This is a genomic window from Streptomyces sp. NPDC001220, assembly GCF_053597895.1.
The window spans coordinates 114396-226238 of the sequence record NZ_JBSFJE010000004.1; the positions used below are offsets into that span (position 1 = coordinate 114396).

Consider the following 111843-nt stretch of genomic DNA (forward strand, 5'->3'; position numbering starts at 1 on the left):
ACTCCCGGCCCTTCCGGGTGCTGCGCGCCGACCGCTTCACCCGGGCCCTCGTCGCCCGTATCAAGTCCCCTGGCATACGGGAGCTGCCGAGGGTTGGCGCAGTGGACCAGTTCGTCGACAGCGCGGACGTCCTGAGCCGCCCGGACCGGACGCGGGCCGTGGCCGACGCGGTGACGGATGCCGACCGGCACGACGGCCCTCCGCAGGAGAGGGCGCACGGCGGGTGCGGGGGGAGAGGTCACCGTGGGTGATGTTCTGGGGGGTGGTGGCGAGGGTGCGGCGCCCTGCCCGGTCGCTCCACCGGGCCTGCCGAGGGGGTGCGGACCGACGGCCGGCGAGGGGCGCGGCGTGCCGGTCGCTCGGCCCCTCGCCTTCTGTGTCTGACCGTTTTTGAGCAGGTCGGATCGGTCGTTGGCGGTTCCATGGCGGGGTATCGAGAGGGGTTATCGGTCTTTCGTACGACGGCTCATACCAGAGCAGGACCATCCCCGGGGGACTTTGTCAACTGCCCGCCGCACATGATGCGTTGGCGACTACTGTGAGTGTCCGTCGGGCGACACGGGGCCGAATTCTTTTGCGGTCCCCTCGGCCGGCACCGCGATGGCGCATGCCCAACTCGCGCGGCCCGCGCGAGCAATCCAGGCCCGACGGACCAGTACGAGGACGCAGATGTCTCACCTCCGTGCACCGGCCGCCCGTGCCGACCGCCGTGAGGGCGGTCGGCACGGACGTCCGGTCGCCCGACCCGTTCCCGCGCTGCCCGAGACCCACATACGGCCTCAGCTGATGCGTCTTGCCGTGCTGCCGCCGATCGCGGTGGCGCTCAGCGGCTGCGCGGCCGTCCTGTTCACCATCCGCTCCACCGGGGCCCGGCCCAGCCTCACCCTGCTGGCCGTGCTGACCGGAGCGGTCTCGGTGACGGCCGCGGGCATCGTGATCGCCGCCGTGGCCGCGGGCCGCGCCGCCCGCTCGGTCAGCGACCGCGTCGGCATGCTGCGCCGCAACGCCGCCCGCGGCGAGGCCGACCTGCTGGCCCTCGTCGACGCGCTGCGCCGCGGCGAGACCCCGCCCGCGCGCAAGTCGCGCGGGGGACCGCCCGAGGACGCCGACGACTTCGAGCTGCTCGCCGCCGACCTGTCCCGCGCGCACGACGGCGCCGTCACCGCCGTCGTGCAGGCGGCCCAGCTCTCCAGCCAGGCCGGCAGCGAACAGAAACTGGAGGTCTTCGTCAACCTGGCGCGGCGGCTTCAGTCCCTCGTGCACCGGGAGATCTCGATCCTCGACGAACTCGAGAACGAGATCGAGGACCCGGATCTCCTCAAGGGCCTCTTCCACGTCGACCACCTGGCCACCCGGATCCGACGGCACGCCGAGAACCTCGCCGTGCTCGGCGGCGCCGTCTCCCGGCGGCAGTGGAGCAACCCCGTCTCCATGACCGAGGTGCTGCGCTCCGCCATCGCCGAGGTCGAGCAGTACTCCCGGGTCAAACTCGTCCCGCCGATCGACGGCGAACTGCGCGGGCACGCCGTCGCCGACGTCATCCACCTCCTCGCCGAACTCGTCGAGAACGCCACGGTGTTCTCCGCCCCGCACACCCAGGTGCTGCTCCGTGCCAACCTCGTCACCTCCGGCCTCGCGGTCGAGGTCGAGGACCGCGGACTCGGCATGCCGGTCGGCGAACAGTCCAAGATGAACGCCCTGCTCGCCGACCCCGACCAGGTCAACGTCGCCAGCCTGCTGGCCGACGGCCGCATCGGCCTCTTCGTCGTCTCCCAGCTGGCCCGCCGCCACGGCATCAACGTCCGCCTCCAGACCAACATCTACGGCGGTGTCCAGGCCGTCCTCGTCGTCCCGCAGGGTCTGCTGGGTACGGCACCGGGCGCCTCCGGGGCGGTACCGCAGCCGCGCGACGCGGGGGCCGGGGGAGGTGCGCCGGGAGCCGGGGGTACGCGGCCGTCCGACGTCACCGGGACACCGGAGGGCGTCCATGGCGGCACCGCCGGACCGAATGCCGGACCCGGGGGCCGGGCGGCCGCCCCGGGCGGCGCGCCGCCGGACCGACGGCCCGCGCCGCAGCACGGGGCGGCCACGGCCACGGCCGGCGGGCGGCGCCGGCACGCGCAGTCCGAGGGCGCACCCGCACCGCTGCCGGTACGCGGCACCCAGGAGACCCGGCCCAACCCGGCCGAGGCGCTGCCGGGTATCCGCCCCGAGGACCGGCCCGCGGTCGCGGAGCACGCCGGCGCCCCGCCCGTCCCGCGCGTCGGCGCCGTGCGCGGCACCATGGGCAAGCCCCAACTGCCGCGCCGCCGCGCCCAGGAGCACATCGTCCCCCAGCTCCGCGGCGGCCCCGCACCCCGCCAGGACAACGAGGTGCCGGCCGGACACGACCCCGGTCTGATGGCCGCCTTCCAACGAGGCATCGGCCTCGCGGAGGCCCAGCAGCATCTGGAGGCCACCCAGACGGAACCGCCGGCCCCCGCCGAGCCCCTGGGCGGGCCCCATGGAGAGACCTTCTATACGGGGCTGAACGGTATGGGCGTCACCGACATGGGCCTCACCGACATGGGCGTCGCCGACATGGGCGTCGACAACGGATCCGGTGTGACGACGTCCGGCGAGGGTGCCGGAGGCGTGGCGAGCAGCGCCTCCCACGCCACACATGCGGACGGCACGCATATGGATGTCACGGACATGGAGGCCACGCCCATGGGTGCCGCCCATACCGAGTCGGCACGCCGGGAGTCGGCAGACCGGGAGGCCGGGTACATGGCTCCCGACTACACAGCCCCGGACCGGTGGGCCGTGGACCGGTCGGCCGTGGACCGCAGGGCGTCGGATCCCGTGGCGTCGGACCACACGGGTCCGGTCCACATGGCCTCGAACCACATGGGCCCGGCGCATACGGCCTCGGACCACCCGGGCCCCGCCCACATGGCCCCAGACCACATGGCCCCAGACCACATGGCCCCGGACTACACGTCCCCGGCCCACACGAGTCGGGCGCAAGGGGCCCCCACCGACCCTCCGTCCGCGTCCCGAGCCCAGTCGCACTCCCCGGCCCTGCGCCCGGTGCGCACCTCCGAATTCCATGCCCGGCCCGACGGGAGCGCACCGGCCGGATGACCAGCACCGTCTCCACCCCTACCCCCACCGCTCCCGTAGACCTTCGTACCCCAAGGAGTCGATCCACCATGGCGAGCGATGCGCCGACCGCCCAGGTATCCGACCTCGACTGGCTGATGAGCGGCCTCGTCCAGCGCGTACCCCACACCACCAGCGCGGTGCTGCTGTCCTGCGACGGGCTGGTGAAGTCCGTCCACGGACTCGACCCCGACAGCGCCGACCACATGGCCGCGCTCGCCTCCGGCCTGTACTCGCTCGGCCGCAGCGCGGGCGTCCGCTTCGGCGACGGCGGGGACGTCCGCCAGGTCGTCGTCGAACTCGACTCGACGCTGCTGTTCGTCACCACCGCCGGCTCTGGCACCTGCCTCGCCGTGCTGGCCGGCCGCGAGGCCGATGCCGCCGTCCTCGGCTACGAGATGGCGATGCTGGTCAAGAGCGTCCGCCCGTACCTCGTCACCGCGCCCCGGCAGCACGCTGTCGAACCCACGGCGATGAGGCCTTGAGGGTGGCGGCAGCCGGCGACGGGCCCTGGCTGGACGACGCGGCCGGACGCTTGGTGCGCCCGTTCACGGTCAGCAACGGCCGCACCGAGCCCAGCATCGCCTTCGACCTGATGTCGCAGGTGATGGCCACCGGGGCCACCCCTCTCGGCTACCTCGGCCCCGAGCACGCACAGGCCCTCGACCTGTGCCGCGCACCCGTCTCGGTCGCCGAGATCGCCGCGCACCTCAAACTGCCCGCCGTGGTCACCAAGGTGCTGCTCTCCGATCTCGTCGACTGCGGGGTGCTGACCGCCAAGCCCCCCGTCTTCCACCACAACCCCACTGACCGGTCTCTTCTGGAGGCAGTGCTCGATGGACTACGACGACAGCTGTGACCCCTTCCCCACCGCGCTGAAGATCCTGGTGGCCGGTGGGTTCGGGGCCGGCAAGACCACCTTCGTGGGCGCGGTCAGCGAGATCGCGCCGCTGTCCACGGAGGAACTCCTCACCACGGTGAGTGCCGCGACCGACAATCTCGACGGCATCGAGAACAAGGTCGAGACGACCGTGGCCATGGACTTCGGCCGCATCACCCTGGACCCCGAACATGTGCTGTACCTGTTCGGCACGCCCGGGCAGGAGCGGTTCTGGTTCATGTGGGACGAGCTGTCCGAGGGCGCGCTCGGCGCGGTCATCCTCGCCGACACCCGCCGCCTCGAGGACTGCTTCGCGGCCGTCGACTTCTTCGAGGAGCGCGGTCTCGGCTTCATCGTCGCCATCAACGAGTTCGACGGCTCCTACCGTTACGACCCCGAGGAAGTGCGTGCCGCCATCGACCTCGACCCGGAGGTCCCGGTCGTCCGCTGCGACGCCCGTATCTCCAGCTCCGGCGTCCAGACCCTGCTCACCCTCGTCCGCCATCTCATCGCCCACGCTCCGGTCTCCGCGCCGAGCCATGGCGCCCACATGTGAATCCCCTACACCCCTCACGGAGCCCATATATGACCCTCGTCCACAGCGACGGAGCCCGTCCATGAGGTATGACCCGTCGCGCCCGGCCGGTCGGCTGCTGCTCACGCCGGAGGACAAGGAGGCGCCGGTACGTACCCTGCGTCTCGGCCAGCTGGGCCTCGGCGATCGCCCCGACCCGGAGCTGGACGCCTACGCGGACCGGCTCGCCGAGGTCACCGGGACGCCGTACGCCATGGTCAACTTCATCGGCGAGAACCGGCAGTTCTTCGCGGGTCTGCACCTGCCGGCCGTGCCACCGCCGGTGGTGAAGCCCGACGGCACGACGCCGGTGCTGGGCCGTGAACTGGCCCGCGACCACGGGTTCTGCCCGCACGTGGTGGTCCGGCGCAAGGCGCTGGTCCTTGAGGACGTCTGCGACTACCCGCGGTTCGCGGGCAACCCGGTCGTGGACGAGTTCGGCATCCGCTCCTATCTGGGCGCCCCGCTCATCGACAGCACGGGGACGGTGCTCGGCACGGTGTGCGTGGTCGACGTGGAGCCGCGGCCCTGGGGCCGGCCCGGTCTGGAGACCATCAAGTCGTCGGCGGCGGAGCTGGTGGCCCGTATCGAGCGACGCGAGGCGGACGGGCTCCCGCTGCTGTGACGACGGGAACGGTCCCCGCACTAGCCGACCGGTCTAGTATTTTCGTACGCTGGTGGTATGGGACGCACGAGTGACGCCAAGCGAAAGATCCTCGACGCCGCCCGCTCGCTGATCGAGGGGCGCGGCTACTCGGCGCTCGGGGTGGCCGAGATCTGCAAGGCGGCCGAGGTGCCGAAGGGCAGTTTCTACTACTTCTTCGAGTCCAAGGAGGCCCTCGCGCTCGCGGTCGTCGACGAGCACTGGGCGGCCCAGAAACGCGAGTGGACGCGTGCCCTGACCGGTGAGGCGGAGCCGCTCCGGCGGTTGCGGCGGCTCTTCGAGGAGACGGAGGCCGGTCAGCGCGCCGTCCAGCAGGGCTGCGGCACGGTGGCGGGCTGCCTGTTCGGGAACCTCACCCTGGAGCTGAGCAACCAGACCGAGGTGGTCCGCGGGCGGCTCCAGGAGATCTTCGACGCTCAGGTCGGCATGGTGGAGTCCGTCATCACCGAGGCCCGCGAGCGCGGCGAGGTCGGAGTGACCGACACCCGGGAGGCGGCGCGGGCGGTGGTGGCCCAGCTGGAGGGCCAGGTGATGTTCGCCAAGCTGTACAACAACACCCACCGGCTGAGCCCGCTGTGGCAGAACTGCCGGGCCCTGCTCGGCGTGACAGAGGCCTGACGGAGTTCTGGCAGCGGCACGGCAGGGGGCATGGCGGCGGCTCAGGTGTGTGTGGCCTCGGCCGGCCGTCGCCGGCGTACCGGCGCTGTGTGGTCCGCGCCCATGTGGTGCGGGAAGCCGATCCGCAGCACGGCGGCGGCCGCCGCCGCGGTGAGGACCACCAGGGCGGCCAGCAGCAGAGCCTGGTGGTAGCCGTGGCGCAGCAGCGGGGCGACGACCAGGGGGCCCAGGATCTGGCCGACGGAGTATCCGGCGGTCAGCAGCGCGACGGAGCGCGGGAAACGCAGATGTGCCCCGGTGGCCAGCGCCAGGGTGCTGACGCCCAGGAACGTGGCGCCGAACAGCACCGCCGATCCGAGGGCGGCGGCCGTGCTCCCGGTGACGGCGGGCAGGGCGATGCCGACCGCCTGGACGGTGAGCGCGGTGAGCAGCAGACCGGGTCGGGACCACCGGCGTCCCAGCCGGGCCCAGAGCGCCGAGGACGGTACGGCGGCCAGCCCCACCAGCACCCACGCACCGCTGCCGACCCAGCCGGGGGAGCCCTGGCCGATCGCCGCGACCAGGAAGGTACCGGCGACGATGTAGCCGACTCCCTCCAGGAAGTAGCTGACGAACAGGGCGCCGAACCAGCGGTGGGTCCGGGCCGTCGTCCGGCTCCCGGACACCGGGACGGGCGGCGCGTCCTCGGGCCGCAGATTCCACGAGGCCGCGGCCAGCACCCCGGCGAGCGCGGCGGCGGCCCACCAGGCGGCCCGCCAGTCGGCGACCGACCGCAGGACCAGCACCAGCAGGCCGGAGAGCGCGATGCCGGCCCCCACGCCGCCGAAGGCCCAGCCGGGCAGGTGCGCCGGGTGGCCCCGCAGATGGTGCAGCAGGGAAGCGGCGGCGATGACGAAGACCAGGGCGCTCGCCGCCCCGGCCAGCAGCCGCAGCACCTCCCACACCGCCGTGCTGCGGGTGAGGGGCATCGCGGCGAGCGTGGCGGTCAGCAGGAGGAGGGAGCCGCGCAGCACGGCGCGCGACCGGACCAGCGCGGGTACCAGGGTGCCGGCGAGCGCGCCCACGAGATAGCCGGCGTAGTTGGCGGTGGCCAGGTTCGCCCCGGCACCGGCGGACAGACCCGCCTGTGCGTGCATCAGGGGCAGGACCGGGGTGTAGACGAAGCGGCCGACGCCCATGCCCGCGGCGAGCGCGGCGCCGGCCCTGGCGACGTGGGTCCAGGCGGACGTGGTGGTCATCGGGAGCCGTCGACCCGGCCCGGATCACTGGGGTGGGACTCCAGCGGGGTGACGGTGACCGTCATCCACGGGCGCAGCGGCAGCGTGCCGAGCACCTTCTCGTGGAGTTCCTCCTCGTCGCCGGCGCGCCAGACGCCGATGCTGCGCAACTCGCCCACGGGGCGCCACAGTCGGGCCAGACGGCCGGTCGCGGCCAGTTCCGCCGCCCGGAGGGCCTCCGCGGCCCGTCGCCGGTCGACCTCCTCCTGGCCCGTGCCCTCGGGGACGGTGGTGGTGATCTCGACCAGGAACTCTCGCACGACGTGCTCCTTCGGCTCTCGGTGAGGTTCATCGTGCTCCCGTCATCGGCGCCGGTGCCACGACCGGCTGCCTCGCTGCTGGAAGGCGGGGCCTACCACCGCGCGTAGCATGGCGCGCGTGGAACTGCGTCAGCTGCGGTACTTCGTCGCGGTCGCCGAGGAACTGAACTTCGGCCGGGCCGCCGAGCGACTGCTCATCGCGGGCCCCTCGCTCTCGCAGCAGATCAAGGCGCTCGAACGGGACCTGGGCGTCCGGCTGTTCGACCGGGACCGCCGTTCGGTCTCGCTCACCGCGGCCGGCGCCGACCTGCTGCCGCACACCCGGGCCCTGCTGGAGCGGGCCGACGACCTCCAGCGCCGGGCTGGCCGCCATTCGGGTTCGCAGTCGGTACGGCTCGGTTACGTCAACTGGCTTCCCCCGGACCTGATGTCACGGACGGCCTCGGTGGCCCGGGTCCATGTGGACGCCTGGGTCGCCCCCTCGCACACGCAGGCCGCCCGGGTCGCCGACGGCAGTCTCGACCTCGCTGTGTGCTGGGTGCGCACCGAGGACGTCGAACGGCTCGGGCTGCGGGCCCGGCTGCTCGGCGCCGACCGGCTGTACGCCGTCGCGAAGGGTACCGACACGGGCGATCTGCCGGCCCGGGACACCGACGTCCTCATCGACGACGACGTCACCTCCTGGGCCTCCTGGAACGTGTACGCCGAGGAGCTGACCCAGGCCGTCGGTGCCCGTGCCGTGCGCATCTCGGACGGCGCCGTCACCGGCCCCGCCTTCTTCGACCACGTCCGCCGCTGCACCCGCCCGGTCCTCAACTCGCCCAAGGGCCAGACCGTCCCGCTCCCGCCCGACCTGGTCCGCCGGGAGATCGTCGCGCCGAAGGTGTACTGGACCTGGTCGCTGGTCTGGCGGGAGAGCGAGGACCGTGCCGGGGTGCTGGCCGCCGTCGACGCCCTGTGCGACGGCGTCGGTGACCTCGGTGTCCACGCCGCGGATGCCTGGCTGCCCGCCGACGATCCGTACGCGCTCCCCGGCTGAGCCGCGTTGGGAGGCCGCGCCTCCCACTCAGGAGGAAACCGATCCTGGCGCCCCCGGCGGCCCCGAACTACCTTCCAAATAGTCGACCGGTCGGCTAGTAACCGGTCAGCCATTACGAAGAAGGTCACCATGAGCAAGCAGAACCAGAAGGTCGCGATCGTCACCGGCGCCTCGCAGGGCATCGGCGCCGCCCTCGTCGACGGCTACCGCAAGCTCGGCCACGCCGTCGTCGCCACCTCGCGCACCATCGCCCCCGCCGACGACGCCGACGTACTGACCGTGCGGGGCGACATCGCCGACCCGGCGACCGCCGAGCGGGTCGTCGCCGCCGCCGTCGAGCGGTTCGGCCGTATCGACACCGTGGTCAACAACGCCGGCATCTTCGTCGCGAAGCCCTTCACCGACTACACGGCCGCCGACTACGCCGCCGTGACCGGCATCAACATGGACGGCTTCTTCCACCTCACCCAGCGGGCCCTGCCGCACCTGCTCGCCCAGGGCGGCGGACACATCGTCAGCGTCACCACCAGCCTGGTCGACAGCGCGGACGCCCGGGTCCCCTCCGTCCTGGCCTCCCTCACCAAGGGCGGTCTGCAGTCCGCGACCAAGTCCCTGGCGGTCGAGTACGCCACCCGCGGCATCCGCGTCAACGCGGTGTCGCCCGGCACCATCAAGACGCCCATGCACCCGGCGGAGACCCACGACTACCTCGCCGCCCTGCACCCGGTCGGCCGGATGGGTGAAGTGAGCGACATCGTCGACGCGGTGCTCTTCCTGGAGAACGCGCCGTTCGTCACCGGCGAGATCCTGCACGTCGACGGCGGTATGAGCGCCGGACACTGACAGCTCGTCACATCAGCGGCCAAGGAGTAAACATGACCACGAACACGGGCGACTCGGCGATCCTGAGCGGGGTGCTCGACCGGTGGCAGGCGGCCGTCGACGCACACCAACCCGAGCGCGTCGCCGCCCAGTTCACCGAGGACGCCGTCTTCCAGGGACTGCACCCCTACAGCGTCGGACGGCAGGGCGTCGCCGACTACTACGACTCCCAGCCCCTCGGCATGAAGGCCGCGTACCGCGTCCTGGAGACCCGGCGGCCCGCGGACGGCGTCGTCCTCGGCTACCTGGCCGTCGAGTTCTCCTTCACGGACCGGCCCCCGCTGGACGTGAAGCTCTCGGTCCTCGTGACCCGCGCGGGGGACGACTGGTACATCGGCCACTACCAGGTCTCCCGCCTCGACTAGGCCCGGCGCGCGGCGTCCCGCGGGCGTGAAGTGGAGCTGTGGCGGCGGTTAAGAAATCCTCGATGGACCCGAGGCGCCCGGATACGGCAGATTGCTGTGCGATTCCACCCCCCTCCACGACCGCGGAACGCTTCGGCGTGCCCGCGGCCGGGACCTCACGCACAGGAGCCGTAGCGTTGAAGGCACTGGTCAAGCAGAAGGCGGAGCCCGGCCTGTGGCTCGCGGACGTGCCGGAACCCGCGGTCGGACCGGGTGACGTACTGATCAAGGTGCTGCGGACCGGTATCTGCGGAACCGACCTGCACATCCGGGCCTGGGACGGCTGGGCCCAGCAGGCGATCACCACACCGCTGGTCGTCGGGCACGAGTTCGTCGGCGAGGTCGTCGGGACCGGCCGCGACGTCGTGGACATCAAGGCCGGTGACCGGGTCAGCGGCGAGGGCCATCTCGTCTGCGGCAAGTGCCGCAACTGCCTGGCCGGACGGCGCCACCTGTGCCGGGCCACGGTCGGTCTGGGCGTCGGCCGCGACGGCGCGTTCGCCGAGTACGTCGCGCTGCCCGCCGGCAACGTCTGGGTGCACCGCGTCCCCGTCGACCTCGACGTGGCCGCGATCTTCGACCCGTTCGGCAACGCCGTGCACACCGCGCTCTCCTTCCCGCTCGTCGGCGAGGACGTCCTGATCACCGGCGCAGGGCCGATCGGTCTCATGGCCGCCGCCGTGGCCCGGCACGCCGGCGCCCGCAACGTCGTGATCACCGACGTCAGCGAGGAGCGCCTCGACCTCGCCCGCAAGATCGGCGTGAGTCTCGCCCTGAACGTGTCGCAGGCCCGGATCGCCGACGGACAGCGGGAGCTGGGGCTGCGCGAGGGGTTCGACATCGGCCTGGAGATGTCCGGCCGCGCCGAGGCGCTCCAGGACATGATCGCCAACATGACGCACGGCGGCCGCATCGCCATGCTCGGCCTGCCCGCCCAGGACTTCCCCGTCGACTGGGCCCGGATCGTCACCTCGATGATCACCATCAAGGGCATCTACGGCCGCGAGATGTTCGAGACCTGGTACGCGATGTCCGTGCTCCTGGAGGGTGGACTCGACCTCGCCCCCGTGATCACCGGCCGCTACGGGTACCGCGACTTCGAGGCGGCCTTCGCCGACGCCGCCAGCGGGCGTGGCGGCAAGGTCATCCTCGACTGGACCCTCTGACGACAACCAAGGACTGATGATGTTCGACTCCGTGCGCGACGACCTGCGCGCCACCCTCGACGAGATCCGCGCCGCCGGCCTGCACAAGCCCGAGCGGGTCATCGGCAGCCCGCAGTCCGCGACCGTCAACGTGACCGCGGGCGGCCGCCCCGGCGAGGTCCTCAACTTCTGCGCCAACAACTACCTCGGTCTCGCCGACCATCCCGAGGTGATCGCCGCCGCCCACGAGGCCCTGGACCGCTGGGGCTACGGCATGGCCTCCGTCCGCTTCATCTGCGGCACCCAGGAGGTCCACAAGGAGCTGGAGGCACGCCTCGCCGGCTTCCTCGGCCAGGAGGACACGATCCTCTACTCCTCCTGCTTCGACGCCAACGGCGGTGTCTTCGAGACCCTCCTCGGCGAGGAGGACGCGGTGATCTCCGACGCCCTCAACCACGCCTCGATCATCGACGGCATCCGCCTCTCCAAGGCCCGCCGCCTCCGCTACGCCAACCGCGATCTGGCCGACCTGGAACGCCAGCTGAAGGAGGCGCAGGGCGCCCGGCGCCGACTGGTCGTCACCGACGGCGTCTTCTCCATGGACGGCTATGTGGCGCCGCTGCGCGAGATCTGCGACCTCGCCGACCGCTACGACGCGATGGTCATGGTCGACGACTCGCACGCGGTCGGCTTCGTCGGCCCGTCCGGCCGCGGCACCCCCGAGCTGCACGGTGTGATGGACCGCGTCGACATCATCACCGGCACCCTCGGCAAGGCCCTCGGCGGCGCCTCCGGCGGCTACGTCGCGGCCCGCGCCGAGATCGTCGCCCTGCTCCGCCAGCGCTCGCGTCCCTACCTGTTCTCCAACACCCTCGCCCCGGTGATCGCGGCGGCCTCGCTGAAGGTCCTCGACCTGCTGGAGTCCGCGGACGACCTGCGGGTCCGGCTCGCCGAGAACACCGCGCTGTTCCGCCGCCGGATGACCGAGGAGGGCTTCGACATCCTCCCCGGCGACCACGCCATCGCCCCGGTGATGATCGGCGACGCGGCGCGCGCCGCCCGGATGGCCGAGCTGCTCCTGGAGCGGGGCGTGTACGTGATCGGCTTCTCGTACCCGGTGGTGCCGCAGGGGCAGGCCCGGATCCGGGTGCAGCTGTCCGCGGCCCACTCGACGGAGGACGTCAACCGCGCGGTGGACGCCTTCGTCGCGGCCCGGGCGGAACTGGCGGCCTGAGCACCCCGGACATATTGCAATAATCGAGCCATGATCGAGGCGCGGCGGCTCCACATCCTCCGTGCGGTGGCCGACCACCGCACCGTGACGGCGGCTGCCGCCGCGCTGTATCTGACCCCGTCGGCCGTCTCGCAGCAGCTGGCGGCGCTCGAGCAGGAGACCGGTCACCGCCTGGTCGAGCGCAGCGCCAAGGGCGTACGGCTCACCCCGGCCGGTGAGATCCTGCTCGGCCACACCAACGCGGTCCTCGCCCAGCTGGAGCGGGCCGAGGCCGAACTGGCCGCCTACGGCTCGGGCGAGGCCGGCACGGTCACCGTCGCGGCCTTCGCCACCGGCATCGCCCAGGTGGTCGCCCCGGCCGTGGCCCGCCTCGCCCGCACCGCCCCCGGCATACGCATCCGCGTCCAGGACGCCGAGGGCGACGCCAGCCTGCCGATGGTCCTGGACCGGCAGGTCGACGTCGCCGTCGCCGTCGAGTACCGAGGGGCGCCGTCCGCCGACGACCCCCGGCTCACCCATGTCTCGCTGTACGCCGAGCCCTTCGACGCGGTCGTCCCGCTCCACCACCGCCTGGCCGGGGCCGACGAGGTCCCCCTCGCCGAGCTGGCCAAGGACGCCTGGATCGGCCCCTACCCCGGCAACCCCTGCCATGACGTGGTCGTCCTGGCCTGCGAGAGCGCCGGCTTCCAGCCCCGTCTCGAACACTCCTCCGACGACTTCCGGGCGGTGGTGGCCCTGGCCTCGGCCGACGCGGGTGTGGCCCTGGTGCCCCGCTCGGCGCTGCGCGGCATGGACCTGACCGGCGTGGTCGTACGTCCCGTCGACGGCATCGCCCCGACCCGCCGCGTCTTCGCCGCCGTACGACGCGGAGCGGAGGGCCATCCGCTGATCCGCCCGGTGCTGGAGGCACTGGGCGAGGCGGCCCGGCTGTGAGCCTTCCGAACTGCGGGCCGAACACGGCCACCGGCGCCGGCGCTGCGCGCCGCCGCACAGCAGGTCTGGGAGGATCGCGCCGCCGCTTTTCGTCCGGCGGTCCGTGTCGCCGCCGCACGGCGGGCTGCGTGGTGAACTCGTGAGGGCCGGCTCGCGGCGGGCGCGGACATCGCCTACGACCGCCCGCCGGTACTCGGCCTCGAGCAGCATCTCGGGGTGCTCGACGGGAGCCTCGCGGTGACCGCGCAGGAGGTCGAGCACCTCCTGGACACCGGCGACTGGCTGCGGCTGCGGCTGCGGCTGCGGGTGTGGGACCTCTACTACAAGCACGTCGGAGCTCTGACCAGCTGACTGTCAGTGGCAGGGGCTACGGTGCTGGGCATGCCGGAAGCCGAAGACGTACGCCGTGTCGCGCTGTCCCTGCCGGACACCAGCGAGAAGACCGCCTGGAACATGCCCACGTTCCGGGTCGCCGGGAAGATGTTCGCCACGCTGCCCGAGGACGAGACCTCCATCGCCGTGCGCTGCCCCAAGGAGGAGCGCGACGAACTGGTGCTCGCCGAGCCGGACAAGTTCTGGATCGCCGGTCACGAGGCCCAGTTCGCCTGGGTCCGGGTGCGGCTCGCCGCCCTGGAGGGTGAGGCCGAGCTGCACGACATCCTCGCCGACTCCTGGAGACAGGCGGCCCCGCCCCGACTCCTGGACGCCTACCCGGAGGTGGGGTTGCCGGACCCGGACTGAGACCCACCAGCCCGGCGTGTACGGCTGTGGTCTCCAGGTCGGGTCGTCACCCGGCCCGGACAAAAGCCGTGCGCGACCACCTGCCCGAGTGCGGTATTGTTTCCTTGCGCGTTTCGACCGGGGAAATCCCAGGTCAGACGGCACCGGGACGTGGCGCAGCTTGGTAGCGCACTTGACTGGGGGTCAAGGGGTCGCAGGTTCAAATCCTGTCGTCCCGACGGTGCGAAGGGTCGTCGCAGGCGGAAGCCTGTGAGGGCCCTTTTTCGCGTGGACCGCACCCGGCGTGCAAACGCCAGGGTGCGACCGGCTCCTGCCGCGGCTCCCCTTCATCGACGCCACGAATCTTCATCGGCGCCACGAAACCAGCCGGGGTCATCTCGGCGTCGCCCTCCCACGCCACGGCCCGGATCTTCTGCCCGGCCGGCGACCCGGCCGGCCCCTGGACGGCACTCGGACCCCTGGCGTTGCCGTCGCCGCGTCTCACCGGCGAGATCCGCGAGGCGCCCCGCGTTCGCGGGCGACCGCATATCCACGAAAAAGTCTGAACGAAATCGTCAACAATCTGGTCGACAGGTATTGCGCCGAGTTTGCCGGAAGGCTACGTTCCTGCGCCGTACGGCCATTGCCGAGGTGGAGCGGGGCCCCGGTCCCTCGCCGGTGCCGTGGTGTCCCGCACGCTTCCCGATCCGGCGACCGAACGGAGATTCGAGCATGCCCCAGCTGTCGAGATGGTGCAGGGCGAAGTCGGCGGCCTTCCTGGCCACCCTCGCCGCCACCGTGGCGCTCGTGACCGGCGCGAGCCTCGCGCTCGCCTACGGTGCGACCGGCAACGCGCACGCCGCCGACTCGACGTCGGCGAACGCCACGACGACCAGCGGCACCTCCTCCGGTATCGCGCCGGCCATGTCCTGCTCCGGGACAGCCCGGCTGGACCTGGCGAGCGCCGTCCCCGGCGTCCCCTTCGAGATCACGTCGGCCACCGAACTGGCCGCGAGCGGCAACACGCTCGGCAACTGGGCCGCCTGTGACGTGAAGGGCGTGATCGCCCCGCAGATCCACTTCGAGATCAAGCTGCCCGAGACCGGCTGGCAGGGCGACTACCTCCAGGTCGGCTGCGGTGGCCTGTGCGGCAACACCAACGTGACCAACGCGCCCGCCTCGGCCGGCTGCGTCCCCCTGACCACCGGCGCCTTCGCCGTCGCCTCCAGCGACGAGGGCCACTACCAGGGCGGCGGCCTCTTCTCCAGCGACCCGACGCTGCGCGCCGACTTCGGCTACAAGTCCGACCACGAGCTGGTCCAGGCGTCCAAGGCCGTCATCGAGAAGTACTACGGGCAGGCGGCCACCCACTCCTACTTCGACGGCTGCTCCCAGGGCGGCCACCAGGCCCTCACCGAGGCCCAGCGCTACCCGACCGACTTCGACGGCATCATCGCCGGCGCCCCGGCCAACAACTTCACCGCGCTGAACACCTTCTCGCACGCCTGGACCGCCCAGTCCGTCTACCTCGACGGCGGCCCGGCGACCATCACCAACGCCGACCTCGCCGACCTGCACAAGGCCGTGCTGAAGGGGTGCGGCGCCCCCGCCGACGGGATCATCGCGGACCCGCTGAGCTGCACCTGGGACCCGGGCACCATCCAGTGCGAGGCCGGCCGGACCTCGACGTCCGACGCCTACTGCCTGACCGCCGACCAGGTGACCACCCTGCGCCGGATCTACGCCGGACCGACCGACGAGCACGGCAAGCTGCTCTACCCGGGCTACCAACTGCGCGGCTCCGAACTGAACTGGGCCGGGATCATCACCCCGGCCACCGCCACCGGCGCCTCCGGTGACATCGGTTTCGTCCGCGAGACCCTGCGCTACCAGGTCTTCGACAGCCCGCAGCCGGCCCTGACGTACAAGGACATCAAGTTCACGGCCGCCTACTACAAGAAGGTCATGCGACCCAACGAGGGCATGTACGACGCCACCGACCCCGACCTCAGGGCGTTCAAGAAGGCCGGCGGCAAGCTGATCCTCTGGCACGGACTGGGCGACCAGCACATCCCCTCGGTCGGAACCATGGCCTACTACCAGGCGGTCGAGAAGGTCATGGGCGGCGAAGCGGCCACCAAGAGCTTCGCGCGGCTGTTCCTGCTCCCCGGTGTCGCGCACTGCGGCGGCGGCCAGGGCCCGGACACCTTCGACGCACTGACCGCGATCACCGACTGGGTCACCCGGGGCGACGCCCCGGACAGCCTGACGACCCGGTCGGTCGACAGCGGCGGCAACACCACCGCGTCCCGTCCGGTCTACCCCTTCCCGTACTACGCCAAGAACACCACGGGCGGCTCGGCCGCCGACGCGAGCAGCTACACCCCCGTCAGATCCACCGCCGAGGCAGGCCTGAAGCTCGACTGGCTCGGTTCCTTCCGCTCCGGCTACGAGACGGTCGGCAACTGGGTCGGCGGCAAGTGGCTCGTCACCAGGGGCAGGTCCTGACACCGGTCCGCCCCGAGCGCTGAGACCGTCGCGGCCCCCGTTTCGGACGGGGGCCGCGACCTGCGTCGGAGGCGGGAGCCGCTCACGTCACCTGCGCCGGGTCGCTCGGGTGGCGGGTCAGCGGCACCGTGTCGACGACGCGCCAGCCGGCCACCGGGAGGGAGTGCGGGATCTCCCGCGGCCGGTCGGCCCCGGGCGCCTGCCACAGACCGATGGCGCGGCCCCGTCCCGGCAGCGTCCACAGGCGGATCAGCCGGCCCTCGGCGGCCACGTCACCTGCCTGCTTCGACCCCGCCGGGCTGTCGGAGCCCGTTCCGGACGGTCCCTCCGCGGCGAACGTGACCAGGTACTCCTCGCCGTCCGCCGCGACCGGGACCGCGTCACGGCCCGGATCGGCGGGGTGCGGGCCGAGCTCGGTGGGCTCGTCGGTCCGCCAGACGCGCAACGGCATCGCGGCGAGCGTACGCTCCAGCGCGTCCGGGTCCTCGTCGTCGAACAGACCGATCGAGCGCCATTCACCCGGTCCCAGCGGCGGCCGCCACAGGCGCAGCAGCCGCCCCTGCGCGGCGAGTTCGCGGCTGTGCGCGGCCTCCCGCGTCCGGACCTCGGCCACCTCCCGCTCCGTCGTACCGTCCGGCACCCGGGTGGTCATCGTGACCAGGTACTCCATCTCGGCCCTCCTCGCTGGTCGGCCCTTCCAGGATCGGCCCGGCCGGTATCCCGCGCTCTTCCGGCGTCCGGCCGGAGTACTCTGGCGAGCGAGAGTTTGAAGTCTCAAACATTCGCTCATCGGAGAACGTCATGCGCGTCGCGATCACCGGGTCCACCGGACTCATCGGTTCCGCCCTCACCCGTTCCCTCCTCGCCGACGGCCACCGCGTGCTGCGTCTGACCCGCGGCCGGAGCGCGCCACGGCCCGCCGACGGCAGCGAATCAACGTCCTGGGAGCCCGGAACCCGGCTGGACCCGGCCGTGCTGGACGGCGTCGACGCCGTGGTGCACCTGGCCGGAGCCGGGATCGGCGACCGGCGCTGGACCGAGACGTACAAGCAGCAGATCCGGCTCAGCCGCCTCCAGGGGACGCGCACCGTCGCCGAGGCCTGCGCCGAGGCCGCCGAGCCGCCCCGGGTCCTGGTCTCGGCCTCGGCCACCGGCTACTACGGCGACACCGGCGACCGCGTCGTCACTGAGGCCGACCCGGCCGGGAGCGACTTCCTGGCCTCCGTCTGCGTGGGCTGGGAGGCAGCCGCCGCGCCGGCCGAGCGGGCCGGCGTCCGGGTCGTCCACCCGCGTACCGGTCTCGTGGTCTCCGCCGACGGCGGTGCCTGGGGCAAGCTGTTCCCGCTCTTCCGGCTCGGCCTCGGCGGCCGGCTCGGCTCCGGCGACCAGTTCTGGCCCTTCATCTCCCTGCCCGACCACATCGCCGCGCTGCGTCACGTGATCGACCACGAGGACATCGCCGGACCGCTCAACTTCACGGCCCCCGAACCACTGACGAACCGAGAGATCACCCGTGCGACGGGCCGGATCCTGCACCGGCCCACCCTCGCCGCCGTCCCCTCCTTCGCGCTGAAGGCCGTTCTCGGAGAGTTCTCCGTGGGGGTCACCGGCAGCTGCCGCGCGGTGCCCGCGGGTCTGCTGAAGGCGGGCTTCACCTTCCGGCAGCCCGCCATCGACGACGCCCTTCGCGCGGCCCTGCGGAAGAGCTAGCCGACCGGCCCGGCTCCCCGGCGGCCGCCGCACCGCACCGGCGCCGGGGCGCCCGCCGCCTCGGCGAAACAGCTCGGCCGGGCGGCGTCGGCGGCACCCCGGCCGACTCAGGCCACGCACCCCACGTGCGCCAGGGCCTGCTTCAGCAGTACGCCGTGACCGCCGGGCATCTCGCTCTGCACGGCCTCGGAGACCGCCTCCCGCGGGCTGAACCACACCAGGTCCAGGGCGTCCTGACGGGGCCGGCAGTCCCCGGTCACCGGCACGATGTAGGCCAGCGACACCGCGTGCTGACGCGGGTCGTGGTACGGCGTGACGCCCAGCGTCGGGAAGTACTCGGCCACCGTGAACGGCTGCAGGGAGGCCGGCACCCGGGGCAGCGCGACCGGGCCGAGATCCTTCTCCAGGTGGCGCAACAGGGCGTCGCGGACCCGCTCGTGGTGCAGGACACGGCCGGAGACGAGGGTCCGGCTGACCGTTCCGTCCGGGCCGATGCGGAGCAGCAGCCCGATGCTGGTGACTTCGCCGCTGTCGTCCACGCGTACGGGCACGGCCTCCACGTACAGGATCGGCATGCGGGCGCGAGCCATCTCCAGCTCGTCGGAGGACAGCCAACCAGGCGTGGTTTCGGTCATGTCAGACATTGCTTGATCATACTTTCCGGGTGGGGCACGCGCTCAGTCGCGGCCGGGGTCCGATACGGGAAGTCCGTAGAGGCGACGGGCGTTGTCGCGTCCTGTCCAGGCGGCGATCCTCACTGCGTCGGCGGTGCTCAGTTCGTCGGCGTCCACCCGCTCCTGGAGCACTCCGGCCAGTCCCTGCCGGAAGGACAGCGCACCGAGATGGTGGAACTCAGCCACACCATAAGCGTCCGAGCTGTACAGCAGTTTGCGGAACGGAGTGATCTCCATCGCCTCCGCCAGCACCGCGCCCGCCCGGGCCGGCCCCACATAGTGCAGCGCGAGCCCGACGTCGAGGTGCACATGCTCGAACACGGTCGCCAGATAGGCGGCTTGGCGCTGGAACGGCCAGCAGTGCAGCAGCAGCACCGGAACGGTCCCGGCGGTCAGCCGCAGCCAGTCGGTGAGCAAAGCCGGGTCCGCGAGGTGCAGCCGCAGGTCCGAGTCCCCGAAACCGGCGTGGAGTTGGAGCGGCAGCCCGAGGGCGACGGCGGTCCACAGCAGATGCCGCATCAGCACCGGGTCCGTGAGCCTGCCGCCGCGCGCGAACCACAGCGCGGCCGCCCGGGTCACCTCGGCGTACGTCGGCCGCGCCGGATCCAGGTCGAAGCCGGTGCGGTAGGCGGCGACCGACTTGACCGCGACCACCCCCGGCCGCCGTACCGCCTCCTCGGCCGCCGCGCGGAACGCGGCCGCGTACTCGCCGGCGTCGATGCCCCGCCCGGCCACCGCCTCGGCGATGCTCTCCAGCCGGACCACCTCGTAGGCGGCGGCGCCGGACGCCTCCGCCAGATCGGCCGGCGAGGTGACCGGGTGCGGGGCGTAGCCGGTGTCCACGCAGAACGTGTCCGCGTGCGCGGCCCTGAGGAACCGGCGGTTGACCTCCCGCCAGCCCAGTTCCGCCCGGCGCGCCAGGTAGTCGGCGGCGGGCGCGTGCCGCTCCAGGCCGAGCAGGGGCGCGCAGTGCCGTCGTACGGCCACCCCGACCGGACTGTCGAACGGTGACACGCCCGGCCGGACCGTGCCCTCGGTGAGCAGCGACTCGAACTCCGCCGGGCCGAGGTCGGCGATGACCGCGCCGTGGCAGTGGTGGTCGACGAGGGGGAGCGCGTCGAGAGCCTCCCGGACCGCTCCCGCCATCAGTACTTCCAGCGGTAGGCCGCCGCCACCCCGGCGTCGTCGAGCCCGGCGACGGCCGCCGTCTCGCCTTCGCGTACGGCGACCACCGCGTCCGCGAGGACCGGGCCGAGGGCCATGCGCACCACCTTGTCCTCGCGGAACGCGTCCACGGCCTGCGTCAGCGAGGCCGGCAGCCGTCGTACGCCCCGGGCCACCGCCTCGTCCGGGATCAGCCGGGCCGGGTCGTCGACGACCTCCTCGGGGAGGGCCGCGCCCGAGACGAACCCGTCGAGTCCCGCGGCGATGACGCAGCCGAGGGCGAGATACGGGTTGGCGGCCAGGTCCGCCGGCTTGACCTCCAGGTTGGCGTCCTGGCTCTGGCGGCCGGTGGTGCCGGTGATGACCCGGACGCCGGTCTCCCGGGTCTCCCGGCCCCAGGCCGTGAACGCCCCCGCCCACTGGGAGGGCTTGAGCCGCAGATAGCTGGCCGGGCTCGGCGCGATCACCGCCGTCAGCGCGGGCAGATGGGCCAGCAGCCCGGCCACGAAGGACTCGGCCTCGCCCGTCATGCCGTACCGGCCCGCGCCCCCGGCGTGCAGATTGACCCCGTGGCGCCAGACGGAGAGGTGGAGGTGGCCGCCGTTGCCGACGCCGCGCTCGGTGACGGCCGGGGAGAAGGAGGCCCGCAGGCCGTGCCGCTGCGAGACCGCGCGGATGGTCTGCCGTACCAGCACGCTCTGGTCGGCCGCGGCCACCGGATCCAGCGCCTCGGTGGAGAGCTCGAACTGGCCGGGGGCGTACTCGGGGTGGAACTGGGCGACCGGCACCTGCTGCGCGTCCAGAGCCGCGAGCAGGTCGGACGCGTAGTCGCTCAGCTCGATCTGCCGGGCGGCGCCGTACGCCGGGCCCTGGGCCGCCGGGGCGAACTCGTCGGCCGGGGCGGCGGCCCGGCCGAGCGCCCACTCGATCTCGACGCCCGCCTTGAAGGTGAGGCCGAGCCGGTCCTCGGCGTCCGCGACGGTCCGGCGCAGGAACGTGCGGCTGCACCCCGGGTGCCGGTGCCCCTCCTGGGTGATCCGGTCGACGGGGGCCCAGGCCCAGCCGGACTGTGCGGCCAGCACCACCAGACGGTCCAGGTCCGGGTAGAGGCGCAGATCGCCGTCGGGCGAGCCGAGGACGTCGGTGCGCACGATCGCGTCGTTCGCCAGGAAGGTGTCGAACACCGGGGACATGCCGACGCCCCACGCCACCGCCTGCTGGAGCCGCTGCCAGGGGACCGTCTTCACCCGGCAGATCCCGGCGGTGTCCACATAGGACAGCACGATCGCCCGCACCCCCTGCGCGGACAGCTCATGGGCGAGGGCATGCGCCCGGGCGAGATCACCGGGGCGCCCGCCGGGCACGGGGTCGACAAGGGGTGGCATACGACGTCCTCCTCCTCGACGGGCTCGGATGCACACGTCCCGGTCAGGGTTTCACGGCGACCGCGCCGAACTGCGGCACCGGCGCCGGGGAGTCGGCCCCGGCGCGCCACCGCGAGCAGGGCACCGGACCCGGCGCCGGCACCTCGAGCCCGCCGGTGATGTGCCGTTCGGTGACCGCGCTGTCCCGGGGATCCCCACGGCCGTTTCCGGTCCCGTCGGCCGCGTGAGGGACACTGGAGTGCGAATGCCGTCTCCCACCGGAAGCAGGACATGCCCGTCACGCCCGCGTCCCTCCTCACCACGCCCGGCCTCCCGGCCGGCCCCGCCGACATCCGCCTCGTCGTCACCGACATGGACGGCACCCTCCTCGACGACGAGAAGCGCATCCCCGGGGGACTCTGGCCGATGCTGGCCGAACTGCGCCGCCGCGGCGTGCTGTTCAGCCCGGCGAGCGGCCGCCAGTACGCCACCCTGGCCCGCCAGTTCGCCGACGTCGCCGACGGCATGGTCTTCATCGCGGAGAACGGCACCTACGTGGTGCGCGACGGCGTCGAGCTCAGCTCGGACGTCCTGGACCCGGCCGTCGCCGCCGGCCTCGCCCGGACCGTACGGCGCCTGGTCGCGGACGGCGTCGACGTGGGCGCCGTGGTCTGCGGCAAGCGGTCCGCGTACGTGGAGCGCACGGACGAGGCGTTTCTCGCCGAGGTCCGCCGCTACTACGTCGAGCACCGGGTCGTCGACGACCTCACGGCCGTCGACGACGACGTGATCAAGGTCGCGCTCTTCGACTTCGGGCCGGCCGAGCGCACCACCGCCCCGGCGCTGGCCGGCTTCGCCGGCACCCACCAGGTCGTGGTCTCCGGAGAGCACTGGGTCGATGTGATGAACCGCACCGCCAACAAGGGCACCGCCCTGCGCGGCCTCCAGCGCGAGCTGGGCATCACCCCGGCCCAGACCATGGTCTTCGGCGACTACCTCAACGACCTGGAGATGCTCGACGCCGCCGAGTGGTCCTTCGCCATGGCCAACGCCCACCCGGACGTCATCGGCCGGGCCCGCCACCTCGCCCCGTCCAACAACGACAACGGCGTGCTGCGCACCGTCGCCCGGGTCCTGGGCCTCTGAGCAGGCCGAGGCGCGGCCGTCGCGCCGGACCCGGACGGTGATCTCGCCCCGGGCCGGGGTCAGCCGGCGAGGAGTTCCTCCGACAGGTCCCACAGCCGGCGGCCGTTGTCCGGGGCGACGGCGTAGCGGGCGACGCCGTGGAGCCTGCCGGCACGGCGGTCGACGACCTCACTCTCGTTGCAGTCGTCGAAGTACCGGCCGCCGACGCCTTCGAGCAGGGGCGAAGTGGCCAGCAGGACCGAGGTCGTGGCGCCCTGTTCGGCGGTCTTGATCAGTTCCGCCGGGACCCGCCCGCTCCCGCGGCCGCCCGTGTGGCGGTCGAAGGGGGTGCTGACGGCGGTCATGGCGGAACTCCTTGCCGTGTGCTGCCGGACGGCGCTGTGCTCGATGTGCACGGCTCGACACTCACGGCTTGACCAGGCGGTCCTGCTCCACCGGGGGTGTGCCGTCGTGCCAGGGCAGGGGCTTGCCGAAGCGGACCAGCTCGCCGTACAGGGCGGGGTCGACGCGGTCGGCGAAGACCAGGTCGAGGACGGCGCGGGCGGCGTCGGCGGGGGACTGGGCCTGGCTGTAGTCGCTGAACCAGGGGCGGGAGGTGGCGGTGTCGACCATGCCGGGGCAGACCGAGGCGATCAGCGTGCCGGAGGCCAGGTCCTGCTCCCGGCGTTCGGCGGCGAGGGCGCGGACGGCGGCGACCTGGGCGACCTTCGAGGGCACGTTCAGCCACACGGGCCAGCCCGCCTCGGCGGCGGTGTGCTGGTGGACGGCGCTGCGCCAGGACTCCACGGCGTACTCGACCTGGTCGAGGCTCGCGCCGTCGAAGAGGTGGTGCAGCCGGGGGTCGAGATGACCGAGCGTGCCGAGCGAACTGGCGACGACCAGCAGCCGGCCGCCCGGGCGCAGGACGGGACCGAAGGAGCGCAGGAGGGCGTGGGTGGCGGTGTTGGAGACGTCGATGAACTCGTCGGCCCGCTCCGACTGCGACTCGTCGGGCAGCACGCGGGCGACCGCGTTGGAGACGACGATGTCCACGCCGCCGTGGCGGGCGCGGAGTTCGCCGGCGAGGCGGGCGATGGCGTCGGTGTCGGTGACGTCCAGGACGCGGCCCTCGACCCGGGCGCGGGTACCGGGCAGCCGGGCGACCTCGACGGCCGCCTCCGTCACGCGCCGCCGGTCGCGGCCGGTGAGCAGGACCAGGTCGTCCGGGGCCAGCCCGGCGGCGAGGCCTTCGACGAGGGCGCGGCCGAGGCCTTGGTTGGCGCCGGTCACCAGGGCGATACGGGAAGTCTTCATGCCCATCACGCTAGGAACGCCGGCTCCATGAGTCCAACGAAAGTTCGGCACGGCTGGTATGCGTAAACGTCATGGACTTCAACGATGTGTCACTCACCGCGCTGCGGGTCTTCCGTGCCGTCGCCGAACAGGGCACCTTCACCGCGGCCGCCGCCGCGCTCGGCTACACCCAGTCCGCGGTCTCCCGGCAGATCGCCGCGATCGAGCGGGCGGCGGGCGCGGAGCTGCTGGAGCGACGGCGCGACGGAGTGCGGCTCACCCCGGCCGGACGGGTCGTCATGCGGCGCGCGACCGTCGTCCTCGACGAGATCGAGGCGACCGCGCGGGAGCTCTCCGGCCTGCCCGAAGGGGCCGGGACGGTGGTCCGGCTGGGCTGGTACCCCACCGCGGGTGCCGTCCTGGTGCCCCGGGCCCTGACCACGCTCCGCCGGACCGACCCCGGACTGCTGGTCACCGGCCGCGAGGGCACCACCCCGTCGCTCGTCCGGGCCCTGCGCGCCGGGAGCCTGGACCTCGCGCTGATCGCGTCGGCGCCGCCGTTCCGGGCGCCGGACGCGGAGTCACCGCCGCTGGCGCTCCAGACCCTCACCGAACGCGCCCTGTGCCTCGCGCTGCCGTCCGCCCACCCGCTGGCCCGCGGCGACTTCGTCGATGTGGCCGACCTGCGCGGACAGCGCTGGATCGCCGGCCCCGCGGCCGGCGAGGACCGGCTGATGGGGGTGTGGCCCGGGCTTGACGAGCGGCCCGAGATCGTCCACACCGCCCGTGACTGGCTCGCCAAACTCCATCTCGTCGCGGCCGGCTGCGGGTTGACCACCGTACCGGCCGCCCTCGCCGCCGCCGCGCCGCCGGGCGTACGGATCCTGCCGGTGCGCGGCGGACCTCAGGAACAGCGGCGCCAGCTGCTGGCCCGGCTGCCCCACCCGCCGACGGAGGCGGTCACCCGCGTGGCGGCGGCCCTGCGGGCGGCGGCGCTCGAAACGGACGTGCCGGAAGGGCCCAGGTGAGCCCTCCCGGATATCAGTTGTTCTCGGCCGCGAACATCCAGCGCTGCTTCTCCAGGTCGGCGGTGACGGAGATCAGCAGGTCCTGGGTGACCGGGTCGGCCTCGTCGGTCGCGGCGATCCGCTCGCGCAGCCGCCCGATCGCCGCCTCCAGCGTCCGCACCATCAGGTCGACGACCTCGTCGTCCCGGAGCCAGCCGTCCTTCGTGCCGGGCAGCGAGAAGGCCGCGGCGATCGTCTCCGGGCGGCCGTCCGGCGCCACGCCCAGCGCGGCGGCACGCTCCGCGACGGTGTCGGAGTAGGTGCGCGCGGTGGCGACCACCTCGTCGAGCTGCAGATGGATCGAACGGAACCGGGGCCCCACGATGTTCCAGTGCGCCTGCTTCCCGATCAGCGACAGCCCGAGCAGATCCACCAGGGTCTCCTGGAGGGCGGTCCCGGTGACCCGGAGCGCTCCTTCGGCCAGCGTGCTCTTCACCACGGTCATGCGTGCGATTCCCTTCGTCGTGCTGTGGTCGCCGATCGGGTGCCCGTGCCGGGCAGGCGCAAACGGGAGGGGCCTTCGTGCCGCGGCGGTCCGCACCGCTCAGAGGGCTGTGGGCCCGCGGGTCGGTCGACCGCTCAGAGGGCTGTGGGCCCGCGGGTCGGTCGACCGCGCAAGAACCACGAGCCCGCAGGTCGGTCGACCGCTCAGAGGGCCGCGGGCCCGCAGGTCGGTCGGTGGGACGGCCCCTACCGGATCGGCTTGTCCGGACATAACATCGGTCCCCGCATGAACACCATGACCCTCTGGCACATATCCGGCTGGGAGTTCGCCGCCCTGGCCCTCGCCGCGCTGCTCGTCGGCTTCTCCAAGACCGCCGTCAGCGGGGCCAACACCGTCAGCCTCGCCGTCTTCGCCGCGATCCTCCCGGCCCGCGCCTCCACCGGCGTCCTGCTCCCGATCCTGATCGCGGGCGACGTACTGGCCGTCGCCACCTACCGCAGGCACGCCCACTGGCCCACGCTGTGGCGGCTGTTCCCCGCGGTCGCGGCCGGCGTGGTGATCGGCACGCTGTTCCTGGTGTGGGCCGACGACCAGATCGTACGGACCTCGATCGGCGCGATCCTGCTGCTGATGGCCGGTGTCACCCTGTGGCGGCGCCGCAGGGCCGACCGCCCCGACGACCCGGACGCGGTCACCACCCGGGCGGGCCGGGTGAAGGCCGGTTCGTACGGCGTCCTCGGCGGCTTCACCACGATGGTCGCCAACGCGGGCGGCCCGGTGATGTCGATGTACCTGCTGTCGGCGGGCTTCCGCAAGCTCGGCTTCCTGGGCACCTCGGCGTTCTTCTTCCTGATCGTGAACGTCACCAAGGTCCCCTTCAGCGCCGGTCTCGGGCTGATCGACGGCCGTTCACTGCTGCTCGACGCCGCGCTCGTGGTCTTCGTCGTGCCCGGCGCGCTGTTCGGCAAGTGGGCGGTGAACCGGATCAACCAGCGGTTGTTCGAGCAGCTGGTCATCGCGGCGACGATCGTCGGCGGCCTCCAGCTGCTCCTGCGCTAGCCCGTCCGGCACCCGGGAATGCGACCGGGGGAGTCGTTGTTACAGCCATCGTGATTGACATGCTCGGATCAGTGATCCCGGGTGTGGGCGAAGGGAGAACCTCATGGCACGCAGTACCGCGCGTCCCGTCGTCAGGCTGAGGTCGACGGCCGGGACCGGAGTCACCTATGTGACCCGCAAGAACCGCCGCAACGACCCCGACCGGCTGGTCCTGCGCAAGTACGACCCGGTGGCCGGCGCGCACGTGGACTTCCGCGAAGAGCGCTGAACCGCCGAGAACGACCGGGCCCGAACCCTCCGGAACCACCACCGGAGCGAGGCCCCAGGAAGGAAACCCCATGAAGTCCCGCATCCATCCCGACTCCCGGCTCGTCGTCTTCCGTGACCGGGCCGCGGACGTCGCGTTCCTGACCCGTTCCACCGCCGACTCGTCCCGGACGGTCGAGTGGGAGGACGGCAACACGTACCCGGTGATCGACGTCGAGGTCTCGTCCGCGTCGCACCCCTTCTACACCGGCAGGACCAGGGTCCTGGACAGCGCCGGCCGGGTGGAGCGCTTCGAGCGCCGCTACGGCCGTACCGCCGCCGCCCGCGGCTGAACCGGCCCGGCGACCCACACGAGGAGAGCAGACCCATGAAGGTACGCAATTCCCTGCGTTCACTGAAGGCCAAGCCCGGCGCCCAGGTGGTCCGCCGGCGCGGCGTGGTCTACGTGATCAACAAGAAGGACCCCCGCTTCAAGGCCCGCCAGGGCTGACGGGAGTCGCTTCCCACGACGGCCGCCCGGCCCCGCGCCGGGCGGCCGTCCCGCGTCCCGGCCCCGCCGGCGGGCCCCGTACGCTCGCCCCATGTCCGCGCACGTCCTCATCCTCGGCGGCACCACCGAGGCCCGCGAACTGGCCGCCGCGCTCGCCGCGCGCCCCGGTGTCCGTGTCACGACCTCCTTGGCGGGGCGCGTCTCCCGACCGGGCGCGCTGCCCGGCGAGGTGCGGATCGGAGGCTTCGGCGGGGCGGAAGGCCTCGCCGACTGGCTGCGCGAACAACGCGTGGACGCCCTCGTGGACGCCACCCACCCCTTCGCCGAGACGATCACCGCGAACGCGGCCGTGGCCGCGGCCCGGACCGGTGTCGCGGCCCTCGTCCTGCGCCGCCCGGGCTGGCGCCCCGGCCCCGGGGACCGCTGGCACCCGGTCGCGTCCCTGCCCGCCGCCGCCGACCTGCTGCCGCGCTTCGGCCCAAGGGTCCTCCTGACCACCGGACGGCTGGGCCTGTCCGCCTTCGCCCACCTGACCGGCCGGCACTTCGTCGTGCGCTCGGTGGAGCCCCCCGAGCCCCCGGTGCCCCCGCACACCGAAGTGCTGCTGGCCCGCGGGCCGTTCACGGTGGCCGACGAGACCGCGCTGCTGCGCGAGAACCTGATCGACGTCCTGGTCACGAAGGACAGCGGGGGAGCGGCGACGGCCGCCAAGCTCACGGCGGCACGCGAGCTGGCCCTGCCGGTGGTCGTCGTACGGCGGCCACCGCTGCCGGCGGGGGTGAAGGCGGTGCCCGACGTCGCGGCCGCACTGGACCGGCTGGGGCTCGGCCCGGCGTGACGGCGGGGCCCGAGTCCGGGGCCCGGCCCGGCGTTACCGCCGGGTCCCGGGTCCGGCCGCGGGCGAAACCCACCGACCCCGACCGGGACCTCGGAGGTGACCGTGGCCGTGTGGGCCGTCGCCGGCCGAGGGCGTACCGCTCAGCCCTCCTTCGGAACCTCCGGGTGGCGGCGCAGCAGATAGGTGTCCATGATCCATCCCTTGCGCTCCCGCGCCTCGGACCGCAGCCGTTCGATGCGCGGACCGGCCTCGGCGATCGGACCGGAGACCAGGATCTCGTCGGGGGTGCCGATGTAGGCGCCCCAGTAGATGTCGATGTCCTGGTCCGCGTACTGCCGGAAGGCCTGGTGCGCGTCGAGCATCACGACCACGTCGTCCACGCCGTCCGGGAGCCCCTCGGCGAGCCGCCGGCCGGTGGTGATCTGCACCGGCCGGGCCACCCGGTTCAGCCCGGTGCGGTGCCGGGCCACCAGCGCCGAGACACTGCTGATCCCCGGCACCACGTCGTACTCGAACGCCACCGCGCCGCGGGCCAGCACCTCTTCGAGGATCGCCAGCGTGCTGTCGTACAACGAGGAATCGCCCCACACCAGGAAGGCGCCGGTCTGCCCGGCGCCGAGCTCCTCGCGGATCAGCCGCTCGTAGATGTCCGCGCGGGCGCTGCGCCAGTCCCCGACGGCCGGCGAGTACGCCCCGCCGCTCGCACCCCGGTCCCGGTCCGGGTCCCGCGCCTCGACCAGCCGGTAGCCGCCGTCCGGTATGTGCGTGTCGAGCATGTCCCGGCGCAGCCGGGTGAGGTCGCTCTTGACCTCGCCCTTGTCGAGGAGGAAGAACACGTCCGTGCTCTGCAGCGCCCGGACCGCCTGGAGGGTGAGCTGGTCGGGGTCGCCCGCGCCGATACCGATGACATGAATCTTTCGCACGCCCCGAGTCTGCCGCATCCCACTGACAGCGGGTCACCCCGGTGCTACCGGGTGCCGCGCAGCCGCGGTGCCTCGACCCCGGCCTCGACCCTCCCGGCGCCGCTCTCCACCCGCCCGGCCAGCTCGCGCGCCCACGCGGCGAGCCCGTCGAGCTCCATCCCGTGCGGCCGCCGGACCCCGCTGCCGCCCGCCCACTCCTCGACCGCGCCCGCGCCGCGCCGCAGCAGCCGCGCCCCGCCGGTCACGTTCCCCCGGGCCGCGTGCGTGAGCCCCACGGCCAGTTGGGCCAGCCCCCGCCACAGCGTCCGCTCCTCCTCCGGCCCCGACTTCCAGGCGTCCTCGAACACCTCGTGCGCGTGGAAGGGCTTCCCGGCGTCGAGCAGCGCCTGCGCCTCGGCGACCGTCTCGGCCGGGGTCCGTACGACCCCCTCGGCCTGCCGCTCGACGCCCGGCGCGCCGTACGGCAGCGGCCGCCCCAGCCCGTCCCGCGGCCGAGCGCTGCGTGCCCGCCCCTCGGCGTCCCGGTCCCGTGCCCCTGCTCCGGCGTCTCCCATACGGCCCATACGACCGATTGTCCCCCGTCCTGGCGCCCTCTTTCGGTCCGCCCGGGGACGTGGGGTAAAGTGCTGTCCGCGTGATCACGCGGTTCACCGCGAGTGAGCGCACCGGGACGTGGCGCAGCTTGGTAGCGCACTTGACTGGGGGTCAAGGGGTCGCAGGTTCAAATCCTGTCGTCCCGACTGGAGACAGTCGCAGGTCAGGGCCGGTTTCGGAGTCATCCGAAACCGGCCTTTGATTTTGCCGACGCTTGCGCTGCGCGGTCCGTCGGACGGACCTGGACCTCGTGCACCGACCAATGACCGGGTGTCGAGCGTCTTCGACACCTACGTCCAGCAGGGTGAGACCGTCGACTGGTCCAGTGACGTCGAGCTGGACCTGGGCAACCCCGGCACGACGAACGCCGACGGCACCCCGCGGATCGCGCGGTCCTTCATCACCTGGAACACCGCGCCCATCAGCGACTCGCTCGTGTCGAACGCCAAGCTGTCGCTGTGGAACTTCCACTCCGGCAACACCGACTGCAACCCGCACTCCTGGGACGTGTGGGACGCGGGCAAGGCGTCGACGTCCTCCCGGTGGGCCTCTCCCAACCAGCCCGCGTGGAACCAGAAGATGGCCACGTCCACCGAGACCAAGGGGTGTGTCCTTCGACTGGCGGCGCGGTGACGCCGACGCCTGGACCCCGGTGGCCGCCGGGACGTGACCGTCGGCGGACAGGCGCTGACCTCGCGGGCTGCCGCACTCCTCCTACCCACCGCCTTCCTCGGCGCCTGTTCCGTCATCGGCGGCGAGAGCTGCGACGGCACGAAGGACGAACTCGAGCGCCTGGCGGCACAGCCGCTGCTCGACGCGGCACCCGCCCACGCCAAGGCACCCTCCAACTACCCCGACCTGGGCATAACCACCGCCTGCGACGACGACAGCAGCGGACAGTCCTGGCTGCACGCCGACCACATCTACGCCTTCGCAGGCGACAACTCGGAGGTCATCGACCACTACACCAAGGCAGCCGCCGCGGCCGGCCGGCGGTTCGAGCAAGACCCGGACCCCGCGGCCACGGCCCCCGAAGTGGAGGGCGCCTGCTGGACCAGGACCGAGAAGGGCCGACACCTGCTGCTCACCGTCGACTTCCGTACCGGCGCGTACTCGCCCGCACCCGAAGTGGGCACGGGAATCGCCTACGAGGTGTCGATCGGCACCACACCGGACGGAAACAACGACGACAACGAATCCACCTGCTGGCACTAGTACTCCAGCAGCACTTTGACGTCTTCCCTGGTCAGAAGCGTTCTGCTCGAGTGCAGAGGGCTGAGGGAGGCCTTCCGTGCGCCCGGCACGGGCCACGACCGCCCGCCCCGGCTCTGGCCCGAGACCATCGGCGCCGTCGTGGCCCGCACCGGCTGAGGCGAGGGCCCCGGTGGCTACGGTGCCGTGGACCGGGGCACGTTGTGACCCTCGACGCGCACGCTCGGCTGTGAGAGCGGCACGTCGGCCGGCCAGGAGGCGGTGACCGTCCGTGATTCGCCGGGCAGCAGCCACAGGTAGTTGTCGCTGTAGAGCGTGGGCAGGACCCGGTGTCCGGAGCGGGCGTCGCGGAGCGAGACGCGGAGCATGGCCGCGACGGACGAACCGCGGTTGGTCAATCGGGCGGTGACCGTGTGCCGCTGTTTCCTCGCATCCCGGTCCGTGCCGGTGATGTCGACCGAGACCCGCGTCCGGTGCAGCCGGTTCAGGGCCCGCATGGCCTCCGGAGCGCGGTAGCGCCAGTAGGTGTTCTCCGAGAGGAGCGTGTTCCGCGCGTCCGTGAGACGCAGACGCAGCAGGTGGAGGTCCGGCAGCCCGTCATCGTCGCCGGCGGTGAACGCGGTCGTGGCGGCGGACGGCGCGAGGTCGACGGTCGCGCGCTGCTCGGGGGCGATCTGGTGGCCGGAGAGGTCGTACCGGCGCGCCACGACCGTCGCGCCGCTGATCGGCCGCGCGGTGTGGTTGACGGCGAGTACTCTGCCGTCGACGGGACCTGCCTGCACATGGACGGGCTCGGCGGCCTTGCGGGCACCGTAGTAGGCGCCGTTGACGTCGAAGTCGTAGTCGTAGGTCTGCCACACCGTGCTGTACCAGGCGGGATGCGACATCCACAGCATCAGTCCGCTCGCGTCGTCCCAGAGCCGGTCGTTCCAGGCCTCGAACATGGCGCGGAAGTTCTCGTAGTTGACGAACTGCGCCTTGCCGCAGAAGTCGTCCAGGTCCGTCGCCGCGCCCAGCCGTGACTCGATGGCGGCCCGGTAGTTCTGCGGGGCCTGGTTCCCCTTGGTGCTCCAGTCGTGGTAGTACCAGGCGCCGCCGACGGGCCACTCCGGCTCGTCGCCGACGAGGTTGCGCATCGTCTCCGCGGCGGGCACGACCGGCATGCCGATCTCCGTGTGGAACCCGAAGGTCCCGCCGCCGTAGGTCGCGGCGGAGTAGTAGCGCTCCGGCTCGACCCAGCCGTAGGGGCCGCCACCGGAGACGATCCCGGCCGCCGAGTTGTTCTGGTAGAGGACGGCCGGCGCCTCCGCCCGGACCGCGGCCCGCATGCCGTCGTCCACCGGGCCGGGCGGGTTGCCCTCGTTGGCGCCGCACCACACGGCCACGCTCGGGTGGATGCGGTAGCGCCGTACGGTGTCCTGGGCCATGTCGAGGAAGAGCTTGTGGTCCGGCGGGTCCATGCCCCAGGCGTTGGGGAAGTCGTTCCACACGAGCAGACCGTGTTCGTCGCAGGCGGCGTAGAACTCCTCGCGGTCGGAGCAGCCCACCCAGTTGCGGATCATGGTGAAGTTCATGTCGCGGTGCATGCGCACGGCCGCGTCCATGCGGGTGGCGGGCATCCGCCGCAGCAACTCGTCCCAGCCCCAGTTGCCGCCGCGGCAGAACACCCGGACGCCGTTGACGCTGATCTTCAGCGGCACGGTGGAGTTGTCGACGGACTCGACGTCCTTCCAGTCGGAGCCGTTGTCGGAGACCTGGATCGTGAACGTCCTCGCATAGGCCTGCTCCCACAGCAGCAGCACCCGGTCGAACCGCACCGGCGAGCCCAGGTCGACCTGGATCCACTGGTCGTCCTCATAGGCCGAGGACCAGCGGGTGTCGGGATTCCCGTCCACCGCCTGGGCGGCCCGGGTCCCGTCGCTCTCGGAGGAGGCGGTGGCCTCCTTGCGCAGGGCGAGGTCGGTGCCCGGCGCACCGCTGTCCACGACGGACAGGCTCCACAGCGACGAGCCCCAACTGGTCGCCCGGGTACGGCAGAACACCCGCACGTACCGGGCCGTCGCCGCGGTCAGCTCGACGGTCTGCAGGCTCGCGGCGCCGGACGTCCGGAACGGGAGCGGGACCGCCGTGTTGTCGACGCTGCGCACATCGGTCCACTCGGTGCCGTCGGCGGAGGCCTGGACGGTGTACGTCCCGGCGTACGCCCGCTCCCAGGTGACGACGACGCGGTCGAAGGCGACCTGGGACCCCAGGTCGACCTGGATCCACTGGTCGTCCTCGAAGGCCGAGGACCAACGGGTGCCGGCGTCCCCGTCGGTGGCGTTGCCCGGTGCGTTCCCGGGATCGTCGACGGAGGAGGCGGTGGCCTCCCGGTGCAGGGCCAGGTCGTTCGTCGGCACGGAGCTGTCCAGCACGGCCAGGCTCCACATGGACGAGCCCCACTCCGTCGCGCGGGTGCGGCACAGGACGCGCACGTACCGTGCCGTGCGCCGGGTGAAGTCCACGGTCTGCGCGTACGCGTCGCTGCCCGTCTGGAAGGTCAGCGGCACCTCGTACGCGTAGCCGAACTGGCGTATCCCGAAGCGGGTGGTGCGCCGGTCGCTCTCCACGCCGTCCAGGGAGGCGGTCAGCGTCAGCCGGTGCAGGGTCGGTTCGCCGTAGCCGTTGGGCCACCACAACTCAGGGTTCTTCAGGCGGAGTTGGGAGTACTCGGCCGGGGTGAAGACGACGTCGGTGCTCTCGCCTTCGGCCACGGTGACCGTCCGTGTCACCCGCACCTTCCCGAAGGCCGCCGCGACGGTGATCCGCGTGGCGCCGGTGCCGGCGTTGCGCACCGGGACCACCACGGTCAGCTCCGCCGTGCCGGTGTCGGGCAGGTCGGGCAGCGCGGTGTCCACCCGCGGGTCGCCGAGGACCGCCGCGCCGGTGGAGCGCAGCCGTACGTGGTTCCAGATGCCGGCCGCCCGGTCCCGTACCGCGGGCATCCAGTCCCAGCCCGAAGAGGCCAGGTAGGTCGGCGAGTTGCGGTTCATCATGTTCGCGCCCGCGTCCACGAACGCCAGCCCCGCCGGGCCCTTGTCCCCGGGGCTGCCGGGGAACGGCATCGGGGTGATCCGGACGGCGAGGGCCTGCTCGCCGTCGCCGAGCAGCCCGGTGACGTCGTGGGCGGCACGGGCGAAGGGGGAGGTGACGTCGCCGACCCGGGCGCCGTTGAGCCAGACCTCGGCCTTGTGGTTGATCCCGTCGAACTCCAGCCAGACATGACGTCCCGAGCCGGTGCGCAGACCCTTGGGGAGACGGAACTCGCGGCGGTACCACCAGGAGTGCCGGGAGAGCGCCTCCGGGACGTGGAGGTTGCCGAAGCCGGCCACCGGGTCGGGCAGCCGGCCCTGCTCCACCAGCGAGCCCAGCACGGTGCCGGGGACCGTGGCCGGCAGCCAGCGGCTGGTGTCGACCGACGGCCTGGACAGCGCGGCACCGTCCCCGCCCGCCCGGTCGTCCGTCGTCAGGTCCCAGCCGGACTCCAGCGGAACCGTGCCGTCCGTGTCGACCCGCAGCGGTTCGGGGGTGCGGCGGTGGGTCTCCCAGTCCGTCCAGCCGGTCACCTCGGGGCGCGCGGTGCGGCAGGTGCCGTACACCTGGAGGCCGTTGAGGCCCAGCGGGTTGCTGTTGGAGCGCTTGTGGACCGTCATGCGTACCCAGCGCGCGGTGGCGGGCTCGGCCAGGGCGATCTCCATGATCCCGCCGGTGCCGGAATCGGTGCGGTACACCGTGGTCCAGGACCGGTGGTCGGTGGAGGTCTCGACGACGAAGCCGACCGCGCAGCTCGACAGGATCTCCTGCCCGGTGGTGTTGTCCCGGGGGCTGCCGCTCGGTGACTCGGTGAACGGCGGATCGTCCGCGGTCGCCTCGAAGACGAGCCGGAGCGACTCCACCCGGCACTGCGCCTGGAGGTCGACGGAGATCCACTGCGGATCGCCCGCCGCGGCCCGCCATCCGGTGCCCCGGACGCCGACGGTGTCGAGCCCGTCCACGGCGAACTCCGCGGGCGTGGGCGCGTAGTCGGTGGAGGACACCGACACCGGCCGGTAGGCGGCGAGTTCGCCTCGTGAGGCAGCCGGGTGCGGCTGTCCGGATCCCGCCGTGGCGGCGGTGGCGAGCGGGCCGGCACCGAGCCCGAAGCCGGCCAGCAGAGTGGTGCCGGCGGACAGAACGGCACGACGGGAGGGCGAGGTTGACTGATCCGACATGGACGAGCGCTCCGATCGGGGGAGTTCGAAGAACGGCACTGCCGGGGACACCAGGTGATGACAACGTTGCCAGGGCGTATGACAACGTTGCCGAACACTGCACCGCCGCAATGACCCTGTCAAGGTCCTGCGATCGCTTCCCTCTGGCTTCTATTAAATTAGTAATTAATCTTGACAGTGTTTCGGCCACAGGCCACAGTCATCGCCGTGACGTCGTAGGCCTCTGCCGCGGAGCGGCCCGCGTCACGTTCTCCTGCATCCCACTCCCCGGGAGAGGTACGTGACTTTGCACCCGCCCGTACACAGGCCCACGCACCACCGGTTCACCCGGCCCGCACTCGCGGCCGCGATCGCGGCGGTCCTGGCCGCCACCGTGACCCCCGACGCCGTCGCCGGGACGGCCGTCGACCAGGGCGCACCCGACTCCTACGACAGCGGCCTCGCGCCGACTCCCTACATGGGATGGAACACCTACTACGGACTGGGCGCGCCCACCGAGAAGGAGGTGCGCTCCGTCGCCGACCGGCTGGTGAGCAGCGGTCTGCGTGACAGCGGATACGACATCGTGTGGCTGGACGGCGGCTGGCAGGCCGACAACCCGCGTGACGCGCAAGGGCGGTTGACGGCCAACCCGGACCGCTTCCCGTCCGGCATCCCGGCCCTCGTCTCCTACCTGCACAAGCGCGGACTGCGGGCCGGCATCTACACCGACGGCGGCACCTACGACGGCGGCAAGAGCTGCGGCCTCGGCAGCCGTGGGTACTACGACCAGGACGCACGGCAGTTCGCGAGCTGGAAGATCGACGCGATCAAGGTCGACTTCCTCTGCGGGATCGGCGCGAAGCTCGATCCGGGGCCCGCCTACAAGGAGTTCAGCGACGCGGTCGCCAAGTCCGGCCGCAAGATGCTGCTGAACCTCTGCAACCCGCTCACCGACGACTGGGGCCTGCCGCACACCCCCGAGCAGGACGCCCACAACACCTACGTCTACGCCCCGGCGATCGCCGACTCCTGGCGCACCGGAACCGACATCGCCTGGGGCACCCCGAGCCCCGGCGAGTGGCCCAACATCCTGCGCAACATGGACGCCAACGCCTGGCACCCCGAGGCGCAGGGCCCCGGCCACTACAACGACCCGGACTACCTCATCCCCATGCGGAAGATGACCGACGGGTCGTACGAGCTGACGCAGGAGGAGTCCACCAGCCAGTTCGTGATGTGGGCCGAGATGGGCTCGCCGCTGGTGCTCGGCTCCGACCCGCGGACGCTCTCCGACTCCATGCTCGCGACCCTGCGCAACCCGGAGATCATCGCCGTGGACCAGGACCCCCTCGCCGTCCAGGGCGTGCGGGTCGCCACCGACTCGGTCGGTGACGTCTACAGCAAGGTGCTCAGCGGGCGCGGACAGCGCGCGGTCGTCCTGCTCAACCGGTCCGACCAGGCCGCCCAGCGCACCGTGCAGTTCTCGGACACCGGCCTCGGCGGTCCGGTGCGCGTCCGTGACCTGCGGGCACGTGCCGACCGGGGCACCCACTCCGGGTCGTACACCGTCGAGGTGCCCGCGCACGGCACCGCGTTCCTGAAGCTCACCGGCGCCGACGCCCTGCCGGGGACCGACCTGGGCGTGACGGCCACGGCGAGCCCGGCCGTGACGAGCGGTGGCGCCACGTTCTTCCGCGGGCCGCACGGCTCGCTCGTCGAGAAGGCGGACGGCGGGGCGCGGGACCTCGGCGGTCCGGTCCGGGGCGGGATCCTCGGCCAGCCCGCCGTGTACGCCTCCGCCGGCGGCCGGATCGACGTCTTCGTACGCGGCGCCGACTCCCGGGCCTACCGGCGGGTCTACGCCGACGGCCGCTGGGGGCACTGGCAGTCCCTGGGCGGGCAGTTGACCGACGCCCCCTCCGTCGCCTTCACCGACCCCGCGCACTGGACGCTGTTCGCGCGCGGCACCGACGGCACGGTCGTCCAGCGCGGGCCGGCGTCCGGCTGGTCCTCGCTCGGCGCGCCCGGCGACCGGCAGGTGTACGGCCGCCCGTCCGCCGTCGTCGACGCGCAGGGGAGCGTCCACGTAGCCGTACGCACCGCCTCCGACGACGTGTGGACGCGGACCCGGGACACCTCGGGCCAGTGGTCGGACTGGGCCGCCCTCGGCGGGACCGTCAGCGGCAGCCCGACACTGGTCGCCGCCGGGGACGCGGTGCTGCTGTACGTGCGGGCCGCCGACTACACCCTCTGGCAGCAGCGGTACAGCGACGGCGCCTGGCAGGGCTGGAGCAAACGGCAGGAGTTCCCGAGCGCGGCCTTCGACGGCGCACTCGGCGCGACCGCCGGCCCGGACGGAAGCGTCGACGCGGTGTTCCGGGGCGTCGACGGCCACGTGTACCGCACCCGACTCAAGTGACTGAGGAAACAACCATGGCCAACCAACAGCCCAGCCGACGCCGGTTCCTCGCCGGACTCGGGGCCGCCGGGACAGCGGCCCTGCTCAGCGGCTGCGTCACCGACACCTCCTCCGCCAAGGGCTCCTCGAAGGGTGCGGTGACCCTCCAGTCCAACCTGTCCGCCCCGCAGGCCAAGGCCGCCATGGAGGACCTGGTCGCGGCGTACGGGAAGAAGGGGTCCGGCAGGGCGAGTCTCAACACGGTCGCCGCCGAGACCTTCCGCACCCAGCTGCCGACCTACCTCACCTCGGCCAACCCGCCGGACGTGTACACCTGGTACCCCGGCTCGGTGGCGGACGCCTACGCGAAGAAGAACCTGCTGCTCGACCTCGACGAGGTGTGGGCCTCCTCGCCCGACCTCAAGCGCTACTCCAAGGCGCTGAACACGCTCTGCACCGCGAGCTCCGGCAAGAAGGTCTTCGTGCCCAACACCTACTACTGGTGGGGCATGTTCTACCGGAAGTCCCACTTCGCCAAGTGGGGCGTGAGCGAGCCCAAGAGCTGGGACGACTTCCTGGACCTGTGCGACAAGCTCAAGCGCAAGGGCGTCGCGCCGATCGGGCTCGGCGCGGGCGGCAACACCCCCTGGGTCGCGTCGGCCTGGTTCGACTACCTGGACATCCGGATCAACGGCGCCCGGTACCACCGTGAACTCCTCGCCGGAAAGCACCGGTTCGACGACCCCGAGGTGCGCAAGGTCTTCGACCGCTGGCAGGAGCTGCTGCCGTACTTCGACCCGAACGGCACCGCCCTCGCCTTCCAGGACGCGACGACCGCCCTGCTGGGCGGCAAGACCGGCATGATGCTCATCGGCACCTTCTTCGCCGACTCGGCGCCCAAGAGCGCCCTGGACGACATCGACTTCTTCCGCTTCCCCGTCATCGACTCCAAGGTCCCGCTGGCCGAGGAGGCGCCCGTCGACGGCTACTTCGCCAGCGCCCGCACCGGCCGTGGCGACCAGGTCCGCGACCTGATGAGCTATCTCGCCACGGCCGAGGCCCAGGAGATCTACATCAAGGGCTCCTCCGGCACCGTGCTGCCCTGCAACCCGGACGCCAAGGACGCCGGCACCGCGCTGGTGAAGAAGGGCCGCGCGCACGTCGACGCGGCCGCCGAGATCACCCAGTTCTTCAACCGGGACTCCAGCGACGCCCTCCAGCCCACCGCGGACACGGCGCTCACCAAGTTCTTCGCCAAGCCCAAGTCGGTCGGGAGCATCCTGACCGACTGGCAGCGGGACGCCGAGAAGATCTGGAACGCCTGAGATGGCCGTCCTGACCGCGCCCGACCGGAAGTCCCCGGCCCGCCCGCCCGCCCGTACGCGGCGGGCGGGCCGGGGGCCCCGGCGCACCCCGCCCCTGGTCCTCGCCTTCGTCCTGGTCCCGCTCCTGGCCGAGGCCGTGTGGGTGTTCTGGCCCGCCCTGCAGGGCTTCTACCTCGCCCTCACCAAGTGGGACGGCGTCTCCGCGCCGCAGTTCGTCGGCCTGGACAACTTCCGGGAGATGGCCCACGACGACGTCTTCCGCAGCGCGGCCGGCCACACCGTGCTGTGGCTGGTCCTGTTCGGCGGCCTGTCCGCCGTACTGGGCCTGGCCGCGGCGCTGTTCCTCCAGCAGGAGCGGCGCGGGATCGGCTTCTACCGGGCCGCGCTGTTCCTGCCGGTGGTCTTCTCCCTGGTCGCCACCGCCCTCGTCTGGCAGGCGATCTACCAACCCGACGGCGTGCTCAACCAGGTGCTGCAGGGCGTCGGCCTCGGCAGCCTCCGGCACGCCTGGCTCGCCGACCAGGACACCGCCCTGTACGCGGTGATCGTGCCCGCGCTGTGGCGGCAGATCGGCTACGTCATGGTGCTGTATCTCGCCGGCCTCAAGGGCATCGACCCGGCGCTCTACGAGGCCGCCAGGGTCGACGGCGCGAGCGCCCTGCAGCGCTTCCGGCACGTGACCCTGCCCCAACTGCGCAGTGTCAACGCGGTCGTGCTGTCCGTCATCGTCATCGACTCGCTGCGCTCCTTCGACGTCGTCTGGTCGCTCACCCGCGGCGGCCCCTACCACTCGTCCGAACTGCTGAGCACCTACATGTACTCGACCGCCTTCCAGTCGCTGCGACTCGGCTACGGCTCCGCCCTGGCCGTCGTCATCTTCGTCCTCGCCTTCGGGGTCATCGCCTCCTATCTCGTCCGCGCCTTCCGGGAGGCCGACTGATGTCCGCCGACTCGACGGCACAGCGCCGCCGGCGGGCCGCCACCGCCGGATTCCACCTGGGCGCCGGTGCGCTGGCCGTGCTGTGGCTGCTGCCCATCGTCCTGGTCCTGGTCACCAGCCTGCGTACCTTCGACGACATCGCCGCCCACGGCCTGGGCAGCTGGCCGCACTCCTTCACCCTCGGCAACTTCGGGCAGGCCTGGACCGACGGCGGCCAGCAGCGCGCGCTGATCAACAGCCTGCTGGTGACGGTCCCCAGTGTCCTGGTGACCCTCGCCCTCGCCGCGATGGCCGCGTTCGCCCTCAGCCGCTACGAACTCCCCTTCCGGCGCTCCCTGTTGCTCCTGATGCTCGGCGGCAACCTGCTCCCGCCGCAGATCCTGCTCATCCCGGTGTCCAAGCTGAGCGAGGTGATGGGCGTCTACGACACCCTGCCCGCCCTCATCGGCGTGCAGATCGGCTTCGGCGTCGGCTTCTACGTCTTCGTCCTGCACGGGTTCATGCGGTCGATCCCGGTGGAGATCCAGCAGGCGGCGGTCGTCGACGGCGCCGGGCCGTGGCAGATCTTCTGGCGGATCATCCTCCCGCTCACCCGGCCCGCCCTGGCCGCCCTCAGCGCCCTGTCCTTCACCTGGATCTTCAACGACCTGCTCTGGGCGATCACCGTCCTGCGCAGCGACACCAAGATGCCGATCACCGCGGCCCTCATCGGACTCCAGGGCCAGTACGTGTCGATGTGGAACGTGATCGCCGCCGGATCGGTCATCGCCGCCGCGCCCACGGTCGCCGTGTTCCTGCGCTTCCAGCGGCACTTCGTGGCCGGACTCAACCTCGGAGCGGTCAAGTGACCTACCAACGCTGGACCTTGCGCACGGAGCACACCGCCTACACCGTCCGCCTCTCTCCGGACGGCCCGTGGGCCGAGCTCGACGCCTGGGGTCCGCTCGGCGTCGAGGACGGGCCGTCCGCCCTCGACTGGTCCCACCGCACCCACTTCATCACCCCCGCCGACGCCGCCCCGGCCGAGTACCTGCCGTACGGACTGCGGCCGTTCACCGGCTCCGAGCTGGTCGCCGGGGCGGAGCGGGGCGTGTGGTGGGAGTTCGACGGCGCGGAGGAGACGGAGGGCGCGCTGCGGCTCGCCTTCACCGACCGGTCGATCGGGCTGCGTACGGTCCTGTGCTACGAGACCGTGCCGGGCACCGATGTGATCCTGCGCTGGGCCGAGTTCACCGCCGCCGGGGAGCTCCGCCTGGAACGGCTCGACTCGGCCGCCGTCAACATCCCGGTGGCCGGCGAGGCCCGGCTGACATACCTCTGCGGGCAGTGGTCGCAGGAGTTCCAGCTCACCCGACTCGACCTGGCCCGGGGCACGTTCACCATCGGCAGCCTCCAGGGCGCCCCGGGACACGCGTACGCGCCCTGGCTGGCCGTGCAGAGCGGGGACGCGGCCTACGGCATCGCCCTCGAATGGTCCGGCAACTGGCACATCACGGCGGAGGCCGAGCCCGGCGGTGCCGTGCGGGTCCGCGCCGGCCGGGTCCCGCACGAGGGCGCCGTCCTCATGGCCCCGGGGGAGACCCTCGCGACCCCCCGTCTCGCCTGCGCGTTCAGCCCGGACGGCCTCGACGGCCTGTCCCGGGTCTGGCACCGCTACGAGCGCCGGCTCACCGGCGACCGGCTGCACCGCCCCCGCAAGGTGCTCTACAACTCCTGGGAGGCCACCGGCTTCGACGTCGACGCGGCCGGACAGCTGGAGCTGGCCAAGGCGGCCGCGGACATCGGCGCCGAGCTGTTCGTCGTGGACGACGGCTGGTTCACCGGCCGCGCCGACGACACCGGGGGACTGGGCGACTGGTATCCGGACCCGGAGGCGTTCCCGGAGGGCTTCGACCGGTTCGTGCGGGACGTCCGCGCCCTCGGCCTGGACTTCGGGCTGTGGGTCGAACCGGAGGCGGTCAGCCCCGGCAGCCGGCTGTACGCCGAACACCCCGAGTGGGTCTACCGCGTCGACGGCCGCCCGTCCCGGCTGGTCCGCAACCAGCTGCTCCTCGACCTGGGCCGCACCGACGTCCAGGAGTTCGTCATCGGCACCCTGGACCGGCTGCTCGGCGACTACGACATCGGCTACCTCAAGTGGGACATGAACCGCCCGCCCACCGAGCGCGGCCGCCCCGGGGCCGGCCCCGCCGACCTGGACGCCGAGCACGTCGCCGGATACCTGCGCGTCCTCGACCACCTGCGCACCGCACACCCCGACGTCACCGTCGAGGGCTGCGCAGGGGGCGGCGGCCGGATCGAGCACGCCACGGTCGCCCGTACGGACGTCGTCTGGCCCAGCGACAACACCGCGCCCCTGGACCGGCTGCGCATCCAGCACGGCTTCCTGCACGCCCACGCGCCGCACGTCATGAGCTCCTGGGTCACCGACGCCCCCGGCATCTTCGACCCGCGCCCGCGCAGCCTCGCCTTCCGGTTCGTCAACGCGATGTGCGGGGTCCTGGGGATCGGCGCCGACCTGCGCGCCTGGACCCCCGGTCAGCAGGCCGAGGCCGCCCGGTGGATCGCCCGCTACAAGGAGGTCCGGGACGTCGTCCACCACGGCGAGGCCCGGCTGCTCGGCACCCCGGACGACACCAGCTGCGGAGTGCAGTACGACCACGGTGACCGTACCGTCGTCGCCGCGCTCTCCACCGGCCGCCTCGACGGCGCACCGCTGCTGCCCGGCCGCCCCGACCGGCTCCGGCTGCGGGGCCTGGACCCGGCGGCGCGCTACCGGGACACGGCGACCGGAACGACGTACAGCGGAGCCCATCTGCTCCACTACGGCCTGCCGTTCGCCTGGAGTGCCGATCACGATGCGGACCTGGTGGTGCTGACCCGCCGGTAGGACGCATATGTTTCCAGCAGCTCACCCTCTAAGGAGCCCGATGGACCAGTCCGTACCACGGTACGGTGCCCGCTTCACCGGCCGTACCGCCGTGGTGACCGGTGCCGCCTCCGGCATCGGCGCCGCCACCGCAGAACGCCTCGCCCGCGAGGAGGCCGCCGTCGTCCTCGTCGACATCGCGGACGAACGCGGGCAGGCCGTGGTGGACGGGATCACCAAAGACGGCGGACGCGCCTGTTACGTGCACGCCGACGTCGCCGCCGAGGACGACTGGGCCCGGATCGTCACCGCCGCCCACGCCTACGGCCCGGTCGACGTGCTCGTCAGCAACGCCTACACCGTCGACGTCGCGCCGGCGCACGAGATGTCGGCCGAGTCCTGGCAGCGGCAGCTCGCCGTCAACCTCACCGCGAGCTTCCTCGGCTTCAAGGCGGTCCTGCCCGACCTGCAGGCCGGCCGCGGGGCCGTGGTTCTCACCTCCTCGGTGCACGCCCACGCCGGCATTCCCGGACACCCCGCCTACGCGGCGGCCAAGGGCGCCCTGCTCTCCCTGTGCGGGCAGCTCGCCGTCGAGTACGGGCCCGAGGTACGCGTCAACGCGGTGCTGCCCGGGCCGATCCTGACCGGCGCCTGGGACGGGGTGACACCCGAGGAGCGGGAGCGCAGCGTCGCGCAGACCGCCGCCCGCCGGTTCGGCACACCCGAGGAGGTGGCCGCGGCGATCGCTTTCCTCTGCGCCGACGAGGCCTCCTTCGTCACCGGGTCCAGGCTGGTCGTGGACGGCGGCTGGAGTGTCGTGAAGGACTCCGTGTGAGCGCCGCCGAACCACGTCGTGAACAGAAAGGCTGTACGACATGACGCCCTACGCCCGCCGCGGTGTGCACGGCCAGACCGTGGAGGCCCTGGCGCGCCGCATCCTGGGCGGTGCGATCCCGGAAGGGGCCACGCTCGACCTGGTGGCCCTGCAGAGCGAACTCGACGTCAGCCTCACCGCCCTGCGCGAGTCCCTCAAGGTGCTCGCCGCCAAGGGCATGGTCGACGCCCGCCAGAAACGCGGCACCTTCGTGCGGGCCCGAGCGGACTGGAACCTGCTCGACGCCGACGTGCTGCGCTGGCAGTTCGAGGGCGCCGGTACGGCCGACGCCGACCGGTCGCTGCTGTACAACCTCGCGGAGGTCCGGGCGATCATCGAACCGGCCGCCGTCCGGCTCGCCGCCCAGCGCCGCACCGAGGCCGACCTGGTGGCCCTGGAGGACGCCCTGGACGCCATGGGACGGCACGACGCCGCCGACCCGGGCCACGCCGTCGACGCCGACCTCGCCTTCCACCGCGCCCTGCTCGCCGCCACCCACAACGAACTGCTCGAACGCATGGAGATGGTGATCGAGTCGGGGCTCGCCCACCGCGACCGCCTCGTGCACAGCTCCCCGCACAGCGAGCCCCCCGTCCCCGCCCACCGTGCCGTCCTGGACGCCGTCCGCGACGGCGACCCCGCGGCGGCCGAGCGCGCCATGCGTGCCCTGCTCGACCAGGCGGGCCGCGACCTGGCCCGGCTCGACGGCACCGACGACGACCCGAAAGGCAGCGGCGGCCAGTGAAGATCGAACGAATAGAGACCTTCCTCGTCCCGCCACGCTGGCTGTTCTGCCGCGTCGAGACCGACGAAGGCGTGGTGGGCTGGGGCGAACCCGTCGTCGAGGGCCGGGCCGAGGTGGTGCGCGCGGCCATCGAGGTCCTCGCCGAGTACCTGGTGGGGCAGGACCCGCTGCGCGTCCAGGACCACTGGCAGGTGCTCACCAAGGGCGGCTTCTACCGGGGCGGCCCCGTCCTGTCCAGCGCCGTCGCCGGACTCGACCAGGCCCTGTGGGACATCGCCGGCAAGACCTACGGCGCGCCCGTGCACGCCCTGCTCGGCGGTCCGGTGCGCGACCGGGTCCGGGTCTACGCCTGGGTCGGCGGCGACGAACCGGCCGAGCTCACCGAGCAGGTCACGGCCCAGGTGGAGGCGGGCTTCACCGCGGTGAAGATGAACGCCGCCGGGGCCACCTCGCCGATCACCACGGCGTCGGAGACCGCGGCCGTGGTCGCCCGGGTGGCGGCCGCCCGGGACGCGCTCGGCCCCGACCGCGACGTCGCCGTCGACTTCCACGGCCGCTTCACCGCCGCCAGCGCCCGCCGCGTCCTGACCGAACTCGCCCCCCTGCACCCGCTGTTCGTGGAGGAACCCGTCGTCCCCGAGCAGGGCCACCTGCTGCCCGGTCTGGTCACCGCGAGCCCGGTGCCGCTGGCCACCGGTGAACGCCTGTACTCGCGCGCCGAGTTCCTGCCCGTCCTCGCCGCCGGCATCGCGGTCGCCCAGCCGGACCTGTCCCACGCGGGCGGCATCTCCGAGGTGCACCGCATCGCCTCGCTCGCGGAGACCTACGGCGCACAGCTCGCCCCGCACTGCCCGCTCGGGCCCATCGCGCTGGCGGCCAGCCTCCAGGTCGCCTTCGCCACACCCAACTTCCTGATCCAGGAGCAGAGCCGGGGCATCCACTACAACAAGGACGCCGACCTCCTCTCCTACCTGGTCGACCCCGAACCCTTCCGGTTCGTCGACGGGCACGCCCGGCGCGGTGACGCCCCGGGGCTGGGCATCACCGTCGACGAGGCGGCCGTACGCGCGGCCGACCGGGCCGGCCACCACTGGCGCAACCCGGTGTGGCGGCACCCCGACGGCTCGTTCGCGGAGTGGTGATGGACGTCCTGACCGACCTCGCCCACGGCGGCCGCTGGACCTCGCTGCGCCACGGCGGCCGCGAATGGCTGTGGCGGCGCGAGGCCGCCGAACGCGACGGTGCGGCACCGGGCGACGCGTTCGTGGACGCGGGGGGACTGGAGGAGTGCGTCCCCACCGTGCGCGGCACCCCCGACCACGGGGACGCCTGGTCCCGGGCCTGGACCCGGGAGGGCGACGGCGAACGCGTGGACTGCGAAGACTTCACCCTGACCCGCACGCTGAGCGGCACGCCCGACGGGGTCCGGGCCGACTACGTGCTGACGGCCGAGCCCGGCTTCCGCTTCCTCTGGGCCGCGCACGCGCTGCTGGACCTCTCCGAGGAGGCCGTGGTGAAGGCCCGGGAGGGTGCGCCGACCCGGCTGTTCGCGGAGGCGGCACCCCTGGTGGGCCGGCCCTGGCCGGACGGCGCCCGCTGGCTGGAGGGCGCCTGGCCCGCACCACTGGGGCTGCGCCTCGACCGGTTCGGGCCGGACGACGGTACGGCGGCCGGGGCCGTGGTGGCGGGCGGCCGGTGCTGTGTGCACGACGCGGGGGACCGGCTCTCCTTCACCGTCGAGGCGGACGGACAGCCGCTCTCCGTCGCCCTGTGGCGCAACCTCGGCGGCTTCCCGGCCGGCCGGCCCTACCGCAGTACGGGCGTCGAGCCCATGCTCGGCCGGGTCTTCGACCTCGCCGACGCCGGCCCGGACGACGCGGCCCGCGTCGGCGCCTCGGGCGAGGTCCGCTGGCGCCTCACCGTGAGCGCCGCCTGCCGCTGCCTCTGAGCGCCCCCTGAGAAACCCGAACCGTAGAAGGAGCCCTGGCCGTGGATCTACGCGCCGCTCTCACCTCCCGCCGACTGCTCGCCATCGTGCGCGGCACCGACCCGGACGCCGCCCTGCGCACCGTGCTGACTCTGGCCGAGGAGGGCATCGAACTGATCGAGGTGTCCCTCAGCGGCACGGACGCGCTCACCGTCCTGGCCCGGGCCCGCAAGGAGCTGGGGCCCGACCGGCCGCTGGGCGCCGGCACCGTGCTGACCGCCGCCGACGCGCGGGCCGCCCACCACGCGGGCGCCACCTTCGCGGTCACCCCCGGCCTCGGCGCCGGCGTCGACACCGCGCTGGACCTCGGCATGCCGGTCCTGGCGGGCGTGCTGACCCCCACCGACGTCATCGCCGCGCAGGCCCGGGGCGCGGCCGCGCTGAAACTCTTCCCCGCCGCCGAGGCCGGGGGAGCGGCCTATCTGAAGGCGCTGCGCGGCCCGTTCCCCGACGCCGTGCTGGTCCCGGTCGGCGGCGTCGACGTGGCCGCCGCGCGGGCCTACCTGGCCGCCGGGGCGACCGCCGTCGGCGTCGGCTCACCCCTGGTCGGCGACGCGGCCGACGGCGGCGGCATCGCCGGGCTCCGCGACCGGGCCCGGGCCTTCCGCGCCGCCGTGGCGGAGGACGGACCGGCATGACGGCACCCTGGCGGCCGCGCCCCGGCCGGGTCGTCTGCGTCGGCGAGACCATGGCGGCCCTGGCCCCCGACCCGCCCCGCCCGCTGGCCGAGGCGGAGCAACTGCGGCTGTCCACGGCGGGCGCGGAGTCCAACGTGGCCATGTACCTCGCGGACCACGGCATCCCGGCGCTCTGGCTCTCGGCCGTCGGCGACGATCCGCTGGGTCACCGGGTGCGTGCGGCGGTCGCCGCCGCCGGGGTCGACGTCAGCCAGGTGCGCACCGACCCGCACCGGCCCACCGGACTCCTCGTCAAGAACCCCGGCCCCACCGGAACCCGCGTCCACTACTACCGCACCGGCTCGGCGGCCTCGGCCCTGGGCCCGGACCTGCTGGACGGCGAACCGCTGCGCTCCGCCGCCCTTCTGCACCTCACCGGCATCACCCCCGCCCTCTCGCCGTCCTGCCGCGACCTGGTGACCCGCGCCCTCGCCGCGCCGGCCGGTGAACGGCCGTACGCCATCAGCTTCGACGTCAACCACCGCGCCGCCCTGTGGCCGGACGGCACGGCACCCGGGGCCCTGCGCGCCCTCGCCGACCGGGCCGACATCGTGCTCGTGGGCCTGGACGAGGCCCAGCGGCTGTGGGGTGACGACCTGACCGTCACCGGTGTGCGGGACCTGCTGCCCGGTCCACGGATCCTCGTCGTCAAGGACGGCGCCCGGGCCGCCACGGCCGTCACCGCGGACGGCGCGTGCACGGTGCCCGCGCTGCGTACGACGGTGGTGGAACCCGTGGGCGCGGGCGACGCGTTCGCGGCGGGCTTCCTCGCCGGACTGCTGCACGGCGGGACGACCTCCCGTGCCCTGCGGCTCGGCCACATCACCGCGGTCTCCGCCCTCAAGGTGACCGGGGATCACGGTCCGTTGCCCGACCCGGCGGCGGTCGAGCGGCTCCTCGGCCTCGCGGACACGGAGTGGGAGCGGTACGAGGACGGGATCGACCGCGTGTTCGCACAGTAGCCGCCGTCCGGAAAACACGTGGACTCCGTGACCGTCGTCACGGCACACTTCCCTTTCCTGACCTGCCGATTCGAGGCCGCCGCAGACCATGCGCCGGCCGGCTCGGCATGCCGTACGACGACTACACAGGGTTGAGATGACATCCTCGGTCGATTTACCTGCGAGCGGACCGCAAAAAGGTGCCGTCATGCTCGCGCTTCGTTACTACGGACGGGAACTGGCGCGGCTCAAGCGGTTCACCCTGCCCGGAATGCTGCTGCCGGCGCTCGGCAACATCGGAATCAACTACGGGGCCCCGCTGGTCGTGGCCAAACTGGTCGGCCGGATCGCCGACGGACACGGACTGGGCTTCGGTGCCGCACTGCCGTACGTCCTCGGCTTCGGCGGTGTCCTGCTGCTGGCGGAGGTGTTCTGGCGAATCGGTCTGCACTGCCTGAACCGCCTGGACGCGTTCGGCATCGAGCAGCTGTACGTCATCGGCATGGACGAACTGTTCGCCAAGGACTCCGCGTTCTTCCACGACAACTTCGCCGGGTCGCTCACCAAGCGGGTGCTGAGCTTCGCCACCCGCTTCGAGGAGTTCGCCGACACGCTCACCTTCAACATCGTGGGCAGTTTCGTGCCCCTGTTGTTCGGATCGGTGGTCCTCTGGCGCTATGAACCGCTCCTGGTCGTCGGGCTGTTGTCGATGATCGCGGTCACCGCGGTGTGCGTCGTGCCGCTGATCCGGCGGCGGCAGCGGCTGGTCGCCCAGCGGGAGGAGGCCATCGCGCGGGTGTCCGGCCACGTCGCCGACAGCCTGATGAACATGGACACGGTCCGGGCGTTCGCCGCCGAGGGGCGGGAGGCCGCCGAACACCGGTCCCGGGTGGCCGAGTCGAGGCGGCGCACCCTGCGCTCCTGGGACTACGGCAACCTGCGCATCGACACGTTCGTCGCGCCGATGTCCGTCGCGACCAACGCGCTGGGCCTGCTGCTCGCGGTGGGCCTGGCCGGCGGCGGCCACGGTGTGGAGGCGGTCGTGGTCGCCTTCACCTACTACACCAACGCGACCCGGATCATGTTCGAGTTCAACCAGATCTACCGGCGCATGGAGAGCTCCATGACCGAGGCGGCCCAGTTCACCGAACTGCTCCTGGAGCCGCCGACCGTGCTGGACCCGGTGACCCCGGAGCCGCTCGCGCCGCGGGCCGCCGACGTCCGCTTCGAAAAGGTCTCCTTCACCCACGCGGGTGCCAAACCGCTGTTCGAAGGACTGGATCTGGAGGTGCCCAGCGGCTCGAAGTTCGGGTTCGTGGGCCGGTCGGGCGGTGGCAAGACCACGCTCACCCGGCTGCTGCTGCGGATGACCGACATCGACGCCGGACGGATCACCATCGGCGGCCAGGACATCAGCCGGCTGCGCCAGGGCGACCTGCGCAGCCAGATCGCCTACGTCCCGCAGGACCCGGCGATGTTCCACCGCACCCTGCGGGACAACATCGCCTTCGCCCGGCCCGACGCCGACGACGCCGAGATCCGGCTCGCCGCCGAGGCGGCCCACGTCACGGAGTTCGCCGACGCGCTGCCGGACGGCTTCGAGACGATGGTCGGCGAGCGGGGCGTCAAGCTCTCCGGCGGCCAGCGCCAGCGGGTCGCCCTGGCCCGGGCGATCCTGCGCAACGCCCCGATCCTGCTCCTGGACGAGGCGACCAGCGCGCTGGACTCCGAGAGCGAGATGCTCGTCCAGGAGGCGCTGTGGCGGCTCATGGAGGGGCGTACGGCACTCGTGGTGGCGCACCGGCTGAGCACGGTCGCCTCCATGGACCGGCTCGTGGTCCTGGACCGCGGCCGGATCGTCGAGCAGGGCACGCACCACGAACTGCTCACCGCGGAGGGCGCCTACGCGAAGCTGTGGCAGCACCAGTCGGGCGGGTTCCTCGACGAAGGGCCCCGGCCTGCCGAAGTGCACTAGGACGTTGCGCTGGAGGAATGGGGGGCCGGGGTGGGGCGTCGGCCGGCAGCGTCGTGGCCGGCCGCGCCCACGCGGCGGAGCCGCACAGTGATACCGCCCCGTGCCCCTCGCGGGGCGCTGCCGCACCGGAGCCGCCTTCGCCGGCCTGCCCAGGAGACACCCGCCGGACGTGGGCGGGTGGTACACAGGTGATCATGAGCCATGTGAACGCCCCCGCCCGCCCGGCAGGCCTGCGATGACCGCCGGGACCGACACCCCGGACCGCCGGGGCCGCACCGGACTCGACCGCACCGGCCTGGACCTGACCGGCAACCCACGCGTGCGGGTCCGGGAGGTGAAACTGCTCTCCAGCCACTGGTACGTCGAGCGGGCCACCACCTTCGACTACCGGCACGCCGACGGCACCTGGCGCACCGAGGAACGCGAGACCCACGACCGCGGCAACGGCGCCACCCTCCTCCTCTACGACGCCGAGCACGAAACCGTCCTGCTCACCCGCCAGTTCCGCTTCCCCGTGTACGTCAACGGCCACCCCGACGGCATGCTGATCGAGACCCCGGCGGGCCTGCTGGACGCCGAGGACGAGCACCCGGAACATGCGGTCCGCCGGGAGGTCGTCGAGGAGACCGGCCACACCGTCGGCGACGTCCAGCACGTCTTCGACGTCTACATGAGCCCCGGCTCGGTCACCGAACGGATCTCCTTCTACGCGGCCGCCTACACCCCCGCCACCCGCACCCACGAGGGCGGCGGCCTGGACGAGGAGGGCGAGGACATCGAAATCCTCGAACTCCCCTTCCGCCGCGCCCTGGAGATGATCCGCACGGGCGAGATCGCCGACGCGAAGACCATCATGCTGCTGCAATGGGCGGCCCTGGACGGCCCGTTCGCGTCCAAGTGAGACCAGCCCCCGCGCCCCTTCATGGACGCGGGGGCTGTCGTGCCCCTTCAGGGGCGCGGGGAACTGCGCGACCCGCCACGACGAACCCGCAGCCGCCGAACGGCCTCTCCGCCCCCGGCGCTACGCTCCCTACCGTGCTTCCCGCACCACGGCGATCTCGCCCGGAGCCACGACAACCGACCCGTCGACCGCCTTGCCGGACAGCAGCTCCACGGCTCCGGCCGCCACCGCGACCTCGGCCCCCTCCCCGGCATGGTCGATGACGAACACGTAGTCCGCCTCCGCACCCCGCCGCACGACGACCTCCACACCCTCCGGTGCGGTACGCCCCGCCGCCACGCCCGCCTCCGCGCGGATCCGGTCGAGCAGCCCCGCCAGGGTCTCCGCGTCCGGCAGTGTCGCCAGGTACCAGGCGCTGCCCGTGCCGTACGCGTGCCGCGTCACCGCCGGGACACCGGCCAGCGGGCCGTCGGCGTAGGACGTGACCACCTCGGCACCCGCCGCCCGCACCCGCTCCGACCAGAGTGAGCCCGTGCCGCCCTCGCTCAGCGCCACCCGCTCACCCGGCAGCAGCGGGAACAGCTCGTCCGTGCGGACGCCCAGCACCTCCCGGAACGCCCCCGGGTAACCGCCCAGCCGCACATGGCTGTGCTCGTCCACCATGCCGCTGTGGAAACCGATGGCGAGCGTGCCGCCGGCCTCCGCGAAGGCGGTCAGGTTCGCCGCGCCCGCGTCGTCCACCAGGTACAGGCTCGGGGCCAGGACCACCTTGTACGCCGACAGGTCCGCCTGCGGCCGGACGAAGTCCACGGCCACGCCCGCCCGCCACAGCGGCTCGTACCAGGAGCGGACCAGGTCCAGATAGCGCAGCTCGCCGCTCGGCTGGGAGGGGAACTCCACCGCCCAGCGGGCGTCCCAGTCCCAGACCACGGCCACCTCGGCGGTGCCCGTGCTGCCGCGCACCTCCGCCAACGCCCGCAGATCCGCGCCGAGCCGGACCACGTCCCGCCAGATCTGGCTGTCCGTCCCCGCGTGCGGCAGCATCGCGGAGTGCCACTGCTCGGCACCGGCCTTCGCCGCCCGCCACTGGAAGTAGCAGATGCCGTCCGCGCCGTGCGCCACATGGGCCAGCGCGTTGCGCCGCAACTCGCCCGGCCTCTTCGCCCGGTTGACGGGCTGCCAGTTCACCGCGCCCGTCGAGTGCTCCATCAGCAGCCACGGCCCGCCCGCCAGCGAGCGCATCACATCGCCGCTGAGCGCGACGTCGATCTGCGACTCGGGGTCGGCGGACATCAGGTAGTGGTCGTTGGCCACCACGTCCAGCTCGGGTGCCCAGCGCCAGTAGTCGAGGGCGTCGAAGTTGTGCATCACCATGAAGTTGGTGGTGGCCGGGATCGAGGGGGCCGCCTCCCGGAGCACGTCACGCTCCGCCGTGTACAGCGACAGCAGCTCGTCCGAGCAGAACCGCCGCCAGTCCAGCTGGTGCGTCGGGTTGGGTACGGCACCGGTCGCGCGGGGCGGCAGGATCTCGTCCCAGTCGTAGTACCACTGGCTCCAGAAGGTGGTGCCCCAGGCGTGGTTGAGGGCGGCCAGGTCGTCGCCGTACCGGGCGCGCAGCCAGCGGCGGAAGGACTCCGCGCTGGTGTCGCAGTAGCAGGCCGCGTTGTGGCAGCCGTACTCGTTGTGCACGTGCCACATCTTCACGGCCGGGTGGCTCGCGTACCGCTCGGCGATGGCGCCGGCGATCCTGAGCGCGGCCTCGCGGTAGGCGGGGCTGCTCGGGCAGAACGTCTGGCGGCTGCCGTAGGACAGGGTGCGGCCGTCGTGGTCCACCGGGAGCGCCTCGGGGTGCGCGCGGAAGAACCAGGCCGGCGGGGCGGCCGTCGGGGTGGCGAGGTCGGCGGCGATGCCGTTCTCGTGGAGGAGACCGAGGATCCGGTCCATCCGCGAGAAGTCGTGGACACCCTCGGACGGCTCCATCAGCGCCCACGAGAAGATGCCGACGCTCACCATGTTGACGCCCGCCTCGCGCATCAGGCGGACGTCCTCGGCCCACACCTCCTCGGGCCACTGCTCGGGGTTGTAGTCGCCGCCGTAGACGATGCCCGGGACGGAGAGGGTGCGGTCGCTCATCGGTTGACTCCGGTAACTCCGGTGAGAAGGCGGCGGGTCGTGTCCACGCCCCACGGGTCGAGGGAGAGCAGCCGGTCGCTGGAGGCGACCAGGCCGCCGACGGCCTCCACATGGGCCGCCCAGCGGGCGCGGGTCTCCACGGCGGGGCGGGCCATCAGGCAGTCGGGGTCGTTGATCCAGAGCCGGCCGTGCTGCCACTGGCGGCCGACCCCGGTGAACTCGGCCGGGTCCTGGCCCGGTTGGCTGTAGTCGCCGGCCTGGGGGCGGCGGTGCGGGGCCGTGTCGGGGCTGACCCGCATCGCGTCGAACAGGCCGATGGAGGGCAGCATCGGCGCCCCGCAGCCGAGCAGGTAGGCGTCGGCGCCGATGGCCTCCCGGATCAGGGCGATGCCGAGCCGGTACGCGGTGAGCGGGTCGGCGCCCGAGTGCCGTACGCCGTCCAGCGCGCCCGCGTAGAGGAAGTCGACCTTGAAGTAGTCGTAGCCCTCGGCGCGCAGCGTGGCGAAGACGTCGGTGAGGTAGGCCGCGGCGGCCGGGTGGGTGGTGTCCAGGACGTACAGGTCGTGGCCCCAGTTGCGGCCCGCGTGCAGCGGGTTGCCGTCGGGGTCGCGGACCAGCCAGTCCGGGTACGTCTCGGCGAGCGCGCTCGCCGGGTCGACCAGGAAGGGTGCCGTCCAGATGCCCGCCCGGCGGCCCCGGGCGCGGATGGCGTCCGCGATGCCCCGCCGGGAGCGGAAGCGTCCGGAGAGGTTCAGCCAGTCGCCCAGGGCGCTCTGGTAGCCGTCGTCGATCTGCACCACGTCGATCGGCAGGTCGAGGGTGTCCATCGCGCGCAGGTTCTCGTGGATGTCGTCCTCGGTGACGGCCGTGAAGTACTCGTACCAGGAGCACCAGACGGTGGGCGCCGGGCGGGGCGCCGGCAGCGCCAGGGAGTCGGCCCAGTCGGCCAGCACGGACTGGATGCCCGCACCGGTCCACTCCTTGACCGGGCCGTCGGCCTCGACCTCCGCGACACCGCCGGCGACGGTCAGCCGGACCGACGGCACCTCGTGCAGCGGGTCCGTCGCCGCCCAGAGCCGGACCGGGGAGCCGTCGCCCGGGTCGAGCGCCAGCAGGCCCTCGCCCTGGAAGGCCCCGGCGGGCACACCGCGGCCGGGGCGGTAGCACACGGTCGCCCAGTTGTCGTTCGTCGGGCGGTACGGGGCGGCGCCGAGGGCGTAGGAGCCGCTCGGCGACCAGGACTGCCAGCCCTCCTCGTGGACACGGGCGGTGCGCGTGTCCACGGGCAAGGAGGCGACCGGGGTGAACGGGTTGTGCACGGGGTTCTCTTTCGGAGGAGGCCGGGTCAGCCCTTGGCGGAGCCCAGGGTCAGACCGCTGACGAACTGCTTCTGGAGCGCGAAGTACACGACCAGCGTCGGGATCGCGGTGAGCAGCGAGCCGGCGGCGACCAGGTTCGGGTCGGTGAAGTACTGGCCCGAGAGGTTGTTCAGCGCCGAGGTGATCGGCATGTTCTCACCGGTCGAGATCAGCACCAGCGCCCAGAAGAAGTCGTTGTAGATCCAGATCGACAACAGGGTCGCCAGGGCCGCCATCGCCGGCCGGCACAGCGGCAGCGTGATCTGCCAGTACAGCCGCCACACCGACGCGCCGTCCACGAGCGCGGCCTCGGTCAGCTCGTGCGGCAGCGACCGCATGTAGTTGCTGAGCACGAACGCGCAGAACCCGGACTGGAACGCCACGTGGATCAGCACCAGGCCGAGCGCCGAGTCGTACAGCTTGCCGCTCTGCGTGATGCCCGGCAGGTTCGTCAGCAGGTACAACCGGTACAGCGGGGTGATGATGACCTGCTGCGGCAGCAGGTTGCCCGCGGTGAACACCAGCAGCAGCGCCAGGTTGAGCCGGAAGTCGAAGCGGCTGACGTAGAACGCGACCATCGACGACAGGAACAGCGTGAGCAGCACGGCCGGGACCGCGATGATCAGCGTGTTCATGAAGTAGTGGGTCATGTCCGACTGCGTGAACGCGTTCTTGAAGTTGTCGAAGTTCAGCGTGTGCGGCCAGGACACGTAACCGCGGTCGCTGGTCTCGCTGTACGGGCGCAGCGCCGAGAAGATCGCCCACAGCAGCGGGGCGAGCCACGCCAGCGCCGTGACGGCGAGGAAGACGTGCAGCAGGACGCGGGCCGGACGGATCGGGGTGCGCTGTTTGGCCAGCGCGCTCACGGTGCTCATGCGCGCCGCTCCTTCCGGAAGGTCGCGATCAGGTACGGGATGATCACGATCAGGGAGATGAACAGCAGCACCACCGCGATCGCCGAGCCGTAACCGATGCGGCTGGACTCGCCGATGATGTTGTTGGTCACCAGGATGGAGAGCAACTCGGTGCCCTGGGCGCCCTTGTTGAAGACGAAGACCAGGTCGAAGGCGCGCAGCGCCTCGATGATGGTGACGACCAGGACGACCGTGTTGGTGGGCCGCAGGGTCGGGAAGATGACGTTCTTGAACGTCTGCCACTCGTTGGCGCCGTCGAGGGCCGAGGCCTCGCGCAGCGACGGGTCGACGCTCTTCAGACCGGCCAGGTACAGGATCATCATGTAGCCGGCGTGCCGCCAGGACGCGGCGATCAGGACCGCCCACAGGTTGAGCTTCGGGTCACCGATCCAGTCGATGTAGTGGCCCGGCTTGTTGGCGCCGATGAGGCTGTTGATCAGGCCCGTGTCCGGGTTGTAGATCAGCTGCCAGACGAACCCGATGCACGCCATGGAGATGACGACCGGCAGGAAGAACGCCGTCTGGTAGACCCGCGTGAACCGGATCCTCTTGTCCAACTGCACGGCCAGGAACAGGCCGAACGGCGTCGGGATCAGGATGAGGACGACGAACCAGATGACGTTGTGCTGGACCGCGGGCCAGAACTGCGGGTTGTCGCTGAAGAGTTGCTGGAAGTTGTCGAACCCGACCCACTTGATGGAGTCGAAGCCGATGCCGTCCCAGGTGGTGAAGGCCAGCAGGATCGAGGCGAGTGCGGTCACCCAGACGAGCAGGACATGGAGGACCGTCGGCACGCCGGCCATGAAGGCCAGCGTGATGCGGTCGCGGCGGGTCAGCAGGCGCTTGTGCCCCTGCCGGACCCGCTTCTTCTCGGACGCGCGCCCAGGAGGCGGCACGGCGGCCGCCTCCTGGGACTTCGTGGTGGTTTCAGTCGTCATTCAGCCGGCTCACTCGGACGCGAAGATGGTCTTCTTCTGGCGCTCGATCGACGAGAGCAGACTGTCGACGCCCTTCGGGTTCTGCAGGAACTTCTGCAGGCCGGGCTGCATCACCGTCGAGGTGAAGTCCGGGCGGGAGTCGCGGTCCATGAACTGGGTGAGGCTCTTGGCGTTGCTGATCATGTCGTACGCCTTCTTCTGCAGGGCGGAGTACGACGAAGTGTCCGCCTTGGAGGAGGCGGCGACCACACTGGAGTCGGCCTTGAGGTAGATCTGCTCGGCCGCGGGGGTGCCGAGGTACTCCATGAGCTTGAAGGCGCCGGACTTGTTCTTCGGGGCCTTGCTGACCATGTAGCCGTCGGTGGGCGCCTCGACGGTGTCCTGGCCGTACGCGGAGTTGATCTCCGGGAAGGCGAAGAAGTCGAGGTCGTCCAGGTCGGCCTTGTTCGTGAACTGCTGGGCCACGAAGGAGCCGAGGAGGTACATGCCGGCCTTCTTGGAGACCAGGCTCTGCGCGGCGTCCTGCCAGGTGCGGCCCATGAAGCCGTCCTGGTGGTAGGGGAGGATCTCGGCCCAGTGGTCGAAGACGGCCTTGACCTTCGGGTCGGTCCACTCGGCCTTGCCGCCCATCAGGTCGACGTGGAAGTCGTACCCGTTGATGCGGAAGTTGAGCTGGTCGAAGGTGCCCATCGCCGGCCACGCGTCCTTGTCGCCGAACGCGATCGGGACCAGGCCGTCCTTCTTCATCTGCTTGCACAGGGCCACGAAGTCGTCCCAGGTGGTGGGGACCTTGTAGCCGTGCTGCTGGAAGACGCTCTTGCGGTAGAAGATCGCCCAGGGGTAGGTGTCCAGCGGCACGAAGTAGTACTTGCCGTCCTCGCCCTTGCTGAGCTTCTTCATCGCGTCGGGGAAGCCGTCGCCGATCTTGTCCCAGACCTCGTCGATCGGAGTGGCGAGGCCCTTCTTCGCGAAGAACTGCATCCGGTACCCGGCGAACCAGTTGAACACGTCGTCCGGCGTGCCCTGCAGGTAGGAGTTGATCTGCTCCTGGAAGGTGTTGTGGTCCTTCGTGTTGACATCGACCGTGATGCCCGACTGCTTCTTGAAGGTCGCGTACATCTCCGCGTAGGCCTTCTTGGGTACGGCGTCCGAGCCGTTGGAGCCGAGAGAGACCGTCTTCGGGTCGGAGGAGGATCCGCTGCCGCCGCACGCGGAGAGCAGGGGTATGCCGCCGGCGAGCAGGGCGGCCGAACCGGCCCCACGCAGAACGTTACGGCGGCTCGGACCCGGCAGGTGAAGACCGGACGGGGAGATGCGCATGGCGGCTCCTGAGTAACAGGGTTCGGCAAGGGGAGAGTTGATCTTCGAAAGGTCCCGAAACCGATCAGAAACCAACTCGGCCGAACATCGTGGGCGCAATAACAGCCGCTTGTCCGCTCATGCGTCAATAGCCTGCGTCCCTCTCACCCGTCTCTTGCCCGAAACGTAATCGACATGGTTGCCTGCCGGTTTGTTGAACGGAGCGGTACGGCCGGGCCCCCGGGGGGCGAACTCCGTGGGGGCTCGTGTGCGGGCATGTTGGTTTCCCGAGGTGGGACCAGCGGTTAAGCCCGCGGCGGCCGCACCGCCACGCGCCGTTCCACGCGCCGTTCCGCGCCCGGCTCGCCCTAGGGCCGTACGAGCAGTTGGAAGTCGAAGGCGTACCGGGACGCCCGGTAGACATGGCTGCCGTACTCCACCGGCCGCCCGGTGTCGTCGTAGGCCGTGCGCCGCATGGTGAGCAGGGCGGCGCCCTCCTTCTCGTCGAGACGGCCGGCCTCCTCGGCCGTGGCGCTGCGGGCGCCCACGGTCTGCCGGGCGCTGTGCAGGGTGATGCCGGCCGTGCGCATCATCCGGTACAGACCGGTCGACTCCAGGCGTTCGGTGTCGAGTTCGAGCAGGTCGGCGGGCAGGTAGTTGCAGAGGAACGCCACCGGCTGGCCGTGCGTGCAGCGCAGCCGCTCCAGCACGATCACCTCCGCACCCTCCGCGATGCCGAGCGCGGCGGCCACCTCGCCGGTCGCCGGGATCCGCTCGTTGCGCAGCACCCGGGTGGTCGGGCCCTGCCCGGCCGACTCCAGGTCGTCGTAGAGGCTGCTCAGCTCCAGCGGCCGCTTGACCTGGCTGTGCACCACCTGGGTGCCCACACCCCGGCGGCGCACGAGGAGGCCCTTGTCGACGAGCGACTGGATGGCCTGGCGGACCGTGGGCCGGGACAGGCCGAGCCGCACCGACAGGTCGATCTCGTTGCCCAGGAGGTTCCCCGGGGCCAGCACGCCGTGCTCTATGGCCTCCTCCAGCTGCTGGGCGAGCTGGTAGTAGAGCGGTACGGGACTGCCGCGGTCCAGGGCGAAGTCCAGGGAGTCGAGTGCCGAGACGGTCGCGGTGCGGGCGGAACCACCGGTTCGGGCCACGGGACACCTCCTTCCGGGGATCGTGGGTTCACAGGTGCCGGCGGCGGCCGGCGACCTGTCGGTCGTAGTCCTCGCGGGCCCGTACGGCGGCCTCGCGGGTGGCGGTCTCGGCGACCGGCACGTCCCACCAGGCCTCGGCCCCCGGAGCGGTGGGCGCCGGGTCCGTCTCGACGTACACGCAGGTCGGCCGGTCACTGGCGCGGGCCGCGGCGAGCGCCTCGCGCAGCTCCCGCACGGTCTTGGCGCGCAGCACCTCCATGCCGAGGCTGGCCGCGTTGGCGGCGAGGTCGACCGGCAGCGGGGCGCCGCCGAAGGTGCCGTCGGCCGAGCGGTGGCGGTAGGCGGTGCCGAACCGCTCGCCGCCCACCGACTCGGAGAGGCCGCCGATGGAGGCGTACCCGTGGTTCTGGATCAGCACCAGGTTGACGGGCAGGCCCTCCTGGACCGCGGTGACGATCTCGGTCGGATTCATCAGGTAGGTGCCGTCGCCGACCAGCGACCAGACCACGGTGTCCGGGGCGGCCTGCTGGACGCCGATGCCGGCCGGGATCTCGTAGCCCATGCAGGAGTAGCCGTACTCCAGGTGGTACTGGCGTGGCGAGCGGGCCCGCCAGAGCTTGTGGAGGTCGCCCGGGAGCGAGCCGGCCGCGTTGATGACAACGTCGTCATCGCCCACCACCGCGTCCAGGGCGCCGAGCACCTGCGTCTGGGTCGGCACCGCGTCCTCGTCGTCCGCGCGGTAGGCCGCCGCCACGACGGCCTCCCAACGCTCCCTGCCGGCCCGGTACTCGGCCTCGTAGTCCGCGGCCACCCGATGGCCGGCGAGGGCCTCCGTGAGGGCGTCCAGCCCCGTCAGCGCGTCGCAGACGAGGGTGTGGGCGGACAGCTTGTGGGCGTCGAAGCCGGTGATGTTCAGGTTGAGGAAGCGGACGTCCGGGTTCTGGAAGAGGGTGCCGGAGGCCGTGGTGAAGTCCGTGTACCGGGTACCGACGCCGATGACCAGATCGGCGGTGCGGGCCAGGTCGTCGGCGACGGCGGTCCCGGTGTGGCCGATACCGCCCAGGTCGGCCGGGTGGTCGTGGCGCAGCGCGCCCTTGCCCGCCTGGGTCGAGGCCACGGGGATGCCGGTGGCCTCCACAAGGGCCCTCAGGGCGTCCTCGGCGCGGCTGTGGTGGACTCCGCCGCCCGCCACGATCAGCGGCCGCTCAGCGGCCCGTACGGCGCTGACGGCGGCCGCCAGCTCGACCGGGTCGGGGGCGGGCCGCCGGACCCGCCAGATCCGCTCGGCAAAGAACTCCTCGGGCCAGTCGTACGCCTCCGCCTGGACGTCCTGGGGCAGGGCGAGGGTGACCGCGCCGGTCTCGGCCGGGTCGGCGAGCACCCGCATGGCGTTCAGCGCGGACGGGATCAGCGCCTCGGGGCGGGTGATCCGGTCGAAGTAGCGGGAGACCGGGCGCAGCGTGTCGTTGACGGAGACGTCGAACTCGACCGGGTGCTCCAGCTGTTGCAGCAGCGGGTCGGGCGCGTGGCTCGCGAAGTAGTCGCCCGGGAGCAGCAGCACCGGCAGCCGGTTGACGGTGGCGAGCGCGGCGCCGGTCACCAGGTTGGTGGCGCCCGGGCCGATGGACGTGGTCACCGCCTGCGCGGAGAGCCGGTCCAGCTGGCGGGCGTGGCCGACGGCCGCGTGCACCATCGCCTGCTCGTTGCGGCCCTGGTGGTACGGCATGACGTCGGCGTACTCCAGGAGCGCCTGGCCGATCCCGGCCACGTTCCCGTGGCCGAAGATGCCCCAGGTGCCGGCGATCAGCCGGTGCCGGACGCCGTCGCGCTCGGTGTACTGGGCGGACAGGAACCGCACCAGCGCCTGGGCGACGGTCAGGCGGGTGGTCGGCTGGCTCATGGGGACCTCATTCGGACGGGGTGGTGTACAGGGGTACGCCGGGCGGGAGCGGGTAGGGATCGCGAGGCTCTCCGGGTGGGACGGAATGCCTCTCAGGTGTAGATCGGGGCAGGTCGAACTGTCAATGGTTTGTACTTACATTCGGACCTGAGTGTGAAATGATGTCTTAACAAAGTATTGACAGCGGGCCGCGCAGGGACTTGTATCCCGTCCCAACGCACAGCACCGACCCGGACCGGCGCTTTCCGGACCGGGTCAAGGATCCTCACGGATTCCCTTTCTTTCCCGTCGCACAGTGAGGTGCAGGCAAGATGGACCGCTCATCCCGAATCCGTCCGCGGAGACTGGCCCCCTTCGTGGCCGTGGCCGTGGCGGCCACCCTGACCCTCGCCGGCTGCTCCAGCAGCTCCGGCGGAAAGAAGTCGGAGGAGGGCGGTGCGTCCGCCGCCGCCGGCAAGGCGAGCACTCCGCGCATGACGGTCGCGCTGGTCACCCATCAGGCGCCCGGCGACACCTTCTGGGACATCGTCCGCAAGGGTGCCGAGGCGGCCGCCGCGAAGGACAACGTCAAGCTCGTCTACTCCGCCGATCCGAACGCCGGCAACCAGGCCAACCTGGTGCAGAACGCGATCGACCAGAAGGTCGACGGGATCGCCGTCACCCTCGCCAAGCCGGACGCCCTCAAGGCCGTCATCGGCAAGGCGACCGCGGCGAACATCCCGGTCGTCGGGCTCAACTCCGGTGTGAGCGACTGGAAGAAGCTCGGCCTGCTGGAGTTCTTCGGCCAGGACGAGACGGTGGCGGGCGAGGCGCTCGGCAACCGGCTGAACACGGAAGGCGCCAAGAAGGTCGTCTGTGTCATCCAGGAGCAGGGCAACGTCGGCCTCACCCAGCGGTGCGACGGCGTGAAGAAGACGTTCTCGGGGACGACGGAGACCCTGTACGTGGACGGCACGTCCCCGACCGCGGTCAAGTCCACGATCACCGCCAAGCTCAAGACGGACGGCTCCATCGACCACGTGATCACGCTCGGCGCCCCCATCGCGCTGATCGCCGTGCAGTCGGTGTCGGACGCGGGCAGCAAGGCGAAGATCGCGACCTTCGACCTGAACAAGGACCTGACCGGCGCTATCAGCAAGGGGACCATCGAGTTCGCCGTGGACCAGCAGCCGTATCTGCAGGGCTACCTGGCGGTCGACTCGCTGTGGCTCTACAAGAACAACGGCAACTACATGGGCGGCGGTGAGCAGCCGGTGCTGACCGGGCCGGCCTTCGTCGACAAGTCCAACGTCGACAAGGTCGCCGAGTTCGCCGCGAAGGGCACACGGTGATCGGTATGAGCCAGCAGGCACAGCCGGCGGTGGCCACACCGCCGGCCCCCGGCCCCAAGGAGAAGGACGGCCGTACCGCACAACGCCCCCTGGTGCTGCGGGTGCTGGCCCGTCCGGACGTGGGCGTCTTCCTCGGCGCCGTCGCGGTGTACGTCTTCTTCCTGATCGCGGCCCCGCCGGTGCGCGAAGCCAGCTCGATGGCGAACATCCTGTACCAGTCGTCCACCATCGGGATCATGGCGCTGCCGGTGGCCCTGCTGATGATCGGCGGCGAGTTCGACCTCTCGGCCGGTGTCGCGGTGGTCAGTTCGGCGCTGACCGCGAGCATGCTCAGCTACCAGCTGACCCTGAACGTGTGGGTGGGCGTGATCGTCGCCCTGATCGTGTCGCTCGCCATCGGCGCCTTCAACGGCTGGATGGTGGTCAGGACCGGGCTGCCCAGCTTCCTGGTCACCCTGGGCACCTTCCTGATCCTCCAGGGCGTCAACCTGGCGGTCACCAAGCTGGTCACGGGCAACGTCGCCACCGACGACATCAGCAACATGGACGGCTTCGACCAGGTCAGGAGCGTCTTCGCCTCCTCCTTCCACATCGGCGGCGTGGAAGTGAAGATCACCATCGTGTGGTGGCTGGTCTTCGCCGCGATCGCCACCTGGGTGCTGCTGCGCACCAAGTACGGCAACTGGATCTTCGCGGTCGGCGGCAACAAGGAGTCGGCGCGGGCCGTCGGTGTGCCGGTGACCTTCACCAAGATCTCGCTGTTCATGCTGGTCGGCTTCGGTGCCTGGTTCGTCGGGATGCACCAGCTGTTCTCCTTCAACACGGTGCAGTCCGGCGAGGGTGTGGGCCAGGAGCTGATCTACATCTCCGCGGCCGTCATCGGCGGCTGCCTGCTGACCGGTGGTGCGGGTTCGGCGATCGGCCCGGTCTTCGGTGCGTTCATGTTCGGCATGGTGCAGCAGGGCATCGTCTACGCCGGCTGGAACCCGGACTGGTTCAAGGCCTTCCTCGGCGTCATGCTGCTCGGCGCCGTCCTGATCAACCTGTGGGTCCAGCGCACCGCGACCAGGAGGTGACCCGATGACAGACAACGGAACCGGAACCCACGGCGCCGTCCTCCAGGACACGGCTGCCGCCGAGGGCGCCCCGATCGTCGAACTGCGCGACGCGGGCAAGTCCTACGGCAACATCCGCGCCCTGCACGGCGTCGACCTGAAGGTCTTCCCCGGCAAGGTCACCTGTGTGCTCGGTGACAACGGCGCCGGCAAGTCCACCCTCATCAAGATCATTTCGGGGCTGCACCAGCACACCGAGGGTGACTTCCTCGTCGACGGCGAGCCGGTGCGCTTCACCACCCCGCGCCAGGCACTCGACAAGGGCATCGCCACCGTCTACCAGGACCTGGCGACGGTCCCGCTGATGCCGGTGTGGCGGAACTTCTTCCTCGGCTCCGAGATGACCAGGGGTCCCTGGCCGGTCCGGCGTCTGGACATCACCAGGATGAAGGAGACCGCCGACCGCGAACTGCGCAACATGGGCATCGTCCTGGACGACCTGGACCAGCCCATCGGCACCCTCTCCGGCGGGCAGCGCCAGTGCGTGGCCATCGCGCGTGCCGTCTACTTCGGCGCCCGGGTGCTGATCCTGGACGAGCCCACCGCCGCCCTCGGCGTCAAGCAGTCCGGCGTGGTCCTGAAGTACGTCGCCGCCGCCCGCGAACGCGGCCTCGGCGTCATCTTCATCACCCACAACCCGCACCACGCCTACATGGTCGGCGACCACTTCAGCGTGCTGCGCCTCGGCACCCTCGAACTCTCCGCCGAGCGCAGCGATATCACCCTCGAAGAGCTCACCAACCACATGGCGGGCGGTGCCGAACTCGCCGCGCTCAAGCACGAACTGTCCCAGGTCCGCGGAGTGGACACCGAGGAACTCCCGGAAGAGGAGGACCTCACCGCCCCCGCGGTGACCGGTCCGGAAGGAAAGTCCTGACCCATGGCGAACGCCCTCGACCGCATCCGCGTCGGATCGGCCCCCGACTCCTGGGGCGTCTGGTTCCCGGACGACCCCCGGCAGGTTCCCTGGGAACGCTTCCTCGACGAGGTCTCCGAGGCCGGGTACTCCTGGATCGAGCTCGGCCCCTACGGGTACCTCCCCACCGACCCGGCCCGCCTCACCGACGAGATCGCCCGGCGGAACCTGAAGGTCTCGGCCGGCACGGTCTTCACCGGACTGCACCGCGGCCCGGCCGTCTGGGAGTCCACCTGGGAGCACGTCAGCCAGGTCGCCGCGCTCACCCAGGCGATGGACGCGAAGCACCTGGTGGTCATCCCGTCCTTCTGGCGGGACGACAAGACCGCCGAGATCCTGGAGCCGCACGAGCTGACCGGCGAGCAGTGGGCCCACCTCACCAAGGGCATGGAACGGCTCGGACACGAGGTCAAGGAGACGTACGGCCTGGACATCGTCGTCCATCCGCACGCCGACACCCACATCGACACCGAGGAGCACGTGGAGCGCTTCCTCGACTCGACCGACACGGACCTGGTCAACCTCTGCCTGGACACCGGCCACTACGCCTACTGCGGCGGCGACAGCGTCAAACTGATCGAGACCTACGGCGAGCGGATCGGCTACCTCCACCTCAAGCAGGTGGACCCGGCGATCCTCGCCGACGTCCGGTCCAAGGGCACCCCGTTCGGGCCGGCCGTGGCCCAGGGCGTGATGTGCGAACCTCCCACCGGGGTACCGGAGCTGGGCCCGGTGATGGAGGCGGCGCAGCGGCTGGGTGTCGACCTGTTCGCCATCGTCGAGCAGGACATGTACCCCTGCGAGCCGGACAAGCCGCTGCCCATCGCGGTGCGCACCCGGCAGTTCCTGCGGTCCTGCGGCGCCTGAGCCCGGGAACAGGCGCCGCGACCCGGACGTTCTCCGGGACGAGGGCACGAAACCGGACTCCGCCGCGGCGGTCACCATGCCGCCGCCGCGGCGGGCGACACGACATGGGGCGAGCATGACAGACGAACAGCACGCGGAGCCGGACGTCGACGCGGCTGCCGAGGTGTTGCGGCACCAGCGGTTCGGGGCGCTGCCGGAGCGGATCCGCCCGGAGGACATGGTCGAGACCGCGCCGGCGATCCGGCACGACCCGGACCGGGAGGCCTACGACCCGGACGAGTTCGCGATGCGTTACGGCCTCTGAGCCGCCCGGACCGGGACCGCGCCGTGGGCGAGCAGGCTCTCGGCGCAGTCCCGCACGGTCTCCCGGGCCGGGCTCGGTCCCGGCCCGCCTCGCCGTCGTGCCCGGTTCAGGCGCCGCGTACCTCCGCGATCGTCACCGGACGGTGCTCGTGCAGGGACAGCGTGCAGGCCTCCGCGACCCAGCCGGCCTCCAGGGCGTCCTCGACCGTGCAGGGGGAGGGACGGGAGCCGGCCACGACCTCGGTGAACGCGGCGAGTTCGGCGCGGTAGGCCGCGGTGAAGCGGTCCATGAAGAAGTCGTGCGGCGTGCCCGCCGGGAAGGTCACCCCGGGCTCGACCGAACGCAGCGGGAGCTTGTCCTCCAGGCCGACGGCGATCGAGTCCTGGAAGCCGTGCAGCTCCATGCGGACGTCGTAACCCCGCGCGTTGTGGCGGGAGTTGGAGACCACCGCGATGGTGCCGTCGTCCAGGGTGAGGATCGCCCCGGTGGTGTCGGCGTCGCCCGCCTCCCTGATGTAGTCGGCGCCCCGGTTGCCGCCGACCGCGTACACCTCGGTGACCTCCCGGCCGGTCACCCAGCGGATGATGTCGAAGTCGTGCACGGAACAGTCCCGGAAGATGCCGCCGGACACGGCGACATAGGCGGCGGGCGGCGGGGCCGGGTCCAGGGTGGTCGAGCGGACGGTGTGCAGCTTGCCCAGCTCGCCGGCCTGGACGGCGGCACGCGCCGCGACGAACCCGGCGTCGAAGCGGCGGTTGTAGCCGATCTGGATCGGCACGCCCTTGCCCTGGACGGCCTTGAGGACCTCGACACCGTCGCTCATGTGCTTGGCGACGGGCTTCTCGCAGAAGACGGGGATGCCGGCCTCGACGCCGGCCAGGATCAGGGCGGGGTGGGCGTCGGTGGCGGCGGCCACCACGATGCCGTCCACACCGGCGGCCAGCAGCGCCTCGGGCGAGTCCACGACCTCACCGCCGAACTTCTCGGCGGCGGCCTTGGCCGCGTCCGCGAACGGGTCGGTCAGGACGAGCGAGTCGACCGCGTCGAGCCCGGAGAGGGTCTCGGCGTGGAACGCGCCGATGCGGCCGAGGCCGAGGATTCCGATACGCATGTGCCTTGCTACTTCCTGTTGAGGCGCCCCATCCGGGGCGCGGGGCTCTGTCGATATGCGGCTCCGCCGCGTGGGCGCGACCAGCCACGGCGCAGCCGCGGACGACCAACGGCATGACGTGGCAACCCCTCAGTCGAGACCACCCAGCACGATCTGGTCCCAGTCGATCACCGACCCGGTCACCACCCCCGACCGCTCGGAGAGCAGGAACACCACGAAGTCCGCGATCTCGTCCGGTTGGCCGAGCTTTCCCATCGGCTGCCTGGCCGCCGCCTCCTCCCGCCAGCCGTCCTCCGCCCCGTGGAACGCCCGCTGCGTCGCGTCCTCGCCCTCCGTCGCCGTCCAGCCGATGTTCAGGCCGTTGATCCGCACCCGGTCCCAGCGGTGCGCGTGCGCCGCGTTGCGGGTCAGGCCGATCAGACCGGCCTTCGCGGCGACGTACGGCGCCAGGAACGGCTGCCCGCCGTGCGCGGCCGACGTGATGATGTTGACCACCGTGCCGGGCGCCTTGCGCGCGACCATGTCGGCGACCGCCGCCTGCATCGCGAAGAACGGCCCCCTGAGGTTGATCGCGATGTGCTGGTCGAACAGCTCGGGCGTGGTGTCCAGCAGGGTGCCCCGGGAGGTGAGCCCCGCCGAGTTGACCAGGCAGTCGATCCGGCCGTACGCGTCGATCACCTCGGCCACCGAGGTCCTGGCCTGGTCGGCGTCCGAGAGGTCGGCCCGCACGTACAGCGCCTTGCCGCCGGCGGCGGTGAGCTCGGCCACCAGGGCCTCGCCGGGCTCGGGCCTGCGGCCCGTGACGGCCACCGTGGCGCCCTCGCGGCCCGCGGCCCGCGCGATGGCCGCGCCGACGCCCTGGCTGCCGCCGTTGACGAGGACGACCTTGTCGTCGAGAAGTCCCATGGAACCTTGGCCTTTCAGCTCTCGCGCCGGGCCGTGGCGGCCCGAAGTTCGTCCCGCAGCACCCGCGTCGCCCATCCCTCGCGCAGCGCCCGCCGCACCAGGTCCGCCTGCGAGGGCGGGGCCATGCCGTCGACCGGCGGATCGCTGTCCAGGTTGGTCGGGAAGGGGTAGCCCTCGGCGCTCGCGGCGATGACGTGCTCCAGCCAGGTCTCGGAGGCCCCCTCCGTCCGGCGCCGGCGCAGTACCGGGTAGACCGCGTTGGTCACCGCCTCCCGGTCCACCGTCTCCATGGCCCGTCCGAAGGCCGAGGAGACCTGGAGCAGGTTGGCCATCCGGCGCACGTCCACGCTCCGGTTGGTGCCGGCCGCGTGGAACACCGCCGGGTTGAAGAACGCCGCGTCGCCCTTGGCCAGGGGCAGTTGTACGTGGTGGGCCCTGAAGTGGTCCTGGAACTCAGGCCGCCGCCAGGCCAGATAGCCCGGCTCGTAGGTCTGCGAGTAGGGAAGGTAGAGCGTCGGCCCGGACTCCACCGGCATGTCGCAGTGGGCGACCGCACCCTGGAGGGTGAGCACGGGGGAGAGACGGTGCACATGGGCCGGGTAGGCCTCGGCCTGCTCGTCGGAGAGGAAGCCGAGGTGGTAGTCGCGGTGCGCGGTCTGCGCCATGCCGCCCGGGTTGACCACGTTGATCTGCGAGGTGACCTGGTAGCCGGGGCCCAGCCAGGCCCGGGAGACCAGGGCCAGGATGTCGTTGGCGTAGTAGTCGGCGAACACCTCCGGGTCGTACAGCGCCGCCTTCTCCAGCGCGTTCCACACCCGCTCGTTGGCCCCCGGCTTCGCGAAGTGGTCGCCGGCCCGCACGCCCGACTCCTTCTGCTCCGAGATCAGCGCCTCGAACACCCCCGTGGCCCGGTCGACGACCTCCGGGTCGGGGAACGCGCCCTTGAAGACGACGACACCGGGACCGTCGGTGAGGGCGCGCACGAGTTCGGTCCGCAGCGCGTGGGGCGCGTCGGCGCCGCGCAGCCGCTCGCTGTCGTAGACGAGGACGTTGCGCTCGACGGCCGAGGCGTGCGGGTAGGCCGCCGGGTCGGTGGTCCGCTCGACCAGCGCGCGGAAGGTGTCGAGGTCGCAGTCCTGCTGGGAGAGCCAGGCGCGGCCCTGTTCGGCGGCGAGGGACATCGGTGTCCTTCTTTCGGTCACGGCCACGGTCACGGCCCGGGTCAGGACCATGGGAGCGGCGGGGCTCTGTCATTGTTGTCAGTACAAACCCCTCGAACAACCAGCAGCGAGCCATCAAAAACCCCTCAAGGAGCCAGGCTGTGGGTCACCCCTTCCCGATCCGTGAAATCGCACGTCAGGCAGGTCTCAGCGAGGCCACCGTGGACCGGGTGCTGAACGGCAGGGGAGGGGTACGGGAGAGCACCGAGCGGGAGGTGCGGCAGGCGATCGCCGACCTGGACCGGCAGCGCACCCAGGTCCGGCTGGTGGGCCGCACCTTCATGGTCGACATCGTGATGCAGGCGCCCGAGCGGTTCACCACGGCGGTACGCGGGGCGCTCGAGGCCGAGCTGCCCGCGCTGCACCCGGCGGTGGTGCGCTCCCGGTTCCACTTCCGGGAGACCGGGCCGGTGGCGGAGCTGGTGGGGACGCTGGACCGGATAGCCCGCCGGGGCTCGCAGGGCGTGATCCTCAAGGCACCGGACGTCCCCGAGGTCACCGCCGCCGTGGGGCGCCTCAGATCGGCGGAGATCCCGGTGGTCACCCTGGTCACCGACCTGCCCGCCAGCGGTCGGCTCGCCTATGTCGGCAGCGACAACCGGGCGGCCGGCGCCACCGCCGCGTATCTGATGGGCCAGTGGCTCGGCGGCCGGCCCGGCAATGTCCTCACCAGCCTCAGCAGCGGCTTCTTCCGCAACGAGGAGGAGCGCGAGATGGGCTTCCGCAGCGTCATGCGGGCCACCCATCCCGAGCGCACCGTGGTGGAGATCGCCGAGGGGCAGGGGCTGGACGCCACCCAGTACGACCTGGTCCGCGCCGCCCTCGAACGCGATCCGGAGATCCGCGCGGTCTACTCGATCGGCGGCGGCAACAACGCCACCCTGCGCGCCTTCGCCGAGCTGGGCCGGGAGTGCGCGGTGTTCGTCGCCCACGACCTCGACCACGACAACACCCGCCTGCTGCGCGAGCACCGCCTGTCCGCCGTCCTCCACCACGACCTGCGGCAGGACATGCGGGAGGCCTGCCACCTGGTGATGCGCGCCCAGGGCGCGCTGCCGCCGGCGGGCCCGGCCCTGCCGTCGCCGATCCAGGTGGTCACGCCGTACAACATGCCCGCCCCGGCGGGTCGCTGAGCCGGTCGCTCCCAGAGGCCGGCCCTACCCGTCTCACGGACCGTCCGGCCCCCCTCACAGATTGATCGCGTACGCCTTGCGCAGCGTCTCGTGCACCGTCCACGTCGTACGGTCGCCCGCGCGCAGCACGGCCATGTCCCCGGGACCCACCGTGAGCGTCGGCCCGTCCGCGACCTCGATCGTCGCCGAGCCGCTGACCACCACGAACAGCTCGTCCGCCTCGGTGTCGGTGACCACACCCGGAGTGATCTGCCAGATCCCGCGGATCTGCTTGCCGTCGGCCGACTCCCAGACCACCTTGCCGGTGACCTCGGGCGTGCCGGAGAGGATCTGCGCCGGGTCCAGCGGCTCGGGTCCGAGGTCGGCGTCGGGGATGTGCAGGGCGAAGCTGGGTGTCGTCATACGGTGACCCTAGCGAGCCCCCGGCGCCCTGGGCGTGGACAGGGTGTGGGGCATCGGGCCTGGTGGGAGGACACTTCGTCGGGCCGTCCGGACTGGCGGGGGCGGCACGCCGGGGTGATCGTGGAGAACATGGCCGACTCCACGGTGGCGGTGGCGGAGCCGCACACGCACGACACCCGCGAGGCCGTCCTGTTCGGCGGGGTCTACGGCGCCGTACTGGCTTCCTCGATGGTCGCGGCGCTCACCCAGTACGGCCACACCTCCGCCGCGAGCCGCCGTTACGACGCCCTCTGGCTGCTGGTGACCGCCTGCGCCTCCGCCCTGGCCCACGGCTACGCCCACTACATCGCCGAGCGCGCCCCGCACCGGCGCTGGGACGGGCTGCGCTCCCTGGCCGACGAGTGGCCGCTGGTCACGGCCGTGCTGCCCACGGTCTTCCTGCTCGCGGGCGCCGGCTGGGGCTGGTGGCCGGCCAAGGGCGTCGAGTACCCGGCGTTCATCCTGAACATCGTGATCCTGTTCGGTCTGGGCCTCGTCACGGCCCGCTGGTCGGCGCGGAGTTGGCCCGCGGCCGTGCTCATCGGCGTCCTCGACGCGTTGCTCGGGGTGATCGTGGTGGTGGCCAACGCGCTGATCAAGTAGATCCGTTCATTGAACGGTGAACGGGTCTAGGCTCGCCCATGGTCACTGTTGCGCCGGGCAAGGAGCCGTCATGACAACCGAGGACGCGGTCACCACGGAGGCCGTCGAGAGCCTGCGAGCCACCGACGACCCCCGGCTGCGCGACGTGCTCGCGGCGCTGATCCGCCATCTGCACGCCTTCGCGCGCGAGACCCGGCTGACCCAGGGCGAGTGGGAGACGGCGGTCGCGTTCCTCACCGCGACCGGCCAGACCTGCACGGACACCCGGCAGGAGTTCATCCTGCTCTCCGACGTGCTGGGCCTGTCGATGCTGGTCGAGACGGTCAACGGGCACAGTGACCCCGGCAGCACCGAGTCGACCGTCCTCGGCCCCTTCCACATGACCGAGTCCCCGGTCCGGGAGCTGGGCGCGGACATCGACCTGGTCGGCGCCGGTGAACCCTGCGTGGTCAGCGGAGTCGTCCGGTCCGCCGACGGCACCCCGCTGCCCGGCGCCGTCCTGGACGTCTGGCAGGCCGACCCGCACGGCTTCTACGACGTGCAGCAGCCCGAGGTCCAGCCGCCCGGCAACGGCCGCGGCCTGTTCACGGCCGACGGCGAGGGCCGTTTCCGGTTCCGGACCTGTGTGCCCAGCGCGTATCCGATCCCGACCGACGGCCCGGTGGGCGCCCTGCTGAAGGCCACCGGACGGCACCCCTACCGCCCCGCCCACATCCACTTCATCGTCTCGGCCGCGGGGCACACCCCGGTCACCACGCACATCTTCGTCGCCGGCGGCGACTACCTGGACTCCGACGCGGTGTTCGCGGTCAAGGAGAGCCTGGTCAAGGACTTCACGCCGACCGACGACCCGGCGCTGGCGGGGGAGTTCGGCGTGCCGAACCCGTTCCGGCACGCCCGCTTCGACCTCGTACTGGAGCGTTCGTGACGCTGGACTTCGTGTACGAGACCCGGCCCGCCCGGGTGGTCTTCCGGCCCGGCGCCGCGCTCACCGCGCCCGCCGCGGAGGCCCGGCTGCTCGGTCTGCGGCGGCTGCTGGTGCTCAGCGGCGAGCGGGGTGCGCGGACCGCGCGGGCCGTCGCCGACTCGCTCGGGTCCGCCTGCGCCGGCCTGCACACCGGGGCCCGGATGCACGTCCCCGTCGAGGTCGCCGACCGGGGTGTCGAGGCGGCCCGGGCGGCGGCCGCCGACGGCTGCGTGGCCGTCGGCGGCGGCTCGGCCATCGGCCTCGGCAAGGCCATCGCCCTGCGCACCGGCCTCCCGGTGATCGCCGTGCCCTCGACCTACGCGGGCTCCGAGATGACCCCGGTCTGGGGCCTCACCGAGCACGGCGCCAAACGCACCGGCCGGGACCCCGTGGTCCTGCCGCGCAGTGTCGTCTACGACCCCGAGCTCACCCTCTCCCTGCCCGTTCCGCTCTCGGTGACCAGCGGGATCAACGCCCTCGCCCACGCCGTGGAGGCGCTGTACGCCCCCGACGGCTCACCGCTGGTGGCGCTGATGGCCGAGGAGGGGATCCGGGCGCTGGCGGGCGCGCTGCCCGGGATCGCCGCCGCCCCGGACTCGGTACCGGCCCGCTCCCGCGCCCTGTACGGCGCCTGGCTGTGCGGGGCCTGCCTGGGCGCCACCACCATGGGCCTGCACCACAAGCTGTGCCATGTCCTCGGCGGCACGTTCGGGCTCCCGCACGCGGAGACCCACACCGTCGTCCTGCCGTACGCCCTCGCCTTCAACGCGCCGGCCGTCCCGGAGGCGGCGGCCGCCGTGGCCCGGGCACTGGGGGCGGACGATGCGCCGGGCGCCCTGCAGGAGCTGGCCGGGCGTCTGGGGGCGCCTCGTTCGCTCGCCGAACTCGGCCTGAAAGAAGGCGACTTGGCGGTGGCGGCCGGGCAGGTGGCAGGGCAGGCGTATGCCAACCCGAGGCCGGTCGCCGCGGACGACGCACTGGGTGTGTTGCGGGCGGCGTACGAAGGCAGAAGCGTTCGGGGCTGAGCGGCGAGTGGTGATCCGCGGGTCGGTGGGGCCTGTCGCGCCGGCGTGGCGGGAGCCCGGGATCGACACCGCCCGGCGCCTCTGATGGACCGGTACCGCCCGGCGCTTCTATGGACCGGTACCGCCCCGCGCTTCTGATGGACCGGTACCGCCCCGCGCCTCCGACGGATCGATACCGCCCTCGCCTTTGGAGGGGCGTCTACCGCACGGCTCGTACCCCGTCCAGGGCGATGGACATGACCCGGTCGCGCTGGGCCTCGTCCTCGAAGGCCGTCGCCGTGATGCCCGAGACCATCCGCAGCAGGTCGCCGATCTCCATGTCCGTCCGTACCACGCCCGCCTTCTGGGCCCTCTCCAGCAGCGGGCCGCCGGCCGAGTACATCGAGTCCCGGCAGGCCGAGAAGATCTCCGACTCGTCGTTGAGCGCCTCGCGGACCGCCCGCTTGGTGACCATGTAGCCGGTGAAGCGGTCCAGCCAGGAGGTCAGGGCCTGCCACGGTTCCAGCCCGGCCAGCTCGACGGCCGCCCGGCACAGGGTGTTGACCTCGTCGGCGTAGACGCTCTCGAAGAGGTCGCGGCGGGTGGGGAAGTTGCGGTACAGCGTGCCGATCCCGACCCCGGCGCGGCGGGCGACGTCCTCCAGGGAGGCCTCCGCGCCCTTCTCGGCGAACGCCTCGCGGGCGGCCGTGACCAGCGCGTCGTAGTTGCGGGCCGCGTCTTTGCGGTGCGGTCTGCGGGACGCGACGATCTCACTGACGGGGAAGGGGCCGACGGTCACTGCTGCCTCCCGGGGGACGAGGGTGAACCGGAGGGATTCCTCGACTTCGGTTGAAGCGGAGGGTTGCCTCCAGTACAGTGGAGGGGTACCTCCACTTTAGCAGTGCGAAAAGGGCCCGCCATGGCCGGACGCGGCCTGCGCCCACGCCCTTGCGCACCTACCCAGACATCTCGTTCCCTCCGTGTCCGATGTTCGGAGAGGCTCTTTCATGCCCCGGAAGTCCCCCCGCCTCACCTTCGCGGTCCTCGCGACCGGTGCCGGCGTGTTCTCCATGCTCCAGTCGCTGGTCGCGCCGGCCCTGCCGACCGTCCAGCACGCCCTGCACACCTCGCAGTCCGACGCGACCTGGGTGATGACGGCCTACCTGCTGTCCGCCTCGGTCTTCACCCCGATACTCGGCCGGGTCGGGGACCTGGCCGGCAAGAGGCGCACCCTCGTCGCCGTCCTGGTGGCCGTCCTGGCCGGCTGTCTGCTCGCCGCCCTCGCGCCCAGCATCGGCGTCCTGATCGTCGCCCGGGTCGTCCAGGGCGTCGGCGGCGCCCTGTTCCCGCTCTCCTTCGGCATCATCCGGGACGAGTTCGCCCCGGCCCAGGTCAGCGGCAGCATCAGCAACCTGTCCGCGGTGATCGCGGCCGGCGGCGGCGTCGGCATCGTGGCCGCCGGGCCCATCGTCTCCGCGCTGGACTACCGCTGGCTGTTCTGGATCCCGGTCGGTGTGGTCGCCGTGACCGTCCTCATCGCCGCCCGCTATGTCCCCGAGTCGCCCAAGAGGGCCCAGGGCAGCGTGAGTTGGCTCGGCGCCGGGCTCCTCTCCGCGTGGCTGGTGGCGCTGCTGCTGCCGCTGAGCCAGGCCGGACAGTGGGGCTGGGGCTCGGCCAAGGTGCTCGGCCTCTTCGGCACGGCCGTCGTGCTGTTCGCGGTGTGGCTGCTCGTCGAGGCCCGCTCCCGCACCCCGCTGATCGACCTGCGCGTCATGCGGCTGCCCGTCGTCTGGACCACCAACGCGGCGGCCCTGCTGTTCGGTGCGGGCATGTACGCCCTCTGGTCCTTCCTGCCCGGCTTCGTCCAGACGCCGTCCTCCGCCGGATACGGCTTCGGCGCCAGCGTCACCGCCTCCGGGCTGCTGATGCTCCCGATGCTGCTCGCGATGTTCCTCTCCGGCATCCTCACCGGCCGGCTCGAGCCCAGGGTGGGCGCGAAGGCGCTCCTCACCGCCGGTGCCGCCTTCGGCGCCCTCGCGCTCGGCATGCTCGCCCTGTGGCACACCGCCCAGTGGCAGATCACCGTCGTCTCCGGCCTCTTCGGCCTCGGAATCGGCCTGGCCTTCGCCTCGATGGCCAACCTCGTCGTCGGCAGCGTGCCGCCCGAGCAGACCGGCGCCGCGACCGGCATGAACGCCAACATCCGCACCATCGGCGGCTCCATCGGCGCCGCGCTCACCAGCGTCCTGGTCACCGGCCGGCTTCAGCCCTCCGGACTGCCCTACGCCTCCGGCTACACCCACGCCTGGGCGCTGCTCGCCCTGTTCTGCCTGGCCGCCGCCGGGGCCGCGCTCCTGGTGCCGGTCCGCCGCGGACAGCGCGTCACCGTACCGGTCGCGGAGCCGGCGGCAGCAGCACCGGCACGCGTGCGGTAGTGTTGACCTGCGTGATCACGCGGCATCCACCGCGTGACTCCGCAGCGGGACGTGGCGCAGCTTGGTAGCGCACTTGACTGGGGGTCAAGGGGTCGCAGGTTCAAATCCTGTCGTCCCGACTTTACGAAGTCGCAGATCAGGGTGTGTGTCAGAGGATTCTGACACACACCTTTGATCATTTCCGGGGCAAGTCGCGAGCGGGGCCCACCACTTGGCGGCCGGGCGGTCAGGCCGCCGTCGGCCCTCGACCCCGACCAGGCCCTCCTCGTCGAGGTCCGCCGCCTGACCTGAGCCAGCCGTGCCCGGAGTCGTCGCACGACGCGTCCTGCGGGAGGGATCCACCCTGCACGGGGTGATCGCGCGACAGGACCTGGCGGAGCGACGCTTCGACCGGGGACCCGTCTCGTTCTTCTGGAACCCCTGAGCCGAATCGCCCCGGCAAGCCGGTCCCGGGGCACGTCCAGGACCACACGGCGAGAAGGGAGTTCCCGCGGCGTGGCAACCGGGTGGCCGTCGACGTCGTGCGGCCCGGTGAACCGGCCGCCAAGGGCCACAAGATTCCGGTCATCATGGAGGCCAGCCCCTATTACTCCTGCTGCGGTCGTGGCAACGAGAACCAGAAGAAGACCTATGACGCGGTCGGGCGACCGGTCCGCTTCCCGCTCTTCTACGACAACTACTTCGTCCCGTGCGGTTATGCCTTCGTCGCGGTCGATCTCCCCGGCACCGGCCGCTCCGACGGCTGCACGGACGCCGGAGGACCCATCGACATCCAGTCCACGAAATCCGTCGTCGACTGGCTGAACGGGCGTGCCCACGGCTACACCACGCACACCGGTACCACCCGCGCACAGGCCACCTGGACCGACGGCGCCACCGGGATGATCGGCAAGAGCTGGGACGGCAGCATCGCCAACGGGGTCGCGGCCACCGGCGTCGAAGGACTGAAGACGATCGTCCCGATCAGCTCCATCTCCTCCTGGTACGACGCCTACTTCTCCCAGGGAGCCTGGCTGGTCGGCAGCGCCCCCACGCCCGGTGCGCTGATCCGCATGGTCGAGAGCGATGCCACCGGTAAGCGCTGCGCCGCCGTGAACAAGCCGCTCGGCGACCCTGCCGTCAAGTCCGGTGACTGGTGCTCCACTTGGGCCGAGCGGGATTATGTGACGGACGCGGACAAGGTCAGGGCGAGCGTCTTCGTCGTGCACGGCATGCAGGACCTCACGGTCCGCACCGAGGAGTTCGGCCAGTGGTGGGACGCCCTCGCCGGGAACGGTGTCGTACGCAAGATCTGGCTCTCCCAGACCGGGCACGTCGACCCCTTCGACTACCGGCGCGGCGCCTGGGTCGACACCCTGCACCGCTGGTTCGACCATGAACTCCTCGGCTACCACATCCCGTCGTCGAGGGCGGGGCGCCGGTGTTCTGTGTCCGGACCGCGGCCGGAGGTCCACGTGCCCCCGTACGCCGGCTGGACCGGGTCGAGGGCTGGTGCGAGCGGGCGGGCGGTTCACAGGAACTGATGCGCATCGTGGCTCCGGCCGAGGACGGGCATGCGGCGCGCACCGGCTATGCGTGCCTCAACAACGCCTCCCCGACCGTGATCCAGCAGACCACCGAGATCCTGGCCACCGCCACCGCCACCGCCACCGCCACCGCCACCGCCGCCGCCGCCAGCCGCTGACGCGGTGCGTGGACGCAGACCCGGTCGCGGAGATTGCCGGACGGCGACGGCCGCCTCGTTCCGGGACGTCCGCCGCCGTGCACCGGCGGACGACCGGCTCCGCCCGTCCGGAGCGGCCTCGGGCCTCGATGCCCCGGGCCGGGCTCGCTCGGCCGAGGCCCCGCCGCGGCCTGTTGCGTCTCCGTCACCTGCCCCAGATCCTCCGGTACGCCTCCCGGTAGCCCGACGGGTCCCAGGCCGAGGTCCCTTCGCTGTTGGCCGCCGTGGAGACGTGCACGGGCGCGACGTAACCGCTGGCGGGACGACCGGAGAAGGCGCGGTTGAACTCGTCGGCGATCTGCCAGCCCTGCAGCGACAGCGGCTCGGGGACGGTGGCCGCCTGGTACTGAGCGCCGTTGATGCGCTGGAAGGCGGACGGGTCGCCGTCGCCGGCGCCGATGTTGAAGGGCGGACCGGTGCCGCTGCCCCCGGCCGCACGGAAGGCGGGGGCGGCGTCGGCGAAGTACAGGTCGTTGATCGCCACGGAGTAGGTCCAGCGGTTCCCGAACCGGGCCAGGAGGGTGGAGACCTCCCTGGCGGTACGGGTGCTGGTGTCCGGGATCGGGATGTTCTCGTACGCCAGCACCCGCATCCCCGCACAGGTGGCCAGCCCCTTTCTGATCAGCTCGGACTTGTGGTGGGCGAACGGGATCGAGGCGTCGGTGAAGAGGACGACCCCGGCGTTGCCCCGGGAGTCCGCGACGACCCACTGCGCGCTGATCGCGGCGACGTCGCCGACGTCGGTGGTGACGTTGGTGAAGAGCTTCGGCCGCACGCTGGGACCGGGGGAGGTGACCGCGTGCCAGCCGACGAGCGGGATGCCCGCCGCGGTGGCCCGCGCGGTCTGCTGCGCCGTCGAGGCGGGGTCGAAACCGCCGATGACGATGCCCGAGGGCCGCAGAGCCACGGCCTCGCTCAGCGCCGCCTGGATACCGGCGGGGGTGCCCTCGCCGTCGATCACCCGGACGTTCCAGCCGATGACCCGCGCGGCCTCCCGCAGGCCCTTCGCGACGCCCGCGACGCCGGGGTTGGTCATGGTCTGCGCGACGTAGACGATCGTCTTGCCGGACACCGCCGCGGGGCCGCTGGTCGGCCCGTTCCAGGGGACGTCGGTCCGCTCCGCCCGGGTGACTGCTGCCCGGGCCCGTGCCTGGGCCGCCGGGCAGCCGCTCGGGCCGGTGGCGGAGGCCGTGGGGCCGCCCGGCGACCCGCGTTCACAGCCCGCGAGCGCGGTCGCCGCCGCCAGCAGGGCGACGGCGACGGATCGGGCCGGGGAGACCCTGTGGTTGCGGTGCACGGGCGCTCCTCGCGCGGGAGAAGGACGCGGGGGACTCATGGCGTGGGGCCCGCCGGGTCACCGTCCCGGGCCGAGGGGGACGGCTCGGAGGGGGCTGCGGACGCGTCGGCCCCGGTACGCAGACGGCGGGCGGAGTAGCCGGCCAGCCCGACGGCGAGCAGGAGCGTGCCGCCGTAGAACAGCGGGACCGTCCAGAAGTCCGCGCCCAGCTGGCCGATGCCGGTCAGGCCGACCGCGAGCACGGCGACGGCGACCAGCGTGCCCAGGGCGTTGGGGCGGCCGGGTCTGATCGCGGTGGAGCCGAGCAGCGCCCCGGCGAAGGCGGGCAGCAGATAGTCCAGGCCGACACTGGGATTGCCGATCTGCTGCTGGGCCGCGAGCAGCACACCGGCGAAACCGACGAGCAGCCCCGACGCGGCGAACGCGTAGACGGTGTACCGGCGGCCCGGGATGCCGACGAGCTCGGCCGCGCGTGGGTTCGAGCCGACGACGTAGAGGTAGCGGCCGAGCGGCAGCCGCTCCAGCACCAGCCAGAGGGCGCCGGCGAGGGCGAGCACGTACCAGGCGGGCACCGGAAGCCCGAGGAAGGTGGAGTTGTAGAGATCGGTGAAGGCGGCGGGGAGTCCCCGCGGACCGGGGACGATCCGGCCGCCGTCGGTGATCCAGCCGGTCACGGCGTACATCATGCTGCCCGTCCCGAGGGTGGCGATGAAGGAGTCGATCCGGCCGAACTCGACGACCGCGCCGTTGAGGACGCCCACCACCGCCCCGCCGGCGACCACCACCAGGCAGGCCCAGGGCCAGGGCCACTCCTCGGTGACCACGAGGTGCATCACCATCACGTGCGCCAGGCCGAGGCCGTAGCCGAGGGAGAGGTCGAACGCGCCGGTCACGATGGGGACCGTGGCGGCGAGCGCGAGGACGGCCGGGATGGACTGGTTGAACAGGATCGAGTCGACCGTGTCCCGGGTCGGAAAGGTGCGGGGCAGCGCGAGCGAGAAGACCAGGAAGAGCAGAGCGGTGAGGACCGGCAGGCCGTAGGCGCCGACGTGGTGTCCGGCGGGGCCCCGGCGCGGCCGGGCCGGGGCCCTGGGCGAGGCGGTCATGAGGCCGTCGCGGTTCCGGCGGGGGGCATGGCCGAGGCCGCCCGGGTGAGCCCGGTGACCGTGAGCGCGGGACCGCTCAGTTCGGTCGTCACGGAGCCGCGGACGAACACCAGGGCGCGCCGGCACACGCCGGCGACCTCCTCGAGGTCCGTGGAGACGAGCAGCACCGCGAGCCCGCCGGCCAGCGCCTCGTCGAGCAGCCGGTAGACGGCGGCCTTGGCCCCGACGTCCACGCTGGCCGTCGGGTCCTCCAGGACCAGCAGGCGCAGGCCCACCGGGTGCCAGCGGCCGAGCATGACCTTCTGCTGGTTCCCGCCGGAGAGCGTGCCGATCGGGGCCTCGCTGTCCGGGGGACGCACCGAGAACCGTTCGATCAGGCCGGCGGCCGTGGCGCGTTCACGCCGGGGGACGATCCGGTGCAGCGCCGGCACGCCCGCGGCGCCCGGGTTGGCCAGGAGGTTCTCCCGCACGGTCAGTTCGGCGGCGCAGCCCTCCCGCTGTCTGTCCCCGGGCACCAGGCCGACCCCGAGGCGGACGGCGTCGGCGACCGTGCGGGGGCGGTACGGCCGGCCGTCGAGCAGGACCCGGCCGCCGAGGAGGGGGCGGGCACCTGCCAGGGCCCGGCCCAGTTCCCGGTGTCCGGCGCCGGAGAGGCCGACCAGCCCCAGCACCTCGCCCGCCCTGAGGTCCAGGCCGACCGGTCCGGTACCGGCGGTCCGTACGCCGTCGAGGGTGAGGACGGCCGGGCCGTCGGCGGGGACGGTGGCGGGCCGGTACCGGGTGGGTTCCTCGCCGACGATGTCGCGGACCAGGCGGGCGGGGCTGTGGCCCGCCAGGTCGCCGTGGCTGACCAGCCGGCCGTCGCGCAGGACGGCGAAGGCGTCGGCGACCTCGTACACCTCGTCCAGCCGGTGGGTGACGTAGAGCAGGCCGTGCCCCCGGTCGCGCAGGGTGCGCAGGACGCGGAACAGCCGGGCGCAGTCCGCGGCGGGCAGCCGGGCGGTCGGCTCGTCCAGGACGACGACTCCCGCCCGGGTGGCCAGGGCCCGGGCGATGGCGACCAGCGACCGCTCGGCGGGCGAGAGCCGGGCGACCGGCGTGGCGGGGTCGAGGTTTCCGGCGACGGCCGCCAGGGTGTCGGCGCACCGCTCCCGGGTGCGCCGCCAGGAGATCAGCCCGGCGCGGCGCCGGTATCCGGTGCTCAGGGCGATGTTCTCGGCGACGGTCATCCACTCCACCAGACCGAGGTCCTGGTGGATGAAGGACATGGCGGCGCAGGCGGCACGGCTGCCCAGCGGGTGCCCGTCCACCGTGACCCGTCCCGCCTCGGCGCGGTGGATGCCGGCGAGCACCTTGATGAGGGTGGACTTTCCGGCGCCGTTGGGGCCGAGGAGGGCGAGGACGCTGCCCGCGCGGACGTCGAGGTCGACCCCGTCGAGCGCGAGGGTCCCGCCGAACCGCTTGGTGAGGCCGCGGACGCGGACGAGGGGGTGCGCAGAGGTGTCGGGAGGGTCGTGCACGGACAGCTCCGAGGGTCGGCCTGGCGAGTTCTTCCCGACTGTCGCCAGCGATACTAATGCGACTATCCATACCAATTCGGGTATCTGCCGCTCCGTGTGACACCAACGGGTCAGTGGCGGTGCCGGTCTCAGCCGCCCCCCAGGCCGCACTCGGCCCAGATGACCTTGCCCTGCGGCAGGTAGCGCGTCCCCCAGCTCTGTGCCAGCTGGGCGATGAGGAACAGGCCCCTGCCGCCCTCGTCGGTGCTGGCCGCCCGGCGCAGATGCGGGGCGGTGTTGCTGGTGTCGGAGACCTCGCAGATCAGGGTGCGGTCGAGCAGCAGCCGCACCCGGATCGGGCCGGAGCCGTGGCGGATGGCGTTGGTGACCAGCTCGCTGAGCATCAGTTCCGCCGCGAACGCGGCCTCGTCGACTCCCCAGTCGGCCAGTTGCCGCATGGCGGCGGCCCGGACCTCGCCGACGAGGGCCGGGTCGGCCTCCAGCTCCCAGCCGGCGATCCGGTCGGGGGGCAGGGCACGGGTGCGGGCGACGAGCAGCGCGATGTCGTCACCCGGATGGACGGGTGCCACGCCGTTCAGGATGGCCTGGCAGGTCTCGTCGGGTGTGCGCCCCGGTTGCGCCAGGACCGTACGCAGCCGGTCGAGGGCGACGTCGACGTCTCGGTACCGGTCCTCGATGAGCCCGTCGGTGTAGAGGACCAGCAGGCTGCCCTCGGGGAGGCCGACGTCGACGGCTTCGAAGGGCAGGCCGCCGAGGCCCAGCGGCGGTCCGGCGGGCAGCTCGGGGAAGGAGACCGTGCCGTCGGGGCGGGCCAGCGCGGGCGGCGGGTGCCCGGCACGGGCCATGGTGCACTGCAGCGTGGTCGGGTCGTAGACGGCGTACAGGCAGGTCGCGCCGAGGATGCCCGCTTCGGCGGCGGCGGGGTCCTCCCGGTCCAGGCGTCCCACCAGGTTGTCGAGATGGGTGAGGACCTCGTCCGGGGGGAAGTCGAGTTCGGCGAAGCTGCGGGCGGCGGTGCGCAGCCGGCCCATGGTGGCGGCGGAGAGCATGCCGTGGCCGACGACGTCCCCGACCATGAGCCCGACCCGGGTGCCGGAGAGCGGGATGACGTCGTACCAGTCCCCGCCCACGTCGGACTCGGCCGGCAGGTAGCGGTGGGCCACCTCGGCGGCGTCCTGGTCGGGCAGGCCCTGCGGGAGCAGGCTGCGCTGGAGGGCCAGGACCATGGTGCGCTCGCGGGTGTAGCGCCGGGCGTTGTCGATGGACAGGGCGGCACGGGCGGCGAGTTCCTGGGCCAGTGAACGGTCGTCGTCGCCGAAGGGTGCGGGATCCCGGCCGCGGTAGAAGGCGGCCACGCCCAGGACGACACCGCGGGCCACCAGCGGGACCGCGATCAGGGAGTGGACGTGGGTGAGCAGTTCCACGGTGTGCTCGGGATCGTGCGCCAGCCAGCCCGCGGCGACCTCCAGATCCGGCTCCAGCACCGGCTCCCCGCCGGTCAGGCAGCGCAGCTGCGGAGTGGCCGGCCCGTAGTCGACCTGCTTGCCGACCGGGTGGAAGGGGCAGTCGTCGCGGATGCCGTGCACCACCGTACGGCGCAGGTCGCCGTGCGGCTCGGCGGACTCCTCGCCGCGCAGTACCGCCTCGGGCAGGTCGATCGTGATGTAGTCGGCGAGTCGCGGCACCGCCGTCCGGGCCAGTTCCTGGGCGGTGCGGCGCACGTCCAGGGTGGTGCCTATGCGCGTACTGGCCTCGGACAGCAGCTCCAGCCGGCGTCGGGCGGCGAGGGCGTACCGTCCCACCTCCGGTTCCCCCACGAGCAGCAGCCCTCTCGAGGGGGGCGTGACGGCGGGACCGCCCGCCCGTGCTCCCGCGACCGTGACGTCCCTGCCGCCCGAGGCGACCTGGCCGGGCGCGGTGACGGTGACGGCCCCGGACGGCAGGACGAAACCGGGGGCGGCGGGCGCCGCCGGGAAGTCCGGCAACTCGTCGAACGGCCACGGGGCGTTGAGGGGATCCCGTGGCGCGGGGCCGGGCAGAACGGCCTCGATGGCCACGCCCTCGACTCCGGTGGTGCTGGTCATGGGGCGGCTCAGCAGCGTGACACGGCGGCCGTCGGACAGGCAGACGTGGACCGCCGCCCGCTGTGCGCGGGAGAGCAGTTCGGTGGCCTTCTCCATGAGGATCGCGCGGTCCCGCGGGTGCTGTCCGAGGGCCAGTTCGTCCAGTCCGACGGTGTGGCGACAGCCGACGGCGGCCTCCGCCTCGGTCTCCATGTACGCCCGCAGCAGCGCCCGCTCGCGTGCGGAGCTCTGTCTCAGCAGCCGCCGTTCCACGGCGCGCGCCGCCTTGCGGATCACGGTGGCCAGCCGGGGGTCGTCGAAGGAGCGTGGATAGCCGAAGCACAGCACGCCCTCGATACGGCCGCTGAGCGGGTCGCGGACCGGGAGCGCGCGGCAGGCGCTCGTCTGGGCCCGCTCGGCGAAGTGCTCGGCGCCGTAGACCCGGATGAGCTGCCGCTCCGCCAGCGCCAGACCGATGCCGTTCGTGCCGGCGACCTGCTCGGCGAAGACGAAGCCCGGCACGCACTGGATCGCCGGGAGGCTTCTGGCCAGGGACGCCTCTCCGAAACGGCGCAGCAGGACGATGCCGTTCGGATCGGCGACGGAGATGTTCAGCCGACTGCCGGCGAACCTGTACTGGAGCCGGTCGAGCACCGGCACGGCCGCGCGCACGATCCGGGCGTCCCGCTCGAAATCGTCCCGGAAGGGGAGGTCGGACTGGTCCGCCGAGAGCCCCAGGGACCGGCAGCGCTGCCACGAGTTCAGGATCGAGCTACGCACACCCGGGTCGACGGGACCGCCCTCCAGGAACCGCTCACGCGAAAGCGCGGGTCCTGCGCCGCCTGTCGCACGCCCCGTGGGCGCCGGTGCCCCGCCGAACCGCACCACACTTCGCCTCGCTCGCGATAGTCCACTTTCCGTCAACGATTTCCGTAAACAACCCGACATGAAAGAGAATACGGACATTGAGGACGTGCGTCGCGGGGTGGCATTGCTGCCATGTACATATCGCCAGGCTGTTCGTCACAGGACCGCCACCGGGCTGACGGGCGAACCCGTTCCGCCCGGGACGTTCAGCGGTGCCACCACCAGCAGGAACTCGTACCGACCGGCCTTCGCGGTGGCGGCCGAGAGGGCTTCCAGATCGAGGTTGTCCAGCAGCGGGACGCCCATCGCGGCCAGGGCCAGGGCATGGACCGGCGAGTGCACACCCTCGACCGGCGAGGGCCGGACATCGCTGTCGCCGTCACCGCCGAGCAGCGCGATGCCGCGCTCCGCCAGCAGCGGTACGGCGTCCACGTGGAAGCCCGCGCTCGCGGTGTCCGGGTCCCAGGCGCCCAGCTCCGTGCGGCGCCGGACGTGCCCGGACCGCAGCAGCACCGCGTCACCCTCGCCGATCGTCACCCCCAGCCTGCGCTCCGCGTCGGTGACGTCCCGCGCGTGCACCGCTCGTCCCGGCTCCAGCCAGCGGACCCCGAGGACGGCGGGGAGGTCCAGGAGCACGCCCCTGGTGACGAGGGGCCCGAGCGCCGACACCGCCCCGAAGCGGGCGCCCGCGGTGCCCACGACGTCGGCGGCCGTCCGGCCGTCGTAGAGCTGCCCCCGGTAGGCGATGTGGCACAGGGCGTCGAGATGCGTGATGCCCTTGCCGTGGTAGTCGGCGGCGATGAAGTCCTTGTGGGCGGTGGGCTCCGGGCGCTCCGCGTCACCGAGGTCGGTCATCTGGTGCAGCGCGGGCCTGCGGTTGTCGGGGCCGGGCCGGGTGTTCCACGGCAGCGCCAGCGGGACGACCGCCCCGGACCGCACGCCGGCCGTGGCCCGCCGTACCCGGTCCGCGGTCACCCGGTTCCAGGCGCCGCGGTCGGCCGGGTCCCAGCGCCCCCAGGTGCGGACCGCCTCGAAGAGCGCGTCGAACTCCCGCCGGGAGACGGCGGGCCCGTTGCCCGTGACGGCGGAGCCGGGACCAGAGGGGCCAGGGGGTTCGGGGGGATCGGGGGGATCGAGGGCATCGGCGGACTTCGAGGTCATCGGTACTCACCGTTCTCCGTTTCCCGAGCGGGACGCACGGGAGCGTGGCGCCTGTGATCAACTCCAGCTTCGCACAGGGGCCTGCGCGGGCAGGCCCAGATGTGGGCCGCCTCGGTCTGGGGTGACCATGGATGAAGACAGCACACCCCGCCGACGTTCCACGAGCCAGGGCACCGGACGGGAGGGAAGATGAGGGATGGGCACGACGGACTCCTCCCGAGCAGTCGCCGGCCGGCCGGCGGCCGGTCCCGCCGCGCCGCCCAGCGGCCTGCTGGATCTGCTCAGCGTCGCCGCGGTGGTGCTGAACTCGAAGGGCCAGGTGGTCCTCTGGAGCCCCAAGGCCGAGGAACTGTTCGGCCACAGCGCCGGCGAGGCGCTGGGGCAGTACGCGGCTCAGCTGATGGTCCACGAGGAGCACCGGGACGACGTCGCCAAGCTGTTCGCGCAGGTCATGGAATCCGGCCAGGACTGGGCCGGGGTCTTTCCGGTCCGGCACAAGGACGGCAGCACCCGCCTCGTGGAGTTCCGCAACATGAGGCTGATGGACGACCTCGGCGGCTTCTACGCGCTGGGGCTCGCCGCCGACCAGGCCGCCGTGGAGCGGGTCGAACGGGACGCCGCCCTGGCCATGCGCCTGGTGTCCCAGTCCCCGGTCGGGCTCGCCATCCTGGACACGGACCTGCGGTACCGGGCCGTCAATCCCGCCCTGGAACGCATCACGGGCCAGTCCGCCGCCGAACGGCTGGGGCATTCGGCCGGCGAGATCCTGACCTACCTGGACACCGGGCCCGAGGCGCGGCTGCGCAGGGTCCTGGAGACGGGCGAGTCGGTCGTGGACCGGGACATCGTCTGCCGTCCGCCCGGCGACCCGGACCACGACCACGCCTGGTCCGTCTCGTACTACCGGCTGGAGGACTCCGGCGGGCGGGTGCTGGGCCTGGCCTACTCCGTCATCGACGTCACCGAACGCCACCGGGCGGCCGCCGAGGCGGCCGACGCCCGGCAACGCCTGGCACTGATCGCCCAGGCCTCCGCCTCCGTGGGCACCACCCTCGATCTGGAGACGACGGCATGCGAGCTGGCCGACGTCGTCGTACCGGACCTGGCCGACGTGGCCGCGGTGGACGTGCTCGACCGGGCGCTCGACGGCCGGACCGTTCCGCGGGAGGGCCCGCTGTGCTTCCGTACCCTCGCCGTCAGCGCGGTCCACGCCGGTGAGGAGATGCGCGCGGCCCACCCGCCCGGCGGACTCGCCGTCTACGACAGCGACCGTCTGATCGCCCGGTGCGTGCGCACCGGTCAACCGGTCCTGCTGCCCCACACCACGCCCCGGGACCTGGAGCTCATCGCCCGCCACGACGCGTCCGCCTCCCACCTCGCGGACGCGGGCGTCCACTCCTACCTGGCCGTACCGCTGCCGGCCCGGGGCGAGGTCCTCGGCGCCCTGACCCTCGCCCGCACCCGGAACCCCGCGCCCTTCGACGACGACGACGTGTTCCTCGCCTGCGAGCTGGCCGCCCGGGCCGCGGTCTGCATCGACAACGCCCGCGGCTACCAGGCCCAGCGCCATGCGGCCCTCACCCTCCAGCGCAGTCTGCTCCCGCACCTCGCGACGCACCTGCCGGGCCTGGAGGTGGCCTGCCGCTACCAGCCCGCCGGCGCCACGAGCGAGATCGGCGGCGACTGGTACGACGCCATACCCCTGCGGGGCGACAAGACCGCCCTGGTCGTCGGGGACGTCATGGGCAGCGGCATCAACGCCGCCGCCACCATGGGGCAACTCCGCAGCGCCGCCCGGGCCTTCGCCGAGCTCGACCTCGCCCCGGACGAGGCCCTGTACCACCTCGACCACCTCACCGAGGGCGGCGAGCAGGCCATCACCACCTGCCTCTACTGCGTCTGCGACCCGCACCGGGGCGAGTGCCGGATGTGTCTCGCCGGCCACCTGCCCCCGGCCCTGCTGCGGGCCGGCCACCCGGCGCGGCTGCTCGACCTGCCGGCCGGCGTACCGCTGGGCGTCGGCGGGGTGCTCTTCGAGGCCGCCACCGTCGACTTCCGCCCCGGCGACGAACTGGTCCTCTACACCGACGGCCTGGTCGAGACCCGCAGCGAACCCATCGACGCCCGCCTGGACACCCTGCTCGACGCCGTCACCGCGACCCGCGGCCGCGATCTGGAGGAGACCTGCGAACGCATCCTGGAGACGCTGCGGCCGCCCGGCGGCGAGGACGACGTCGCCCTGCTCATCGCCCGGGCCCAGCCCCTGCTCCCGGCGAGTCCGGCAAGTCCGGCGAGGCCGGCGAGTCCCGGGCCGGCGGGGACCTCCTGTACCGGCCGACCGGACGGCGAGTGGTCTCGGGGACAATCGTCGCCATGAACGACCGCATGGGCGATGCCGAGAACCGGCTGGCCAGGATCGAGCGGCTGCTGGCGGACGGCGAGCGCGAGGTGGTGCCCGCGTGGCGCAGGGCCACGCGGGGCGAGCCACGGTGGGCCGTGACCGCCGTCATCCTGGTGGCCGTGGTGCTCCAGCTGGCGCTGCCCCACCGGCTCGCCCTCCAGCCGTACTGGGCCCTGCCGGCCCTGGAACTGGTGCTGCTGGCCGGCCTGATCGTCGGCAACCCCCGGCGGGTGGAGCCCCGCACCCGGTGGCTGCGCGTCCTGGGCCTGGTCCTGATGTGCGTGATCAGCCTCGCCAACGGCTGGGCGGCGGTGCGGCTCGTGGTGGGTCTGGTGAACGGCACCGAGGGCGAGGACGCCGGACCGCTGCTGCTGACCGGCGGCGGCATCTGGCTGACGAACGTCATCGTGTTCGCGCTCTGGTACTGGGAGTGGGACCGCGGCGGACCGATGGCGCGGGTCCAGGGTCACCACCAGTACGCGGACTTCCTCTTCGTGCAGATGCAGAGCCCCGAGACCGCCCCGAGCGACTGGGAGCCGACCTTCCTCGACTACCTGTACCTGTCCTTCACCAACTCCACCGCCTTCAGCCCGACCGACGTGATGCCCTTGTCGCGGTGGGCCAAGATGCTGATGATGCTGCAGTCCTCCGTCTCCCTGGTGACGGTGGTGCTGGTGGTGGCGCGGGCCGTGAACATCCTGCACTGACGGCCGGGCTGCCATAGGTTCGGCGGTATGAGCGAAGACTCCCTGCGCCTGGTGACGGTCGAGCGCACCGCCACCGGCAGCTTCACCGCGACGAACGCCCGCGGCGGCACGATCGACTTCGGTACCGCCGACGGCACCGAGTTCACCCCGGTGGAGCTCCTGCTCGCCGCGATCGGCGGCTGCACCGCGGCCGACGTCGACGTCGCCACCAGCCGCCACGTGGAGCCGGCCGCCTTCACCGTCACCGTCAGCGGCCACAAGGCCGGCGACGAGGGCGGCAACCGGATGACGGACCTCGCGGTCGCCTTCTCCGTCACCTTCCCGGACGGCCCGGCGGGCGACCGGGCCCGCGCCATCCTGCCCCGGGCGGTCGCCGTCTCGCACGACCGGCTGTGCACGGTCAGCCGCACGATCGAGGCCGGGACGCCCGTCGCCGTCTCGATCGTGGACGACTGATCCCGGAGGGCGGGGTGTGCCGGCGGTCGGTCAGGTCCGGGGCGGCGAACCGGGGCTCCGGGCGCCGTGCTTAGGTGGGGAGGTGAACGGATTCCCTCCGCCCGGCCGGACCGCGTGATGAGCACCGTCGACGCGTTCCCGCTCGGCGCCTCGACCACGCTCGCCGAACTCGCCCACGATCCGCACCCGCGCCTGGCACGGCTGCGCGCCGACGAACCCGTCTCCTGGCTGCCCGAGTTGAACGGCTGGCTGGTCACCCGGCGCGACCTCGCGGTCGACGTGATGCGGGACGCCGTCACCTTCACCGTCGACGACCCGCGCTTCTCCACCGCCCAGGTCGTCGGCCCCAGCATGCTCTCCCTGGACGGCGCCGCGCACACCCGCCACCGCGAGCCCTTCGCCGCTCCCTTCCGGCCCCGCGAGGTGCACGACGGCTTCGCCGCGTTCATCGAGCGGGAGACCGACCGCCTCATCACCGCACTGGAACCGTCCGGCGCCACCGAACTGCGCCGGGCCTTCGCCGGACCGCTGGCGGTCGCCGTGGTCACCGAGGCGCTCGGACTGGTCGGGGCCACCACGGACACGGTCCTCACCTGGTACGACGCGATCGTACGGTCCGTCTCGGACATCACCGAAGGACTGGAGGCGGGCCCCGTGGGCGCCGCCGCCTACGCGGAGCTGCGGGCCGCCGTCGAGGCGACCGTCGCCGACCGGCACGCGTCCTCGCTCCTCGTCTCCGCGGCCGGCCGGCTGACACCGCCCGAAGTCGCCTCCAACGCGGCGGTCCTGATGTTCGGCGGTATCGAGACCACCGAGGCGATGATCACCAACGCGCTGCTCCACCTGCTCGGGGACCCCGGTCAGCTCGCCCTCGTCCGAGCCGATCCGACCCTGCTGGACGGCGCGGTCGAGGAGTCGCTGCGCCTGGAGCCCGGAGCGGCGGTGGTGGACCGCTACGCCACCCGGGACGTCGTCCTCGGGCCGGCCGCCGTCCGCCGCGGCGACCTGGTCACCGTCTCCCTGACCGGCGCCAACCGCGACCCGGCGGTCTTCCCCGACCCGGACCGCTTCGACGTCCGCCGGGGCAACGCCCGCCTCCAACTGGCCTTCGCCCACGGCCCGCACCACTGCCTGGCCGCCCATCTGGCCCGCCTGGAGACCCGCATCGCCCTCCAGCGCCTGCTCGAACGCCTCCCCGCACTGCGCCTCGACCCGGAACGGCCCGCCGCGCCCTACGGACTGGTGTTCCGCAAGCCACCCAGCCTGCACGTGCGGTGGTGACGGTCCCATCCCACGCACACCGCCGCTCCCGGCCCCCTAGTACACCGCCTCCAGGATCCCGAGGATCTGCTCCTCGGTCGGCTGCCGCGGGGCGTTGGCGGTCACCGCGTCCGCGAGGGCGCCCGCGGCGATCGGGCGCAGCAGGTCCGGGCGGACGCCGAGGTCGCGCAGGGGCTGCTTGACGCCGAGCGCGCCGGAGATCTCGCGGACGGCGTCGATCGCGGCGCGGGCCCAGTCGCCGTCGGCCGGCGGGGCGAGGCGCAGCGCGCGGGCCGTCTGCTCGTAGGCGTCGCCGGCCGCCGGGGCACTGAACTCCAGCACCTCCTCCAGGACGGCGGCCAGCGCGACACCGTGCGGGGTACCGGTGTGGGCGGTCAGCGCGTGCCCGATGCCGTGCACGAGTCCCAACCCGGAGATGGTCAGCGCCTGGCCCGCCAGATGGGCGCCGAGCATCAACTGGCCACGCGCCTCCAGGTCCGAGCCGTCGGCATGGGCGCGGGGCAGCCAGCGGCCGACCATGGCCACCGCCTGCGTCGCGTACGCGGCCGAGACCGGGTTGGCGCCCCGCGAGGCCAGCGACTCGATGCCGTGCACCAGGGCGTCGACACCGGTGGCGGCGGTGATCCGGGCGGGCAGTCCGAGCGTCAGCTCCGGGTCCAGCAGCGCGATCCGCGGCTTGACCGAGGGGTGGCCGATGTACACCTTGCGGCGAGCTCCGGTGTCCTCGATGACACCGAAGCCGTTGGTCTCCGCGCCGGTGCCCGAGGTGGTCGGGATCGCGATCAGCGGCAGACCGTCCAGCGCCTCCCACAGGGTGTCCGCGTCCGCCGCCACCGCGTCGGAGTTGCCGACCAGGAGCGAGATGCCCTTGGCCGCGTCCAGGACCGAGCCGCCGCCGAGGGCGACGACCACCGCCGGGCCGAACTCCCGCGCGCGGGCGGCGCCCTCGTCGACGTTGCCGGTGGACGGGTTGGCGCCGACCCCGTCGTACACCCCGTGTTCGACCCCCGCCGCGTCCAGCACCTTGAGCACCTGGCCGAGAATCCCGGCGGCCCGCAGCCCGTGGTCGGTGACCACGAACGCGCGGCTCATGCCGAGGGAGGCGACCAGGTCCGGGAGGTGCGAGAGGCGGCCGGGGCCGAACTCGATACGGCAGGTGGGGTCGACGGTCAGCTGACTGGTGAGGGACTCGCCCATGGCGTACGGCTCCTGGAAACGCGGGGAAGAGGGAGGGTGGTTCGGCTCAGACGGGGGTGCTCAGCAGGGCCTCCTCCGGGTGCGGGAGGCGGAACTCCCGTCCGGCCAGGGCCTCGTAGAGGCGCACCGGGCTCATCTCCCCGGCCAGGTCGCCGTGCTGGGCCTTGGAGCGGCGGTAGATCTGCTCCACCAGCGCGGACAGCTCGGTGGCGACGCCCAGGTCACGGCCGAGGTCCACCGCGAGGCCGAGGTCCTTGCAGGCGAGGACCATGGCGAACGAGTCGTCGTAGTCGCCGTCGACCAGCACGGACAGCAGGTCCCGCTCCAGGAAGTGCGAGGCGGCCGGGCTGGCCAGCAGCGAACTGCGCAGCACTCCCAGGTCCACCCCCGCCTTCGTGCCCATCGCCAGCACCTCGGAGGTGGCCACGAGGTGGCTGAACCACAGCAGGTTGATCATCAGCTTGACCGTGTAGCCGGCGCCGAGCGGGCCCACGTGCAGCACCTTGTCGGGGTCGCCCAGGGTCTCGAGGACCGGCAGGCACATCCGGAAGTCGTCCGCCGCCCCGCCGACGAATATCTGCAGCCGCCCGGCCTCGGCGCCGTGCGCCATGCCGCTCACCGGAGCGTCCAGGCGGCGCACCCCGCGCCGGTCCAGGACGTCGGCGGCGATCCGGTCCGCCACCGCCGGGGTGGAGGTCGACATGTCGATCCACAGCGCGCCCTCGGGCAGCGCCTCGGCCGCCCCGCCGCGCAGCAGCACCTCTTCCACGACGCGCGGGTTGGGCAGCATCGTGATCAGCAGTTCGGCGTCGGCCACGCACTCGGCCGGGGTGTCGGCCCAGCGGGCGCCGAGCGCCAGATGTTCGACGGCGGCCTCGGGCCGGGTGTCGTACACGGTGACCAGGTGTCCCGCGTGGATCAGGTGGCGGGCCATGTGGCGTCCCATGTTGCCCAGGCCGATGAAACCGATCCTCATCGTTGTCCTCGCTAGATACGGGAGATACGGGTGAAGTTGGAGGGAGGGGCCGTTCAGGCCAGGTTGATCCAGGTGGTCTTCAGCGCCGTGTAGGCGTCCAGCGCGTGCAGGGACTTGTCGCGTCCCGCGCCGGTGGCCTTGAACCCGCCGAAGGGGGTGATGACGTCGCTGGCGTCGAAGGTGTTGATCCAGACCGTGCCGGCCCGCAGCCGCTTCGCCGTGCGGTGGGCGACCGTCACGTCACGGGTCCAGACGGAGGCGACGAGCCCGAAGTCGCTCTCGTTCGCCAGCCGTACGCCCTCGTCCTCCTCACCGTCGTAGGACACGACGGCCAGCACCGGTCCGAAGATCTCCTCCTGGCCCACGACGGACGTGTTCACCACGCCGTCGAGCACGGTCGGTTCGACGAAGGTGCCGCCGCTGTCGGTGAGCGTGCGCCCGCCGCCCAGCAGGACCCGGGCGCCGTCCGCCTTCCCGCGCTCGATGTAGCCCAGCACCTTGGCCAGTTGGCCTTCGTCCACGATGGGCCCCATGACGGTGGCCGGGTCCAGCGGGTCGCCGACGCGGAAGGTCTCGGCGGTGATCCTCCGTACGGCGTCCAGGAGCCGGTCCTTGACCGAGGCGTGGACGACGACCCGGGAGCCCGCGTTGCAGGTCTGCCCCGCGTTGTAGAAGATGCCCCAGGCCACGGCGGACGCGGCGGCCTCGATATCGGCGTCGGCCAGCACGAGTTGGGGCGACTTGCCGCCCGCCTCCACGGCGACCTGCTTGCCGTTGGACTCGCCCGCGTACACCTGGAAGAGCCGGGCCACCTCGGCCGAGCCGGTGAAGGCGATCTTGTCGACCTCAGGGTGCCGGCCCAGAGCCTGACCGGCGACCTCACCCCGGCCCGGGACCACGTTGAGCACCCCGTCGGGCAGCCCCGCCTCGGTGGCCAGCGCCGCCAGCCGGAGAGCGGCGAGCGAGGTCTGCTCGGCGGGCTTCAGGACCACGCTGTTGCCGGTGGCGAGCGCCGGGCCCAGCTTCCAACTGGCGATCAGCAGCGCGTAGTTCCACGGCACGACCGCGCCGATCACGCCCAGCGGCTCGCGGGTGACCAGCGCCAGCGCGTCGCCGGGGGTCGGGGCCACCTCGTCGTACGTCTTGTCGATGGTCTCGGCGTACCAGGCGATGGTCTCCGCCGTCTTGGCCACGTCGATCCGCACCGACTCGGTGACGGGCTTGCCCATCTCCAGGGTGTCGAGCAGCGCCAGTTCCTCGGCGTTCGCGAGGATCAGCTCCGCCCAGCGCAGCAGGATCCGCTTGCGCTCCTTGGGCGCGAGGTCGCGCCAGCGGCCGTCCGCGAAGGCGGCCCGTGCGGACCGTACCGCCCGGTCGACGTCCTCGGCCCCGGCCGCCTGCACCTGGGTCAGCACCGCGCCGTCGCGCGGCGAGATGCTCGTGAAGGAGTCCCCGGAGGCGGCGTCGGTGAAGGCGCCGTCGATGAACAGGCTCGCGTCGAAGGTGAGTTTGCCCGCCGCGGCCAGCCAGTCGTCGTGCGACCGTGTCAGCAACTCGTCGATCGTGTACGTCACTTGATCCTCCAGCGGTCGATCGCGTCCTCGTCCAGCTCGACGCCGAGGCCGGGCAGGTCCGGGATCTCCAGGTCGCCCTCGGCGTTCACCCGGACCGGCTCGGCGAGCATGAAGTCACGGCGCTCGGGGGTCCAGCCGGGCGGGTCGTAGGGGAACTCGAAGAACGGGCCGCCGCCGACGCCCGCCGCGACATGGAGGTTGGCGAGTACGCCGATGCCGTTGGTCCAGCTGTGCGGGGTGAACTGACGGTGCTTCAGCTGAGCCAGCTCGGCCAGGGTGCGGGCGCGGTGCATGCCGATCGCGAGCACCACGTCCATCTGGTAGATGTCGAGGGCGTCCTCTTCGAGGTAGCGCAGCAGTTCGGTGGGGGAGTGGTGCATCTCGCCGGCGGCGATGCGCACCCCCGGGTTCTCGGCGCGCAGTTGCCGGAAGCCGTTCAGGTCGGCGTACGGCAGCGGCTCCTCGACCCAGAAGACGTCGAGTTCGGCGAGCCGGGCGACGGTCTTGCGGGTCCTGGCGAGGTCGGAGGCGTTCGCGGTGTCGCCGGCCATCCGCCAGGACTGGTTGAGGTCGACCATGATCTCGAAGTCCGCGCCGAGTTCCTCGCGTACCGCACGGACCGCCGCGATGCCCTCGTCGACCCGGTTGCGGTCGATGCGGATCTTCATGGCGCGGAAACCCGCCGCGCGCACCTTCAGGGCGGTCTCCACGCGCTCCGCCGGGGACTTCAGCTCACCGGAGGAGGCGTAGGCGGGCAGCTTCTTGGTCGCGTTGCCGAACAGCTCCGACACCGGGCGGCCGTGCACCTTGCCGATGACGTCCCACAGCGCGGCCTCCAGGGGCCAGTAGTGGGCGCCGTGGAAGTTGGCGGTCTCGATCGCCCGGACGTGCCGGGTGATGTCGAGCGGGTCCTCGCCGACGAACAGGTGCTTGTACGTCTCGAAGCCGTCCATCAGATCGCCGGAGCCGATGCCGGTGATCCCCTCGTCGGTGTGGACGCGGACGATCGTGGCGTCGAAGGCGCGGCGCGGCTCGGGGTCCCAGGCGGCCCGGAACGGGGGGTCCAGCTCCAGTCGCAGCCGGTCCAGGGTGATGTCGGTGATCTTCATCGGGCGAGCACCTCGGGGGTCGGGGTGTAGAACGGGTTGGCCGGGCCCTCCTCGGCGGCCGCCAGCACGTCGGCAACGGTCGGGGTGCCGGTCACGGCCGCCCGGACCGCGCCGTACGCGGCGGCGCGCTGGTTGCGGAAGGAGAGGTCCAGGTCGTCGACGGCCGGGTTGACCCACACCGCGGCGATGATCAGCAGCTCGTCGGCCTCCCCGGCGGGGATCAGCCCCTCCGTGACCGCGTCCGCGACCCCCTGTGCGAGCCCCGCCTGCGCGGATCCCCAGGTGGCGCGCTCGTGCAGGTCGCCCGCGGCGGCCGCCTTGGTCACGAACAGCGTCAGCGGCTTCACCGGCACCGAAGGCCGTACCACCGTCAGGAACGGGACGTGCCCGGCGCTCGGGGTGGCCAGTGCCGTCGCCCACGCGGTCTCGACCGGACCGCCCTTGCGTCCGATCACGATGTTCGTGTGCGCGGCGTTGGCACCGGCACCGACGAAGGACTCGCCGATGAGCGCGGTCGGCGCGAAGCCGGGCGGGCTGGCGGGGGAAACCGGCGTGGGCATCGGATCTCTCCTGGACCTGGGAAGCGTCGTGATTCGACGGGCGCGGAAGGACGAACCCCGTAAGGACTAGCCCCGCAAGGACTAACCCGTAAGGGATGGACCCACTAAGGGACGAACCTCGTATTCGGTGCGGTTCATTCGGCCCGATGCGGCGAATCTAGGTCCGCCACCACCCCCTCGCAAGGCGGTCGAGGGAATCGAAACGCCGGTTGCTCTCCTGACAACTTCCGGGCTGACCTGGGGTTCCTCTGACCGTATGCGCGCATACGATGGCCCCGTGACCGACTCCTCCGCGGCCTCCCGCGGCCACGGCCTGCGCCGTGACATCGACCTCCTGGAGGCCCTCGCCTCCGACGAGGCCCAGAACGCCGGCGGCCTCGGCGTCGTCCGCCTCGCCCAGCTGGTCGGCCGGGAGAAGACCCAGATCTCCCGGGCCCTGAAGGCGCTGGCCGCCGAGGGCATCGTCGAGCGCGACCCCGACACCCTGGAGTACCGGCTCGGCTGGCGGCTGTTCTCCCTGGTCGCCCGCACCTCCGAGAGCCGTCTGGTGCGGGTGGCCGAGCCGGTCATGCACGCCCTGTCGGCGGACCTGGAGGAGACCAGCCACCTGTGCGTGCTCAGCGACCGTGACGTCCTCACCCTGCTCTCCGTCTCGGGGCACTCCTTCCGCGTGCACGGCTGGGAGGGGCGCGGGGTGCCCGCCTGGCGGCTGTCGGCGGGCCGTGTGCTGCTCGCCGACGCCACTCCCGACGAGCTCTACGTCCGTTTCGGCACCAGCGGGCAGATGCCGGTGCAGGAGCTGTGGTCCCTGATCCAGGACGCCCGACGGCAGGGCTACGCGAGGGTCAGCGAGGAGTTCGAGGAGGGGCTGGTCGGGGTGTCGGCGCCGGTCCGGGACTTCCGGGGCCGGGTCGTCGCCGCGATCAACATCTCCGCCCCGAAGTCCCGGCTGGGCGAACGGCTGGACGAGGCCGGGCGCACCACGGCACGGGCGGCGGCCCGGGTGTCGTCGCTGCTGGGCTGGGAGCCCCGGCGCACCCCGCCGCAGCGGGCCCGGCTCACCTGACCGCCGTACTGCCGCCCAAGATCGGCGAGTTGCCCTCAGAGCAACCCCCGTTGCGATCCGCCGAGGGTGCCTTGTCGGCCCCATGACGCGCTCGTAAATTCACCGCGCATCGGACGAGCCCCGTCCGGAACGGAGAAAAGAGCAGCTCATGAACCTCGCCGGCATGGACCTCCTGGCCAAGGCGCCGCTCGCGGAAGGCGATGTGTTCCGCGGCGGCCGCTGGCTCCCGGCCGCCGACGGACGGACCTACCCCGTGTCCGACCCGGCCACCGGCGAGCTGATCAGGGAGGTCTCCGCGGCGGGGCCCGAGGACGCCCGTGCGGCGGTCGAGGCCGCGGAGTCGGCCGCGGCCGGCTGGCGGGCGACCCCGCCCCGGCGCCGTTCGGAGATCCTGCACACCGCCTTCGCGCTGATGCGCGAGCACACCGACACCCTGGCCCGGCTCATCGTGCTGGAGAACGGCAAGGCCTACCGGGACGCGGCGGCCGAGGTCGGCTACGCCGCCGAGTTCTTCCGCTGGTTCGCAGAGGAGGCGGTCCGGATCGGCTCCGCCTTCGGGGACGCCCCGGCCGGCGGCTACCGGCACGTCGTCCGCAAGCACCCCGTCGGCGTCACCGCGTTCGTGACCCCCTGGAACTTCCCGGCCGCCATGGCCACCCGGAAGATCGCCCCGGCGCTCGCGGCCGGCTGCCCGGTGCTGCTGAAGCCCGCGCCGCAGACCCCGCTCACCGCCCTCGCGATCGCCGCACTGCTGACCGAAGCAGGCCTGCCCGACGGCCTGTTGAACGTCCTGCCCACCGACCGCGCCCCCGAAGTGGTCTCGGCCTGGCTCGGCGACGAACGGGTCCGCAAGTTCTCCTTCACCGGCTCCACCGCCACCGGCAGGCTGCTCCTGGCACAGGCCGCCGCGAACGTCGTCAACGTGACCATGGAACTGGGCGGCAACGCCCCCTTCGTGGTCTGCGCGGACGCCGACGTCGACGCCGCCGTGCTCGGCGCGATGGACGCCAAGATGCGCGGCGGCGGCGAGGTCTGCATCGCCGCCAACCGGTTCTACGTCCACACCGACGTCGCGGCGGAGTTCACCGAGAAGTTCGGCGCCGCCATGACCGCCGTACGCACCGGGCCCGGCCTGGCCGACGGGGTCACCCTCGGCCCGATGATCGACCAGGCGGCCGTGGCCAAGATCCGCGACCTGGTCGCCGACGCCGTGGCGCGCGGCGCGCGGATCGCCGCGCAGGGCGAAGTCCCGGACGGACCCGGCCACTTCCACCCCGCGACCGTCCTCGTCGACGTCCCCGACGACGCCCGAATCCTGCACGAGGAGGTCTTCGGCCCCGTCGCGCCGATCACCACCTTCACCGACGAGGACGAGATGCTGGCCCGCGCCAACGCCACCGTCCACGGCCTGGCCTCCTACGTCTACTCCCGGGACGTCGGCCGGGCGCTGCGCGTCGCCGAACGCCTGGAGGCCGGCATGGTCGGCGTCAACCGCGGTCTGCTGTCCGACCCGGCCGCGCCCTTCGGCGGCGTCAAGCAGTCCGGACTCGGCCGGGAGGGCGGTCGGGAGGGCATCGAGGCCTTCCTGGAGACGCAGTACATCGCCCTCGACTGGCCCCTCTGATCTCCTCGACCGCTGTCCGTCCCCTCCCGCTCACCCGCTCACCCGCTCACCCGCTCACCCCGAGGACCGCACATGGCAATGACGCCTGCGACCCAGCAACCGCCCGGCACCCCGCAAGCCCCCGACCACACACGCGAACGCCGCCGTCTGCACACGAAGTTGAAGCTCGCCACCCAGATAGGCGAGGGCATCGACGGCTACATCATCGGCGGCATCGGCATGGCCATGACCGCCCTCACCGCCGACCTGCACCTCTCCACCCTCATGGAAGGCCTGGTCGGCGCCTCCCCGCTGATCGGCATCTTCGTCGGCGGCCCCCTCTTCGGCCGGCTCGCCGACCGCTTCGGACGCCGTCCGGTGTTCCTCGCCGACATGGTGATCTTCCTGGTCGGCTCGGTGCTCCAGTTCTTCGTCACCGACGGGCTCCAGCTCTTCCTGATCCGGCTCCTGATGGGCGTGGCGATCGGCGGCGAGTACGCCATCGGAGCCCCGCTGCTCTCCGAGTACGCCCCCAAACAGGGCCGGGGCAGGCTGCTGGCCAGCCTGGAGATCAGCTGGTACGTCGGCTACGCGCTGGCCACGGTCGTCGGCGCCCTGTTCGCGCACGTCGACGGCGGCTGGCGCTGGTCCCTGGCCAGCAGCGCGGTCCTGGCGGTGATCTGCGTGTCGCTGCGGGGCGGCATCCCCGAGTCGGCCCGCTGGCTGCTGAGCAGGGGCCGCCGGGAGGAGGCCGAGGCGCTCATCGAGCGGTACGGCATCGAGATCGACGTCGACGCCGAACTGGACGAGCGGAGCGCGAGCGGACAGGCCGGGTTCTGGGCGCTGTTCAGCAAGGAGCACATCCGCAGCACGGTGTTCGCGAGCGTCTTCTGGGCGGCGCTGGTGCTGCCGTACTTCGCCATCGGAACGTTCTGGACGCAGGTCTTCGACGCCCTCCACATGGGCGACAACGCGGTCGCGGCGCTGCTCGTCTACTCGTTCACCGCGGTCGCCGGTGTCACCGCCGGCTGTCTGGTGGTGGACCGCATCGGCCGCCGCAGGCTGCTGATCCCGCCGTTCTGGATCACCGCCGGCTGTCTGGCGCTGGTCGCGGTGTGGCCGCACTCGACGCCCGTCATCGTGGCCGGCTTCCTCTTCTTCATCTTCCTCAACGCGGCCTCCAGCGCGCTCACCGCGGTCTACCCGCTGGAGGTGTTCCCGACCTCGCTGCGCGCCACGGGCGTCGGCTTCGCCACCGCGATGAGCAGGGTCGGCGCGGCCGTCGGCACCTTCCTGCTGCCGATGGGCCTCGACCGCTTCGGCGTGGAGTTCGTGCTGCTCGTCGGCGCGGGGGTACTCGCGGTCGGCGGTCTGGTCTCCCAGTTCCTCGCTCCCGAGACCACCGACCTGGACCTCGCGAAGGCGGCCCGCACCGCACGCCGCCCGGTGAACGGCTGAGCTCCGCCGACGTGACGCGGGCCCCGCGGGCCGGCAGCACCCGCGGGGCCTCTCCGGCGTCTCAGACCGTCGCCAGGTCGAACTGCTCCCAGGTCCCGATCGCGGTCCGGTCGGCGATCAGCGCGTCGCCGCCGCCATCCTCGGCGGTCACGTACCTGCCGTTGGCGGCGGCCAGCAGACTCACCGTGCCGTTGGAAATCCTCCAACTGGCCGACGGCGAGTACGAGGTGCACAACATCAGCGTCAACTGGCCGCACCACGTGTTCGTCAGCAAGGACTTCAAGGTCGTCGGATACGAGTAGGCCAGGGCGTCGTCGGCCGCCACCTGGTCCGCTTCGGCACCCGCGACGAACTCCTCGTCGCACGGCACCGCGACAACGGCGAACAGGCACCGCCCAGACCGGCTCCGAGGGCCCGCAGCCGACCGAGCTAGTCGAACTGGCTCGGCATCGGCGCCGGGGTCTTGCCGGACAGCACGTCCTTGAGGCGTTGGCCGCCGGTCTGCACGGCCAGTGCGGTGCTGTCGTGGTCGACGCCGGACAGGCTGCCGTTGGTGACCGCCGCCCCGGAGGCGCCGATCCGCAGCACCGCCACGTCCGTGGTGAAGGTGGCGGACCGGCCGTTGGCGTTGCCCTGGACGGTCACCGTCAGGGCCTCGCGCGCGTCGCCCGACTTCGGCACCTTCGCCGACACGACCTGCACGGTCCGCCGGCCGCCGTCCTTGCCGGTGGCCGTGAACTGGCTGCACTTGTCCGGCAGGGTCTTCAGCCAGGCCAGCGTGGCGTCCAGGTTCGCCGAGCCGTAGTCGCCGACCTGGTACAGCATCCGGGAGTCCTCCGAGGTGAACCCGCGCAGCCCGGAGGCGCCCGACGCGCGGCCGAGGAGGCTGTCGGAGTACAGGCCGTCGAGGAGGCGCTGGCAGTCGGCGGCATCCGACTTGGCGGTGAGGAAGTCGGCCACGTCGACCTTGCCGACCAGCATCGAGTTGCGCCAGGTCGCCGCGTCTTTGGCCAGCTGCCAGTTGTCCTCGATGTCGGCCGGCGTGATCAGCGCGGCCTGCGCGCCCGCCCCGGTGAGGGCGGGGGTCGCCGACGGGGACGCGGGCGAGTGCTCGCCGGCCGGCGAGACGGACACGGCCTCGGGGCCGCCGCTCTCGTCCGTGCAGGCCGCCGTGGCGAGCAGGATCCCCGCCGCCAGGGCCGAGACGAGAACACGCACGGGTCGGGACGGACGGATCATCGCGACTGCCTCCTCGGGAACGCGGTACGTCGCTCCGCGGGGGCAGCGGTGCTGCGTCACTGCGCGGGCAACGGCGGTACGTCCCTCCACGCCACCACCCGGCACGGTGGCCGACCACCCGCGCGTGCCATCCGGGTGAGCGTCATGATCCGGGAACCGTGATCCCCACCTTCCGGCTGCCGCAGCGCGGGCACACCGCGTCGGTGAGCGGCGACCGCACGGCCCGGCCGGCCTCGTCGACGTACTCCTGGGTGCTGCGCAGGTCCGGGTCGGCGATCGGGTCGGTGAAGAACACCGCCTGGAAGGTGGCCTCCCAGACCTCGCCGCACCGCCGGCAGGCGAACAAGAAGGTCTCGGGCACGGCGCCGGGCACGGGCCCGGGACCCGGGGGCTCGCTCATCGCATCCGGCTCCTGTCACTCGGCCTGCGCCTCCAGCGGACATCCCCTGGCGCCCCGCGGCAAGCCGGGCCGGCCGTCCCAGGCGTGGACGCCCCCTTGACGGCACGCGGAGGCCGATCGACACTCCAGGTGGGAATCCTAGTGAAAAGGTAGGGAAAGATGGGTCGGCTGCGCACGGTCACCGGCAGACAGCGCCGAGGGAACCGCACGCCCTGCCCCGTCCCGCTGCTCACCTCCCGCCTGCACATCGATCTGCAGCGCGTGTGCAGCGCCATCAGCCGCACCGGCTGAGCACCCACCGCCGGCCGTACCCGCCGCCCGGCCGTGACCGGCCGGGCGCCCGTAGCCGGCCGCACTCGCCGAACGCCCGTCCGCCGAACGCCCACCCATCGAGCGTCCGGCCATCGGGCGCCCGCCCACCGAGCGCCCACCCACCGACGAACGCTTCCGCCGCGCGTACGTCCGCGCGCCCCTACCCCCGGGGAGACGCATGTCCATCACTCCGCTCGCCGCCGTTCCGTCCGTCCGCACCGGCCCCGCCTTCCGCGGGCGCATCGGCCGGGACGCCCGCAGCGGGCACTACGCCGTGCCGCGCCGCTACCGGCTCCACCTCGCCACCGCCTGCCCCGACGGCCTCCGCATCGCCGTCGGCCACAGCCTGCTGGCCCTCGACGACTGTTGTCCGGTCACCTTCCTGGCCGCCGTCCCGGACTGTCCCGACGGCAGCCACACGGCGCTGCGCCCGCTGTACGAGGCGAGCGCCCACCACTACTCGGGACCGGCCCTCGCACCGGTGCTCAGTGACGACTGGTCGGGCCGGATCGTCAGCACCCACAGCCGGGACATCCTGCGCGACCTGGACCGCCACTTCGGCGACGGCGGCGTCCGGCTGTACCCGTGCGGTGCCGAGGCCGGGATCGAGGAGGTCGAGCGGCTCTGCGCGGAGGACATCGAACAGGCGGCACAGCACGCCGGCCGAGAGGGCGGCGACCCGGAGGCGCTGGAGACGCTGCTCGCCGCCCTGGACGAGCTGGAACACCGCCTGACCGGGACGGAGTTCCTGGTCGGCGGGCAACTCACGGCCGCGGACGTCGAGTTGTGGGTGTCCCTGGTGCAACTCGACACCGTGCACCGCAACCACCTGGACGCCGCCGCCGTGCACGCCATCGCCGGCCACCCGGTGCTGTGGGCCTACGCCCGCCGGCTGGCCGCCCACCCGGCCTTCGGCGCCCATCTGGACCTCGACGGCATCGCCCGCCGCCACCACGGCCGTTGCCAGGGCCTGGAGGCCGCCGGTGCGGCCGTCCAGATCCTGGACTGGGCGGGCCACGCGGCGGACGCTCCCGGCGCTCCGCGCAGGTGAGAGCGGTCCGAACCGTTTCGCCAGTCGGACAGGCGTTGACATTCGTTCGGACGGCTGCCTAACTTACGGACCAGAACGGTCAAGAGCGTCAGCGTCAAGCCCTGGCTTGCTGACCGGCAACCCTCGCACCGCGGTGGGGTGCCCCAGGTGACGACCGGACCGGATGACGATGTTCGGTAAGCGCGAGGCCCCCAGGGGCCGCCACAACAGCGACAGGTGACGGAACATGTACGCAGCTTCCAGGTCGGCCGAGGGCCGCACCCAGGGCTGCGTACAGCCGTATCCGAGCCCGCTGGTCGCCGACCGCGCCGTCGACCTGCTCCGCGTCAACAGCGCCCTGTGTAGCGCGTGTACCGCACCGGGCCGCGCCCGCTGTCGGGTCTGACCAGGCCTTTCCGCCTCGCCCGCAGCGCGGCTCCCGCAGCCTCGCGTCCCAGCGTCCTCGTCGAAGCACCGGCCGCCCCGGTGCGAAGCCGTCCGCCCCATCCCGTGTCCCGCGCGCCCCCGCGCACCTGTGCCGTGTCCCGACGCGGTGCGGTGCCGCGGCCCCGGCCGTGTGATCCGGGGTGTCCGACTCCGCCGGAGCCCGCCATGAGTGAACCCCCAGGCGTCCTGTCCGTTGCCGAGGCGCCACCACCCACTGACGTACCGTCAAAGCCTCTGAAAAGCCAGCGAGTTCAGCCACTGCGCCGGCCCGGCCGGTGGATCGCCACCGCCGTCGTCCTGGTGCTCGTCGCGCAGTTCGTGCACGGGCTGGCCAGCAACCCCTTCTACCAGTGGGACCGCTTCCGCTACTGGTTCCTGCGCCCCACCATCCTCGACGGGCTCGTCGTCACCCTCGAAGTCGCCGCGCTCAGCGCCGTACTGGGCCTGCTCGGCGGCGTCGTACTCGCCCTCGCCCGGCTCTCCGGCAGTCCGGTGCTGCGGGCGGTGAGCTGGACCTACACCTGGCTGTTCCGCTCGATCCCGCTGATCGTCCTGCTGATCTTCCTCTACAACTTCTCCGCCCTCTACAAGACGCTCAGCCTGGGTGTGCCCTTCGGCCCGTCCTTCGTCACCTTCGACGAGTCGAAGCTCGCCACCGACATGGCCATCGCCGTGATCGGCCTCAGCCTCAACGAGGCGGCCTACGCGTCCGAGGTGGTGCGCGGCGGCATCCTCTCCGTCGACCAGGGCCAGCACGAGGCGGCCGCCGCGCTCGGCCTGCCCAAGGGCTACCAGTTCACCCGGATCGTCTTCCCGCAGGCCCTGCGCTCCATCGTGCCGAACTACGTCAACCAGCTCATCGGCCTGATCAAGAGCACGTCCCTGGTGTTCTACGTCTCGCTGCTCGACCTCTTCGGCTCGGTGCAGTCCATGGGCAGCACCTACCCCGGTGACATCGTGCCGCTGCTGCTCGTCGCCACCGTCTGGTACCTGATCCTGACCAGCGCCGTCTCCGTCGTGCAGTACTACGTCGAGCGGTACTTCGCCCGCGGCGCCACCCGCACGCTGCCGCCGACCCCTCTCCAGAGACTCCGCACCGGCCTGGCCGGCCTGCGGGAACGGATACGCCGGGAGGCCGCCGTATGACCACCGCACCGGAGAAGGCGCCGGACGTCGCGCCGGCCGCCCTGGAGATCCACGACGTCCACAAGTCGTACGGCGCCCACCGCGTCCTCGACGGCATCGACCTGACCGTCCGCCCCGGCGAGGTCACCGTCGTCCTCGGCCCGTCCGGCTCCGGAAAGTCCACGCTGCTCCGGGTCGTCAACCACCTGGAGAAGCCCGAGTCCGGCTACGTCAGCGTCGGCGGCGAGCTGATCGGGGTCAAACGCCACGGTGACGGTCTCAAGGAACTGAGCGAACGCGCCATCCTGGCCCAGCGCAGCCGGATCGGCTTCGTCTTCCAGAACTTCAACCTGTTCCCGCACCTGACGGTCCTCGACAACGTCGCCGCCGCACCCGTCGCCACCGGAAAGCTGACCAGGCCGGAGGCCCAGCGGCTGGCCAAGGAACTCCTCGAACGGGTCGGCCTCGGCGAGCGCGTCGGCGCCTATCCACGCCAGCTCTCGGGCGGTCAGCAGCAGCGCGTGGCCATCGCCCGGGCCCTCGCGCTGCGCCCCGGGATCATCCTGTTCGACGAGCCGACCTCCGCGCTCGACCCCGAGCTGGTCGGCGAGGTCCTCGCCGTCATCAAGGACCTGGCGTCCAGCGGCACCACCCTGGTGATCGTCACCCACGAGATCGGCTTCGCCCGCGAGGTCGCCGACCGGATCGTCTTCATCGACGGCGGAAAGATCGTCGAACAGGGCCCACCCGCCGAGATCCTCGACCATCCGCGGCACGAACGGACCCGGGACTTCCTGCGCAAGGTCCTCTGAACGGCCTGCTCCCTTTCATCTCCCGCTCGACCTCTCACCTTTCGCTCGAACACGAAGGACAGCCATGCCCACGCTCCTCTCCCGACGCAGCCTGATCCGCGGCCTCACCACGGCGACCGCCGTCGCGACCCTCGCCACCGGGCTCGCCGCCTGCGGGGGCGACAGCGACGCGGCCACCACGACCGGCAGCGCCAAGAGCGGCGAGGTCGTCATCGGACAGGTCTCCAACGGCGCCGCCCAGCAGACCACCATCAAGGTCTCCGAGGTCAAGTCCATCAGCGCCGAACTGCCCGCCGCCGTCCGCAAGAGCGGCAAGCTCGTCATCGGCGAGGGCGCGCTGCCCGCCGGGTTCCCGCCGCTGGCCTACGTGGGCAGCGACCAGAAGACCCTCACCGGTTCCGAACCCGACCTGGCCCGGCTGGTCGCCGCGGTCTTCGGCCTCACACCCGAGGTGAAGAACTTCACCTGGGAGAACATGTTCGTCGGCATCGACAGCGGCAAGGTCGACGTGGCCCTCTCCAACATCACCGACACCGAGGAGCGGAAGAAGAAGTACGAGTTCGCCTCCTACCGGCAGGACAACCTCGCCTTCACCGTTCCGAAGAAGAGCACCTGGAACTTCGGCGGGAACTACGAGAACCTGGCCGGCAAGACCGTCTCCGTCAGCGCCGGCACCAACCAGGAGAAGATCCTCCTGGAGTGGAAGGCCAAGCTGGCCAAGGAGGGCAAGAAGCTCGCGGTCAAGTACTACCAGGACAGCAACAGCGTCTACCTGGCCCTCAACAGCGGCAAGATCGACGCCTATCTCGGCCCCAACCCCGGCATCGCCTACCACAACAGGCAGACCGCGAACACGCCCAACGCCACCCGCACCGCGGGCACCTACTCCGGCGCGGGCGGCAGCCTCCAGGGTCTGATCGCGGCCACCGCGAAGAAGGACAGCGGCCTCGCCAAGCCGCTCGCCGACGCCATCAACTACCTGATCAAGAACGGCCAGTACGCCGAGTGGCTCAAGGCCTACAACCTCTCCAACGAGGCCGTCGCCAAGTCCGAGGTCAACCCGCCCGGACTGCCGCTCGACAACTCCTGACCAACCGTCAAGAAAAACCCCCGCAGAACCCGCCAGGCGAGAAGGGACCCCGCCTCCGTGACCCTCCAGACCGACCGCCACGGAAGCGGGGCCCCGCTCGCACCCGATACGTCCCCGCTCGACAACGCCGTCTGGTCGGCCCTCACCGGCCCGCACGCCCACCTCGCGGAGCGAAGCGAGACGGGGCTCCCCCCGGCCGAAGGCTGGGGGAGGCTGCGGCTGCCCGGCTGGACGGAGATCAGCGCCGTCTGCACCGACCCGGAGCACCGGGGCCGGGGTCTTGCCACCCGCCTCGTCCGCGCGGCCGCCGCCGGGATCCGGGAGCGCGGCGACACCCCGTTCCTGCACGCGGCCCCGGGCAACGCGAACGCGATCCGGCTCTACGAGTCGATCGGCTTCACCGAGCGGCTGCGCGGCCGCACCCTGCTGCTGCGCAGCCCGGGAACAACCACCGAACCCGGTCTGTTGTGACTCACGACGAGATGTACGCGGAGCAGGCCGGGAGGTGCGGGACGTGACACGTGTCCTCAGCCCCAGCCGCCGTACCGTCCTGCACTCCCGGCCGCACATCGACCTCCAGCGCGTGGCCGGCGCGCTCTGTTGTTCCTGACCAGTCGTCCCCGCAGCGCCCCCTTCTCCGGCGCGCCCTCGTACGGACCTTCAGGAAGGCACCCCTGTGTCCTCATCTCCCGCTTCCCATCTGCACCTCGCCGTAGCCCTGGACGGTACCGGCTGGCACCCCGCGTCCTGGCGCGAGCCGGTCGCCCGCCCCCGCGACCTGTTCACCGCCGGATACTGGGCCGATCTGGTCGCCGAGGCCGAGCGCGGTCTCGTCGACTTCGTCACCATCGAGGACGGCCTCGGCCTGCAGTCCTCGCACTACGGCGAACTGGACGGCCGCACCGACCAGGTCCGCGGCCGGCTGGACGCCGTCCTGATCGCGTCCCGGATCGCGCCGCTGTCCCGCCACATCGGCCTGGTGCCGACGGTGATCGCCACCCACACCGAGCCGTTCCACATCTCCAAGGCGATCGCCACCCTCGACTACGTGAGCACCGGCCGGGCCGGCCTGCGGGTGCAGATCTCCGCCCGCCCGCACGAGGCGGACCACTTCGGCCGCCGTACCTTCCCGCCGATCGACCTCGCCGGGCTGCGCTCACCGGCCGGGCAGGAGCGGCTCGCCGAGCACTTCGACGAGGCCGCCGACCACGTCGAGGCCGTACGCCGGCTCTGGGACAGCTGGGAGGACGACGCCGAGATCCGGGACGCGGCCACCGGCCGTTTCATCGACCGGGACAAGCTGCACTACATCGACTTCGAGGGCCGGCACTTCAGCGTCAAGGGCCCCTCCATCACCCCGCGCCCGCCGCAGGGCCAGCCGCTCGTCACCGCCCTCGGCCACCAGACCGTCCCCTACCGGCTGATCGCCCGGCAGGCCGACGTCGGCTACGTCACCCCGCGGGACGGCGCCGACGCCCGTGCCATCGTCGCCGAGATCCGCGCCGAGCAGGAGGCCGCCGGCCGGGCCGGCGACACCGTGCACGTCTTCGGTGACCTCGTGGTCTTCCTGGACGACGACCAGGCCGCGGCCGCCGCCCGCAAGGAACGCCTCGACGCCCTCGACGGCTCCGCGTTCACCAGCGACGCCCGGATCTTCACCGGAACGGCGGCCGAACTCGCCGACCTCCTGGAGGAGTTCGCCGCTGAAGGCCTCACCGGCTTCCGGCTGCGGCCCGCCGTCCTCGGTCACGACCTGCCGCGCATCACCGCGGACCTGGTCCCCGAACTCCAGCGCCGCGGCCGCTTCCGCACCGCCTACGAGGCCGACACCCTGCGCGGCCTGCTCGGGCTCGCCCGCCCCGCCAACCGCTACGCAGCCGCTGCCACCGCCTGAGCCGGAAGGACCGCACCCGACATGAGCAAGCCACTGAAGCAGATCCACCTGGCCGCGCACTTCCCCGGCGTCAACAACACCACCGTGTGGAGCGACCCGGCCGCCGGCAGCCACATCGAGTTCAGTTCCTTCACACACTTCGCGCAGACCGCCGAACGCGCCAGGTTCGACTTCCTGTTCCTCGCCGAGGGCCTGAGGCTGCGCGAACAGGGCGGGAAGATATACGACCTGGACGTCGTCGGCCGCCCCGACACCTTCACCGTCCTGGCCGCGCTGGCCGCCGTCACCGAGCACCTCGGGCTGACCGGCACCATCAACTCCACCTTCAACGAGCCCTACGAGGTGGCCCGCCAGTTCGCCAGCCTCGACCACCTCTCCGGCGGCCGGGCCGCCTGGAACGTGGTCACCTCCTGGGACGCGTTCACCGGCGAGAACTTCCGGCGCGGCGGCTTCCTGCCGCAGGACGAGCGCTACTCCCGCGCCAAGGAGTTCCTCGCCACCGCGAACGAGCTCTTCGACTCCTGGCACGGCGACGAGATCCTCGCCGACCAGGCCACCGGCACCTTCCTGAGCGACGCCAGGGCCGGCTCCTTCGTGCACAAGGGCCCCCAGTTCGACATCCACGGCCAGTTCAACGTGCCGCGCTCCCCGCAGGGCCGCCCGGTGATCTTCCAGGCCGGCGAGTCCGACGAGGGCCGCGAGTTCGCCGCCTCCGGTGCCGACGCGATCTTCAGCCGGTACGCCACCCTCGACGCCGGCCAGGCCTTCTACACCGACGTGAAGTCCCGCCTCGCCAGGTACGGCCGCCGCCCCGAGGACCTGCTGATCCTGCCCGCCGCCAGCTTCGTCCTCGGCGACACCGACGAGGAGGCCGAGGAGATCGCCCACCAGGTCCGCCGCCAGCAGGTCAGCGGTGCGACGGCCCTCAAGCACCTGGAGTTCGTCTGGAACCGGGACCTGTCGTCGTACGACCCCGAAGGACCGCTGCCCGACGTGGACCCGCTGGTGAGCGAGGAGCACATCTCCCGGGGCCGCGCGCAGGTCCGGATGTACCGCGACCCGATCGCCATCGCCCGCGAGTGGCGCGAGCTCGCCGAGGCCAACAAGTGGTCCATCCGCGACCTCGTGATCAACACCGGCAACCGGCAGACCTTCGTCGGCTCCCCGGCCACCGTCGCCCGCACCATCAACGACTTCGTGCAGGCGGACGTCTCCGACGGCTTCATCCTGGTCCCGCACATCACCCCCGGCGGCCTCGACGCCTTCGCGGACACGGTCGTACCGCTGCTCCAGGAACAGGGCGTCTTCCGCACCGAGTACGAGGGCACCACGCTGCGCGACCACCTCGGCCTGGCCCACCCCGACACGCCTCGCGGCGAGCGGGTGGCGTCGTGAAGTTCCTGGCGATCACCCTGATCGTGCATCGCCCGGATCCGGTCACGGGGAGACAGAAGTCCACCCACGAGCGGTTCCGGGAGGTCCTCGACAACGCCGTGCTCGCCGAGGAACTCGGCTTCGACGGCTTCGGGGTGGGGGAGCGGCACGAACGCCCGTTCATCTCCTCCTCGCCGACGGTGGTGCTCAGCCATGTCGCCGCGCTCACCCGGCGCATCCGGCTCTTCACCGCGGTGACCACGCTGAGCCTGCTGGACCCGGTCCGGGCGTACGAGGACTACGCGACCCTCGACCACCTCTCCGAGGGCCGCCTCGACCTGATCATCGGAAAGGGCAACGGCACCGCCCAGCGCGAGCTGTTCCATGTCACGCCCGAGGACCAGTGGGACCGCAACGCCGAGAGCTACGAGGTGTTCCGGCGGCTGTGGCGGCAGGACAAGGTGACGGCGAAGACCAGGTTCCGGCCGGAACTGACGGACGCCGAGGTCTGGCCGCGCCCCTACCAGCGGCCGGTCCGGGTCTGGCACGGCAGCGCCACCAGCAAGGAGTCCGTCGACCTCGCCGCCCGCTACGGCGACCCGCTGTTCTCCGCGAACGTCACCAACCCCATCGAGCCCTACGCCGAGTTGATCCGCTACTACCGGGAACGATGGGAGCACCACGGCCACGACCCGGCGGACATCGCCGTCGGCGCGGGCACGGCAGGCGTCCTCGTGGCGCCCACCAGCCGGCAGGCGCTGGCCGCCTACCGCCCGGTGTTCGAGGCGAACCTGGCCTTCTTCCGCCGCGCCGGGCTGCCGGTCGTCTTCGAGACCCTGGAGGACTTCGTCGAGCGCAGTTCGGCGCTGATCGGCAGTCCGCAACAGGTCATCGAGAAAGTGCACCGCTACCACGACCAGTTCGGGCACACGGTCCTCCATCTGCACGCCGATGCCAGCGGGCTGACGGACACCCAGCACCGCGACTCGCTGGAGCTGTTCCAGTCCGCGGTGGCCCCGGTCCTGCGCAAGGACATCCCCGACCCACCCTTCCCGTGGGCACCCGTACTCCCCGCCGCCGAGGAGCCCGCACATGTCTGACATCCCCCTCGGCGTCCTCGACCTGGTACCGGTCCCGAGCGGCGCCACCGCCGCCGACGCGCTGCGCAACTCCATCGAACTCGCCCAGCGCACCGAGGAGTTCGGCTACTCCCGCTACTGGTTCGCCGAGCACCACCTCAACCCGGGGGTGGCCGGCACGTCGCCCGCGGTGGTCCTGGCGCTCACCGCCGCCGCGACCTCCACCATCCGGCTCGGTTCCGGCGCCGTACAGCTCGGGCACCGCACCGCGCTGTCCACCGTCGAGGAGTTCGGCCTCCTCGACGCCCTGCACCCGGGCCGCCTCGACCTCGGCCTCGGCCGCTCCGGCGGCCGCCCGCCCGCGGAGCGGACGGAGGGCCCGACGACGACCCCGGTGGTCGACGGCCGGGCCCCCAACGGCCTGGTCATCCCGCCCCGCTTCTCCTTCGCCCGCCTCCTCGGCTCCCCACGGATCGCGCTCCACCGCAAGCTGCTGCTGCTCCCGGGCGCCGAGTCCCAGGACTACGCCGAACAGATCGACGACATCCTCGCCCTGCTGGCCGGGACCTACCGCACCGAGGACGGCGTCGAGGCCCACGTCGTGCCCGGCGAGGGTGCCGAGCTCGAGGTGTGGATCCTGGGCAGCAGCGGCGGCGAGAGCGCCCGGACCGCGGGCGAGCGGGGCCTGCGCTTCGCCGCCAACTACCACGTCAGCCCGGCCACGGTCCTGGAGGCGGTGGACGGCTACCGGTCGTACTTCCAGCCCTCGGACGTTCTCGACAAGCCGTATGTCAGCGTCTCCGCCGACGTCGTGGTCGCCGAGGACGACGCCACCGCCCGCGAACTCGCCACCGGGTACGGCGCCTGGGTGCGCAGCATCCGCACCGCCGAGGGCGCCATCCCGTTCCCCACCCCCGACGAGGCCCGGGCCCACGTCTGGACGGACGAGGACCGGGAGCTGGTCCAGGACCGCCTCGACACCCAGTTCGTGGGCAGCCCGCAGCACGTCGCCGACCGCCTGGAACAGCTCCAGGAGGCCACCGGCGCCGACGAGTTGCTCATCACGACGATCACCCACGCCCAGGCCGACCGCGTCCGCTCCTACGAACTCCTCGCGGCGGAATGGCGTCGGCGCTGAGGCTCACACCTGCGCGGCCACCAGCTCAAGGAGCCGGTGGCCGACCGCTCCGGAGAACCACTCGGCATGGCCGACGTAGTACTCGTACGCCAGCCGGGCGTTCTCCCGTGACCGGGTGACCCCGTGGAAGTAGTCCAGCTCGGACAGGGCGAACTCGGCGTGCACGAGCGGCAGGAGGGCGGGCAGGGCCGCCGACTCGGCGGCGGTGAGCGGGCGTACCGACTGGTATCCGTGCAGCAGCTCGATCGCGTGCTTCTCCTGGACCGGGCGGTCGGGGTCCAGCCACTGCACGGTGTTGCGCTCCAGGGCGGTGGCCAGGTCGTGCACCGCGGTGGTCCGGTCGCTCATCCCGAAGTCCAGGACCGTGGCGACCGCACCGTCCTCGCCCCACAGCAGGTTGGAGGCGTGCCAGTCGTTGTGGGTCCACAGGGGGGCGAGACCCGGCAGGTGCGGGGCCAGGCGCTCGTGGAGCGGGAGCAGCACGCGGCGGGTGTCCTCGTGCCAGGGGAAGTCCGCCAACGCCCCCGCCAGCCGGGGCCGTTCGGCCGTGTACGTGTTCAGCGCGGCCCAGGGGTCCGGGGCCGCGAACACCGTGAACGAGGCGACCAGCGGCTGCGGTGAGCGGCGCGGTGCGGTGAAGCCCTCCGCCGACAGGTGCAGCCGGGCCAGTGCCTCGCCCGCCGCCCGGGCATGGGCCGTACCCTGGAACGGCGACCAGGACAGCGCGTCCCGGTACAGGTCCGTGCCGGTCCCGGTCGAGTGGACCTCGTACGTCCACTCGCCGCGCTCCACCAGGTCCAGGACCTCCACCACCGGCGCCCCGCGCGCCCGCAGATGGCGCAGGAAGGCGTGCTCCTCCGCCAGGCCCCGCGAGGCGCGTACGGAGACATGGTGGCGTTTCACGAACAGCCGTCGCCCGTCCCGTTCCACCACGGCGGCCGCCGAAAGCGGACGCGGACTGCGCCACACCACCCGGGCGGGACCGGTGACGGCGGTGACCTCGGTGTCGGTCAGCGCCGGCCAGTCCGGCTCGACCGGCTCGGTGCCCAGACCGTGGGCGAGATGCGAAGTCACGGCGTTCTCACCGCCGTCGTGCCGCGCAGGGAGTCCAGGATCCGGCGTTCCGTCGCCGCGAACCCGGGCGCCGTGAAGTCGTCGGCGCCGCGCGGACGGGGCAGCGGGACCTCCACCCGGTCGACCACCGTGGCCGGGCGCGGGGACAGGACGTGGACGGTGTCGGCGAGCAGCACCGACTCCCGGATGTCATGGGTGACCAGGACGACCGTCCAGCGGTGGCGCTGCCACATGCCGGCCAGCCACAGCTGCATCTCGGTGCGGGTCAGCGAGTCCAGCGCGCC

Annotated in this window: 104 protein-coding genes, 3 tRNA genes, 6 pseudogenes and 1 riboswitch (2 of these 114 running past the window's edge); of the genes and pseudogenes, 73 read left to right on the forward strand and 40 right to left on the reverse strand. The window is 72.2% G+C overall.

Features of this window, described 5'->3' with window-relative positions; translation table 11 throughout:
• The 7 genes and pseudogenes from ACWDGI_RS11185 to ACWDGI_RS11215 all read left to right on the forward strand — a co-directional run.
• Positions 1-251, forward strand: partial view of a DUF4037 domain-containing protein gene (locus tag ACWDGI_RS11185; protein WP_450758461.1) — the 3' end only. 910 nt of this gene lie to the left of the window's left edge; the window shows 251 of its 1161 coding nt (coding positions 911-1161); the start codon falls outside the window, past its left edge; it ends in the stop codon at positions 249-251.
• A gap of 418 nt (positions 252-669) precedes the next feature.
• Positions 670-2502, forward strand: a pseudogene (locus ACWDGI_RS11190) (ATP-binding protein); the annotation flags it as partial.
• Between the two features lie 692 nt (positions 2503-3194).
• On the forward strand, positions 3195-3629 hold the full coding sequence (locus ACWDGI_RS11195) for a roadblock/LC7 domain-containing protein (protein WP_046728213.1): 435 nt from the start codon (positions 3195-3197) through the stop codon (positions 3627-3629).
• A gap of 2 nt (positions 3630-3631) precedes the next feature.
• Positions 3632-4003, forward strand: a complete 372-nt coding sequence (locus tag ACWDGI_RS11200) for a DUF742 domain-containing protein (protein WP_450757685.1) — start codon at positions 3632-3634, stop codon at positions 4001-4003.
• Positions 3981-4580: a GTP-binding protein gene (locus ACWDGI_RS11205; protein ID WP_351705628.1), complete on the forward strand. Its 600-nt coding sequence runs from the start codon at positions 3981-3983 to the stop codon at positions 4578-4580. The genes ACWDGI_RS11200 and ACWDGI_RS11205 overlap by 23 nt, the downstream gene beginning before the upstream one ends.
• 61 nt (positions 4581-4641) lie before the next feature.
• Positions 4642-5223 (forward strand): GAF domain-containing protein, encoded by a 582-nt coding sequence (locus tag ACWDGI_RS11210; protein ID WP_450757687.1) that lies wholly within the window; start codon positions 4642-4644, stop codon positions 5221-5223.
• A 57-nt stretch (positions 5224-5280) separates the two neighbouring features.
• Positions 5281-5880: a TetR/AcrR family transcriptional regulator gene (locus ACWDGI_RS11215; protein WP_450757689.1), complete on the forward strand. Its 600-nt coding sequence runs from the start codon at positions 5281-5283 to the stop codon at positions 5878-5880.
• A gap of 41 nt (positions 5881-5921) precedes the next feature.
• On the opposite strand, the gene ACWDGI_RS11220 is transcribed toward ACWDGI_RS11215, so the two are convergent.
• On the reverse strand, positions 5922-7118 hold the full coding sequence (locus tag ACWDGI_RS11220; RefSeq protein ID WP_450757691.1) for a YbfB/YjiJ family MFS transporter: 1197 nt from the start codon (positions 7116-7118) through the stop codon (positions 5922-5924).
• Complete coding sequence (locus ACWDGI_RS11225) at positions 7115-7417, reverse strand: muconolactone Delta-isomerase family protein (RefSeq protein WP_450757693.1); 303 nt, start codon at positions 7415-7417, stop codon at positions 7115-7117. The genes ACWDGI_RS11220 and ACWDGI_RS11225 overlap by 4 nt, the downstream gene beginning before the upstream one ends.
• A gap of 109 nt (positions 7418-7526) precedes the next feature.
• Between ACWDGI_RS11225 and ACWDGI_RS11230 the strand changes: the two genes are divergently transcribed.
• The 10 genes and pseudogenes from ACWDGI_RS11230 to ACWDGI_RS11275 all read left to right on the forward strand — a co-directional run bounded on the left by ACWDGI_RS11230 (position 7527) and on the right by ACWDGI_RS11275 (position 16282).
• On the forward strand, positions 7527-8456 hold the full coding sequence (locus ACWDGI_RS11230) for a LysR family transcriptional regulator (RefSeq protein ID WP_450757694.1): 930 nt from the start codon (positions 7527-7529) through the stop codon (positions 8454-8456).
• Positions 8457-8585: 129 nt separating this feature from the next.
• A complete protein-coding gene (locus tag ACWDGI_RS11235) occupies positions 8586-9299 on the forward strand; it encodes an SDR family NAD(P)-dependent oxidoreductase (protein WP_450757696.1) in 714 nt (237 codons plus the stop codon).
• Positions 9300-9331: 32 nt separating this feature from the next.
• Complete coding sequence (locus ACWDGI_RS11240; RefSeq protein ID WP_450757698.1) at positions 9332-9703, forward strand: YybH family protein; 372 nt, start codon at positions 9332-9334, stop codon at positions 9701-9703.
• A gap of 176 nt (positions 9704-9879) precedes the next feature.
• Positions 9880-10908 (forward strand): L-threonine 3-dehydrogenase, encoded by a 1029-nt coding sequence (tdh, locus tag ACWDGI_RS11245; protein WP_450757700.1) that lies wholly within the window; start codon positions 9880-9882, stop codon positions 10906-10908.
• Between the two features lie 19 nt (positions 10909-10927).
• Positions 10928-12121 (forward strand): glycine C-acetyltransferase, encoded by a 1194-nt coding sequence (locus tag ACWDGI_RS11250; protein ID WP_450758462.1) that lies wholly within the window; start codon positions 10928-10930, stop codon positions 12119-12121.
• Between the two features lie 30 nt (positions 12122-12151).
• Complete coding sequence (locus ACWDGI_RS11255; RefSeq protein ID WP_450757702.1) at positions 12152-13054, forward strand: LysR family transcriptional regulator; 903 nt, start codon at positions 12152-12154, stop codon at positions 13052-13054.
• A gap of 30 nt (positions 13055-13084) precedes the next feature.
• Positions 13085-13351 (forward strand): annotated as a pseudogene (locus tag ACWDGI_RS11260) (transcriptional regulator); the annotation flags it as partial.
• Positions 13352-13435: 84 nt separating this feature from the next.
• Positions 13436-13795: an MmcQ/YjbR family DNA-binding protein gene (locus ACWDGI_RS11265; RefSeq protein ID WP_450757704.1), complete on the forward strand. Its 360-nt coding sequence runs from the start codon at positions 13436-13438 to the stop codon at positions 13793-13795.
• Between the two features lie 144 nt (positions 13796-13939).
• Positions 13940-14013: transfer RNA gene (locus tag ACWDGI_RS11270), tRNA-Pro, on the forward strand.
• Between the two features lie 493 nt (positions 14014-14506).
• Positions 14507-16282: a tannase/feruloyl esterase family alpha/beta hydrolase gene (locus tag ACWDGI_RS11275; RefSeq protein WP_450757706.1), complete on the forward strand. Its 1776-nt coding sequence runs from the start codon at positions 14507-14509 to the stop codon at positions 16280-16282.
• A gap of 82 nt (positions 16283-16364) precedes the next feature.
• On the opposite strand, the gene ACWDGI_RS11280 is transcribed toward ACWDGI_RS11275, so the two are convergent.
• Positions 16365-16952, reverse strand: a complete 588-nt coding sequence (locus ACWDGI_RS11280; protein ID WP_450757708.1) for a muconolactone Delta-isomerase family protein — start codon at positions 16950-16952, stop codon at positions 16365-16367.
• 131 nt (positions 16953-17083) lie between these two features.
• Between ACWDGI_RS11280 and ACWDGI_RS11285 the strand changes: the two genes are divergently transcribed.
• A complete protein-coding gene (locus tag ACWDGI_RS11285; RefSeq protein WP_450757710.1) occupies positions 17084-17992 on the forward strand; it encodes a TIGR01777 family oxidoreductase in 909 nt (302 codons plus the stop codon).
• 107 nt (positions 17993-18099) lie between these two features.
• Here ACWDGI_RS11285 and ACWDGI_RS11290 read toward each other — a convergent pair whose 3' ends face one another.
• From ACWDGI_RS11290 to ACWDGI_RS11305, 4 genes and pseudogenes are all read right to left on the reverse strand, one after another.
• A complete protein-coding gene (locus tag ACWDGI_RS11290) occupies positions 18100-18627 on the reverse strand; it encodes an NUDIX hydrolase family protein (protein WP_450758464.1) in 528 nt (175 codons plus the stop codon).
• 42 nt (positions 18628-18669) lie between these two features.
• Positions 18670-19812, reverse strand: a complete 1143-nt coding sequence (locus ACWDGI_RS11295; RefSeq protein WP_450757712.1) for an amidohydrolase family protein — start codon at positions 19810-19812, stop codon at positions 18670-18672.
• Positions 19812-21215: a glutamine synthetase gene (locus ACWDGI_RS11300; protein WP_450757714.1), complete on the reverse strand. Its 1404-nt coding sequence runs from the start codon at positions 21213-21215 to the stop codon at positions 19812-19814. Before ACWDGI_RS11300 ends, ACWDGI_RS11295 begins: the two co-directional genes overlap by 1 nt.
• A 43-nt stretch (positions 21216-21258) precedes the next feature.
• A pseudogene (locus ACWDGI_RS11305) lies at positions 21259-21348 on the reverse strand (SAM-dependent methyltransferase); the annotation flags it as partial.
• A 137-nt stretch (positions 21349-21485) separates the two neighbouring features.
• Between ACWDGI_RS11305 and ACWDGI_RS11310 the strand changes: the two are divergent.
• Positions 21486-22340, forward strand: a complete 855-nt coding sequence (locus tag ACWDGI_RS11310) for a Cof-type HAD-IIB family hydrolase (protein WP_450757716.1) — start codon at positions 21486-21488, stop codon at positions 22338-22340.
• Positions 22341-22399: 59 nt separating this feature from the next.
• Here the strand turns inward: ACWDGI_RS11310 and ACWDGI_RS11315 are convergent.
• Positions 22400-22663: pseudogene (locus tag ACWDGI_RS11315) on the reverse strand (SDR family NAD(P)-dependent oxidoreductase); the annotation flags it as partial.
• Positions 22664-22745: 82 nt separating this feature from the next.
• The gene (locus ACWDGI_RS11320) at positions 22746-23633 is read right to left on the reverse strand and encodes an SDR family NAD(P)-dependent oxidoreductase (protein WP_450757717.1); all 888 of its coding nucleotides are present in this window, start codon (positions 23631-23633) and stop codon (positions 22746-22748) included.
• Positions 23634-23704: 71 nt separating this feature from the next.
• Between ACWDGI_RS11320 and ACWDGI_RS11325 the strand changes: the two genes are divergently transcribed.
• Entirely contained in the window at positions 23705-24640 is a 936-nt protein-coding gene (locus tag ACWDGI_RS11325) for a LysR family transcriptional regulator (protein ID WP_450757719.1), read from the forward strand.
• 13 nt (positions 24641-24653) lie between these two features.
• On the opposite strand, the gene ACWDGI_RS11330 is transcribed toward ACWDGI_RS11325, so the two are convergent.
• Positions 24654-25124: a Dps family protein gene (locus ACWDGI_RS11330; protein ID WP_450757721.1), complete on the reverse strand. Its 471-nt coding sequence runs from the start codon at positions 25122-25124 to the stop codon at positions 24654-24656.
• A 285-nt stretch (positions 25125-25409) separates the two neighbouring features.
• Here ACWDGI_RS11330 and ACWDGI_RS11335 point away from each other — a divergent pair, with 285 nt between their 5' ends.
• The 5 genes from ACWDGI_RS11335 (at position 25410) to ACWDGI_RS11355 (ending at position 27778) form a co-directional block, all read left to right on the forward strand.
• Positions 25410-26183: a sulfite exporter TauE/SafE family protein gene (locus ACWDGI_RS11335; protein ID WP_450757723.1), complete on the forward strand. Its 774-nt coding sequence runs from the start codon at positions 25410-25412 to the stop codon at positions 26181-26183.
• Positions 26184-26286: 103 nt separating this feature from the next.
• Positions 26287-26451: a 50S ribosomal protein L33 gene (gene rpmG / locus ACWDGI_RS11340; RefSeq protein ID WP_362560808.1), complete on the forward strand. Its 165-nt coding sequence runs from the start codon at positions 26287-26289 to the stop codon at positions 26449-26451.
• Between the two features lie 70 nt (positions 26452-26521).
• Complete coding sequence (locus ACWDGI_RS11345; protein ID WP_450757725.1) at positions 26522-26782, forward strand: type B 50S ribosomal protein L31; 261 nt, start codon at positions 26522-26524, stop codon at positions 26780-26782.
• A 35-nt stretch (positions 26783-26817) separates the two neighbouring features.
• Positions 26818-26940 carry a type B 50S ribosomal protein L36 gene (ykgO, locus tag ACWDGI_RS11350; protein ID WP_093497747.1) on the forward strand — a complete coding sequence of 41 codons (123 nt, stop codon included), beginning with the start codon at positions 26818-26820 and terminating at the stop codon, positions 26938-26940.
• 91 nt (positions 26941-27031) lie between these two features.
• Positions 27032-27778 carry a cobalt-precorrin-6A reductase gene (locus tag ACWDGI_RS11355; RefSeq protein ID WP_450757727.1) on the forward strand — a complete coding sequence of 249 codons (747 nt, stop codon included), beginning with the start codon at positions 27032-27034 and terminating at the stop codon, positions 27776-27778.
• Positions 27779-27918: 140 nt separating this feature from the next.
• Here the strand turns inward: ACWDGI_RS11355 and cobF are convergent, their stop codons facing one another.
• Complete coding sequence (cobF, locus tag ACWDGI_RS11360; RefSeq protein WP_450757729.1) at positions 27919-28701, reverse strand: precorrin-6A synthase (deacetylating); 783 nt, start codon at positions 28699-28701, stop codon at positions 27919-27921.
• A 44-nt stretch (positions 28702-28745) separates the two neighbouring features.
• Positions 28746-29264 carry a DUF309 domain-containing protein gene (locus tag ACWDGI_RS11365; protein WP_450757731.1) on the reverse strand — a complete coding sequence of 173 codons (519 nt, stop codon included), beginning with the start codon at positions 29262-29264 and terminating at the stop codon, positions 28746-28748.
• Positions 29265-29367: 103 nt separating this feature from the next.
• Here ACWDGI_RS11365 and ACWDGI_RS11370 point away from each other — a divergent pair.
• From ACWDGI_RS11370 to ACWDGI_RS11380, 3 genes are all read left to right on the forward strand, one after another.
• Positions 29368-29441 (forward strand) — tRNA-Pro (locus ACWDGI_RS11370).
• A gap of 124 nt (positions 29442-29565) precedes the next feature.
• Entirely contained in the window at positions 29566-29928 is a 363-nt protein-coding gene (locus ACWDGI_RS11375; protein WP_450757733.1) for a hypothetical protein, read from the forward strand.
• Between the two features lie 33 nt (positions 29929-29961).
• Positions 29962-30510 (forward strand): hypothetical protein, encoded by a 549-nt coding sequence (locus ACWDGI_RS11380; protein ID WP_450757734.1) that lies wholly within the window; start codon positions 29962-29964, stop codon positions 30508-30510.
• Positions 30511-30683: 173 nt separating this feature from the next.
• On the opposite strand, the gene ACWDGI_RS11385 is transcribed toward ACWDGI_RS11380, so the two are convergent.
• Entirely contained in the window at positions 30684-34757 is a 4074-nt protein-coding gene (locus ACWDGI_RS11385) for a discoidin domain-containing protein (RefSeq protein ID WP_450757735.1), read from the reverse strand.
• A gap of 286 nt (positions 34758-35043) precedes the next feature.
• Here ACWDGI_RS11385 and ACWDGI_RS11390 point away from each other — a divergent pair, with 286 nt between their 5' ends.
• From ACWDGI_RS11390 to ACWDGI_RS11450, 13 genes are all read left to right on the forward strand, one after another.
• Positions 35044-37158, forward strand: a complete 2115-nt coding sequence (locus ACWDGI_RS11390; protein WP_450758466.1) for a glycoside hydrolase family 27 protein — start codon at positions 35044-35046, stop codon at positions 37156-37158.
• A gap of 14 nt (positions 37159-37172) precedes the next feature.
• On the forward strand, positions 37173-38462 hold the full coding sequence (locus tag ACWDGI_RS11395) for an ABC transporter substrate-binding protein (RefSeq protein ID WP_450757737.1): 1290 nt from the start codon (positions 37173-37175) through the stop codon (positions 38460-38462).
• Position 38463: 1 nt separating this feature from the next.
• Positions 38464-39402 carry a carbohydrate ABC transporter permease gene (locus tag ACWDGI_RS11400; protein ID WP_450757739.1) on the forward strand — a complete coding sequence of 313 codons (939 nt, stop codon included), beginning with the start codon at positions 38464-38466 and terminating at the stop codon, positions 39400-39402.
• A complete protein-coding gene (locus tag ACWDGI_RS11405) occupies positions 39402-40250 on the forward strand; it encodes a carbohydrate ABC transporter permease (protein WP_450757741.1) in 849 nt (282 codons plus the stop codon). The genes ACWDGI_RS11400 and ACWDGI_RS11405 overlap by 1 nt, the downstream gene beginning before the upstream one ends.
• Positions 40247-42292, forward strand: coding sequence for an alpha-galactosidase (locus ACWDGI_RS11410; protein WP_450757743.1), 2046 nt, complete (start codon positions 40247-40249; stop codon positions 42290-42292). Before ACWDGI_RS11405 ends, ACWDGI_RS11410 begins: the two co-directional genes overlap by 4 nt.
• 40 nt (positions 42293-42332) lie before the next feature.
• The gene (locus ACWDGI_RS11415; RefSeq protein WP_450757745.1) at positions 42333-43106 is read left to right on the forward strand and encodes an SDR family NAD(P)-dependent oxidoreductase; all 774 of its coding nucleotides are present in this window, start codon (positions 42333-42335) and stop codon (positions 43104-43106) included.
• Between the two features lie 40 nt (positions 43107-43146).
• Positions 43147-43890, forward strand: coding sequence for a FadR/GntR family transcriptional regulator (locus ACWDGI_RS11420; protein ID WP_450757747.1), 744 nt, complete (start codon positions 43147-43149; stop codon positions 43888-43890).
• Entirely contained in the window at positions 43887-45032 is a 1146-nt protein-coding gene (gene dgoD, locus ACWDGI_RS11425) for a galactonate dehydratase (protein WP_450757749.1), read from the forward strand. The genes ACWDGI_RS11420 and dgoD overlap by 4 nt, the downstream gene beginning before the upstream one ends.
• A complete protein-coding gene (locus ACWDGI_RS11430; RefSeq protein WP_450757751.1) occupies positions 45032-45838 on the forward strand; it encodes a hypothetical protein in 807 nt (268 codons plus the stop codon). The genes dgoD and ACWDGI_RS11430 overlap by 1 nt, the downstream gene beginning before the upstream one ends.
• Positions 45839-45879: 41 nt before the next feature.
• Positions 45880-46515, forward strand: coding sequence for a bifunctional 4-hydroxy-2-oxoglutarate aldolase/2-dehydro-3-deoxy-phosphogluconate aldolase (locus ACWDGI_RS11435; protein WP_450757753.1), 636 nt, complete (start codon positions 45880-45882; stop codon positions 46513-46515).
• Positions 46512-47516, forward strand: a complete 1005-nt coding sequence (locus ACWDGI_RS11440) for a sugar kinase (protein ID WP_450757755.1) — start codon at positions 46512-46514, stop codon at positions 47514-47516. The genes ACWDGI_RS11435 and ACWDGI_RS11440 overlap by 4 nt, the downstream gene beginning before the upstream one ends.
• Before the next feature lie 136 nt (positions 47517-47652).
• Positions 47653-49470 (forward strand): ABC transporter ATP-binding protein, encoded by a 1818-nt coding sequence (locus ACWDGI_RS11445; RefSeq protein ID WP_450757757.1) that lies wholly within the window; start codon positions 47653-47655, stop codon positions 49468-49470.
• Positions 49471-49705: 235 nt separating this feature from the next.
• Entirely contained in the window at positions 49706-50371 is a 666-nt protein-coding gene (locus tag ACWDGI_RS11450) for an NUDIX domain-containing protein (protein WP_450757759.1), read from the forward strand.
• A gap of 129 nt (positions 50372-50500) precedes the next feature.
• On the opposite strand, the gene ACWDGI_RS11455 is transcribed toward ACWDGI_RS11450, so the two are convergent.
• The 7 genes from ACWDGI_RS11455 to iolD all read right to left on the reverse strand — a co-directional run bounded on the left by ACWDGI_RS11455 (position 50501) and on the right by iolD (position 60067).
• On the reverse strand, positions 50501-52504 hold the full coding sequence (locus tag ACWDGI_RS11455; RefSeq protein ID WP_450757761.1) for a beta-galactosidase: 2004 nt from the start codon (positions 52502-52504) through the stop codon (positions 50501-50503).
• On the reverse strand, positions 52501-53823 hold the full coding sequence (locus ACWDGI_RS11460; protein WP_450757763.1) for a glycoside hydrolase family 36 protein: 1323 nt from the start codon (positions 53821-53823) through the stop codon (positions 52501-52503). Before ACWDGI_RS11460 ends, ACWDGI_RS11455 begins: the two co-directional genes overlap by 4 nt.
• Positions 53824-53849: 26 nt before the next feature.
• The gene (locus ACWDGI_RS11465) at positions 53850-54737 is read right to left on the reverse strand and encodes a carbohydrate ABC transporter permease (protein WP_351705783.1); all 888 of its coding nucleotides are present in this window, start codon (positions 54735-54737) and stop codon (positions 53850-53852) included.
• Positions 54734-55714, reverse strand: a complete 981-nt coding sequence (locus ACWDGI_RS11470) for a carbohydrate ABC transporter permease (protein WP_450757766.1) — start codon at positions 55712-55714, stop codon at positions 54734-54736. The genes ACWDGI_RS11465 and ACWDGI_RS11470 overlap by 4 nt, the downstream gene beginning before the upstream one ends.
• Before the next feature lie 9 nt (positions 55715-55723).
• Positions 55724-57034, reverse strand: coding sequence for an ABC transporter substrate-binding protein (locus ACWDGI_RS11475; protein WP_450757768.1), 1311 nt, complete (start codon positions 57032-57034; stop codon positions 55724-55726).
• 347 nt (positions 57035-57381) lie between these two features.
• Positions 57382-58167, reverse strand: coding sequence for a GntR family transcriptional regulator (locus tag ACWDGI_RS11480; protein WP_450757770.1), 786 nt, complete (start codon positions 58165-58167; stop codon positions 57382-57384).
• Between the two features lie 28 nt (positions 58168-58195).
• A complete protein-coding gene (iolD, locus tag ACWDGI_RS11485; protein WP_450757772.1) occupies positions 58196-60067 on the reverse strand; it encodes a 3D-(3,5/4)-trihydroxycyclohexane-1,2-dione acylhydrolase (decyclizing) in 1872 nt (623 codons plus the stop codon).
• Between the two features lie 311 nt (positions 60068-60378).
• Here iolD and ACWDGI_RS11490 point away from each other — a divergent pair, with 311 nt between their 5' ends.
• The 5 genes from ACWDGI_RS11490 to ACWDGI_RS11510 all read left to right on the forward strand — a co-directional run bounded on the left by ACWDGI_RS11490 (position 60379) and on the right by ACWDGI_RS11510 (position 64600).
• Positions 60379-61398, forward strand: a complete 1020-nt coding sequence (locus ACWDGI_RS11490) for a sugar ABC transporter substrate-binding protein (RefSeq protein ID WP_450757774.1) — start codon at positions 60379-60381, stop codon at positions 61396-61398.
• Positions 61398-62474: an ABC transporter permease gene (locus tag ACWDGI_RS11495; RefSeq protein WP_450758468.1), complete on the forward strand. Its 1077-nt coding sequence runs from the start codon at positions 61398-61400 to the stop codon at positions 62472-62474. Before ACWDGI_RS11490 ends, ACWDGI_RS11495 begins: the two co-directional genes overlap by 1 nt.
• A 4-nt stretch (positions 62475-62478) precedes the next feature.
• A complete protein-coding gene (locus ACWDGI_RS11500; protein WP_450757776.1) occupies positions 62479-63390 on the forward strand; it encodes an ATP-binding cassette domain-containing protein in 912 nt (303 codons plus the stop codon).
• A gap of 3 nt (positions 63391-63393) precedes the next feature.
• On the forward strand, positions 63394-64296 hold the full coding sequence (locus tag ACWDGI_RS11505) for a sugar phosphate isomerase/epimerase family protein (RefSeq protein WP_450757778.1): 903 nt from the start codon (positions 63394-63396) through the stop codon (positions 64294-64296).
• Between the two features lie 115 nt (positions 64297-64411).
• Positions 64412-64600, forward strand: coding sequence for a hypothetical protein (locus ACWDGI_RS11510; RefSeq protein WP_450757780.1), 189 nt, complete (start codon positions 64412-64414; stop codon positions 64598-64600).
• A 106-nt stretch (positions 64601-64706) separates the two neighbouring features.
• On the opposite strand, the gene ACWDGI_RS11515 is transcribed toward ACWDGI_RS11510, so the two are convergent.
• From ACWDGI_RS11515 to ACWDGI_RS11525, 3 genes are all read right to left on the reverse strand, one after another.
• Positions 64707-65711, reverse strand: coding sequence for a Gfo/Idh/MocA family protein (locus ACWDGI_RS11515; protein ID WP_450757782.1), 1005 nt, complete (start codon positions 65709-65711; stop codon positions 64707-64709).
• A 129-nt stretch (positions 65712-65840) separates the two neighbouring features.
• A complete protein-coding gene (locus ACWDGI_RS11520; protein ID WP_450757784.1) occupies positions 65841-66617 on the reverse strand; it encodes an SDR family oxidoreductase in 777 nt (258 codons plus the stop codon).
• Between the two features lie 14 nt (positions 66618-66631).
• Complete coding sequence (locus tag ACWDGI_RS11525; protein ID WP_450757786.1) at positions 66632-67798, reverse strand: phytanoyl-CoA dioxygenase family protein; 1167 nt, start codon at positions 67796-67798, stop codon at positions 66632-66634.
• Positions 67799-67938: 140 nt separating this feature from the next.
• On the opposite strand from ACWDGI_RS11525, the gene ACWDGI_RS11530 reads away from it, so the two are divergent.
• Positions 67939-68970 (forward strand): LacI family DNA-binding transcriptional regulator, encoded by a 1032-nt coding sequence (locus ACWDGI_RS11530; protein WP_450757788.1) that lies wholly within the window; start codon positions 67939-67941, stop codon positions 68968-68970.
• A gap of 54 nt (positions 68971-69024) precedes the next feature.
• Here the strand turns inward: ACWDGI_RS11530 and ACWDGI_RS11535 are convergent, their stop codons facing one another.
• Positions 69025-69372, reverse strand: coding sequence for a cupin domain-containing protein (locus tag ACWDGI_RS11535; protein WP_450757790.1), 348 nt, complete (start codon positions 69370-69372; stop codon positions 69025-69027).
• Positions 69373-69501: 129 nt separating this feature from the next.
• Here ACWDGI_RS11535 and ACWDGI_RS11540 point away from each other — a divergent pair, with 129 nt between their 5' ends.
• The 3 genes from ACWDGI_RS11540 (at position 69502) to ACWDGI_RS11550 (ending at position 72006) form a co-directional block, all read left to right on the forward strand.
• Positions 69502-70014 (forward strand): hypothetical protein, encoded by a 513-nt coding sequence (locus ACWDGI_RS11540; protein WP_450757792.1) that lies wholly within the window; start codon positions 69502-69504, stop codon positions 70012-70014.
• 70 nt (positions 70015-70084) lie between these two features.
• On the forward strand, positions 70085-70942 hold the full coding sequence (locus tag ACWDGI_RS11545; RefSeq protein ID WP_450757794.1) for a dioxygenase family protein: 858 nt from the start codon (positions 70085-70087) through the stop codon (positions 70940-70942).
• A gap of 2 nt (positions 70943-70944) precedes the next feature.
• Positions 70945-72006, forward strand: coding sequence for a maleylacetate reductase (locus tag ACWDGI_RS11550; RefSeq protein WP_450758470.1), 1062 nt, complete (start codon positions 70945-70947; stop codon positions 72004-72006).
• 199 nt (positions 72007-72205) lie between these two features.
• Here the strand turns inward: ACWDGI_RS11550 and ACWDGI_RS11555 are convergent, their stop codons facing one another.
• A complete protein-coding gene (locus ACWDGI_RS11555; protein WP_450757795.1) occupies positions 72206-72784 on the reverse strand; it encodes a TetR/AcrR family transcriptional regulator in 579 nt (192 codons plus the stop codon).
• Between the two features lie 208 nt (positions 72785-72992).
• Here ACWDGI_RS11555 and ACWDGI_RS11560 point away from each other — a divergent pair, with 208 nt between their 5' ends.
• From ACWDGI_RS11560 to ACWDGI_RS11575, 4 genes and pseudogenes are all read left to right on the forward strand, one after another.
• Positions 72993-74420 carry an MFS transporter gene (locus ACWDGI_RS11560; RefSeq protein WP_450757797.1) on the forward strand — a complete coding sequence of 476 codons (1428 nt, stop codon included), beginning with the start codon at positions 72993-72995 and terminating at the stop codon, positions 74418-74420.
• A 45-nt stretch (positions 74421-74465) separates the two neighbouring features.
• A tRNA-Pro gene (locus ACWDGI_RS11565) sits at positions 74466-74539 on the forward strand.
• Positions 74540-74914: 375 nt separating this feature from the next.
• Positions 74915-75811, forward strand: a pseudogene (locus ACWDGI_RS11570) (CocE/NonD family hydrolase); the annotation flags it as partial.
• Between the two features lie 131 nt (positions 75812-75942).
• Complete coding sequence (locus tag ACWDGI_RS11575) at positions 75943-76104, forward strand: hypothetical protein (protein WP_450757799.1); 162 nt, start codon at positions 75943-75945, stop codon at positions 76102-76104.
• 184 nt (positions 76105-76288) lie between these two features.
• On the opposite strand, the gene ACWDGI_RS11580 is transcribed toward ACWDGI_RS11575, so the two are convergent.
• The 5 genes from ACWDGI_RS11580 to ACWDGI_RS11600 all read right to left on the reverse strand — a co-directional run bounded on the left by ACWDGI_RS11580 (position 76289) and on the right by ACWDGI_RS11600 (position 84157).
• On the reverse strand, positions 76289-77479 hold the full coding sequence (locus tag ACWDGI_RS11580; RefSeq protein WP_450757801.1) for a substrate-binding domain-containing protein: 1191 nt from the start codon (positions 77477-77479) through the stop codon (positions 76289-76291).
• Positions 77476-78546 carry an ABC transporter permease gene (locus ACWDGI_RS11585; RefSeq protein WP_450757803.1) on the reverse strand — a complete coding sequence of 357 codons (1071 nt, stop codon included), beginning with the start codon at positions 78544-78546 and terminating at the stop codon, positions 77476-77478. Before ACWDGI_RS11585 ends, ACWDGI_RS11580 begins: the two co-directional genes overlap by 4 nt.
• Positions 78543-80066: a sugar ABC transporter ATP-binding protein gene (locus ACWDGI_RS11590; RefSeq protein WP_450757805.1), complete on the reverse strand. Its 1524-nt coding sequence runs from the start codon at positions 80064-80066 to the stop codon at positions 78543-78545. Before ACWDGI_RS11590 ends, ACWDGI_RS11585 begins: the two co-directional genes overlap by 4 nt.
• A 128-nt stretch (positions 80067-80194) precedes the next feature.
• A complete protein-coding gene (locus ACWDGI_RS11595; RefSeq protein WP_450757807.1) occupies positions 80195-83017 on the reverse strand; it encodes a SpoIIE family protein phosphatase in 2823 nt (940 codons plus the stop codon).
• A 135-nt stretch (positions 83018-83152) separates the two neighbouring features.
• Positions 83153-84157: a cyclase family protein gene (locus ACWDGI_RS11600; RefSeq protein ID WP_450757809.1), complete on the reverse strand. Its 1005-nt coding sequence runs from the start codon at positions 84155-84157 to the stop codon at positions 83153-83155.
• 196 nt (positions 84158-84353) lie between these two features.
• Here ACWDGI_RS11600 and ACWDGI_RS11605 point away from each other — a divergent pair, with 196 nt between their 5' ends.
• The 4 genes from ACWDGI_RS11605 (at position 84354) to ACWDGI_RS11620 (ending at position 89002) form a co-directional block, all read left to right on the forward strand.
• Positions 84354-86534 carry a SpoIIE family protein phosphatase gene (locus ACWDGI_RS11605; protein ID WP_450757811.1) on the forward strand — a complete coding sequence of 727 codons (2181 nt, stop codon included), beginning with the start codon at positions 84354-84356 and terminating at the stop codon, positions 86532-86534.
• Positions 86531-87265 (forward strand): hypothetical protein, encoded by a 735-nt coding sequence (locus ACWDGI_RS11610; protein ID WP_450757812.1) that lies wholly within the window; start codon positions 86531-86533, stop codon positions 87263-87265. Before ACWDGI_RS11605 ends, ACWDGI_RS11610 begins: the two co-directional genes overlap by 4 nt.
• 27 nt (positions 87266-87292) lie before the next feature.
• Complete coding sequence (locus tag ACWDGI_RS11615; protein ID WP_450757814.1) at positions 87293-87721, forward strand: OsmC family protein; 429 nt, start codon at positions 87293-87295, stop codon at positions 87719-87721.
• 117 nt (positions 87722-87838) lie between these two features.
• Positions 87839-89002, forward strand: coding sequence for a cytochrome P450 (locus ACWDGI_RS11620; protein WP_450757816.1), 1164 nt, complete (start codon positions 87839-87841; stop codon positions 89000-89002).
• 36 nt (positions 89003-89038) lie between these two features.
• Here the strand turns inward: ACWDGI_RS11620 and ACWDGI_RS11625 are convergent, their stop codons facing one another.
• The 5 genes from ACWDGI_RS11625 to fae are packed head-to-tail and all read right to left on the reverse strand — an operon-like array spanning position 89039 to position 94418.
• Complete coding sequence (locus tag ACWDGI_RS11625; RefSeq protein WP_450757818.1) at positions 89039-90199, reverse strand: iron-containing alcohol dehydrogenase family protein; 1161 nt, start codon at positions 90197-90199, stop codon at positions 89039-89041.
• A 46-nt stretch (positions 90200-90245) separates the two neighbouring features.
• Complete coding sequence (locus ACWDGI_RS11630) at positions 90246-91175, reverse strand: NAD(P)-dependent oxidoreductase (protein WP_450757820.1); 930 nt, start codon at positions 91173-91175, stop codon at positions 90246-90248.
• 53 nt (positions 91176-91228) lie between these two features.
• Positions 91229-92749 (reverse strand): aldehyde dehydrogenase, encoded by a 1521-nt coding sequence (locus ACWDGI_RS11635; RefSeq protein ID WP_450757822.1) that lies wholly within the window; start codon positions 92747-92749, stop codon positions 91229-91231.
• Positions 92746-93858 carry a mandelate racemase/muconate lactonizing enzyme family protein gene (locus ACWDGI_RS11640; protein WP_450757824.1) on the reverse strand — a complete coding sequence of 371 codons (1113 nt, stop codon included), beginning with the start codon at positions 93856-93858 and terminating at the stop codon, positions 92746-92748. The genes ACWDGI_RS11635 and ACWDGI_RS11640 overlap by 4 nt, the downstream gene beginning before the upstream one ends.
• On the reverse strand, positions 93855-94418 hold the full coding sequence (gene fae, locus ACWDGI_RS11645) for a formaldehyde-activating enzyme (RefSeq protein ID WP_450757826.1): 564 nt from the start codon (positions 94416-94418) through the stop codon (positions 93855-93857). Before fae ends, ACWDGI_RS11640 begins: the two co-directional genes overlap by 4 nt.
• A 277-nt stretch (positions 94419-94695) precedes the next feature.
• On the opposite strand from fae, the gene ACWDGI_RS11650 reads away from it, so the two are divergent.
• The 3 genes from ACWDGI_RS11650 to ACWDGI_RS11660 all read left to right on the forward strand — a co-directional run bounded on the left by ACWDGI_RS11650 (position 94696) and on the right by ACWDGI_RS11660 (position 98545).
• Positions 94696-95484, forward strand: a complete 789-nt coding sequence (locus ACWDGI_RS11650) for an IclR family transcriptional regulator (RefSeq protein WP_450757828.1) — start codon at positions 94696-94698, stop codon at positions 95482-95484.
• A gap of 148 nt (positions 95485-95632) precedes the next feature.
• Entirely contained in the window at positions 95633-97108 is a 1476-nt protein-coding gene (locus ACWDGI_RS11655) for an NAD-dependent succinate-semialdehyde dehydrogenase (RefSeq protein ID WP_450757830.1), read from the forward strand.
• Between the two features lie 72 nt (positions 97109-97180).
• Positions 97181-98545: an MFS transporter gene (locus ACWDGI_RS11660; RefSeq protein ID WP_450757832.1), complete on the forward strand. Its 1365-nt coding sequence runs from the start codon at positions 97181-97183 to the stop codon at positions 98543-98545.
• 61 nt (positions 98546-98606) lie between these two features.
• On the opposite strand, the gene ACWDGI_RS11665 is transcribed toward ACWDGI_RS11660, so the two are convergent.
• From ACWDGI_RS11665 to ACWDGI_RS11675, 3 genes are all read right to left on the reverse strand, one after another.
• Positions 98607-98729, reverse strand: a complete 123-nt coding sequence (locus ACWDGI_RS11665; RefSeq protein WP_450757834.1) for a fascin domain-containing protein — start codon at positions 98727-98729, stop codon at positions 98607-98609.
• A 245-nt stretch (positions 98730-98974) separates the two neighbouring features.
• On the reverse strand, positions 98975-99784 hold the full coding sequence (locus ACWDGI_RS11670) for a hypothetical protein (RefSeq protein WP_450757836.1): 810 nt from the start codon (positions 99782-99784) through the stop codon (positions 98975-98977).
• A 142-nt stretch (positions 99785-99926) separates the two neighbouring features.
• Positions 99927-100184 (reverse strand): hypothetical protein, encoded by a 258-nt coding sequence (locus ACWDGI_RS11675; RefSeq protein ID WP_450757838.1) that lies wholly within the window; start codon positions 100182-100184, stop codon positions 99927-99929.
• A gap of 159 nt (positions 100185-100343) precedes the next feature.
• On the opposite strand from ACWDGI_RS11675, the gene ACWDGI_RS11680 reads away from it, so the two are divergent.
• From ACWDGI_RS11680 to ACWDGI_RS11735, 12 genes and pseudogenes are all read left to right on the forward strand, one after another.
• Positions 100344-100475 carry a putative leader peptide gene (locus ACWDGI_RS11680; RefSeq protein ID WP_360479219.1) on the forward strand — a complete coding sequence of 44 codons (132 nt, stop codon included), beginning with the start codon at positions 100344-100346 and terminating at the stop codon, positions 100473-100475.
• A 199-nt stretch (positions 100476-100674) separates the two neighbouring features.
• Positions 100675-101547, forward strand: a complete 873-nt coding sequence (locus tag ACWDGI_RS11685; RefSeq protein WP_450757840.1) for a glutathione S-transferase C-terminal domain-containing protein — start codon at positions 100675-100677, stop codon at positions 101545-101547.
• Positions 101548-101624: 77 nt separating this feature from the next.
• Positions 101625-101736, forward strand: a riboswitch (SAM riboswitch).
• Positions 101737-101773: 37 nt separating this feature from the next.
• Positions 101774-101932, forward strand: a complete 159-nt coding sequence (locus tag ACWDGI_RS11690) for a hypothetical protein (RefSeq protein ID WP_360479225.1) — start codon at positions 101774-101776, stop codon at positions 101930-101932.
• Between the two features lie 206 nt (positions 101933-102138).
• Positions 102139-103119 carry an amino acid ABC transporter permease gene (locus ACWDGI_RS11695; protein ID WP_450757842.1) on the forward strand — a complete coding sequence of 327 codons (981 nt, stop codon included), beginning with the start codon at positions 102139-102141 and terminating at the stop codon, positions 103117-103119.
• Positions 103116-103910: an amino acid ABC transporter ATP-binding protein gene (locus ACWDGI_RS11700; protein ID WP_450757844.1), complete on the forward strand. Its 795-nt coding sequence runs from the start codon at positions 103116-103118 to the stop codon at positions 103908-103910. The genes ACWDGI_RS11695 and ACWDGI_RS11700 overlap by 4 nt, the downstream gene beginning before the upstream one ends.
• A gap of 64 nt (positions 103911-103974) precedes the next feature.
• On the forward strand, positions 103975-105000 hold the full coding sequence (locus ACWDGI_RS11705) for a transporter substrate-binding domain-containing protein (protein WP_450757846.1): 1026 nt from the start codon (positions 103975-103977) through the stop codon (positions 104998-105000).
• A 210-nt stretch (positions 105001-105210) separates the two neighbouring features.
• A pseudogene (locus ACWDGI_RS11710) lies at positions 105211-105471 on the forward strand (GNAT family N-acetyltransferase); the annotation flags it as partial.
• A gap of 43 nt (positions 105472-105514) precedes the next feature.
• Positions 105515-105610: a putative leader peptide gene (locus ACWDGI_RS11715; protein ID WP_350785419.1), complete on the forward strand. Its 96-nt coding sequence runs from the start codon at positions 105515-105517 to the stop codon at positions 105608-105610.
• A gap of 66 nt (positions 105611-105676) precedes the next feature.
• The gene (locus ACWDGI_RS11720) at positions 105677-106894 is read left to right on the forward strand and encodes an LLM class flavin-dependent oxidoreductase (protein WP_450757847.1); all 1218 of its coding nucleotides are present in this window, start codon (positions 105677-105679) and stop codon (positions 106892-106894) included.
• Positions 106895-106915: 21 nt separating this feature from the next.
• On the forward strand, positions 106916-108289 hold the full coding sequence (locus ACWDGI_RS11725) for an NtaA/DmoA family FMN-dependent monooxygenase (RefSeq protein WP_450757849.1): 1374 nt from the start codon (positions 106916-106918) through the stop codon (positions 108287-108289).
• Complete coding sequence (locus ACWDGI_RS11730; RefSeq protein WP_450757851.1) at positions 108286-109368, forward strand: LLM class flavin-dependent oxidoreductase; 1083 nt, start codon at positions 108286-108288, stop codon at positions 109366-109368. The genes ACWDGI_RS11725 and ACWDGI_RS11730 overlap by 4 nt, the downstream gene beginning before the upstream one ends.
• A complete protein-coding gene (locus tag ACWDGI_RS11735; RefSeq protein WP_450757853.1) occupies positions 109361-110485 on the forward strand; it encodes an LLM class flavin-dependent oxidoreductase in 1125 nt (374 codons plus the stop codon). Before ACWDGI_RS11730 ends, ACWDGI_RS11735 begins: the two co-directional genes overlap by 8 nt.
• A 3-nt stretch (positions 110486-110488) precedes the next feature.
• On the opposite strand, the gene ACWDGI_RS11740 is transcribed toward ACWDGI_RS11735, so the two are convergent.
• Both ACWDGI_RS11740 and ACWDGI_RS11745 read right to left on the reverse strand, forming a co-directional pair.
• Positions 110489-111559 (reverse strand): phosphotransferase enzyme family protein, encoded by a 1071-nt coding sequence (locus ACWDGI_RS11740; protein ID WP_450757855.1) that lies wholly within the window; start codon positions 111557-111559, stop codon positions 110489-110491.
• On the reverse strand, positions 111556-111843 hold the 3' portion of the coding sequence (locus ACWDGI_RS11745) for an ABC transporter ATP-binding protein (RefSeq protein ID WP_450757857.1). Its footprint extends 474 nt past the window's final position; 288 of the gene's 762 nt are visible here — the last part of the coding sequence; the start codon falls outside the window, past its right edge; the stop codon is at positions 111556-111558. Before ACWDGI_RS11745 ends, ACWDGI_RS11740 begins: the two co-directional genes overlap by 4 nt.

Excerpts from the sequence above, each read along its gene's own strand:
- ACWDGI_RS11195 (WP_046728213.1), top strand. The coding sequence starts at position 3,195 with ATGGCGAGCGATGCGCCGACCGCCCAGGTATCCGACCTCGACTGGCTG.
- ACWDGI_RS11205 (WP_351705628.1), top strand. The coding sequence starts at position 3,981 with ATGGACTACGACGACAGCTGTGACCCCTTCCCCACCGCGCTGAAGATC.
- ACWDGI_RS11210 (WP_450757687.1), top strand. The coding sequence starts at position 4,642 with ATGAGGTATGACCCGTCGCGCCCGGCCGGTCGGCTGCTGCTCACGCCG.
- ACWDGI_RS11215 (WP_450757689.1), top strand. The coding sequence starts at position 5,281 with ATGGGACGCACGAGTGACGCCAAGCGAAAGATCCTCGACGCCGCCCGC.
- ACWDGI_RS11220 (WP_450757691.1), bottom strand. The coding sequence starts at position 7,118 with ATGACCACCACGTCCGCCTGGACCCACGTCGCCAGGGCCGGCGCCGCG.
- ACWDGI_RS11230 (WP_450757694.1), top strand. The coding sequence starts at position 7,527 with ATGGCGCGCGTGGAACTGCGTCAGCTGCGGTACTTCGTCGCGGTCGCC.
- ACWDGI_RS11235 (WP_450757696.1), top strand. The coding sequence starts at position 8,586 with ATGAGCAAGCAGAACCAGAAGGTCGCGATCGTCACCGGCGCCTCGCAG.
- ACWDGI_RS11240 (WP_450757698.1), top strand. The coding sequence starts at position 9,332 with ATGACCACGAACACGGGCGACTCGGCGATCCTGAGCGGGGTGCTCGAC.
- ACWDGI_RS11250 (WP_450758462.1), top strand. The coding sequence starts at position 10,928 with ATGTTCGACTCCGTGCGCGACGACCTGCGCGCCACCCTCGACGAGATC.
- ACWDGI_RS11255 (WP_450757702.1), top strand. The coding sequence starts at position 12,152 with ATGATCGAGGCGCGGCGGCTCCACATCCTCCGTGCGGTGGCCGACCAC.
- ACWDGI_RS11265 (WP_450757704.1), top strand. The coding sequence starts at position 13,436 with ATGCCGGAAGCCGAAGACGTACGCCGTGTCGCGCTGTCCCTGCCGGAC.
- ACWDGI_RS11275 (WP_450757706.1), top strand. The coding sequence starts at position 14,507 with ATGCCCCAGCTGTCGAGATGGTGCAGGGCGAAGTCGGCGGCCTTCCTG.
- ACWDGI_RS11280 (WP_450757708.1), bottom strand. The coding sequence starts at position 16,952 with ATGGAGTACCTGGTCACGATGACCACCCGGGTGCCGGACGGTACGACG.
- ACWDGI_RS11285 (WP_450757710.1), top strand. The coding sequence starts at position 17,084 with ATGCGCGTCGCGATCACCGGGTCCACCGGACTCATCGGTTCCGCCCTC.
- ACWDGI_RS11290 (WP_450758464.1), bottom strand. The coding sequence starts at position 18,627 with ATGACCGAAACCACGCCTGGTTGGCTGTCCTCCGACGAGCTGGAGATG.
- ACWDGI_RS11295 (WP_450757712.1), bottom strand. The coding sequence starts at position 19,812 with ATGGCGGGAGCGGTCCGGGAGGCTCTCGACGCGCTCCCCCTCGTCGAC.
- ACWDGI_RS11300 (WP_450757714.1), bottom strand. The coding sequence starts at position 21,215 with ATGCCACCCCTTGTCGACCCCGTGCCCGGCGGGCGCCCCGGTGATCTC.
- ACWDGI_RS11310 (WP_450757716.1), top strand. The coding sequence starts at position 21,486 with ATGCCCGTCACGCCCGCGTCCCTCCTCACCACGCCCGGCCTCCCGGCC.
- ACWDGI_RS11320 (WP_450757717.1), bottom strand. The coding sequence starts at position 23,633 with ATGAAGACTTCCCGTATCGCCCTGGTGACCGGCGCCAACCAAGGCCTC.
- ACWDGI_RS11325 (WP_450757719.1), top strand. The coding sequence starts at position 23,705 with ATGGACTTCAACGATGTGTCACTCACCGCGCTGCGGGTCTTCCGTGCC.
- ACWDGI_RS11330 (WP_450757721.1), bottom strand. The coding sequence starts at position 25,124 with ATGACCGTGGTGAAGAGCACGCTGGCCGAAGGAGCGCTCCGGGTCACC.
- ACWDGI_RS11335 (WP_450757723.1), top strand. The coding sequence starts at position 25,410 with ATGAACACCATGACCCTCTGGCACATATCCGGCTGGGAGTTCGCCGCC.
- rpmG (WP_362560808.1), top strand. The coding sequence starts at position 26,287 with ATGGCACGCAGTACCGCGCGTCCCGTCGTCAGGCTGAGGTCGACGGCC.
- ACWDGI_RS11345 (WP_450757725.1), top strand. The coding sequence starts at position 26,522 with ATGAAGTCCCGCATCCATCCCGACTCCCGGCTCGTCGTCTTCCGTGAC.
- ykgO (WP_093497747.1), top strand. The coding sequence starts at position 26,818 with ATGAAGGTACGCAATTCCCTGCGTTCACTGAAGGCCAAGCCCGGCGCC.
- ACWDGI_RS11355 (WP_450757727.1), top strand. The coding sequence starts at position 27,032 with ATGTCCGCGCACGTCCTCATCCTCGGCGGCACCACCGAGGCCCGCGAA.
- ACWDGI_RS11365 (WP_450757731.1), bottom strand. The coding sequence starts at position 29,264 with ATGGGCCGTATGGGAGACGCCGGAGCAGGGGCACGGGACCGGGACGCC.
- ACWDGI_RS11385 (WP_450757735.1), bottom strand. The coding sequence starts at position 34,757 with ATGTCGGATCAGTCAACCTCGCCCTCCCGTCGTGCCGTTCTGTCCGCC.
- ACWDGI_RS11395 (WP_450757737.1), top strand. The coding sequence starts at position 37,173 with ATGGCCAACCAACAGCCCAGCCGACGCCGGTTCCTCGCCGGACTCGGG.
- ACWDGI_RS11400 (WP_450757739.1), top strand. The coding sequence starts at position 38,464 with ATGGCCGTCCTGACCGCGCCCGACCGGAAGTCCCCGGCCCGCCCGCCC.
- ACWDGI_RS11405 (WP_450757741.1), top strand. The coding sequence starts at position 39,402 with ATGTCCGCCGACTCGACGGCACAGCGCCGCCGGCGGGCCGCCACCGCC.
- ACWDGI_RS11415 (WP_450757745.1), top strand. The coding sequence starts at position 42,333 with ATGGACCAGTCCGTACCACGGTACGGTGCCCGCTTCACCGGCCGTACC.
- ACWDGI_RS11420 (WP_450757747.1), top strand. The coding sequence starts at position 43,147 with ATGACGCCCTACGCCCGCCGCGGTGTGCACGGCCAGACCGTGGAGGCC.
- ACWDGI_RS11430 (WP_450757751.1), top strand. The coding sequence starts at position 45,032 with ATGGACGTCCTGACCGACCTCGCCCACGGCGGCCGCTGGACCTCGCTG.
- ACWDGI_RS11440 (WP_450757755.1), top strand. The coding sequence starts at position 46,512 with ATGACGGCACCCTGGCGGCCGCGCCCCGGCCGGGTCGTCTGCGTCGGC.
- ACWDGI_RS11445 (WP_450757757.1), top strand. The coding sequence starts at position 47,653 with ATGACATCCTCGGTCGATTTACCTGCGAGCGGACCGCAAAAAGGTGCC.
- ACWDGI_RS11450 (WP_450757759.1), top strand. The coding sequence starts at position 49,706 with ATGACCGCCGGGACCGACACCCCGGACCGCCGGGGCCGCACCGGACTC.
- ACWDGI_RS11455 (WP_450757761.1), bottom strand. The coding sequence starts at position 52,504 with ATGAGCGACCGCACCCTCTCCGTCCCGGGCATCGTCTACGGCGGCGAC.
- ACWDGI_RS11465 (WP_351705783.1), bottom strand. The coding sequence starts at position 54,737 with ATGAGCACCGTGAGCGCGCTGGCCAAACAGCGCACCCCGATCCGTCCG.
- ACWDGI_RS11470 (WP_450757766.1), bottom strand. The coding sequence starts at position 55,714 with ATGACGACTGAAACCACCACGAAGTCCCAGGAGGCGGCCGCCGTGCCG.
- ACWDGI_RS11475 (WP_450757768.1), bottom strand. The coding sequence starts at position 57,034 with ATGCGCATCTCCCCGTCCGGTCTTCACCTGCCGGGTCCGAGCCGCCGT.
- iolD (WP_450757772.1), bottom strand. The coding sequence starts at position 60,067 with ATGAGCCAGCCGACCACCCGCCTGACCGTCGCCCAGGCGCTGGTGCGG.
- ACWDGI_RS11490 (WP_450757774.1), top strand. The coding sequence starts at position 60,379 with ATGGACCGCTCATCCCGAATCCGTCCGCGGAGACTGGCCCCCTTCGTG.
- ACWDGI_RS11500 (WP_450757776.1), top strand. The coding sequence starts at position 62,479 with ATGACAGACAACGGAACCGGAACCCACGGCGCCGTCCTCCAGGACACG.
- ACWDGI_RS11505 (WP_450757778.1), top strand. The coding sequence starts at position 63,394 with ATGGCGAACGCCCTCGACCGCATCCGCGTCGGATCGGCCCCCGACTCC.
- ACWDGI_RS11510 (WP_450757780.1), top strand. The coding sequence starts at position 64,412 with ATGACAGACGAACAGCACGCGGAGCCGGACGTCGACGCGGCTGCCGAG.
- ACWDGI_RS11515 (WP_450757782.1), bottom strand. The coding sequence starts at position 65,711 with ATGCGTATCGGAATCCTCGGCCTCGGCCGCATCGGCGCGTTCCACGCC.
- ACWDGI_RS11520 (WP_450757784.1), bottom strand. The coding sequence starts at position 66,617 with ATGGGACTTCTCGACGACAAGGTCGTCCTCGTCAACGGCGGCAGCCAG.
- ACWDGI_RS11525 (WP_450757786.1), bottom strand. The coding sequence starts at position 67,798 with ATGTCCCTCGCCGCCGAACAGGGCCGCGCCTGGCTCTCCCAGCAGGAC.
- ACWDGI_RS11535 (WP_450757790.1), bottom strand. The coding sequence starts at position 69,372 with ATGACGACACCCAGCTTCGCCCTGCACATCCCCGACGCCGACCTCGGA.
- ACWDGI_RS11540 (WP_450757792.1), top strand. The coding sequence starts at position 69,502 with ATGGCCGACTCCACGGTGGCGGTGGCGGAGCCGCACACGCACGACACC.
- ACWDGI_RS11545 (WP_450757794.1), top strand. The coding sequence starts at position 70,085 with ATGACAACCGAGGACGCGGTCACCACGGAGGCCGTCGAGAGCCTGCGA.
- ACWDGI_RS11560 (WP_450757797.1), top strand. The coding sequence starts at position 72,993 with ATGCCCCGGAAGTCCCCCCGCCTCACCTTCGCGGTCCTCGCGACCGGT.
- ACWDGI_RS11575 (WP_450757799.1), top strand. The coding sequence starts at position 75,943 with ATGCGCATCGTGGCTCCGGCCGAGGACGGGCATGCGGCGCGCACCGGC.
- ACWDGI_RS11580 (WP_450757801.1), bottom strand. The coding sequence starts at position 77,479 with ATGAGTCCCCCGCGTCCTTCTCCCGCGCGAGGAGCGCCCGTGCACCGC.
- ACWDGI_RS11585 (WP_450757803.1), bottom strand. The coding sequence starts at position 78,546 with ATGACCGCCTCGCCCAGGGCCCCGGCCCGGCCGCGCCGGGGCCCCGCC.
- ACWDGI_RS11600 (WP_450757809.1), bottom strand. The coding sequence starts at position 84,157 with ATGACCTCGAAGTCCGCCGATGCCCTCGATCCCCCCGATCCCCCCGAA.
- ACWDGI_RS11605 (WP_450757811.1), top strand. The coding sequence starts at position 84,354 with ATGGGCACGACGGACTCCTCCCGAGCAGTCGCCGGCCGGCCGGCGGCC.
- ACWDGI_RS11610 (WP_450757812.1), top strand. The coding sequence starts at position 86,531 with ATGAACGACCGCATGGGCGATGCCGAGAACCGGCTGGCCAGGATCGAG.
- ACWDGI_RS11615 (WP_450757814.1), top strand. The coding sequence starts at position 87,293 with ATGAGCGAAGACTCCCTGCGCCTGGTGACGGTCGAGCGCACCGCCACC.
- ACWDGI_RS11620 (WP_450757816.1), top strand. The coding sequence starts at position 87,839 with ATGAGCACCGTCGACGCGTTCCCGCTCGGCGCCTCGACCACGCTCGCC.
- ACWDGI_RS11625 (WP_450757818.1), bottom strand. The coding sequence starts at position 90,199 with ATGGGCGAGTCCCTCACCAGTCAGCTGACCGTCGACCCCACCTGCCGT.
- ACWDGI_RS11630 (WP_450757820.1), bottom strand. The coding sequence starts at position 91,175 with ATGAGGATCGGTTTCATCGGCCTGGGCAACATGGGACGCCACATGGCC.
- ACWDGI_RS11640 (WP_450757824.1), bottom strand. The coding sequence starts at position 93,858 with ATGAAGATCACCGACATCACCCTGGACCGGCTGCGACTGGAGCTGGAC.
- fae (WP_450757826.1), bottom strand. The coding sequence starts at position 94,418 with ATGCCCACGCCGGTTTCCCCCGCCAGCCCGCCCGGCTTCGCGCCGACC.
- ACWDGI_RS11655 (WP_450757830.1), top strand. The coding sequence starts at position 95,633 with ATGAACCTCGCCGGCATGGACCTCCTGGCCAAGGCGCCGCTCGCGGAA.
- ACWDGI_RS11660 (WP_450757832.1), top strand. The coding sequence starts at position 97,181 with ATGGCAATGACGCCTGCGACCCAGCAACCGCCCGGCACCCCGCAAGCC.
- ACWDGI_RS11670 (WP_450757836.1), bottom strand. The coding sequence starts at position 99,784 with ATGATCCGTCCGTCCCGACCCGTGCGTGTTCTCGTCTCGGCCCTGGCG.
- ACWDGI_RS11675 (WP_450757838.1), bottom strand. The coding sequence starts at position 100,184 with ATGAGCGAGCCCCCGGGTCCCGGGCCCGTGCCCGGCGCCGTGCCCGAG.
- ACWDGI_RS11680 (WP_360479219.1), top strand. The coding sequence starts at position 100,344 with ATGGGTCGGCTGCGCACGGTCACCGGCAGACAGCGCCGAGGGAACCGC.
- ACWDGI_RS11685 (WP_450757840.1), top strand. The coding sequence starts at position 100,675 with ATGTCCATCACTCCGCTCGCCGCCGTTCCGTCCGTCCGCACCGGCCCC.
- ACWDGI_RS11690 (WP_360479225.1), top strand. The coding sequence starts at position 101,774 with ATGTACGCAGCTTCCAGGTCGGCCGAGGGCCGCACCCAGGGCTGCGTA.
- ACWDGI_RS11695 (WP_450757842.1), top strand. The coding sequence starts at position 102,139 with ATGAGTGAACCCCCAGGCGTCCTGTCCGTTGCCGAGGCGCCACCACCC.
- ACWDGI_RS11700 (WP_450757844.1), top strand. The coding sequence starts at position 103,116 with ATGACCACCGCACCGGAGAAGGCGCCGGACGTCGCGCCGGCCGCCCTG.
- ACWDGI_RS11705 (WP_450757846.1), top strand. The coding sequence starts at position 103,975 with ATGCCCACGCTCCTCTCCCGACGCAGCCTGATCCGCGGCCTCACCACG.
- ACWDGI_RS11725 (WP_450757849.1), top strand. The coding sequence starts at position 106,916 with ATGAGCAAGCCACTGAAGCAGATCCACCTGGCCGCGCACTTCCCCGGC.
- ACWDGI_RS11735 (WP_450757853.1), top strand. The coding sequence starts at position 109,361 with ATGTCTGACATCCCCCTCGGCGTCCTCGACCTGGTACCGGTCCCGAGC.